The organism is Pseudomonas sp., from assembly GCF_051660785.1.
Lineage (GTDB): Bacteria > Pseudomonadota > Gammaproteobacteria > Pseudomonadales > Pseudomonadaceae > Aquipseudomonas.
In genome coordinates this window covers 1-90,149 of record NZ_JBOFQE010000097.1, presented here as the reverse complement: position 1 = coordinate 90,149, position 90,149 = coordinate 1, and the positions used below count along the sequence as shown (strand labels likewise).

The 90,149-nt window shown below is 58.4% G+C and carries 73 protein-coding genes, 1 tRNA gene and 2 pseudogenes; 40 read left to right on the top strand and 36 right to left on the bottom strand.

Translation table 11 applies throughout. The annotated features are described in order from the left end of the window. Positions 1-302: 302 nt before the first annotated feature. A complete protein-coding gene (gene pyk / locus ACRC4F_RS28030) occupies positions 303-1,754 on the bottom strand; it encodes a pyruvate kinase (protein ID WP_438662260.1) in 1,452 nt (483 codons plus the stop codon). A 175-nt stretch (positions 1,755-1,929) separates the two neighbouring features. On the opposite strand from pyk, the gene ACRC4F_RS28025 reads away from it, so the two are divergent. Then, positions 1,930-2,304 (top strand): tetratricopeptide repeat protein, encoded by a 375-nt coding sequence (locus ACRC4F_RS28025; RefSeq protein WP_109634345.1) that lies wholly within the window; start codon positions 1,930-1,932, stop codon positions 2,302-2,304. A gap of 238 nt (positions 2,305-2,542) precedes the next feature. Further along, positions 2,543-2,902, top strand: coding sequence for a PilZ domain-containing protein (locus tag ACRC4F_RS28020; RefSeq protein ID WP_438662259.1), 360 nt, complete (start codon positions 2,543-2,545; stop codon positions 2,900-2,902). 147 nt (positions 2,903-3,049) lie between these two features. Here ACRC4F_RS28020 and ACRC4F_RS28015 read toward each other — a convergent pair whose 3' ends face one another. After that, complete coding sequence (locus ACRC4F_RS28015; RefSeq protein ID WP_438662258.1) at positions 3,050-3,421, bottom strand: DUF6124 family protein; 372 nt, start codon at positions 3,419-3,421, stop codon at positions 3,050-3,052. A 456-nt stretch (positions 3,422-3,877) separates the two neighbouring features. Between ACRC4F_RS28015 and ACRC4F_RS28010 the strand changes: the two genes are divergently transcribed. The 4 genes from ACRC4F_RS28010 (at position 3,878) to ACRC4F_RS27995 (ending at position 19,546) form a co-directional block, all read left to right on the top strand. Beyond that, the gene (locus ACRC4F_RS28010) at positions 3,878-7,324 is read left to right on the top strand and encodes a hypothetical protein (RefSeq protein ID WP_438662257.1); all 3,447 of its coding nucleotides are present in this window, start codon (positions 3,878-3,880) and stop codon (positions 7,322-7,324) included. A gap of 149 nt (positions 7,325-7,473) precedes the next feature. Next, the gene (locus ACRC4F_RS28005) at positions 7,474-11,097 is read left to right on the top strand and encodes a Tc toxin subunit A (protein WP_438662256.1); all 3,624 of its coding nucleotides are present in this window, start codon (positions 7,474-7,476) and stop codon (positions 11,095-11,097) included. A gap of 54 nt (positions 11,098-11,151) precedes the next feature. Beyond that, positions 11,152-15,249 carry a neuraminidase-like domain-containing protein gene (locus ACRC4F_RS28000; protein ID WP_438662255.1) on the top strand — a complete coding sequence of 1,366 codons (4,098 nt, stop codon included), beginning with the start codon at positions 11,152-11,154 and terminating at the stop codon, positions 15,247-15,249. Further along, positions 15,242-19,546 (top strand): Ig-like domain-containing protein, encoded by a 4,305-nt coding sequence (locus tag ACRC4F_RS27995; protein ID WP_438662254.1) that lies wholly within the window; start codon positions 15,242-15,244, stop codon positions 19,544-19,546. The genes ACRC4F_RS28000 and ACRC4F_RS27995 overlap by 8 nt, the downstream gene beginning before the upstream one ends. A gap of 38 nt (positions 19,547-19,584) precedes the next feature. Here the strand turns inward: ACRC4F_RS27995 and ACRC4F_RS27990 are convergent, their stop codons facing one another. The 6 genes from ACRC4F_RS27990 to ACRC4F_RS27965 form a co-directional block, all read right to left on the bottom strand. After that, entirely contained in the window at positions 19,585-20,916 is a 1,332-nt protein-coding gene (locus ACRC4F_RS27990; protein ID WP_438662253.1) for a DUF58 domain-containing protein, read from the bottom strand. Positions 20,917-21,085: 169 nt separating this feature from the next. Further along, a complete protein-coding gene (locus ACRC4F_RS27985) occupies positions 21,086-22,087 on the bottom strand; it encodes an AAA family ATPase (protein ID WP_438662252.1) in 1,002 nt (333 codons plus the stop codon). Next, complete coding sequence (locus ACRC4F_RS27980) at positions 22,084-23,247, bottom strand: DUF4350 domain-containing protein (RefSeq protein ID WP_438662251.1); 1,164 nt, start codon at positions 23,245-23,247, stop codon at positions 22,084-22,086. The genes ACRC4F_RS27985 and ACRC4F_RS27980 overlap by 4 nt, the downstream gene beginning before the upstream one ends. Continuing rightward, entirely contained in the window at positions 23,244-24,788 is a 1,545-nt protein-coding gene (locus tag ACRC4F_RS27975) for a DUF4129 domain-containing protein (RefSeq protein WP_438662250.1), read from the bottom strand. The genes ACRC4F_RS27980 and ACRC4F_RS27975 overlap by 4 nt, the downstream gene beginning before the upstream one ends. After that, positions 24,775-25,752 (bottom strand): stage II sporulation protein M, encoded by a 978-nt coding sequence (locus tag ACRC4F_RS27970; RefSeq protein ID WP_438662249.1) that lies wholly within the window; start codon positions 25,750-25,752, stop codon positions 24,775-24,777. The genes ACRC4F_RS27975 and ACRC4F_RS27970 overlap by 14 nt, the downstream gene beginning before the upstream one ends. Next, complete coding sequence (locus ACRC4F_RS27965) at positions 25,749-26,474, bottom strand: RDD family protein (protein ID WP_438662248.1); 726 nt, start codon at positions 26,472-26,474, stop codon at positions 25,749-25,751. Before ACRC4F_RS27965 ends, ACRC4F_RS27970 begins: the two co-directional genes overlap by 4 nt. A gap of 182 nt (positions 26,475-26,656) precedes the next feature. On the opposite strand from ACRC4F_RS27965, the gene sbcB reads away from it, so the two are divergent. Beyond that, positions 26,657-28,087 (top strand): exodeoxyribonuclease I, encoded by a 1,431-nt coding sequence (gene sbcB / locus ACRC4F_RS27960; protein ID WP_438662247.1) that lies wholly within the window; start codon positions 26,657-26,659, stop codon positions 28,085-28,087. A gap of 99 nt (positions 28,088-28,186) precedes the next feature. Here the strand turns inward: sbcB and mvaT are convergent, their stop codons facing one another. Further along, positions 28,187-28,564: a histone-like nucleoid-structuring protein MvaT gene (gene mvaT, locus ACRC4F_RS27955; RefSeq protein ID WP_007945872.1), complete on the bottom strand. Its 378-nt coding sequence runs from the start codon at positions 28,562-28,564 to the stop codon at positions 28,187-28,189. Between the two features lie 340 nt (positions 28,565-28,904). On the opposite strand from mvaT, the gene purU reads away from it, so the two are divergent. Both purU and ACRC4F_RS27945 read left to right on the top strand, forming a co-directional pair. Then, positions 28,905-29,753, top strand: a complete 849-nt coding sequence (purU, locus tag ACRC4F_RS27950) for a formyltetrahydrofolate deformylase (RefSeq protein ID WP_438662246.1) — start codon at positions 28,905-28,907, stop codon at positions 29,751-29,753. A gap of 86 nt (positions 29,754-29,839) precedes the next feature. After that, on the top strand, positions 29,840-30,016 hold the full coding sequence (locus ACRC4F_RS27945) for a hypothetical protein (RefSeq protein ID WP_438662245.1): 177 nt from the start codon (positions 29,840-29,842) through the stop codon (positions 30,014-30,016). Here ACRC4F_RS27945 and ACRC4F_RS27940 read toward each other — a convergent pair. The 5 genes and pseudogenes from ACRC4F_RS27940 to ACRC4F_RS27920 all read right to left on the bottom strand — a co-directional run. Further along, positions 30,003-30,998 (bottom strand): lysylphosphatidylglycerol synthase transmembrane domain-containing protein, encoded by a 996-nt coding sequence (locus ACRC4F_RS27940; RefSeq protein WP_438662244.1) that lies wholly within the window; start codon positions 30,996-30,998, stop codon positions 30,003-30,005. The two genes, ACRC4F_RS27945 and ACRC4F_RS27940, sit on opposite strands and share 14 nt — an antisense overlap. Then, positions 30,995-31,771 carry a DUF2334 domain-containing protein gene (locus ACRC4F_RS27935; RefSeq protein WP_438662243.1) on the bottom strand — a complete coding sequence of 259 codons (777 nt, stop codon included), beginning with the start codon at positions 31,769-31,771 and terminating at the stop codon, positions 30,995-30,997. The genes ACRC4F_RS27940 and ACRC4F_RS27935 overlap by 4 nt, the downstream gene beginning before the upstream one ends. Beyond that, entirely contained in the window at positions 31,764-32,885 is a 1,122-nt protein-coding gene (locus ACRC4F_RS27930; protein ID WP_438662242.1) for a glycosyltransferase family 4 protein, read from the bottom strand. Before ACRC4F_RS27930 ends, ACRC4F_RS27935 begins: the two co-directional genes overlap by 8 nt. Before the next feature lie 221 nt (positions 32,886-33,106). Beyond that, positions 33,107-33,871, bottom strand: coding sequence for a methyl-accepting chemotaxis protein (locus ACRC4F_RS27925; RefSeq protein ID WP_427701491.1), 765 nt, complete (start codon positions 33,869-33,871; stop codon positions 33,107-33,109). 93 nt (positions 33,872-33,964) lie between these two features. Continuing rightward, positions 33,965-34,996: pseudogene (locus ACRC4F_RS27920) on the bottom strand (HAMP domain-containing protein); the annotation flags it as partial. A gap of 188 nt (positions 34,997-35,184) precedes the next feature. Between ACRC4F_RS27920 and ACRC4F_RS27915 the strand changes: the two are divergent. Beyond that, entirely contained in the window at positions 35,185-36,672 is a 1,488-nt protein-coding gene (locus ACRC4F_RS27915; protein WP_438662241.1) for a helicase HerA-like domain-containing protein, read from the top strand. Positions 36,673-36,857: 185 nt separating this feature from the next. On the opposite strand, the gene ACRC4F_RS27910 is transcribed toward ACRC4F_RS27915, so the two are convergent. Continuing rightward, a complete protein-coding gene (locus ACRC4F_RS27910) occupies positions 36,858-37,313 on the bottom strand; it encodes a DUF721 domain-containing protein (RefSeq protein WP_109634314.1) in 456 nt (151 codons plus the stop codon). 307 nt (positions 37,314-37,620) lie between these two features. On the opposite strand from ACRC4F_RS27910, the gene secA reads away from it, so the two are divergent. The 4 genes from secA to ACRC4F_RS27890 all read left to right on the top strand — a co-directional run bounded on the left by secA (position 37,621) and on the right by ACRC4F_RS27890 (position 43,435). After that, the gene (gene secA, locus ACRC4F_RS27905) at positions 37,621-40,356 is read left to right on the top strand and encodes a preprotein translocase subunit SecA (protein ID WP_438662240.1); all 2,736 of its coding nucleotides are present in this window, start codon (positions 37,621-37,623) and stop codon (positions 40,354-40,356) included. Between the two features lie 122 nt (positions 40,357-40,478). Then, complete coding sequence (gene argJ / locus ACRC4F_RS27900; protein ID WP_150633213.1) at positions 40,479-41,696, top strand: bifunctional glutamate N-acetyltransferase/amino-acid acetyltransferase ArgJ; 1,218 nt, start codon at positions 40,479-40,481, stop codon at positions 41,694-41,696. 159 nt (positions 41,697-41,855) lie between these two features. Next, a complete protein-coding gene (locus ACRC4F_RS27895) occupies positions 41,856-42,488 on the top strand; it encodes a glutathione S-transferase family protein (protein WP_438662239.1) in 633 nt (210 codons plus the stop codon). Then, positions 42,485-43,435 carry a Nudix family hydrolase gene (locus ACRC4F_RS27890; protein ID WP_438662238.1) on the top strand — a complete coding sequence of 317 codons (951 nt, stop codon included), beginning with the start codon at positions 42,485-42,487 and terminating at the stop codon, positions 43,433-43,435. Before ACRC4F_RS27895 ends, ACRC4F_RS27890 begins: the two co-directional genes overlap by 4 nt. A gap of 110 nt (positions 43,436-43,545) precedes the next feature. On the opposite strand, the gene ACRC4F_RS27885 is transcribed toward ACRC4F_RS27890, so the two are convergent. Genes ACRC4F_RS27885 through ACRC4F_RS27875 form a run of 3 tightly spaced genes read right to left on the bottom strand, consistent with a single transcriptional unit; the run spans position 43,546 to position 47,130 of the window. Beyond that, complete coding sequence (locus ACRC4F_RS27885) at positions 43,546-44,127, bottom strand: cob(I)yrinic acid a,c-diamide adenosyltransferase (protein ID WP_438662237.1); 582 nt, start codon at positions 44,125-44,127, stop codon at positions 43,546-43,548. A gap of 3 nt (positions 44,128-44,130) precedes the next feature. Then, on the bottom strand, positions 44,131-46,167 hold the full coding sequence (locus ACRC4F_RS27880) for a sensor histidine kinase (protein WP_438662236.1): 2,037 nt from the start codon (positions 46,165-46,167) through the stop codon (positions 44,131-44,133). Positions 46,168-46,212: 45 nt separating this feature from the next. Further along, positions 46,213-47,130, bottom strand: a complete 918-nt coding sequence (locus ACRC4F_RS27875) for a putative 2-dehydropantoate 2-reductase (RefSeq protein WP_438662235.1) — start codon at positions 47,128-47,130, stop codon at positions 46,213-46,215. A 139-nt stretch (positions 47,131-47,269) separates the two neighbouring features. On the opposite strand from ACRC4F_RS27875, the gene ACRC4F_RS27870 reads away from it, so the two are divergent. Both ACRC4F_RS27870 and ACRC4F_RS27865 read left to right on the top strand, forming a co-directional pair. After that, entirely contained in the window at positions 47,270-47,755 is a 486-nt protein-coding gene (locus ACRC4F_RS27870; protein WP_054045015.1) for a YajQ family cyclic di-GMP-binding protein, read from the top strand. 138 nt (positions 47,756-47,893) lie between these two features. Next, positions 47,894-48,736, top strand: coding sequence for a mechanosensitive ion channel family protein (locus ACRC4F_RS27865; protein WP_054045013.1), 843 nt, complete (start codon positions 47,894-47,896; stop codon positions 48,734-48,736). A gap of 139 nt (positions 48,737-48,875) precedes the next feature. Here the strand turns inward: ACRC4F_RS27865 and ACRC4F_RS27860 are convergent, their stop codons facing one another. After that, on the bottom strand, positions 48,876-50,222 hold the full coding sequence (locus tag ACRC4F_RS27860; RefSeq protein WP_438662234.1) for an OprD family porin: 1,347 nt from the start codon (positions 50,220-50,222) through the stop codon (positions 48,876-48,878). 908 nt (positions 50,223-51,130) lie between these two features. Between ACRC4F_RS27860 and ACRC4F_RS27855 the strand changes: the two genes are divergently transcribed. Together ACRC4F_RS27855 and ACRC4F_RS27850 are read left to right on the top strand one after the other, a co-directional pair. Beyond that, positions 51,131-51,562 (top strand): HIT domain-containing protein, encoded by a 432-nt coding sequence (locus tag ACRC4F_RS27855; RefSeq protein ID WP_438662233.1) that lies wholly within the window; start codon positions 51,131-51,133, stop codon positions 51,560-51,562. After that, positions 51,559-51,765 carry a SlyX family protein gene (locus tag ACRC4F_RS27850; protein ID WP_056741397.1) on the top strand — a complete coding sequence of 69 codons (207 nt, stop codon included), beginning with the start codon at positions 51,559-51,561 and terminating at the stop codon, positions 51,763-51,765. Before ACRC4F_RS27855 ends, ACRC4F_RS27850 begins: the two co-directional genes overlap by 4 nt. A gap of 62 nt (positions 51,766-51,827) precedes the next feature. On the opposite strand, the gene ACRC4F_RS27845 is transcribed toward ACRC4F_RS27850, so the two are convergent. Beyond that, positions 51,828-52,430: a cold-shock protein gene (locus ACRC4F_RS27845; protein WP_074879478.1), complete on the bottom strand. Its 603-nt coding sequence runs from the start codon at positions 52,428-52,430 to the stop codon at positions 51,828-51,830. A gap of 307 nt (positions 52,431-52,737) precedes the next feature. Between ACRC4F_RS27845 and ACRC4F_RS27840 the strand changes: the two genes are divergently transcribed. From ACRC4F_RS27840 to nadA, 19 genes are all read left to right on the top strand, one after another. After that, positions 52,738-53,208: a Dps family protein gene (locus ACRC4F_RS27840; protein WP_094470990.1), complete on the top strand. Its 471-nt coding sequence runs from the start codon at positions 52,738-52,740 to the stop codon at positions 53,206-53,208. A gap of 262 nt (positions 53,209-53,470) precedes the next feature. Further along, on the top strand, positions 53,471-53,809 hold the full coding sequence (locus ACRC4F_RS27835) for a ribbon-helix-helix domain-containing protein (RefSeq protein WP_438662232.1): 339 nt from the start codon (positions 53,471-53,473) through the stop codon (positions 53,807-53,809). Positions 53,810-53,943: 134 nt separating this feature from the next. Continuing rightward, positions 53,944-54,165: an FmdB family zinc ribbon protein gene (locus ACRC4F_RS27830; protein ID WP_010457489.1), complete on the top strand. Its 222-nt coding sequence runs from the start codon at positions 53,944-53,946 to the stop codon at positions 54,163-54,165. A gap of 95 nt (positions 54,166-54,260) precedes the next feature. After that, positions 54,261-56,036 carry an aspartate--tRNA ligase gene (gene aspS / locus ACRC4F_RS27825; RefSeq protein WP_438662231.1) on the top strand — a complete coding sequence of 592 codons (1,776 nt, stop codon included), beginning with the start codon at positions 54,261-54,263 and terminating at the stop codon, positions 56,034-56,036. Between the two features lie 118 nt (positions 56,037-56,154). After that, complete coding sequence (locus ACRC4F_RS27820; protein ID WP_438662230.1) at positions 56,155-56,901, top strand: YebC/PmpR family DNA-binding transcriptional regulator; 747 nt, start codon at positions 56,155-56,157, stop codon at positions 56,899-56,901. Between the two features lie 162 nt (positions 56,902-57,063). Then, positions 57,064-57,588, top strand: coding sequence for a crossover junction endodeoxyribonuclease RuvC (gene ruvC / locus ACRC4F_RS27815; RefSeq protein ID WP_019693260.1), 525 nt, complete (start codon positions 57,064-57,066; stop codon positions 57,586-57,588). 115 nt (positions 57,589-57,703) lie between these two features. After that, the gene (ruvA, locus tag ACRC4F_RS27810) at positions 57,704-58,318 is read left to right on the top strand and encodes a Holliday junction branch migration protein RuvA (RefSeq protein ID WP_038981959.1); all 615 of its coding nucleotides are present in this window, start codon (positions 57,704-57,706) and stop codon (positions 58,316-58,318) included. Further along, complete coding sequence (gene ruvB / locus ACRC4F_RS27805; protein WP_008147374.1) at positions 58,319-59,380, top strand: Holliday junction branch migration DNA helicase RuvB; 1,062 nt, start codon at positions 58,319-58,321, stop codon at positions 59,378-59,380. It abuts the gene before it with no gap. A gap of 127 nt (positions 59,381-59,507) precedes the next feature. Then, positions 59,508-59,975 (top strand): tol-pal system-associated acyl-CoA thioesterase, encoded by a 468-nt coding sequence (gene ybgC / locus ACRC4F_RS27800; RefSeq protein WP_010457477.1) that lies wholly within the window; start codon positions 59,508-59,510, stop codon positions 59,973-59,975. Beyond that, positions 59,965-60,660, top strand: coding sequence for a protein TolQ (tolQ, locus tag ACRC4F_RS27795; RefSeq protein ID WP_008147369.1), 696 nt, complete (start codon positions 59,965-59,967; stop codon positions 60,658-60,660). Before ybgC ends, tolQ begins: the two co-directional genes overlap by 11 nt. Before the next feature lie 23 nt (positions 60,661-60,683). Beyond that, positions 60,684-61,136 carry a protein TolR gene (gene tolR / locus ACRC4F_RS27790; protein WP_438662262.1) on the top strand — a complete coding sequence of 151 codons (453 nt, stop codon included), beginning with the start codon at positions 60,684-60,686 and terminating at the stop codon, positions 61,134-61,136. Beyond that, a complete protein-coding gene (gene tolA / locus ACRC4F_RS27785) occupies positions 61,136-62,215 on the top strand; it encodes a cell envelope integrity protein TolA (protein WP_131059802.1) in 1,080 nt (359 codons plus the stop codon). The genes tolR and tolA overlap by 1 nt, the downstream gene beginning before the upstream one ends. Positions 62,216-62,244: 29 nt before the next feature. Further along, on the top strand, positions 62,245-63,513 hold the full coding sequence (gene tolB / locus ACRC4F_RS27780; RefSeq protein ID WP_438662229.1) for a Tol-Pal system beta propeller repeat protein TolB: 1,269 nt from the start codon (positions 62,245-62,247) through the stop codon (positions 63,511-63,513). 52 nt (positions 63,514-63,565) lie between these two features. Continuing rightward, on the top strand, positions 63,566-64,063 hold the full coding sequence (gene pal / locus ACRC4F_RS27775; RefSeq protein WP_003178634.1) for a peptidoglycan-associated lipoprotein Pal: 498 nt from the start codon (positions 63,566-63,568) through the stop codon (positions 64,061-64,063). Positions 64,064-64,069: 6 nt separating this feature from the next. Next, positions 64,070-64,915 carry a tol-pal system protein YbgF gene (ybgF, locus tag ACRC4F_RS27770; RefSeq protein WP_438662228.1) on the top strand — a complete coding sequence of 282 codons (846 nt, stop codon included), beginning with the start codon at positions 64,070-64,072 and terminating at the stop codon, positions 64,913-64,915. A 166-nt stretch (positions 64,916-65,081) separates the two neighbouring features. Next, positions 65,082-65,729 carry a 7-carboxy-7-deazaguanine synthase QueE gene (gene queE, locus ACRC4F_RS27765; protein WP_438662227.1) on the top strand — a complete coding sequence of 216 codons (648 nt, stop codon included), beginning with the start codon at positions 65,082-65,084 and terminating at the stop codon, positions 65,727-65,729. Between the two features lies 1 nt (position 65,730). Further along, on the top strand, positions 65,731-66,423 hold the full coding sequence (gene queC, locus ACRC4F_RS27760) for a 7-cyano-7-deazaguanine synthase QueC (protein WP_438662226.1): 693 nt from the start codon (positions 65,731-65,733) through the stop codon (positions 66,421-66,423). 63 nt (positions 66,424-66,486) lie between these two features. Beyond that, positions 66,487-66,562, top strand: a tRNA-Lys gene (locus ACRC4F_RS27755). Positions 66,563-66,834: 272 nt separating this feature from the next. Then, positions 66,835-67,893 (top strand): quinolinate synthase NadA, encoded by a 1,059-nt coding sequence (gene nadA, locus ACRC4F_RS27750; protein ID WP_077748706.1) that lies wholly within the window; start codon positions 66,835-66,837, stop codon positions 67,891-67,893. A 133-nt stretch (positions 67,894-68,026) separates the two neighbouring features. Here nadA and ACRC4F_RS27745 read toward each other — a convergent pair whose 3' ends face one another. The 12 genes from ACRC4F_RS27745 to arcD (ACRC4F_RS27690) all read right to left on the bottom strand — a co-directional run bounded on the left by ACRC4F_RS27745 (position 68,027) and on the right by arcD (ACRC4F_RS27690) (position 82,664). Continuing rightward, complete coding sequence (locus ACRC4F_RS27745) at positions 68,027-68,515, bottom strand: RDD family protein (protein WP_438662225.1); 489 nt, start codon at positions 68,513-68,515, stop codon at positions 68,027-68,029. Positions 68,516-68,610: 95 nt separating this feature from the next. Next, complete coding sequence (locus tag ACRC4F_RS27740) at positions 68,611-68,823, bottom strand: cold-shock protein (RefSeq protein WP_003227496.1); 213 nt, start codon at positions 68,821-68,823, stop codon at positions 68,611-68,613. Between the two features lie 402 nt (positions 68,824-69,225). Next, positions 69,226-70,350: a glycine cleavage system aminomethyltransferase GcvT gene (gcvT, locus tag ACRC4F_RS27735; protein ID WP_438662224.1), complete on the bottom strand. Its 1,125-nt coding sequence runs from the start codon at positions 70,348-70,350 to the stop codon at positions 69,226-69,228. 38 nt (positions 70,351-70,388) lie between these two features. Further along, the gene (locus ACRC4F_RS27730; protein WP_438662223.1) at positions 70,389-71,765 is read right to left on the bottom strand and encodes an L-serine ammonia-lyase; all 1,377 of its coding nucleotides are present in this window, start codon (positions 71,763-71,765) and stop codon (positions 70,389-70,391) included. A 202-nt stretch (positions 71,766-71,967) separates the two neighbouring features. Then, complete coding sequence (gene gcvP / locus ACRC4F_RS27725) at positions 71,968-74,820, bottom strand: aminomethyl-transferring glycine dehydrogenase (protein WP_438662222.1); 2,853 nt, start codon at positions 74,818-74,820, stop codon at positions 71,968-71,970. An 11-nt stretch (positions 74,821-74,831) separates the two neighbouring features. Further along, positions 74,832-75,215 carry a glycine cleavage system protein GcvH gene (gene gcvH, locus ACRC4F_RS27720; protein WP_008027813.1) on the bottom strand — a complete coding sequence of 128 codons (384 nt, stop codon included), beginning with the start codon at positions 75,213-75,215 and terminating at the stop codon, positions 74,832-74,834. A 428-nt stretch (positions 75,216-75,643) separates the two neighbouring features. Next, the gene (locus ACRC4F_RS27715; protein WP_438662221.1) at positions 75,644-77,152 is read right to left on the bottom strand and encodes a sigma-54-dependent transcriptional regulator; all 1,509 of its coding nucleotides are present in this window, start codon (positions 77,150-77,152) and stop codon (positions 75,644-75,646) included. Between the two features lie 220 nt (positions 77,153-77,372). After that, complete coding sequence (locus ACRC4F_RS27710) at positions 77,373-77,735, bottom strand: DUF5064 family protein (RefSeq protein ID WP_438662220.1); 363 nt, start codon at positions 77,733-77,735, stop codon at positions 77,373-77,375. Positions 77,736-77,747: 12 nt separating this feature from the next. Then, on the bottom strand, positions 77,748-78,677 hold the full coding sequence (gene arcC, locus ACRC4F_RS27705) for a carbamate kinase (protein ID WP_438662219.1): 930 nt from the start codon (positions 78,675-78,677) through the stop codon (positions 77,748-77,750). A gap of 186 nt (positions 78,678-78,863) precedes the next feature. After that, positions 78,864-79,874 carry an ornithine carbamoyltransferase gene (locus ACRC4F_RS27700; RefSeq protein ID WP_438662218.1) on the bottom strand — a complete coding sequence of 337 codons (1,011 nt, stop codon included), beginning with the start codon at positions 79,872-79,874 and terminating at the stop codon, positions 78,864-78,866. A 69-nt stretch (positions 79,875-79,943) separates the two neighbouring features. After that, a complete protein-coding gene (arcA, locus tag ACRC4F_RS27695; protein ID WP_438662217.1) occupies positions 79,944-81,200 on the bottom strand; it encodes an arginine deiminase in 1,257 nt (418 codons plus the stop codon). Positions 81,201-81,236: 36 nt separating this feature from the next. Next, entirely contained in the window at positions 81,237-82,664 is a 1,428-nt protein-coding gene (gene arcD, locus ACRC4F_RS27690; protein ID WP_438662216.1) for an arginine-ornithine antiporter, read from the bottom strand. 449 nt (positions 82,665-83,113) lie between these two features. On the opposite strand from arcD (ACRC4F_RS27690), the gene arcD (ACRC4F_RS27685) reads away from it, so the two are divergent. The 3 genes from arcD (ACRC4F_RS27685) to ACRC4F_RS27675 are packed head-to-tail and all read left to right on the top strand — an operon-like array spanning position 83,114 to position 85,602. Next, positions 83,114-84,541, top strand: a complete 1,428-nt coding sequence (gene arcD, locus ACRC4F_RS27685) for an arginine-ornithine antiporter (RefSeq protein ID WP_438662215.1) — start codon at positions 83,114-83,116, stop codon at positions 84,539-84,541. Continuing rightward, on the top strand, positions 84,538-85,401 hold the full coding sequence (locus ACRC4F_RS27680; protein WP_438662214.1) for a DNA-3-methyladenine glycosylase family protein: 864 nt from the start codon (positions 84,538-84,540) through the stop codon (positions 85,399-85,401). The genes arcD (ACRC4F_RS27685) and ACRC4F_RS27680 overlap by 4 nt, the downstream gene beginning before the upstream one ends. A gap of 57 nt (positions 85,402-85,458) precedes the next feature. Then, entirely contained in the window at positions 85,459-85,602 is a 144-nt protein-coding gene (locus ACRC4F_RS27675; protein ID WP_438662213.1) for a hypothetical protein, read from the top strand. A 183-nt stretch (positions 85,603-85,785) separates the two neighbouring features. On the opposite strand, the gene ACRC4F_RS27670 is transcribed toward ACRC4F_RS27675, so the two are convergent. From ACRC4F_RS27670 to ACRC4F_RS27655, 4 genes and pseudogenes are all read right to left on the bottom strand, one after another. After that, the gene (locus ACRC4F_RS27670; RefSeq protein ID WP_438662212.1) at positions 85,786-87,117 is read right to left on the bottom strand and encodes a CoA transferase; all 1,332 of its coding nucleotides are present in this window, start codon (positions 87,115-87,117) and stop codon (positions 85,786-85,788) included. Positions 87,118-87,294: 177 nt separating this feature from the next. After that, positions 87,295-88,050 carry a methyl-accepting chemotaxis protein gene (locus tag ACRC4F_RS27665; protein ID WP_438662261.1) on the bottom strand — a complete coding sequence of 252 codons (756 nt, stop codon included), beginning with the start codon at positions 88,048-88,050 and terminating at the stop codon, positions 87,295-87,297. Positions 88,051-88,152: 102 nt separating this feature from the next. Then, a pseudogene (locus ACRC4F_RS27660) lies at positions 88,153-89,169 on the bottom strand (PDC sensor domain-containing protein); the annotation flags it as partial. A gap of 441 nt (positions 89,170-89,610) precedes the next feature. After that, complete coding sequence (locus ACRC4F_RS27655; protein ID WP_438662211.1) at positions 89,611-90,006, bottom strand: YbaN family protein; 396 nt, start codon at positions 90,004-90,006, stop codon at positions 89,611-89,613. Positions 90,007-90,149: the final 143 nt, after the last annotated feature.

Here is a 90,149-nt window from a genome sequence, read left to right as displayed (position 1 = left end):
CATGAAAGGCACGCATAAACATGCAAGTGAGTGTGTCAGTTTGGCTGCATGAAGAATAACTAGTATGAATTCTTGGCCTGCTTGATGAGCGGTTTCCATGCATACGTTGGCGAAATATAACATCGCTGCGACTCAGCCGGATCGGGGCTCGCTCCCACAGGGATTTTGTTAACGCCACAGATCCACTGTGGGAGCGAGCCTGCTCGCGATGAGGCCCGACTAAACAACACACATCCCGGATCAAAAACCAAAAAGCCCCGCCATTCACATGGCGGGGCTTTTCTATTTCAGCAACCGGTCACTCAGACCATCGGGTCGCCAACGTGCAGGATTTTCATCCCGTTGGTGCCGCCGATGGTGTGGTAGCTGTCGCCCTTGGTCAGGATGACCCAGTCGCCTTTCTCCACAACGCCACGCTTGAGCAACTCGTCGATCGCAGCCTGGCTGACTTGCTCAGGCGGCAGCGATGCCGGGTCGAACGGTACGGTGTAGACGCCACGGAACATGGCCGCGCGGGCCTGGGTTTCGCGGTGCGGGGAGAACGCGTAGATCGGCACCGAAGAACGGATGCGCGACATGATCAACGGCGTGTAGCCACTTTCGGTCAGGGCGATGATCGCTTTCACGCCCGGGAAGTGGTTGGCGGTGTACATGGCCGCCAGGGCGATGCTCTGGTCACAGCTTTCGAAGACTTTGCCGATACGGTGGCTGGAGGTCTTGCTGGTCGGGTGCTTTTCAGCGCCGACGCAGATGCGCGCCATCGCTTGCACGGCTTCCAGCGGGTACAGGCCGGCAGCACTTTCCGCCGAAAGCATCACGGCGTCGGTGTAGTCGAGCACGGCGTTGGCCACGTCGGACACTTCGGCGCGGGTCGGCATCGGGTTCTGGATCATCGACTCCATCATCTGGGTCGCGACGATCACCGCCTTGTTGTGGCGGCGTGCATGCAGAATGATTTTCTTCTGGATGCCCACCAGTTCGGCATCGCCAATTTCCACGCCCAAGTCACCACGGGCAACCATCACCGCGTCGGAAGCATTGATCAGCGCATCGAGGGTGTCGTCATCGGCCACGGCTTCGGCGCGTTCGATCTTCGCCACCAGCCAGGCAGTGCCGCCGGCCTCGTCGCGCAGTTGACGGGCGTATTCCATGTCGGCGGCGTCACGCGGGAAGGACACGGCGAGGTAGTCGACCTGCATTTCTGCGGCGAGCTTGATGTCAGCCTTGTCTTTCTCGGTCAGGGCCGGCGCCGTGAGGCCACCGCCGCGACGGTTGATGCCTTTATGGTCGGACAGCGGACCGCCGATCAGCACGGTGCAGTTCAGTTCGGTGGCGGTGGCGGTATCCACGCGCATCACCACACGGCCGTCGTCGAGCAGCAGCTCGTCGCCCACGCCGCAGTCTTTCACCAGGTCCGGGTAGTCGATGCCGACCACTTGCTGGTTGCCTTCGGTCAGAGGATGGCTGGTGGAGAAGGTGAACTGGTCACCGATCTTCAGCTCGATCTTCTTGTTGGCAAATTTGGCGATACGGATTTTCGGGCCTTGCAGGTCACCCAGCAGGGCAACGAAGCGGCCGTGCTTGGCAGCGAGGTCACGCACCAGCTTCGCGCGAGCCTTGTGCTCGTCGGGGGTGCCGTGGGAGAAGTTCAGGCGGGCGACGTCCAGGCCAGCCAGAATCAGCTGTTCGAGAACTTCCGGCGAGTTACTGGCCGGGCCAAGGGTAGCGACGATTTTGGTACGACGGACGGACATGCAAAGACTCCTGAGTTCAAGCGCTGAGTGAGGCTACTATGCTCTCGGGGTGTAGTCATTGTTCATCTGCACTACTTTTTGTGAAGAGCTTTGTTATTCGTTTATATCTTTAACCGAACATTCCTGAAGATTTCTGCTCACGGGCCGATACAGCGCTCAAGACAGGAGATCCCCCATGCGATTCGCGCTCATAGCCGTCCTTGCCCTCAGCGTCACGGGCTGCGCCCGTTGGTCGATGAACCATCATTTGAATAACGCCTACAGCGCGTACGACCGCGGCAATTGCGAGCAAGTCATGCTCGAACTGTCGAAAGTCGAACGCTCCAGCCGTGCGCGGCCGTATGTGTGGCCGGAAGTTTCGATGATGCGCGGCCAGTGCCTGGAACGGCAGAAGCTGTTCATCGATGCGGCGCAGACCTATCAGTTCATCATGGCGTCGTACCCGCAAAGCGAATACGCCTACCGCGCCCGTGCGCGACTGGAAACCTTGCAGAGCCTGGGCCATTACCCGACCCGTAGCGCGGCGGCCGTGCGTCCGACGCGGTTCTGATGGCAGCTGGCATGCAACGGCTGGCCGCCCGGCGGTGGTGAGCTATAGTCCAGGAGATCGGTTTTAGAGCCTTGCCTCCGGACCGAGGTCATACCTGTGATCGGCAGGAGTAAGCGTCAGCGGTTTGATGGACTGACGCACCGGGATCGGGGAGAGCGCGCTCAGGCTTATGAAAAAGCCGGCACGTTCCGAAGCATTAGTGCGGCCCTGCTTAAGGGCCTTGCTGGGCCAACTGCGCATGTTTACCGACCGCCGGATCGAGCGGCATCAACTGCCGTATTTTCTGAAAGTGTTCAACAGTGTCACTGACAAACCCATCGGCTTTCTGGGCAACGTCTCCGCCGACGGGCTGATGCTCATCAGCCAGTTGCCGATGATGGTGGGCGTCGACTTTGACCTGCGTTTGAAAATCCCCACCCACGAAGGCTGCCAGCAGGTCATTGACCTCACGGCGTGTTGCCTGTGGTGCCACGAAGACGAAACCCCCCAGCATTACGACGCCGGGTTCAGCCTGCAACGGGCGCCGCCGGAGTATGGGCAATTGGTGGAGGCGTTGACGCAGTACTTCAGTTTTCAGCCGTTGCCTGCTTCTGCCTGAAGCTTTGCGGCGCACATACTGACGCCATCGCGGGCAAGCCCGCTCCCACAGGGATTTTGGTGTGCATGCAATCTGAGCCACACCGCAAAAATCTGTGGGAGCGGGCTTGCCCGCGAAGGCGTCAGTCCAGGCGCCTGTTATCCAAGCTCAGGGCACCTTGATCGCCCGCTCGTTATCCAGCGACCGCTCCACCAGCATCAACCCCAACTCACTCATCCGGTAAATCGCCATCGCCAGATGCCGCGGCTTGTCGTCCAGGCTGTCCGCCAGGTCGAGCAGCAACGTGCTGACCGTCGAAAAGGTTTCGTAGGTCTCGATGTTCAACGCTTCGGGATTGGCATCGGCGACAACAGTGAACATTTTCATGGCGCGGTCCTGGGAGGAGCGAAGGGATTCGACGTCGGGTTTGAGGTAATGGTCCAGCGCCTTGTCGGCGGCGGCGTGGAGCTTTCTTGAATCGAGGGTGGCGTAGGGGGAAACCGGGTCGGTTTCGGGGGGATTTGGAGTTGCTTTGAACATGATCGATCTCCGTTATGGGGCCACCACCATCTCGCGACTAAACGGAGGGTGGCGGCTGGACGCAGGTTAGTCGACCGGCGGAGATACGAATTCCGGCGCGCCCGAGGGCGCCCTGCGAACAGCCACCATCAAGTGCGGGGATAGGGAATACCCGACTGGATGACGCTTATACACATGTATCGAACCGCCGGGCGACTAAACCCGATCGCTGATTGGCAGCGACGTGGATCAAGTTACGGGGCTAGGCCAAGGTGCACAAGCCGGCGGATTCTGGCGGATGTGTAGTCCGTTGCGCAAGGAGGTGTAGTCACTTGGCGACCGCCAGAAGGATCAGTGTGAACAGGCATATTGTCTTCCATACCGTTCGTCTGAACTGTCAGATTTTACAGGTAGGCAGAGCTGGGGCCACGAAGTAGAAAGGAAGCCACTTAGCAAAAAACAGGGAAGGAGAGGGTCATGGCAGAAGATGCAGAAGATAAACTTACGAATAATAAAGTTTCACCTCTCTCTGAAGCTAAACTCGTATGGTCGAGACCCTATGTTACGGAGGTGATAAAAAATGGCAACATGATAGTGGTGAAAGGAGGTGGACATGGTGATTGTTTCGTCAGAATCGTTGATGCTCATACCAGTGTCACTTTGAGCAATCAAGTAAAAATGGGGGGGGACGGTCACTTTACGCTGGGTTGTGGCCCTTTTACACCGGGTGAACATTGTTTACTTGTTTGGTTGTGGAATGGCAAAGATGATTGGTGGATGCAGAGCAAGCTGGTAAGAATAGACATTGGAAGTCTAGGAAGTGAACCAATTCTGTCAAAAGAATCGCTCGAAAACGACGCCGTCTTGGAAGTCTCCAATACACAGGTTTCATCTGAACGATGGGGTCCGGGGCAGACTGTAACCCCCGTGTTTTATAACTGGGTGCAGGGAAACATAATGGACCAGTACCAGTACTTTCATCTGGTTGCTCATCCGAATGCGAATATTAATATTATAAATGCCGCAACATGGAAGCAGTTGTGTCCAAATTCAAGAACGAATAGCGATGGTGAGGCTAAGTTGACGCTTACAGAGCCTTTGGATCCAGGCGTTTATGATTTAATTGCTCAGATATGGGATTGGGGTGATTGGTTTGTGCCCAGTGTAGCACTACGTGTTGTGATTCTTCTCAAGCCTCGAATCACAACCAGAATCACTACTTTATTAGAATCGAAAATATCTGGAGACGGAGGAGTCGCCGGGGCGACTATTACTCTGGTGAAAGGTGGTGAAACCTCAGTCTCCGGCAGAGCGATAGTCCGTAGTGACGGTAGTTGGAGCGCGAACGTATCTGGTTTGGTTTTGGGTCATAACACCCTGTACTGTAATCAGTATTTCCCAGATCGCAAGTATCTTGGTAACACATTCTCCGAATGGTCAGATAGAGGCGACGTAACAGTTACTAATCCGACTTTTACTTATCCACTTCAGAATGCGTCAATAAACCGGTACCTACCGTTGAACGTCACGGGTAATGGGGCGGCCCCATATTCCAAGGTTCAGATCTCGATAAAGGGTGGGGGGCATAATTTTGGAAATGCCGATGCGGATCTTTATGGGAATTGGCAAAAAACGCTTGATTTAAGCCGTTCTGATGTAGGGGATTTTACGCTGGCTGCTAGGCATGAAAGATTAACCGACTGGTCGGAAGTCACCTTTCGATTGTTTGATGAAGAGGTCCTCATCTATATTACGCAGCCAAGATCCGGAGATACAATCTATCCAGAAGTGCCGATCTACGGCTCTCACGGTCGGCAAGGTTACACTGTCGAGGTTGTCCAGGATCTCAATTATGATTTCAAAATCGGTGAAGGACTGGTGCGGTCAGATGGGACATGGACGCTGACCACTCGTGCCAATGCAATGCCTCCCGGACCCTTCAGTATTGTGGCGCTTCTAAAGTTTGAAGGTAGGCTTTACGGAAAAAGTGGGCCGGTGGCGATCAAAGTTCGCCCTCCTGCTTTAACCTATGTAACCGTCACCGATCCAAACGAACCCACCGTGAAGTTTTCAGGTACCGGCCATACCGGTGCCACGGTCGTAATCACTATAGAGAGCGGACCGGGCGGCACCGCGCCGCAAAATGTTTTGGTGACAGCTGGCACGTGGGAAACAACGGCGACGAACTGGCCCTTTGGTTCGTACAAACTGAAGGTAATTCAGAAGGTTTCCGACTATGCCAATGGCTGGATTGAATCACAGCCATATACGTTTGCCGTCAATAGAGTGTTAGCAAATACAAGAGACGTCATTTACACGAATGGTTATACGCCGACATTCTCTGGCAAAGGTTACACAGGCGCGACGGTGCATATTTTTAATCAAGGTGGCAACACCGCGGCCGCCCCTGAAGCAATGGTGTCCAACAGTCTGTGGTCGAGTGCTGCGCCTGCGGTGTGGGGGCCGACTTTTAAAAGAGACGTTTATATCAAGCAATATTTGTATGGCACGCAGTCACCGGAATGGACTGTGCTCTGGGTTACCATCCCGCCGTTGGCACCTGTAATTGAAAAGGTGGAAGAGGATGGCCTCTCTCCGAAAATATCTGGCACCTGTTGGCCAGGTGCAGTCGTTAATCTAACGTACAGCGGAGAATCAGGCACACCACATTCACCCGTTGTGACCGATGGCCGCTGGTCCTTTCAGCGTACTCTTCCTTTTGTTCCGGATACCCCTTATACCGTCAGCGTGATCCAGATCGCCGCCGAGCAAACTTCGCCGGCAGCAACCGCGACCTTCATGGTCAAAGTGCCCATGCTTAAACCGCAAATCACTCGCCCGGACGAAAACAGCGAGGTCGGCCGCGATATGACTGTCCAAGGGACGAGCGGCATGGTCGGGGCCACGATGCAACTGCGCGATGCGCAATTCGGTAGAACTCTGGGTGAACCCAAAGTGCTGGGTGAAGAGGGTGAATGGTCGATCGACCTCACCAACCTCGAATTTCGTCGGTACAACATCGACGCACAACAAACGCTCAACGGACGGGAGTCTTTGCGCAGTGATGTGCGCACGATTGAAGTTGTTGTATTGCCACCGATCATCACGAAGCCGATGGAGAACGGAGATCTGCCGCGAACCTCGACACTGGAGGGCTGGGCCATGCCGGGTGGGCGGGTCGATGTCTGGCAGGAGGGCGCAGTCGAGCCTTTACTCACGAACATTCCGGTGGGCAATAACGGCCGCTGGCTAGCTGAGGTGACCTTGCCGGTTGGGGCTAAAACCATCCGGGCCAGGCAGGTTTTTGAAGGGCTGACGTCAAAAGACAGCCGGAAACTGACCTGTAACGTCGTACCAGCGTCGCCGACTTTCGAAACCCCGGCACAGGGCGAACGGATCGGTCGGCGGGTGGTGGCGTCGGGCTTCGGCGTGCCTGGGGACACGGTAAGCGTGAAGCTGATCAACGCGCAGCGTACGGAGTTGGGTCAGAGTCCGGTGCTGGAAGATCGCACATGGTCGTTGACGCTGGAACTCGATGAGCCCGGCATTCTCGTGGCCGTGTCTTCGTGCGATGGGTTCGATTCCGCCGATTCCCCTGAACGATCGGTTTTGCTGGGTACGTACGTGCCCACTATCGAGTCGCCCGCAGCGGGACGCTGGGTCACTCATCCGGTCGAGTTCAACGGCCAAGGCAGGGAGGGGGTCGGAGAAGTAGTGAGCTGGTTTAATCCAGACCAGACATGGGTCGCGGATATTCCGGTCTCAAGGGATTGGCAGGGCGTGGCCACGCGAGAGCTGCCCACTGGCGGCCTGTGGTACCGATTCAGGCAAACCATCACGGACAGCGTGGACGATGCGACGTATTCCGACTGGGTCGACAGTGAGCGCTTCGAAGTCGAGTCTGCGCCGCCAACTGAACCCTGACGCCAAACTTTCGATGAACGGTTGTGAAAACTGTCATTTATGACAGTAGGCAATGGCTGTGTTTAAGCGCCAAATCCCAATCACCGAACGTACAGCATGACGGGATCGTCAGGCTATTGCGGCTGCTATTGACTCAAGGAATCTGAACCATGGCTGACTCGCCCAACCGCCCCGCCGTGCAACTATTCGACGAGGTGATTAGTCCGAAAACACTCGAACAATATTCCAGGTTGCGAACCTATCTCACCGACGGCGGATCAATCTTTCCCCTGGTGGAAAAGGGGCTTGGTGGTTTGGTCCAGGATTTTGAACTCACCCCTCAGGAGGCAGAGCAGTTTCTGCGACGGCTCAACAGCATGGCTGTGTATGTACGACGCCAATTTATCGAGCACACCCTGACGGCCGGTGAAACGGCAGCAACAGGGCCATCGAGCGGGCTGTTGTCGTTTGTCGAGGGTCCAAGTTATGAGACGTTATTCGGCACGGTGTTTGACGCGCTTTGTCCACCGGATGCCCTGGAGTCGATCGCATCGCCAGTGGCTTATCTGATCGAACTGCTGCGATGGATCAACGATCGTATCGAAGTCGTTGGCGACAAAAAAGAACAATATCCCCTGCATGATCGCCGCACAGACCTGAAAGCGCTGGCGGTGGACTTCAACGCGGTGCACAAGTCGGTGTCTTCGGTCGACATCATCGTGTCGGTGCTGGAAGCATTCATCACTAAGCATGGGCCGGCGACTGGGGTTGAGGATGCGTTGATTCTGGCGCGCTACCCGAACGGGCTGCCGTATTACCAGCATTGGGTCACCGTGGACGCCATTGCGCAGCATCATGGGCTGTCGGTGGGCAATTTTGCGCACATGGTTGACTTGCATTTCCCCTATTTTCTACTGTCGGAGGCTTGGGATGCCGATGCCGGACGTGCGCTGGCCCATGCATCGCGGCTGGGGCCTTATCAGCGCAAGTTGCTGACGGAGCCTGCCGTGAAGTTTGACAATAGAGAAACTTTTTATAATGAAAACTTCGGCACAGACAATCTGGGAAAGTATCAAAGCCTGATTGAGGTGAGGGAATTCGGTAAGCGGACAAAACTAGATACACCGAGAATCGAGGCATTGCTATCAATCATCTCTTTTCTGCCTCAGCGCTCAGCCAATGTGACGTACGCCACGGCTACGCCTACAGGCCCGGAAAGCGAACGTTCCGGTTCGGTTTATCTTAATGCATATAGATCACCGGCTGTGGGGGTTAGCGGAAACGGGCCTGATTTCATGCATAAATTGTCAGAGAACACCGATTCCGACACGGGTCTTGACCGATACGACCGACTGAACCGCAAGATTCGTCTGGACAACTGGCTGGGGCTGCCCACCGACCAGGTTGATGCCTTGCTGGTTGCCGCTATCAGGGCTGATGTGCGGGGCGGCGCGGCTAAAGATGTGTGGTGGATAACGGCCAACGTGGTGCACGCATTGGGGCTTTTCCAGTCGTTACGCGAGCGCTACGGTTGTACTGCCCAGGACTTCGCAGTGTTTATCGATGAACTGTCGATTTACGGTCGCGGGGATGCGCTCTCGCAATTCGACCAGGTCTTCAATAACCAAGGTGATTATCGCCAGCCTTTTAAACTCGATAATCAGGAGTTTCCGGTACTGCCTGTAGCAGGGTCGACTGACTTGACGGTCAGCCAACTGTGCAACGGCCTGGATATTGATCTGCAAACCTACACTTACCTCGCCATGGCGATTGCTCAGGCGCATGAGCTCATAGACAAAACCAGACTCAAGCGCAGCACGGCGATTGTTTCCAGTTTTTACCGCCTCGTGAAACTGCCGCGTATGTTGGGCATCACACCGGTAGAAGGCGTGTTGATGCTGACATTGCTGGGAGGGGATAGCTGGGTCAAGGGACTGGCCGGGCTCCCTCAAATCAAAGCCGCCACAGGCGACACGCCGGATGTGTTGAACCTGATCTACGCCATGCATTCGTGCGTGGGCTGGTGCCGGGATCGTGATATTCCGGTGCTGTGGATGCTGCAGCAAGTATCGGAACCGCGTTCAAGTGCCGCCTCGGAACTTGAACTGCAACTGTTCGCGAGGGTCGGCAACCTGTTACCTGCTGCGCGGTTTACCAACGCCACATTATTAATGGCCGGAGTGCCGCCGCTGCCGGCTGCCGATTGGATCGATCTGCTACGGCGCCTGGCCGATCCTGATGGCCTGGTGCTGGCACCGCCCACGACAGAGTCCGATTACCCGGCTTATGCTCGCGAAGAAATCGAAAAGGTGGTCAAGGACGGCTTGGGCGACATTGAAGCCACGGTCCGCGCGAACATTGTCCAGCAGATGTACGGCGTGCTCATGCAGGCCCGCGGTGCTCAATTGTCGGTGGCCAAGGAAAGCCTGGCGGTGTATGCCGGCATTGACGCAGAGCAAGCCGTTCAGGTGCTTGCATGGGCCAATGCATCGATTTATCAGCTACTGCGTCTGGTGTTCGATCGGGTGGGCACGGGGCCTGACGAGCCAGCACGTCGGCGCAACGAACAGTCTGATCCATTGCTTACGCTGATGGCGGATGTGCGTCGTCGCAGTGCGGTGGTGGCCAAACTGAATCTGAGTGCCGTCCTGTTACAGGACTACCTGGATTACGGCCATAAAGCCTGGATAGGTCAGGACAACAAGCACGCGTTCTCGATGGCAACGCTCTATTACCTCACCGCACTCACTCGGGCGTTTGAACTGAGCGAGCAACCGGCGCAGAAACTGCTCGACTACTTGCGTCAGGTCAACCACCTGCCGACGATGGGCGAAAAAGCCACGATACTGGCTCAGCAGGCTTCGTCCATCAAGCTAGCGGAGTTTTTTGGCTGGAGCGTTCAGGAAGTGCGCGAGTGTGTCGGTCGTATCGATCCCGCACTCAAGGTTCTGAAAAATCTGAGACAACTGGACCTTTTTATGCGCATACGCGTGCTGTCGGCGCACAGCGGTATGAATGCCCAGACGATTTTTCTGATCGGCGATTTGCCTGAGTCCGTTGATACAGCCATTGAGAAGCAGGCGTATGCCAACGCCGCTGAGCACGCCCTGCTGAGCCTGTCCGATGCGCGCGAGCCCCTCATTCAAACCTCCAGCGACCTGAATCAACTCGTCGAACTGACGTGCCGTGTGGAAGGCGACAACGAGGTGGTGGCCAATAAACCTGGCGAAAAAATCACTTTTCTGGTGACCCTCAAGGACGCGGCAGGAAACCCATTGAGCGGGGTCAACGTTTATTGGCACGCCACCCTGGGCACCATTGCCACAAAGCCGACCGAGATCGATGGAACACTCAAAGCGGAATTTATCCCGGGCAAAGAGATGGGCTCGGAAACACCGCAGTTCTGGCTGGATCTTTTTGACGCGGTGAATGCCCCCACCATCAGTGTCATGGCCGACCCCTCGACCCTGGGCTTTCCACGGCCACTCATGTCGCCAATACCGCTGGGCCCCGTGGCATCTGGTCACGAAGTCGAACTCTTCGCCACGCTGCTGGACAATTATTCAAATCTTGGAAAAAACAAACTCGTGCGGTGGTCTTTCAAAGCCAAGGACGGGGATAAGGACAAATTGCTCAGTATCCGGCCCGTTCAAGGCTTCACCGATTCGAAAGGTCTTACGCGAGTGTTTGTCTCAAGCCGCACCGGCGGAACATTCACCATCAGCGTCCATAGCGAGAGCGAAACAGAGTCCCTGTTCGAGCCCATTACTTTCGACGGTGATGGGAACCCTTGATGAGGTGTCGCTCGCTGACGTTCGTTCCCCGGTTGAAGCTAAGGAGATAGGATCATGGCATCGAATATCGTTGGTCGGTTGCAGGAAAAGCGTCGCTTCGCGTTGATGGAATACGCAATCGGGAAAGTCAAACAAATAGGGGAAAAGACCTATTCCTTTGTGCATACACCGGACGAGTTGTCCGAACTGCTGCGCATGGATCCGCTGGACAGCTACCCGGTGCAAAATTCCTGGGTCGCTGAAGCGACGAGTTGCGCGCAGCAATTTATTCACGCTGCCTATCGTAAAATGGAGCCCGGTTACACGAAGCACTCGTTCGGCAAACCGGACCTGGACACCTGGGAGCTCTACAATAATTACCCTGACTGGGCGGCGCTGCAATACATCCTGTGCTACCCGGAAAACTTCATCAACCCTTTTGTCCGCCAGCGCAAGTCCAGCCTGTTCAAAACCCTCGAAAACAACCTGAACCAGAGCAGTTTGAACACTGACTCGGTTCAAGCGGCGCTACAGGACTACTTGCACACGTTCGAGAAGACCTGTGACCTGGACGTGATCAGCTGCTTCATGGCTGGCTACAAGGGCGATGTTTCACGCCCGCCAACGCCCGCTCGCGCGGATTATTTCTTCGTTGGTTGCACGCGGACTGCGCCTGGCCGTTACTACTGGCGTAAAGCTGAAGTTGAACTCGGTATCCAGCAAACCGCCGTCAATCCGGCAGCGTGGACTGAATGGCTGCCGATAGAAATTCCCTCGGGTGCGAAGGTGCTGGACCTCCGTCTGGTGTTTTGGAATGGACGGTTGTGCGTGGTGTGGGTCGATTGGCGAGACACACCTGTCGATCAACCGGCGATTTCGGAGTTGCTTTACCGACTCGATATCAACCTGGCCTTCATGACACAAAACGGTCAGTGGTCCGCACCGCTGAGCCTGCATTCTTCTGCGCATGCGAATGACATCACCGCTGGCGCCCGCCTGATTGCGACTGTGCTGGTCGACCATCACCACCCCAAGGGCAAGCTTGGCGTACTGTTGAATAACGGCAAGGCGGGCGTGGATTCCCTCAAGGTCGCGGCGGAACGTGATGTGCTGATGCGCTCTGTGACCGGAGGCGAATACTGGCTGGACTATGTGGCGACGAATCGTTTTATTAAAGCCGAAACGGTACAGCATCCACTGATGCATCAACCGAAGATCGTTGTTTCGACCGATTCCGGCGCGTGGGACTTGATTCCGTATCTGGATTTGCGCGCCGTTGTGATTCCTGTAGGTAACAACGATGTGCTCCTTGTGCAAGGTTTTTGCCCGCGAACGCCATTCCCCGCGGATACAATGGAGCTAGAGTTGAAATTAGTGTCTTCGGCCGGCGGAGACCCGGCTCCGATCAAGAAATCTTTTGGAGTTGAGGGTGGCTGGAGTACCGAATGGCTGGTATTTCAACGGACAAAGGACGGTTGGAATGCCCCGGCTACCTTTACTTTCGGTGAAGCAAATCCCAAGTACAAACGCTTTACCTTAACGATTGGCAACCTTGCGCACTTCACTCCTCCGGCCCTGCAAAAAAACACCGTCGATGCAGCGCAATTTCTCGCGTTCAATCAGGCGGATCTGGCGCTGAAATACACGCGCCTGAACTCGCTGTTCGGTCCCGAACTCGTACAGCGATCCAATATTTCCGTCGATGCTGTACTGGATTGGGACACACAGTTCCTGAAGGAGCCGCCCCCGACCTCTGTGGCGTTCAACGAGTTGAACGGTGCATTCGACGGCGCCAACGGATTGTTCTTCTGGGAGCTGTTTTTTCATTTGCCGCACTTGGTGGCTACACGCTTGCGTGAAGAAGACCGTTTTACGCAAGCGCAGAACTGGTTGCGATACGTGTTTGATCCACAAGGGATTGAGGAGTCCGGTGTCCCGAACCCAAAACCGCTTTACTGGCGTTGCCGGCCATTGACGAACCCCGGTAATCCCGGCTCTGAAATCCAGAACCCTACCGATCCGGACGCCATCGGCTATTCCGCCCCCCGCCATTTTCAGATTCTGATGTTTACCGAGTACGTCAATAACCTGATGGCGTGGGGCGACTGGTATTACCGTCAACTGACTCGGGACAGTCTGGTGGCGGCCAAGTTGTGCTACGTCCAGGCCAAGTTCCTGATGGGCAAGGCTCCCTTGATACGCACTGTGAGCAGCTGGGAAACGGCGACCGTTGACGATCTTTTGAAAAGCAGCGCGTCGCGGCCGGCACTGGAGAAGTTTGAACAACAACTCGATTTCAACCTGAAGGATTTTCCTGCCGCCTCCGATACCCCACCACTGTTGGGGTTGTTGGCGAACGGACCTTTCAAACTGCCGATCAATCAAGTTCTGCTAGATCTGTTTGCATCGCCCGACAATCGATTACACAACCTGCGCAACAACCTCACCCTCGACGGCAGGCCGTTGGAAATCCCACTCTTCAGCCCACCGACAGATGCTGGCCAATTGCTTAGTGATCTTGCTGATGGTGGGGTTGCCGGGCCGAGACCGATGGGGGGGCGCCTGGTGGTAGGTGCTTTTCGCTGGCGCGTTACATTCGAGGCGGCGTTACGTGCCGTGCAGACCTTGCAGGATTACGGTAATCAGGTGCTGGACTTGCTTGAACGACGGGATCGGGCGGAGCAGGAGGAATTGCAACAAAACCATTTGGTGGACCAGAGCGCCTTTGCCGTGACCGTGCAGCGGCAAACCATCGACCAAATGGTAGCAAGTGTGTCTGCACTGTCGAGCAGTCGGGCCGTGGCGCAAGAGCGGGCTGATGCGTATTCGCTACTCTTTGAAGGAAACGTATCGGCGGTTGAATACGAGGTCATGGAGAGCCTGCACAAGTCAAAAATACTGGCGCTTTCCTCTTCAGCCCTAAAGCCGGTGGGTGCTGCTATTGCTGCTTTACCCAACGTGTTTGGGGTGGCGAACGGCGGGCACCGCATTGATTCATTGATCGATGCTGTTTGCTACGGATTGGACATCGCCACATCGGTGCTGCAAATCGATGCGGACAAAAAAGCAACCACCGAAGCCTACCGCCGCCGCCGCGCCGAATGGGAGTTGCAGCGCAATCAGGCACAGGCAGAGGTTCTGGCGATCGGCAGTCAGATTGTCGCGCAGCAACATGCGGTATTGGCAGCCCGGACCAGCCTGGATCAGACCCTGCGGGCCAACAGTCAGGCGTTGACGGTTTACAACTTTCTGAAAAAACGGGCGACCAATGCCGAACTGTTCGGCTGGCTGCTTGGCCAGCTCAAGGTCTTGCATTATCAGGCTTACGACGCGGTGGTCAGCCTGTGCCTCAGCGCCCAGGCTTCGCTTAATGCCGAAACCGGCGATTACGACTCACAGATTCCGCTGCCTCAGGTGTGGGAGGACGGTCGTCACGGCTTGACGGCAGGCGAACACCTGCGTGGGCATTTGCTGCGCATGGAGCGTGAATACCTGCAGCGCCAGGAGCGGCGGCTGGAGTTGATTAAAACCATCTCGTTGCGGCAGCTGTTTGACGACACGGTCGATCCGCAGTCAGGAATAGACAACTGGGAATCTGCATTGGCGCAGTTGCTCAACACTGGATCGCTGGAGTTCAATCTCACCCAATTGTTCTTTGATCGCGATCATTCGGGGCATTTCTGCCGGCAGATCAGTTTGGTCGAAGTCGATCTGCCGGTGCTGACTGGACCTTACGAAAATGTAAAGGCAACTCTGCATCAGGTCAGCAGCACGATCGCGACCAAGGCAACCGCCCAATCAGTGAAGTACCTGCACAATCCTGGCAACGGAGTAGCCCCGGCAGATGTGTTATTCAACCTGCGCAGCGGTCAGCGAATAGCCCTGTCGACAGGCATCGCCGACAACGGCATGGTCGCGATGAAACCCGATGAAGGTTTACTCAATCCTTTCGAAAACACCGGGGCGATCTCTCGCTGGATGTTGAATTTCCCTTGGGCAAGCAAGGAGCCGCAGCTATCGATGCTGGCTTCTTTGACCGACATCATCGTGCGTATTCGTTATACGGCCAAAGTCGGCGAACCGACCTTCACGCGCAGAGTGGAAGACATGGTGACCCAGGCCACAACACCTGGACAAACAAAGCAGGACAAAGGAGCAGGCAGCCATGAGTGAACCCGTTATTAAGGCTGATGAAAGTTTAGTACGCAACGGGTATTTCCTCGAGGCGTTCAACGGTTGGAAAAAAGGCCCGATCAGTCAGGATTATCTCGGTCCAGAGAGTGAGTTTTATCAGGATGAACGCATCACTTTTATGGCTGCCGGTAATCAGTCTTCCATCAGTCAAGAGATAACACTCCCCATAGATGCCAGCGGTAGTGCACGGTATATCCTGAGCTTTCTGTGCGAGACACGACATACCAAAGCGGGATTGATGCGGATCAGCATCAACGGGTCGGAGGCAAAACAGGAGATCAGTCTTGAGCCGGGCAAGCAACGTAATCAGGAGGAAGATCAGGCGCGTCTCACTCGCGGTCAACCGCTGGTCTACGCTCCTATCGAGTACGAAGTAGAACTGCAGCTAGGGCTTAAAAGTCAGGACGTCATTACCATAGGCGTGTTCAGTCCCAAGAACGAACCTTCAGACGTTAGTTCGAAGATCTGCTTCACCCGAATCAGACTCGCTTTGCACCTGGGACCGGTAGAGGTGCGGACATTGTTGCTCGACGACATGCCCGTTCCGAAAGGCAAGCCTTTATACCTGTGCGTGGACGCCGCCCACAAGGTTAAGTTCGAGCTTGCACAAAACAACGAGTGGTGGGGTACCGAAGCCGCGCTGATCAGCGAAAACAATCCGGATGACGCGATTCTCGCGACGCCGGATTGGCGCGTCAATCAACCGGTTGAGAGGGCGTGGTTGATCAGTTGCCCGCGGATGGAAGTTGACGTACCCATCCCCCTTTCACTGATCCTGCGAAACCAGTACACCGCCGATCCTTACCAGGTGAGCGGATCGCTCGGACATCATCGATTGGCGTTCCTCGAGGTGGTTGAATCTGCTTATCACCCGGTGCTTGAATACGACCAGAGTGTACGGTTGGGGGTACAGGTGATTTCGCATTACACCTCGCTGCCTCTCAGCGGGAGGCCGGTGACCTGGACGCTTGGCGGTCAGCAGGTAATGGAGGTTATCCCTACCAATGACGAAGGCTGGGCTTACTTTGAGTTTCAGCCGACGCAAGCGGGTGATATCGAGATCCAGGCATCGGTCGAGAGCTTGTACTTTCCTACTGGCGTCGTCACTCACAGGTTTGCAGTCCGAGTCTTGGCCACGGATCCGTGGAAGGATATATCAGCAGTCGTCGAGGGCGTCGCGACGCGTTGGGAAGAAAAGACCGGCTATCCCAATCGGGGTGCTGTTTATCCCGTGATCGTCAAACTACCTGCCGACAGTCCGTTGCAGGGAGCTGAGATTGCGTTGCATTGGAGCGGTGACGCCCATGAGCAATTGGGCGTTGTTGTCAGCCCGGCGCTAGAGCACCCGGTGCCGGCCACGGGTGTCGAACTGAACTGGACACTGACCAGCGATGATCTTCTTGACGGTCGATTCGAGTTGGCGCTGGTCTGCTCCTCTCTATTACTGCCTTCGCCGAAAAAGCGCATGTCGCTGGCGCGCAACGTGGTCAACGTCGGCGAAGTGCGGGAGGCCGACAAGTTTCCGGTTATCGATGAAAACGAAAGTGTGCTGTTACGGGTTCAGGTGGTCCATGTCATTGCCAGCGGCACCGGCGATCCGGTCAACAATGCGCTGGTTGAGTGGAAGACGCCCGAGGGCACCATTTCGACCCGCTCCGGAGCCGGTGGCTGGGCCAGTGTGCGGTATATGCCAGAAAGTGCCGGGGATAAGATCGTCATGGCCAGCATCAAGGCCCATCCGGAAGCCGTGGCCACTGAGCGACCTTTCAATGTGAAAGCGATCGCGAGCAGCCCCTGGAAGAGTGAGGTCAAGATTTTCCTTGATGGGGAGGAGGTCGATCGGGGTGCGCTGGGCGTGCTCTGTCGGCGTGGCCAGACTCATACGCTGAAGGTTGTGCCAGTCGCCGGTAGTCCCTGGATCGGCAAAAATGTCAGTTTGCAGTGGCGCGGTGTTGCACCGGCTATCGGGCTGGTACTCAGTGATCCCGGAACGCCTAAACCTTTATTGGCAACCGGTGTGGAATGGACACTCGCCTCAGCGGTGGCTTTTAGTATCAGCAGTCTGTTTGAGCTGGAGTTACACATTGAAGGCGTTGCCATCGCACGAGAGTTGTCCGGGCGATTGGTGTCAGTGGATCTGACAGAAGAACTGCGGCTGATGCTCGATCAAATATCGGCAGTGCTTGACGGTCAGACGCTCTATCCGTGCCTGGGTGCACTGCATGATTTCAATGTAGTGCCGAACGCGCTGAGCCCCTTGGTGGGATTGAAGGCGTCGCTGACGTGGTCGGGTACACCCGCCGATCAGTTGGGCGCAATCATTACGCCGGCTTTGGATCAACCACAATCCCTCGACGACGGGGGAGCACGCTGGGTTTTTGACTTTAAAGCCAGTCAGCATTCGGGTGAGTTTGGCGTGGCGTTGACTGTGCCCCAGTTGAATTTTGTCGCTGTCGTCAAACCAATGAAGCTTGCGCATAACAAGGTCAGGATTGCGGCATCGCGCGAATCGGCGGTGGATCCGGTTATCGGGCAAGAGCCCGCCAGGCTGTGGGTGCAGGTGTTCTCTCATTTCACCGGAAAAGCGGTGGGTGGGGTGCCGGTGAACTGGGTGGACTCCAGCGTGGTGTTAACCGATGAGAAGGGCTGGTCCGGGTTTTCTTTTCCCCCGGCTGATGCTCATCAGGAGCATCAGGTTAAGGCGGTGGTGCAGAGCCCTTACGACGGATATCAGGAGCAACGCGTCATGACGGTCCGTGCGCTACCGCGCGATCCGTGGGCGGAGCTGATGGTCAGTTTTGATGGCCTCGAACTCAAGCCCTGGGGCCAGAAAACCTACTTCCCGCGTCGCAAGGGTGAACACTCGATTGCTTTGGAGGCCCCAGCAAACAGCGAGTTGCTGGGTCGCGATTTGACACTCGGAATGACCGGGACCGGACCTGCTGCATTGGCTATCAAATTTTCGTCGTCAGGGCTCGGGGTGCCACGACGGTTTGAGAGCACGGGATTGAAATACCTGTTCAACGTGGGCGATCTGAAGGATGGAAGTTTTGCGTTGCGCCTGTCCTCGGAGCGGCTGGCGAGCCTGTCGCCGGCGAATGCGATGTCCGTGGGGGAAGGCTCGCAGGTGCTGAAAATCAGCGGCAGCAGCGTTTATCAGACGCTGGATTGGGGGCAGAAATTTTGTTGGCAAGTTACGGTAATGTCAGTCATCAGTGGCAGGCCAATGGTGGGGCAGACGGTGACATGGCGCAGTCCGGATCTTGGGGTCTTGACCTCTGTGACCAATTACTACGGGGTGGCGAGCATTTGTTTTGTTCCGACTATCCCCGGCAAGACTGAGCTGACAGCGACGGTAGGCTTGGAACTGAACTCGGATTCCGTGTCAGTAGCTTTTACATTGAACGAACCACGTAAGATCAGTGAGTTTTTTGTGCCCGTACGCACTCAGTCATTTGACTCTTTTGCACAAGTCAAGATTGTGTCAAGCCGAAACGGCATGCCACTAAAAGACGTCGAGGTGATGTGGGAATACTGGGATAAACCGCTACCATCGTCATTTACGAATGTCGACGGCATTGCACAGTTGAACTTTTTATCGGTGGACGCAGACGGCCGTGGTTTATTATCAGCGACTGTAAAGGGCGGCGAGCTTGGGTGGGAAACGGCGACCTTGAAATATAGCGGGTTGGTTCCGGTCATTCATTATCTGACAAGTTCCGAATTGACCATTGCTTGGGGGAAAGAAGCGAGTGCCGAGATTAGAGTGATTTCGCGCTGGGACGGTTTGCCGCGAGAGGGCATCCAGGTTCGATGGGAGTTTCCTGAATTGTCTTTGCCAGCGACGATTACAGACATGGAAGGGAAATCGCGGATAACCTTTACACCCGCTCAGGCAGGGCTTCAAAAACTTGCCGCGACAGTAGGTTTGGGGGATACAAAGTCGTTGGATGTGGAGGTACTCCCGCCTCTGCGCATGATGACTGACATCGAAGGCGGTGGGCAGTATCCGATTGATGGCACTGCAGTTATTGAATTTCGGATCCTTTCATTGACTGACGGCCAACCCATTGTCGGCAAGGAGGTCCACTGGCAAAAAAGCAGCGCGCCTGATGGCACGTCAATGTCTAATCAAGAAGGCAGAGTACATAAAACATATTTCTCGGAGGGGATGGTTGGTTATAAGGTCATTCGTGCTTTCATCCTCAATGAATACGGCACTGTTCAGGATCAAGAGAGCTTCCGTCTTCAATTCGATGACCCAGAGTTGCCTTAAAGTCGGTGTGGGTTCACAGACAGGTAACCGGGATGCGTTCAAGCCGTACCGCTCCGTTTCCAGTTTAAGTAACGCGTCACCAACTCGGCCCCCAGCTCCGAGGGCCGAGCATCCACCACCGGCACTCCATGAGCATTCAACCGCTCATGGAGTTGCGCCCGGTCATTCAAATACTCCACCGCCCCGCAATACGCCAGCGCCTCCGGTAACGTTTGCACCGGTGCGTGTCGCAGGTTGTCGAGCAAGTCTTCGCGCAGGCTCGCCACCAACACTCGATGTTGCTTGCCCATGCGTTTGACGGCGGTGAGTAATTCTTCATCGTCCTCATCCCGCAGATTTGTAACCAGCACCACCAACGCCCGACGTTTTTGTCGTGCCAGTAGCAGCGTGGCGGCGGCCTGATAGTCGGCGGGGCGCTGGGTGCTGTCGAGGTCGTAAACAGTGTTGAGCAACACGTTGAGCTGGCCCGTGCCTTTGACCGGGGCAAGGTAGTGCGGACGATCGCTGGCGAAGGTGCTCAAGCCCACCGCATCGCCCTGGCGCAACGCGATGTAACTGAGCAACAGGCACGCATTGAGTGCGTGATCGAAATGGGCGAGTTCGCCGTCCTGGCTGCGCATGCGGCGGCCGCAATCGAGCATGAAGATGATCTGTTGATCGCGTTCATCCTGGTACTCGCGGGCGATGGGCGTGCGCTGGCGGGCGGTGGCTTTCCAGTCGATCTGGCGCAGGCTGTCGCCTTCACGGAATTCACGCAACTGATGGAATTCCAGACCCAGGCCACGACGTTGGCGCTGGCGCACGCCGAGCTGGCTGAGCCAGTTATCCACCGCCAGCAGTTCACCGCCGTAGAGGCGGGCGAAGTCGGGGTAGACGCGGGTGTTGTCGACCACGTTGAGCAGACGTTTATCGGACCATAAACCCAAGGGGCTTGGCAGGTTGATTTCGCAGTGTTCGAAAGTGAAGTGGCCGCGTTTGAGTGGGCGAAGTCGATAGCCGACAAGGCTCTGTTGGCCGGGGTGCAGTTCGACCTCCAGTGGCAGGTTTTCGAAGCTCAGGCCATCGGGCACGTGGTCGAAGAGGTGTACGTTCAGTGATTCAGTGAAGTCATGCTCGACCTCCAGTCGCACTTCACTCCATCGACCGAGTGCCAGGCTGCCGGGCATTTGTCGCTGGAGGCGCGGGGAGGGCAAACGCTTGAGGCGAATAGCGTCCAGAACGGCCAGGGCCAACACCGCCAGCAACAATCCCCAGTTGATAGACAGCAGCCTCGACGGTACGTCGAATTCCAGTGCCCGCAATGTGCCCAGCACAATGCCGATGACCAGCAGGATTGCGAGCCAGATCAGCAACAGGCGCGAGGGTTTCATCAACGCACACCTTTTGTGGCGAAAGAGCTTTTTGTGGCGAGGGAGCTTGCTCCCGCTGGGCTGCGAAGCGGCCCCAACATTTCTGATAAGGCGAAGAGCTTGCCAGCGCTGCGCACTGGAGCGGGAGCAAGCTCCCTCGCCACAGGGTTTGTGTTGGACGGGGATGTGTTCACAGCCGCGGCGCCGGCACTTGATCGAGCAATTGCCTGAGCACTTGATCGACGTCCAGCCCTTCGATGTCGAGTTCCGGCGCAATGCGCACGCGATGACGCAGCACCGCCAGGGCGCAGCCTTTGATGTCATCCGGAATCACGAAATCGCCACCGCGCAGCAGCGCACGGGCGCGGGCGCAACGCACCAGCGCGATGGACGCACGCGGCCCGGCGCCGAGGGTCAGGCCGGGCCAGGTGCGAGTGGTGCGGGCCAGACGCACGGCGTAATCGAGCACCTGATCGTCCAGCGCCAAGTCGCTGGCAATGCGCTGCAAGGCCAGCACGTCCTTGGCTTGCAACACGGTGCGCAGCGGCTGCACGTCGAGCATGTCGGCGCGGGTCGAACGGCTGACCTGGCGCACCATGTCCAGTTCTTGCTCGGCGTCGGGGTAATCCATGCGCACCTTGAGCATGAAGCGGTCGAGCTCGGCTTCAGGGAGGGGATACGTGCCTTCCTGCTCGATCGGGTTTTGCGTGGCGAGCACCATGAACGGTTGCACGATGGGCAGGGCGCGGCCTTCGAGGGTGACCTGGCGTTCCTGCATGGCTTCAAGCAGCGCCGCCTGGGTTTTCGCCGGAGCGCGGTTGATCTCGTCGGCCAGCAGCAGGTTGGTGAACAGCGGACCCTTGCGCAGTTTGAACTGCTCGGTGTTGAGGTCGTAGACCGCGTGCCCGGTGACGTCGCTGGGCATCAGGTCGGGGGTGAACTGGATGCGCGCGAACTCGCCGCCGAAGCAGCGGGCGAGGGCGCGCACCAGCAGCGTTTTACCCAAACCCGGTACGCCTTCGAGCAACACATGGCCGCCGGCGATCAGTGCGGTGAGGACGTCGTCGATCACGCTGTTCTGGCCGATCAGGGCTTTTTGCAATTCGGCTCTTACCGCCTGGGCCAACTGACTGGCGCGCTGGCGTTGCTGGGCGGCGTGGGTCGCGCTGCCGGGCTCGAACTGTTGACTCATAGCGTGTTCCTCAAGGTTTGCAGGTGGGCGACCTGACGGCTGAAATCAGCGCTGGACAGCCGCTGTTTCGGTCGCGGGCTCATCGCCTGGCTGATGGCGCGTGTAGGTTGGCCGGTCAGGCGCGCGAGCACCAGCCATTGCTCGGCAACGCCGAGTTGTTCGAAACCGGGATGACGGCGCCGCACACGCCGCAGGATGTCTTGTTGCAAGGCGTGCAGCAGGTGCTGCTGACCTTTGCGACGGAGCATGAAATCGGCGCTGGCGCGCAGGTGTTCCTGAAGTTGCCGGCGACCTTTCGACGCCGGTACGAGCAGCGGACCCTGGCGCACCGCAACATGCCTGAGCGCGAGACCGATCAGGGCGATGAGGGCCACCAACGCCTGAGGGAAGTTACGCAACAGCAACGTCAGCAAGCTGTCGTGATCGGTGTTGAACAGCAAGGTCACGCTCGTGTCGGCGGTGAGGTACCAGAGCAACCACGCGTTGTCGTATTGACCGATGTCCGGGGTTTTCCACAGGTCGGCGTCGGTGACCACGATGATCGAACCGAGCCCGTGGTTGAGCTGCATCATGTGCGTGGCCTTGCCGCTGTTGGCCCAGGCTTGCGCCAGGTTTTTCGGGTCTTCGAGATGGAACGCGGTATCGAAGCTGGCGTAGGCCGGTGCGTTCTCATCTTCCAGGTACAACTTGGTGAGTTTGGGGAACGGGTCGTCGAGGATGTCCGGCGGCGGCTCCTTGAGGTCTTTGCTTAGTGACTGGTGAACCTGCACGCGGTCGAGCAGCAGGTCGTTGCTCTGGCCGGTCTTTTCATCCCACAGCGATTGGGCGACGAACAACAGACGCCCGCCAGCCCGGGTCCAGTTCATCACTTGATCAATCTGGCGCGGCGTCATGTTGTAGCGATCGCCCAGCAACAACAGGCTGTGCTGATGCGGATCGAGGGTGGGCAGCACGTCGAGGCTGTTGGCATGGCCCACAGTCAGGCCCTGTTTACGCAGGAAATGCTCGGCGGCCAGATAAGGATTGGCCTGGGCTTCGGGTGTAGGGCCGTGATCGATTTCTGCCTGATAGGGCGTGGCCTTCAGGTACAGATAAACACTCAGCGCACCCACCAGTACGGCGATGAACACGCCGACCGAAAGCCACGAACGCCGGCTCAACGGGCCGCTCCCGGGCCGAACAATGTCCGCCAGCCGTCACACAATTCCTGTTGCAAATGTGCGGGAGGCAATCGATGACCGTAGGCCATGTTCTGCCAGTGCCCGGTCAGGGTTTTGCTGAAGGCGAGCAAGGCCGGTTGATGCAGTTGCTCGACGCGTTGCAGCACCTCGCCTTCAGTGTCGGCGGGTTTGAGCGCCATGTTGTGGTCGTGCAACAAATGGCTGAGCAGGGCGCGATAGAGCAGCCCAAGGGCCGCGCGCGGATTGGTTTGCCAGAGGCTTTCGGCGCTGGCGGCGATGTCGGCGGGCAGGGTTTCTCGGCTCAGGTCCAGGCCGAACGCTTGCTGCGGTAATGGGCGTGCGGCCTTACGGTTTAACGTTGGTCGACGGCTGACGAACGCCAGCAGCCAGTCGCGGTAATGCCAGATCAACAAGCCGACGCCTCCGATTACCGAACTCCACAGCAGCACTTCAATCAAGTTGGCGAGAAAGCCGAAATGCTGGCTGTCGAGCAGGCGGGCCAGCGTCTTCAGCCACTCAGGTGTTTTCCCGTCGTCCGGGGTTTTGGCGTCGGGTTTGTCCTCGCCAAATCGATAGCGGGTCACCGTTTCCTTGTTTTTGAACGGCGGCTGATCGAGGAGGGTCTTGATGCTGTCTCTGGAGGCCTGGCTGTTCAGTGGTTGATCCAGCAGGCGTGGGCTGTCCGGGGTAATGACCGGCTCGGTGGCCCAGACGTTTTGCGTGGCAGGCACCAACAGGAAGGCCGCCAGCAGCAAAGTGACCGCTGTGGCGTTGAGGCGTTGGCGCAATCGGCGGAACACCAGCTCGATGTCCCAGGCTTCCAGCACCGTACGCCGATTCAGATAAAGGCTGAAACCGCAGGCGACATAGATCGGTTCCCAGACAATCAGCACCAGCACGTAAAAGGCGTTGGTCAGGTGTTCCAGCCATTTCCAGTCCTGTGTGGCGGCGGTGATCAAGGTCTGCCAGCTCCAGTCGAGTTCGACCTGCTGTGGCAGGAACATGTAGAACAACACCATCAAGCCGATCCACAGCGCACTTTCCAGGTGCACGCCGATGATCGTCAACCACTGCGCGGCGCCGGCGTTGCGCTGCAGCAGCACCCGCAAGCGCTGTTGTCGTTCGTCGCCCGCCAGGCCTTCGAGTTGGACCACCGGCATCAGAAAACTGCGGCTCAGGCTCAGGCGTCGCCAGGTCAGGCTGGCCAGCAGTTGCGGCTTGAGCAGGCGCGGCCATTGGCGCAACGCCTGCTTTAAGGTGGGCGTTTCACCGAACATGGCTTTGGACAGGATGTACAACGGCAGTCGCTCGAACGCCGGTTTCAGCCACCAGAAGATGAACACGGCGAGGGAGGGTGAGTCCCACAGAAACAAGGTAAGCAGGGCGAAGACCGGCACAGTGATGATGGCCCAACTGGTCATCAGCAAGCGTCGATGGCGCTGGCTCAGCAGCACACCCAGGTCCATGGCTTCCCAGGAGGTGCGCGGGCGGATCACCACCGTGGCGTCACTCAGGCGCATGGCGGGTACGTCCGGCAAACAGCAGGTAAGTCGCCACCAACAACCACAGCGCCGCGCCGACCAGGTATTTGGTCATGGGTGCCGGTGCGGTCATCGACGACCAGTAGGCTTCGATGAACGCGGCAATCAGCAAGAACAGCATGACGCCGCAGATCAGCAACACGCTTTTGCGCGCCGCCAATCGCAACGCCTCGGCACGGGGCAGGCGCCCCGGTGCGATCAAGGCCCAGCCCAGTTGCAGCCCGGCGGCACCGGCCAGGGCGATGGCGCTCAGCTCAAACGCGCCATGCCCGATCACGAAGGACCAGAAGGTTTGCCCGTACCCGATGTGCGTCAAGTGTCCGGCCACCGCACCGATCATCAAACCGTTGAACATCAGGAAAAACACGCTGCCCAGGCCAAACAGCAAGCCACTGGCAAAGGTCTGAAAGGCGATGCCGATGTTGTGCATGATGTAGTAACCGAACATTACCCAGTCTTCACTGGCGGCGCGTTCGGCCGAACGGCCCAAATGACCGGCGACCGGGTCGTACATGCTCTGCATTTCATTGACCTGTTCGACCGGGATCAGGTTGTAGACCAGGTCCGGGAACAGGTACACCAGCAGCGCGAAGACGATCAGGCTGCCAAAAAACATCAGGCCGGCGGCGAGCACGAAGCGCCATTGTTCGCGCACCAGTCGTGGGAAACCGGCAAGGATAAAGCTCAGTATGTTGGCGCCCAATGGGCTGCGATGCCGATAAAGCTGTTGATGCCCGCGCAGTACATGTTGCTGCAACGAGTCGATCAGGAAACTGCTGTAGCCGCGCTCCTGAGCCAGTGCCAGCTGTTGGCAGAGCCGCCGATAGTCTTTCGGGAAACTGGAGACACCGGAAGGTTTCTTGCCTCGCTCCAGCTGTCCGAGCATCAGGGAAAACCGCTCCCATTCGGCTTTGTGGCGATTTTCGAAAAGACTTTGTTTCATGTGGGCCCCAACAAACCACGGGCGATGCCGTTGAGTTCGGCCACAGCGCGTGGTGCCGGAACCTGCAACGGTTGGGCGAGGATGGAGGCGAGCTCATGGGTTCGTGCTTCGGAAAGTTCGCCCTGGCGTTCGGCAAACCCGAGGATGGCGCGTTGTTCGCTCAGCGTCAGGGCGAACGCCGGGCGCCGAGGCTGGACGTCGGGCAGTTGCGGTCGGGTCAACGGTTGTTCGCGGTAGATCACCAGCGTGCCGGCGGCCAGGTCGCCGAGGCGTTTGAAGGAGGGGTGTTGCAGGCAACTGATGGCGCCGAGGAAGTAGCCAAACGGCAACAGGTCGACGAATCGCAACAGGTTGCGCAACAGCGAGGCAGACCAGCCGATCGGGGTGCCGTCGTCGTGCACGACGCGCAACCCCATCCATTGTTTGCCCGGGGATCGGCCCTGATTGAGCACTTCGAACAGCACCATGTACCACCAGCTCACTGCGAACAGCAGAATCGAGCCCAGCCCGGCGCCGAGTTTTCCGAGAAACGCCAGCACGATAAACAGCACGCCGAGTATCAGACCGCGCAGCCCGAGGTCAATGGAGAAGGCCAGCGCACGAACCATCAACCCGGCCGGGCGCAGTGGCAAGTCGATGCCTTCGGGCGTCTCGACTTGATACCGCGTATCCAGTGGCGGGGACAGCGTCGCTTTCCTTGGCAGTGCTGTGGTCTCGAGCATGGGCAACCTTGATGTGGCCTGTTCGGGATTCGATGTCCGTCCGATGCTAGCAGCCTCTCGGGGGGAAACGACATAACTATGTATTGCACGTTACGTAACCAGACCTGATTGAATGACAAGTTACTGGCCGGGGCGGGATGTGAGCGCCTAGACTTTGCCGATCTTCAGTTCAGGAACAGCCCGTGACCTCGATCTTCTGGTACGACTATGAAACCACCGGCATCAACCCCCGATGCGACCGCCCGCTGCAGGTGGCGGGGATTCGCACCGACTTCGATCTCAATGAAACAGACGAGCCGGTCAATCTGTTTTGCCAGCTCGGCGACGACATCCTGCCGCATCCGGCAGCGTGCGCGATCACTGGGATTACGCCAGGCCAACTGGAAGAACACGGTCTGAGCGAAGCCGACTTCATGACCCGGGTGCATGCTCAACTGGCTGCGCCGGGTACGTGCGGGGCGGGTTACAACACCTTGCGTTTCGATGACGAGATGACCCGTTACAGCCTGTACCGAAACTTTTTCGACCCGTATGCGCGCGAGTGGCAGGGCGGCAACAGCCGCTGGGACTTGATTGATGTGGTGCGAGCCGCCTACGCCTTGCGTCCTGATGGCCTCGTCTGGCCCACCGATGATGAAGGACGGGTGACCCTCAAGCTCGAACGGCTGACCGCCGCCAACGGCATTGATCACGGCAATGCCCACGAGGCGCTGTCGGACGTTCGCGCCACCATCGCCCTCGCTCGTCTGATTCGCGAGAAGCAGCCGAAGCTGTATGACTGGCTGTTTCAATTGCGCAGCAAGCAAAAGGTGATGGACCAGATTCGGCTGTTGCAACCGATGGTGCATGTTTCCGGGCGATTCTCGGCGGCGCGCAGTTATGTCGGTGTGGTGTTGCCACTGGCCTGGCATCCGCGCAACAAAAACGCCTTGATTGTGTGTGACCTGCATCTGGATCCCCAGGGTTTGCTCGATCTGGATGCAGACACCTTGCGCCAGCGACTGTATACCCGTCGCGATGACCTGGCCGACGGCGAACTGCCGGTGCCGCTCAAACTCATTCATATCAACAAGTGCCCGGTGGTGGCACCGTTGTCGGTACTTCGTCCTGACGATCAGCAACGTCTGGGGCTGGACATGGCGCTTTATCAGGAGCGCGTACTGCGGCTAAGTGACGCACAACAAGTTTGGCGAGATAAAGTGCTGGCGATTTATGCCGGCGAAGATTTCACCCCGAGCCAGGATCCCGAACAACAGTTATACGATGGTTTTATCGGTGATCGTGACCGTCGGCTATGTGAGCAAGTCAGGGCGGCCGACCCTGCCCAATTATCACAAGAGCAGTGGCCTTTCGATGACGAACGTTTACCTGAACTATTGTTTCGATATCGAGCACGCAACTTCCCCGATACGTTGAATTTCGAGGAGCAAGAGCGCTGGCGAATATTCTGTCAGCAACGTTTGTCAGACCCCGAACGGGGGGCGCCAAATACGCTTGAAACTTTTGTTGAAGCCGCAGCCCAATTGAACGTTAGTGCTACAACGTTTCAGCGAGAGGTGCTCAATGAATGGCAAAATTATGTCCAGGGATTACGCAAACGTTTGAATCTTTGAAATCGAAAAATACCCGGTGCTTATTTCTGACATAAAAAAACGCCAGCATCAGCTGGCGTTATTTTTTGTCGCGGATAAGTCTTTGACAACCTCTGGCGCTTAGCCCAGCAGGGTAGCCCAGCCTTCAACCACGTCACCGCCCCACTTGGCTTTCCACTCTTTCAGAGTCTTGTGGTTGCCACCTTTGGTTTCGATGACTTCGCCGTTGTGCGGGTTTTTGTATTGTTTAACTTTGCGAGCGCGCTTGGTGCCGGTAGTTTTTACTGCGCCGCCGCGTGGCGCTTTGCTCTTGGACTCTGGATCCAGCAGCGCGATGATGTCACGCAGGGACTTGGAGTATTCGCCCATCAGGGTGCGCAGTTTGCCTTCGAATTCCAGCTCGGTTTGCAGTTTGTCGTCTTGGGACAGGTTCTTCAAACGGGCTTGCAGCTCTTTGATAGCTTCTTCGGTGGCGCGATATTCGTTGATCAAGGACATGAGGACTACCTTATGTTGGGCGCTGGATGGCAGGGTGACAGTGCCGCAATAATAGTCAGGGTGTTTCATCAAGTAAACATTTAACCGGTGTTTTACTTAAATTAGTTGCGATGAATAGGGCACCCATTGAAGGCAGAGTTAAAAGTGTGACGCAGTCATCACAGATATTCACAATTGAATGCTTGAAGATTGACTACAAGAACACCATCGCGCGGGTGGCAAGGTGCTGCCGGAACCTGTTCCACCGACCCGCGAGCAGGTCGATGTGTCATCAATACTGCAGTTTTGCTGCGCAATCGCTAGAATGGCGGCCTTTGCGAAGTTCTGGAGTTTCCCCCTCATGCGCACTTTTCGGCTGGTGATTGCTTGCCCGGACCGCGTCGGCATCGTTGCTAAAGTCAGTAACTTTCTGGCGTCACATAACGGCTGGATCACTGAAGCGAGCCATCACTCGGACAATCAGAGTGGCTGGTTCTTCATGCGTCACGAAATTCGTGCCGATTCGCTGCCTTTCGGTATTGAAGCCTTTCGCGAAGCGTTTGCACCGATTGCCGAAGAGTTCTCGATGAACTGGCGCATTACCGACACCGCGCAGAAAAAGCGTGTCGTGTTGATGGCCAGCCGTGAGTCCCACTGCCTGGCCGACCTGCTGCACCGCTGGCACAGTGATGAACTGGACTGCGAAATCTCCTGCGTGATTTCCAACCACGATGACTTGCGCAGCATGGTCGAGTGGCACGGCATTCCTTATTACCATGTGCCGGTCAATCCACAGGACAAAGAGCCGGCCTTCGCCGAAGTTTCGCGCCTGGTCAAACAGCACGATGCCGAAGTGGTGGTACTTGCCCGTTACATGCAGATCCTGCCGCCTGAGTTGTGCAGCGAATATGCACATAAGGTCATCAACATTCACCACAGCTTCCTGCCGTCGTTCGTCGGCGCGAAGCCGTATCACCAGGCGTCGATGCGTGGCGTGAAGTTGATCGGTGCGACCTGCCACTACGTGACCGAAGAGCTGGACGCCGGTCCGATCATTGAGCAGGACGTGGTACGCGTCAGCCACAGTGACAGCATCGAAGACATGGTGCGGTTCGGTCGTGACGTCGAGAAAATGGTGCTGGCCCGTGGTCTGCGTTATCACCTGGAAGACCGGGTGCTGGTGCATGGCAACAAGACCGTGGTGTTCTGATACCTGCACAACACGGTTGAAATTCGAAGGGCCTGGGCGTTCAATCGCCTCAGGCCCTTCGCCGTTTCTGCACTGAGGACATGACCATGGCCGATCCACTCGACAAAGCCACCTCCAAAGCCCCCGCCACGTTGGGGGAGGGCTGCTTGAGTCGCTACGACCCGGATGACATGAGCCCCGAGGATGGCACGGAGTTTCCCGGTGCCGCCGAGCTGTGGGACCAGTTGCAGCAAGAACCTGAAGACATGCCTAAGCCTGCTTGAACTTCATCAGCTTCTTGAGCAATGGCCGACCCAGCATCAGCAAAAACACCGGCCCACCCACCACCAGGTAAAAGTAATACGTCACCGCCCGCCAGATCAGAATCGCCGCGGCGGCGGTGGATTTCCCCACCATGGGCGCCAGCAGCGCCGCCGATGTCAATTCCGCCGCGCCGGCACCGCCCGGTAACAGGCTGAATTGCCCGGCACTCAGCGACAGCATCTGGATCAGGAAACACCAGGCCCACTGCAGGTCCGCCCCGAGCCCGCGCAACGCCAGATACAGCACGCTGTACCGCAGGAGCCAATGCACGCAGGTCAGCGCAAACACCTTGATCAACGTCAGGACCGGCAGCTTCAGCGTGTCAGTGAACGCCGCCAGGAAGTGCAGCAGCTTACGCGCCCAGCGCAGGCGTGTGGTGCCTTGGACATTGAGGCGAACGAGCAGTCGCCCGCTCAAGCGAATCAGTAGTCGATGGTAGCGCGCCACCACCACGCAGCTGAGCAACCCGCCGAACATCGAGACGGCGCTGACGATCAGCAGCCATTCCAGGCGTTCGCTGAGGTGCTGGAACAACGCATAAATCAGAATCCCGCTCAACGCGCAGAGAAAAAACAGCAGGTCGCTGAGTTGGTCCATCGCAAACACTGCGCTGCCCCTTGCCGGACGCACGCCGTTACGCGCCAGCAGCGCCATGATGGTCAGCGGTCCGCCGCTGCCGCCGGGTGTGGCGCAATAGGCGAACTCGGCGGCCATCACCACGCCGAGGCTTTTGACCCGGCCCACCTTGTCGCGCTGATCACCCAGCAACAGGCGCAAGCGTAAGGTGTTCACTCCCCAGCACAGCAAGATCATGCCGAACATGATCAGCAATTCATTCAGCGGAAAGTTTTGCAGTCGTGACCATGTCTCGTTGCCGCCCAGCAACAACGGAATCAGCACCGCCGCGAGCAGGGCGATAAACAGCAGTATTCCCCGGCTCATGCGGCGCGACCGAGACGGTCACTGTGCAGCGAAAGCCACTGGGCCTTGGTCATCGGCACGCGCCCCTCATCGAGCAAACGCTTTAGGGTTTGCAGCCAGTAATGGCGTGAAAACCCGTGACGCATGTCCACCGGGTGCAGGCCGAGTCGAATCACCGGCACTTGCCGCCAACGCTGTTCACGCTGATCGCTGACCAGTTTCGACAGGCCCCGGCGCCAGGCGCTGCGCGCACTCCAGACCAGCCCCGGCGCATCGATGGCAGTGAAATCCGGCAGACGATAGAGATGCTGTGGGTCGCTGGTGTAGCTCAGCGGCAACTGGCGTAATGCCTGGCGGGTGCCTTCGCTCATCAGCCAGGCCGGAGCGACGAAGCCTTGCAACGGCCAGTGATAACGATTGAACACTTCGATGCCGGCCCGCAGGCGGGCGAGGGCGGCGGCTTGGGACAGGCTGTAAAACTCGCCTTCGTGGGTGTAGATCCGGCGCATGAACCAGTCTCTGGGATTGCTGGGAGGTGGGGCTTCATCGCAATGAAAGTAGCCGTGCAAGGCCAGTTCGTCACCTCGGGCGACCCGGCGGGTGAGCACGCGTCTGAATCCCGGATGTTCGTCCAGGTCGTTGTGCTTGTGAAAGTTCGGCACCACCAGCCAGGTCATGGGTACCTCGCCCATGGCGTCGACGGCTTCGACAAAAGGCTGGTAGTCGGCCCAGGTTTGCGGCGCAACGTCGTGCAACACGAGTAACAGACAGGGCGGGTTCATGGGCTCAACCATTGGCGGTCTTCGGCCATTGGCTGCCGAGAACAGCGTGATAGTGACCTAACAGACTGTTGACCACGGTGTCCCAGGCGTAATGCTGTTCGACATGACTGCGGGCGCGTTTGCCCAGGGCGGCGCTATCTTGAGTGAACAGCTCGCGCACCGCATTGGCCATCGCCAGCGGATTATTCGGCGCGCAGAGCAGGCCGCATTGATCGGTCACGATTTCCTGAAAAGCTCCCGCAGCCACCGCCACCACCGGAATGCCGCTGGCCATGGCTTCGAGAATCACCAGGCCGAAGGTTTCCTGATCGCCGGCATGCAGCAACGCGTCGGCGCTGGCCATTAACCGCGCGACTTGCGTGGCCGGGCAGAACTCCTCGATGACGGTAACGTTGTCCGGCACCACAGCGGGCATCGACGAGCCGACCAGCAGCAGGTGGTAACGAGGCCCGAGACGCTTCATGCAACTGAGAAGGACCGGCAGGTTTTTTTCCTTGGAGCCGCGGCCGGCGAAGATTAGCAGATGGGTATTTTCATCGATGCCCAATTCAGCTCGCAAGCCGCTGTCCCTTGCTCCCGGATTAAACGTTTGCAGGTCAACGCCCAGCGGTTGCACAAACACATTCTTTACTCCAAGACCGGTCAGCTTGTCGGCCATGATCTGGCTCGGTGCCAGAACCCGGTCGAAGTTGCCGTACAGCTTTCTGACATAGGCTTCGACGTTCGGGGTCACCCACGTGCCCATGCGGTTACTGACCAGAAGCGGCAGGTCCGAGTGATAAAACCCGATCACTGGCACATCCAGTTGCCGGCGTGCGTCCAGAGCCGCCCATGCGGTGAGGTAAGGGTCGCCGACTTCAATCAGATCGGGCTGCAAGTCGTGCAGGACATTTCGCCAAGGCGCCAGGCGGAGAGGAAAACGATAACCCTTGCCGAAAGGCAGGGCCGGGGCCGGAACGGTATAGACGCCATCCTGTTCACTCAGGTGTGCCCCCGGGATCAGCAGGCTGTGGCGAATGCCTGGCTTGATGCTCAGGCGACGGTGCTTGGCATCCAGATACGTGCGCACGCCTCCGCTGGCAGGGGCGTAGAACATGGTTATGTCCGCGATATGCACAATGAGCATCCCTCCGGTCCGTTGTTCTCCCTTGGTTGACCTTTATGAAGGATAGATGTTCGGTCGGGGTTTTGTGGCGGGGGGATCAGCGAGGTTTTTGCGGTGTGTTACAGACCGCCATCGCCAGCAGGCTAGCTCCCACAGTGGATCTTTGCCGGACACAAGATTTGTGTCGAGTGAAGATCAAATGTGGGAGCCAGCCTGCTGGCGATGGGGCCAGTGAAAGCAGCTTATATCCGGAAACTGCCCACCAACTGCTTCAGACGCGCCGCCTGCTGCTCAAGATCCGAGCAAGCCCGCAACGTCGACTGCAAATTCTCCACCCCTTCCTGGTTCAGCGTGTTGATCTCGGTAATGTCGACGTTGATCGACTCCACTACCGCCGTTTGTTCCTCGGTCGCCGTCGCCACCGACTGGTTCATCCCGTCGATCTCACCGATGCGCAACGTCACGCTGTTCAAGCGTTCGCCCGCCAGGTTGGCGATTTCCACGCTGTCCTGGCTGTGGCGCTGGCTGTCGCTCATGGTGCTGACGGATTCACGAGCGCCGACTTGCAGCTCTTCGATCATGGTCTGCACTTGCTGCGCCGATTCCTGCGTGCGATGCGCCAGGTTACGCACCTCGTCAGCCACCACCGCAAAACCCCGTCCGGCTTCACCGGCGCGGGCCGCTTCGATGGCGGCGTTGAGCGCCAGCAGGTTGGTTTGCTGGGAGATGCTGGTGATCACCTCAAGGATCTGCCCGATGTTCACGGTTTTGCTGTTCAGCGACTCGATGTTGGTGCTCGACGCGCTGAGCATGCTCGACAGTTGATTCATCGCTTTGATGCTGCGATCCACCACTTGCTGGCCGTCTTCGGCAAGGCTGCGTGCATCGCTGGCCTGACTGGACGCCTGGGCGGCGTTGCGGGCGATTTCCTGGGCGGCGGCACCGAGTTGGTTGATCGCCGCAGCCACGCTGCTGGTGCGCGAGGCTTGCTGGTCGGAGTTGAACATTGAGGAGTTGGACGCGGCGACCACACGCAGCGCGACTTCGTTGACCTGGCCAGTGGCTGAGGACACTTCGCGGATCGAGGTATGAATACGTTCCACGAAACGGTTGAACGCGGTGCCGAGGACGCCGAATTCATCGTTGTTGACGATGGTCAGGCGCTTGGTCAGGTCGCCTTCGCCGTCGGCGATGTCTTCCATGGCGCGGGTCATGACGTGCAGCGGCTGGATCAGGATGCGGATCAACATGCCCAGCAGCGCGATGATGATCGCCACTGCAATGATGGTCGCAACAACTGCCGAGGCGCGGAATTCGCTGAGCATCGAGAAGGCTTTGTCTTTATCGACTGACAGGCCGATGTACCAGTTGACCGATGGCAGGCCTTTGATCGCAGTGAAGGTGACGATGCGGGTCTTGCCGTCGACTTCTACTTCACTGAAGTCGCTGCTGATGCGCGGGGTATTTTTCGGGTACGCCTCGCCGAGGGACTTCATCACCAGGGCTTTGTCCGGGTGCACCAGGATCTTGCCGTCGGCGCTGACCAGGAAGGCATAGCCCATGCCGTCGAAGTCACGGGCGCTGAGGGTGTCGATCAGGGTTTGCAGGCTCAAGTCGCCGCCCACTACGCCGACGCTTTGTCCGGCCTTCTTCGAGGCGGTGGCGATGGAGATGATGGTCTGGCCGGTGGCCGCATCGATGTAAGGTTCGGTCAGGGTCGCCGTGCTGCTGCTTTCGGCGCCTTTGTACCAAGGACGAACCCGTGGATCGAAGCCGGCAGGCATTTTGGCGTCCGGACGAATCGTGAAGGCGCCCGTGGCATCGCCCAGGTAGGACGCCATGAAGGTCGAGGTCAGGGCTTTCTGCTCAAGCAGGCTGGCGACGTTGGACTGTTCAGCATTGACGGCTATGTTTTGAGCGAGGTTGTCGATCAGCAGGATGCGACCGGCCAGCCAGGTCTGGATGCTGTTGGCAGTGACGTCTCCCATCTCATTGAGGTAATTGTCCAGGTCTTCGCGAATGGCGTTGCGCTGTAGATAGTCGTTGTACAGTGTGAACGAGGCGAAGGCGGCAATGACGATGAGAGCGGCGGCAAGCAAAATTTTATGGCTGAAGCGCAGGTTTTTGTTCATGGCTTGGGGTTCCGCTAAGGTCTTAATGTCCTGAGCGTGCTTTTATAAAGGCACGCTAAATGGGCAATGTTGAAAAAAAGCTGATATTTCCATCCTCTCCTTAGGGAATTACCGACGCTATTTTCGGATTGGTCTCACAACTGTTTGTATCGGCCGTGCAGGATCAAAGATTAACCATGGGTGACAAAATGCCTGACTCATCGCAACTCGTTATCGGCGCCGACCTGACCGGCCAACCTGTCTCCCAGGCCATGCGCCTGGCGAACCGCCACGGCCTGGTCGCGGGCGCTACCGGGACCGGGAAAACCGTCACATTGCAGCGCCTGGCCGAAGCGTTCAGCGACGCTGGCGTGGCGGTGTTTGCCGCAGACATCAAGGGCGACCTGTGTGGCCTGGGCGCCGCTGGCAACCCTCAAGGCAAGGTCGCCGAGCGAATCGCCGGGATGCCGTGGCTGAACCACAAGCCTGCGGCTTATCCAGTCACCTTGTGGGACATTCACGGTCAGTCCGGCCATCCATTGCGCACAACCTTGAGCGAAATGGGCCCGTTGCTGATCGGCAGCCTGCTCGAGTTGACCGACAGTCAGCAGTCGGCGTTGTATGCCGCCTTCAAGGTGGCGGACCGCGAGGGGCTGTTGCTGCTGGACCTCAAGGATTTGAAGGCGCTGCTCAATCACCTGCGCGATAACCCCGAATTGCTGGGGGACGACGCGGCGTTGATGACCACCGGTTCCAGTCAGGCACTGTTACGGCGTCTGGCGACTCTGGAGCAACAAGGCGCCGAAGCGCTGTTCGGCGAACCGGCACTGCAACTCGAAGACATTCTGCAGCCGACGGCGGACGGGCGTGGGCGCATTCACTTGCTGGACGCCAGTCGTCTGGTCCACGAAGCGCCGAAGGTGTATGCGACGTTCTTGCTGTGGCTGCTGGCTGAGTTGTTCGAGCAACTGCCGGAGCGTGGCGATTCGGACAAACCGCTGCTGGCGCTGTTTTTCGACGAAGCGCATTTATTATTTGCCGGCACGCCCAAGGCGTTGCAGGACCGTCTGGAGCAGGTGGTGCGGCTGATTCGCTCCAAAGGCGTGGGCGTGTATTTCGTCACCCAATCGCCGGGCGATTTGCCGGACGACGTACTGGCCCAGCTCGGCCTGCGTATCCAGCACGGTTTGCGCGCCTTCACCGCCAAGGAGCAAAAGTCCCTGCGCGCGGTGGCGGAGGGCTTCCGGCCTAATCCGGCATTCGATGCGTTGTCGGTGCTGACTGAGCTGGGGATCGGTGAGGCGCTGGTCGGCACCTTGCAGGACAAGGGCACGCCGGAGATGGTCCAGCGGGTATTGGTCGCACCGCCGCAATCGCGGATCGGGCCGTTGACCGAAACCGAACGCACGATGCTGATCGCCGGGTCGCCGTTCAAGGGGCGGTATGACAAACCGGTTGATCGGGAATCGGCGTATGAAATATTGATGGGCCGCAAAGGGCTGGCCCCAGAGCCTGATGCTGTTCCAGGCAAACCGGCGGCCGAAGAGCCAAGTTTCACCGACAAGGCTGGGGAGTTCCTCGGCACGGCGGCGGGGCAGGCGCTGAAATCGGCGATGCGCCAGGCGGCCAATCAATTGGGCCGACAGCTGGTACGCGGTCTGATGGGCTCGCTACTCGGCGGCAGCAAACGCCGATAACCGGATCTCGAGTGAGCACGGCTCAATGTGGGAGTGAGCCTTGTGGCGAGGGGATTTATCCCCGTTCGGCTGCGAAGCAGACGTCAACCCATTACATGCGGTTGGACTATAAAGAGCAGGGCCGCTTCGCGGCCCAACGGGGATAAATCCCCTCGCCACAGGCTCGCTCCCACAGGGGGTCTATGTCATTCCTTCGGTTTGGCGTGCGCCGCCAGGCGTTCCAGCGCCGCCCGCAGATTCGGATCGCTGATGCCATCGGCCGTGGCCTGAATGGTCGCGCCCGCGTCCGTCGACAAACTGATGGTATGCCCTGCCGCCCCTTGCTGAACCGTGGGTGGCTGCACTTTGAACAAAATACGCGTCAGGCTGGCGAATTCATCAAACATCTGTAATTGGCGTTGCAGACGTTTTTGCTGATAACGCAGGCGGGTGGCCCAATGACCGTCAGTCACGATCAGCAATAAACTGCCTTCGCGCCACGAGGCCACATGGCAGTGCTCGCGCGCAGCAGGCTGCAATTGGCTTTCGAGCAGGCGTTGCAGATGACCCAGGCGTTGAGCATGGCCAAAGATGGCTTTCAGCGGTTTGGCTTCGCGAAGCAGAACGGCGGGTGCTCTGGCCGTGAGAGGGCGAAATGCCATGATCAGACACCTGAAGTAACAGAGCCGCCATGGTAGCAGAAAGCAGCACCTGCACCCGACCCATTGCTTTGCGAGCGCTTTACCCATTAAATCAACGAGTAACTTCTGCCGTTGATGGCTTGAAGTTGCGCAAAAAGCCCTTATTTTAAGTGAGCCCCGTTACAGCGCAGTGCATGCATCGTGGAATAACGCCACTTTCCTCACCATCGTTTCCGGGTAGAATGCTCGTTCGCATGCGGCCATGAGGGCTGCACGGGCGACTCACGGGGCCGCCCTCCATCCCTTTAGTGTGGAAGATCCTGCCGATATGTTTGCGCCTTTGTTAAAGAAACTTTTTGGAAGCAAGAACGAGCGTGAAGTCAAACGCATGCTCAAGACGGTGCAACTCGTCAATGCCTTCGAAGAGCAAATGGTGGCCCTTTCGGACGATCAATTGCGTGCCAAGACAGATGAGTTCAAGGCCCGCATCGCCAAAGGGGAAACCCTCGACAAGCTGCTGCCCGAAGCCTTTGCGGTCGCCCGTGAAGCCGGCAAGCGCGTCATGGGTATGCGCCACTTCGATGTCCAGCTGATCGGCGGCATGACCTTGCATGAAGGCCAGATCGCGGAAATGCGTACCGGTGAAGGCAAGACCCTGGTGGCAACACTGGGCGTTTACCTCAACGCGCTGTCCGGCAAGGGCGTGCATGTTGTGACGGTGAACGATTACCTGGCCCGCCGTGACGCCAACTGGATGCGTCCGCTCTACGAATTCCTCGGCATGACGGTCGGCGTGGTCACGCCTTTCCAGCCACCGGAAGAGAAACGCCTGGCTTACGCTGCCGACATTACCTACGGCACCAACAACGAATTCGGTTTCGACTACCTGCGCGACAACATGGCGTTCAGCATGGAAGAAAAATTCCAGCGCGAACTCAATTTTGCCGTGATCGACGAAGTCGACTCCATCCTCATCGACGAAGCTCGTACCCCGCTGATCATTTCCGGTCAGGCCGAGGACAGCTCCAAGCTGTACATCGAGATCAACAAATTGATCCCGCAGCTGCAGTTGCACGTCGAAGAAGTGGAAGGCGAAGTCACCAAGGCCGGCCATTACACCGTCGACGAGAAGACCCGTCAGGTCGAACTCAACGAAGCCGGTCACCAGTTCATCGAAGACATGCTGACCCGCGTCGGCCTGCTGGCTGAAGGCGAGAGCCTGTATTCGGCGCATAACCTCGGTCTGCTGACCCACGTTTATGCCGGTCTGCGTGCTCACAAGCTGTTCAATCGCAACATCGAATACATCGTGCAGGACGGTCAGGTTGTCCTGGTCGACGAACACACCGGTCGTACCATGCCGGGTCGTCGTCTGTCCGAAGGCCTGCACCAGGCCATCGAAGCCAAGGAAAACCTGAACATCCAGGCCGAGAGCCAGACCCTGGCCTCGACCACGTTCCAGAACTACTTCCGTCTGTACAACAAGCTGTCCGGCATGACCGGTACCGCGGACACCGAAGCGTTCGAATTCCACCAGATCTACGGTCTGTCGGTGATGGTTATCCCGCCGAACAAACCGCTGGCGCGTAAAGATTACAACGACCTGGTGTTCCTGACCGCCGAAGAGAAATACGCGGCGATCATCAATGACATCAAGGAATGCATGACCCTGGGCCGTCCGGTGCTGGTGGGTACGGCAACCATCGAAACGTCCGAGCACATGTCTGCGCTGCTGCAGAAGGAAGGCATCGAACACAAGGTCCTGAACGCCAAGTTCCACGAAAAAGAAGCCGAGATCATTGCCCAGGCCGGTCGTCCGGGTGCGCTGACCATTGCCACCAACATGGCCGGTCGCGGTACCGACATCCTGTTGGGCGGCAACTGGGAAGTGGAAGTCGCGACCCTGGAAAACCCGACCCCTGAGCAGATTGCCCAGATCAAGGCCGACTGGCAGAAACGTCACCAGCAAGTGCTGGAATCGGGCGGCCTGCAGGTGATCGCTTCCGAGCGTCACGAATCGCGCCGTATCGACAATCAGTTGCGTGGTCGTGCCGGTCGTCAGGGTGACGCCGGTTCCAGCCGCTTCTACCTGTCGCTGGAAGACAGCCTGATGCGTATCTTCGCCTCTGACCGGGTGAAGAATTTCATGAAGGCCCTGGGCATGCAGTCCGGTGAAGCGATCGAGCACCGCATGGTGACCAACGCCATCGAGAAGGCCCAGCGCAAGGTTGAAGGTCGTAACTTCGACATCCGCAAGCAACTGCTCGAGTTCGATGACGTCAACAACGAACAGCGTAAAGTGATTTATCACATGCGTAACACGTTGCTGGCTGCCGACAATATCGGTGAAACCATCGCCGATTTCCGTCAGGACGTACTCAGCGCGACCGTCAGCGCTCACATTCCACCGCAGTCGTTGCCTGAGCAGTGGGACGTGGCCGGTCTGGAAGCGGCGTTGCAGAGCGATTTCGGTGTGGCGCTGCCGATCCAGCAATGGCTCGACGAAGACGATCACCTGTATGAAGAGACCCTGCGCGAGAAGTTGATGCAGGAACTCATCGCTGCGTACAACGAGAAAGAAGACCAGGCTGGCGCCGACGCGCTGCGCACCTTCGAGAAGCAGATCGTTCTGCGCGTGCTGGACGACCTGTGGAAAGACCACCTGTCGACCATGGACCACCTGCGTCACGGCATTCACTTGCGTGGCTACGCCCAGAAGAACCCGAAGCAAGAGTACAAGCGTGAGTCGTTCACGCTGTTCTCCGAACTGCTGGATTCGATCAAGCGCGATTCGATCCGTGTGCTGTCGCACGTTCAGGTTCGCCGCGAAGATCCGATCGAAGAAGAGCAACGCCTGCGTCAGGAAGCCGAGGCACTGGCGGCGCGCATGCAGTTCGAGCACGCTGAAGCACCAGGTCTTGAACAACCGGAACTGCTCGGTGAAGAGGTCGATGTAGCCCTCGCCACTGCACCGGTTCGCAACGAGCAGAAGCTGGGCCGCAACGAACTGTGCTACTGCGGTTCGGGCAAGAAATTCAAGCATTGCCACGGGCAGATCCAGTAAAACCCGTTTCATACGCTGAAATACCCGCGCCGCGACCGGCATCAGCCGTCGCGGCGTTTTGCCATTTACACCACCGTTCTTCCTGAAAGCGGTGCTGACATCATTTATTAAGGAGCGCATTCATGGCTGTTGGTCTTGGTCCTTTGCCAACGTTGCACCCGGTTGCCGGTTTTGAACTCGGTATCGCCTCGGCCGGCATCAAGCGTCCGGGGCGCAAGGATGTCGTGGTCATGCGCTGCGCTGAAGGCTCCACCGTCGCGGGCGTGTTTACCCTGAACGCGTTTTGCGCCGCTCCGGTGATCCTTGCCAAACAACGCGTGCAAGGCCCGGTGCGTTACCTGCTGACCAATACCGGCAATGCCAACGCCGGCACCGGCGAACCGGGTCTGGCCGCCGCCGAGCGTACGTGCGCCAAACTGGCTGAATTGACCGGGGTTGATGCCAGCCTGGTGCTGCCGTATTCCACCGGCGTGATCGGCGAGCCGCTGCCGGTCGAGAAGATTGAAGGCGCGTTGCAAGCGGCTCTTGATGATCTGTCGGTGAACAATTGGGAAGCAGCCGCCACCGGCATCATGACCACCGACACCTTGCCAAAAGGAGCGAGCCGCCAGTTCCAGCATGACGGCGTGACCATCACCGTCACCGGCATCAGCAAAGGTGCGGGCATGATCCGTCCGAACATGGCAACCATGCTCGGCTACATCGCCACCGACGCCAAAGTGTCCCGCGACGTGCTGCAAAACCTGCTGCTAGATGGCGCGAACAAGTCGTTCAACCGCATCACCATCGACGGCGACACGTCGACCAACGACTGCTGCATGCTGATCGCCACTGGTCAGGCTGCACTGCCGGAAATCACCTCCGCCAGTGGTGAGTTGTTCGCCAAGCTGAAACAAGCCGTGTTCGAAGTGTGCATGGACGTGGCCCAGGCCATCGTGCGCGACGGCGAAGGCGCGACCAAGTTCGTGACTGTCGAAGTCAACGGCGGCGGCAATCACCAGGAATGCCTGGACGTCGGCTACACCGTGGCGCACTCGCCGCTGATCAAGACCGCACTGTTTGCTTCCGACCCGAACTGGGGCCGCATCCTCGCTGCCGTCGGCCGTGCCGGTGTGCCGAACCTGGACGTGAGCAAGATCGACGTGTTCCTCGGCGAAGTCTGCATCGCCAGCCGTGGCGCTCGCGCCGCGACCTACACCGAAGCCCAGGGCGCGGCGGTGATGCAGCAGGAAGAGATCACCATCCGTATCGAACTGGGCCGCGGCGATTGCAGCGAAACCATCTGGACCACCGACCTGTCCCACGAATACGTGAAGATCAACGCCGAGTACCGTACGTAATAGATTTAGACCGAGTCGCTGCAATCGCGAGCAGGCTCGCTCCCACATTGGATTTGCGTACACCTCGATCCATTGTGGGAGCGAGACCGGCTTGCCCGCGATGACGGACTGTCAGTCACCGCAAGACTGGCCTGCTTCCCTCATATAAAGGTCCCGAACATGAGCCTCCACCTGATCATCGGCGACAAACTGCTTTCCTCCTGGTCCCTGCGCGGCGCCCTGGCACTTGACCTCACCGGCGCCCCGTACACCGAAGAGCTGATCAAGCTGAACCAGCCGGGCACCCGCGAACGTCTGCTCAAGCACTCGCCGACCGGCAAAGTACCGCTGCTGAAAACCGAGCACGGCACCATCGCCGATTCCCTGGCGATCGCCGAGTATCTGGCCGAACAATTCCCCGATGCCGGCCTCTGGCCCACAGACACTGCCGCCCGTGCCCAGGCACGTTCGGCCTGTGCGCAGATGCACGCCGGGTTCTTTGCCATGCGCGGCAACATGCCGTTCGACCTGAGCCGCGATGCACCGCTGTCGCCGATGCCGCCTGAGGTGCAGGCGGACATCGAACGCATGCTGGCGTTGTGGGCCGAGTGCCGCGAGGCCGCCACTGAAAGCGGTCCGTTCCTGTTTGGCGGCGCGACCCTCGCCGATGCTTTCTTCGCACCGATTGCCGTGCGCCTGCGCACCTATCAGGTGAAGTTGCCGGCAGCGGACGAAGCCTATGTTGAAACCGTCTACCAATGGCCGTCGTTCAAGGTTTGGCAGAAGGCCGGTCTGGAGGAGATTGGACAGTGAAACGAGTACACGTAGCTGCCGCCGTCATCCGTGACAGCAGTGGCAAGATCCTGATCGCACGTCGTGCCGACACCCAGCACCAGGGCGGCTTGTGGGAATTTCCGGGTGGCAAGGTCGAGGACGACGAATCCGTCGAAACCGCCCTGGCTCGCGAGCTGCACGAAGAGTTGGGCATTGTGGTCAGCGCCGCGCGACCGTTAATCAAAGTTCGCCACGACTACCCGGACAAGCAAGTGTTGCTGGACGTTTGGGAAGTCTCGGCCTTCACCGGCGAGCCCCATGGCGCCGAAGGCCAGCCTTTGGAATGGGTGGCTCAGCGTGATCTGCTGAACTACGAGTTCCCGGCGGCCAACCAGCCGATCGTTGCGGCTGCACGTCTGCCTGCGCAATATCTGATTACACCTGACGACCTGGAAACCCCGGCCTTGCTGCGCGGTATCCAGAAAGCCATCGCCGGTGGCATCAAGTTGATCCAGCTGCGCGCGCCCAACGGTTACGATCCGAAATACCGTGACCTGGCGGTGGATGCGGCGGGTCTGTGTGCCGGCAAGGCGCAGTTGATGATCAAGGGCCCGTTCGAGTGGCTGGGCGACTTCCCGTCCGCCGGCTGGCACATCACGGCCGCGCAGTTGCGCAAATACGCAGCAGCGGGTCGACCGTTGCCGGCGTCGCGCTGGTTGGCGGCGTCTTGTCACAACGCTGAAGAGCTGGCGTTGGCCGAGCAGATGGGCGTGGATTTTGTGACCTTGTCGCCGGTGCAGCCGACGTTGACTCACCCTGGGGCTGAGCCATTGGGGTGGGAGCAGGCTGCAGTGTTGATTGAAGGCTTCAGCAAGCCGGTGTTCTTGTTGGGTGGTGTTGGCCCGGCTGAACAGCAGAAGGCTTGGGCGGCAGGCGCCCAAGGCGTGGCGGGGATTCGGGCGTTCTGGCCTGATTCTGTGGTGTAGCCACTGGCCTCATCGCGAGCAGGCTCGCTCCCACAGTGGATCGATGTGTACACAAATCCAATGTGGGAGCGAGACCGGCTTGCCGGCGATAGCGTCCTCGGACACGCCGATTATTCCTGAGGTTTCGCCGCTGGTTGCCACAAGATCTCCGCAACCCCCTGACGCTTGGCAATCACCCTTGCCACCACAAACAACACATCCGACAACCGATTGATGTACGCCAGACCCACCCCGGCCAACGGCTCAATCCCATTCAACTGCTGACACCGCCGCTCCGCACTGCGCGCCAGGCTTCTGCACACATGGGCCTGGGCAATCAGCGCTGAACCGCCCGGCAGAATGAAATTCTCCAGCGGACCCAACTCTTCATTCCACACATCGATCGCCGCTTCCAGCCGTTCGATTTCCGCTGCATTCAACGCCTGATACACCGGCATCGCCAACTCGCCGCCCAGGTCGAACAGCCGATGCTGGCAGGGCGCCAAAACCTCAATCACCTCGTTCAAACCTGGACACGCAGTACTTTCCGCCGCCAGCCCGGCCAATAGCACGCCCACCTGGCTGTTCAGCGTATCGACCTCGCCGATGGCCTCGATCCGTGGGTGGTCCTTGGGCACGCGGCGGCCATCGCCGAGTCCGGTTTCGCCTTTGTCGCCGGTGCGGGTGTAAATCTTCGACAAGCGAAAGCCCATGGGTTACCTCGATAGCTGATTGAGTTCTTGAGAGATGACGGGAGTGCCCGCCAGCGGCAGGCGCAAGGTGAAACAGGTGCCCTGGCCCGGCGTCGATTGCACCTCCATCTGACCCTTGTGGTTATTGGTGATGATGAAATACGAGACCGACAAACCAAGGCCCGTGCCCTGGCCGATTTCCTTGGTGGTGAAGAACGGCTCGAAGGTGCGCTTGCGCACGTTCTCGCTCATGCCGATGCCGTTGTCCTCGACCTGAATTTCAGCCCACGGTGGATTCAGCCGCGTGCGCAGGATGATTCGCCCTGGCTCGCTGTCGTCTTCACGTTGGTGAATGGCCTGGGCGGCGTTTTTCAGCAGGTTGAGCAGCACCTGTTCCAGTTCGTTGGCCGTGCCAGGCACCGGGCCCAGCGCCGGGTCGAACTGACGGATGATTGCCTGTCCCTTGAAGTCAAAACCGATGGCCAGGTCGAAGTCGTTACCGGCGATTTCCACCGCTTGATCGATCAACGCCGGCAGGTCGCACGGCGCCATTTGCCGGGTACTGCGACGGCTGAAGCTGAGCATGTGCGTGACAATCTTCGCCGCCCGAGCGCCAGCCTGTTGAATGCCATCGAGCAACTGCGGTACTTCGCGCACTTGCAGGTATTGGTTGACCGTCTCCAGGGAAATGCCGACTTGCTCGGCCTGCTCAAGGTTCTTCGGCAGATCAGGCGACAGGCGTCGTCGAATGTTCTGCACGTTGTGCAGGATCGCGCCCAAGGGGTTGTTGATTTCGTGGGCCATGCCGGCGGCGAGGCCACCGACCGAGAGCATTTTTTCCGACTGCACCATCATTTCTTCCAGCGACAGGCGCTGGGTGATGTCGTCGATGCGAATCACCACGCCGCGCCCGGCACCGCCCATCAGCGGGTAGAACGTCAGCGCGTAATGCTTGGGTTCATCGTCCTTGAACCAGGTGACGCGCTCGATCTTGGCCACTGTGTGCTGCTCGACAGTTTGCTTGAGCTGCGGCAGAAACGGTTTCAGTGGCTCGAAGGCGAGGAAGATCGGCTGGTTCAAGGCTTCGTCCAGACGCGTGCCGGACAGGGCGCTGGCTTCCTGATTCCACTGGGTGACGTAGAGTTGCTCGTCAAGGGCAATCAGCGCCGACGGCATGGAGTCGATGATGCTGTTGAGGTAGTTCTGGAAACCGGTGAGTTTCTTCTCGATCTTGCTGCGTACCTGAACTTCGAGTTCCAGTTTGCGATTGGTGTGGCGGGTTTCTTCGGCCAGGCCTTGCGCCTGATCGTAAGCCGCCTGGGAATCATCCCGGGCACGCTTGAGCTGCTGCTCTCGGGCTTCAATTCGCGAGAGCATGGTATTGAAGGCCTCGGCGAGGCTGCCGATTTCGTCGTGGTTGCCACGGGAAGCGCGCAGGGCGTAGTTCTCTTCGCGGGTCACCTGCCGGGACAACTCTTCGAGTTGATGGATCGGCCGGGTGATCAGGCGTTTGATCTGCCGGGCGATCACCAGCCAAAGCAACACACTGAAGATCAGAATGCCGAGGCTGGCGGTCAGGGTTCCGGTATAAAACGCCACCGGCAATTCGCTGCTGGCCACCAACAACAGATGCCCCGGCGCAGTGCCGGGGCGGGGCAGGGTGATCACCTGGTTGCTGCGGAATTCGGTGGCCTGCCAGGCTTCGATGTGCCGATAACGGTCCGGCAGATGCAATTTGTCGCCATGCTGCAACTGCGCCAGGCGCTCACCTTTGCCGTCATACAGGGCCGCCGCTCGCAGCGGTGAATAACTGTTGAGTTCGTTAAGCAGGCGTTCGGCACTTTGCGGCGACTTCAAGGCATCGGCCACCAGGCTCGGGTTAGAGACCAGTCGGCCGATGGTCTGCAACGCCTGGGGCGCCATGCTTTCCTGGGAGATGTAGTACGCGGCACTGATAAAGGTCAGGTTGGCGACCAGCAGGATGGTGATCAACAGCACGAGCAGGGCGGCCAGCAGTTTCTGGCCGACGGGAAGGTTTTCGAGACGCTGGCGCAATGGCATCAGGTTCATCGCTGAAAAGGAACAAGTGGCCAGCGTAGCCGCTGCTCAGTCGCTGGGCAATCCAAGGCTTTGAAGATGGGCAATCAGTCGCTGCTGCAATTGATTGAGGTGGGGCAGGTTCAACTGGTGTCGCGTGGCTACTTTGCAGACATGGCCCAGCAGGTAGCTGATTTCGGTTCGTCGCTGGCTGGCGACGTCCTGGTGCATCGAGGAGTAATTGGCTGCGGTGGCGTGGATCACCCGTTCGACTTCCTGTTGCAGGTCCTCGGCCGCTGCCGGCTGACCGCAGCGCTCCAGCAAGTCAGTCAGTTCGTCGCAGAGGGTGGCGACTTCACAATGATGTTCCTGCAAGCCGCCGTTGCGGCAATCGTGCAGCACCGTCAGCGGGTTGATCGCACAATTGAGCGCCAGCTTGCGCCACAGCCTTGTCAGGATCTCGGTGCTCCACTCGTGAGGAATACCGGCAGCGGTCAAGTCGTCCAGCCAGATCGGCGCCACCGGATGACCGGCATCCCCGAGCCAGGTGTAGCCGTGGCCGGCGAACACCACACGCCAGTCGCCATCGCGAAATGCACCTTCGGTGCTTGATGCGCAAACGCAGCGCGCCTGCGGAACCTGCGCCGCTACGGCGTCCTGGCTACCGAGGCCGTTCTGCAACAGGATCAGCTCGGCATCTGGCGTCAGACGCGAGGCCAGTTGGGCGACGGCTTGCTCGGCATCGTAGGCTTTGCAGGCCACCAGCAGACGGTGGATCGGCTCGCTGCTGTGCGGTGTTTCACCGGGGATGGCATAGGTGCAGGCTTCGCCGTGCTCCACCAGCGTCAACCCGCCCGCCGCCTGATAAGCCTGCAAGCGTTGCTCATCGCGCACAATCAACCGGACTGGCACCCCGGCCCGCGCCAGACGGGTGGCCCACAGGGTACCAAGGCTGCCGGCGCCCAATACATGCCAGGTGGTGGACATCAGCTTTTTGCTCGGTTTGGCGCAGGCATGTGAGGCTCGCAGTATCGGTTGGAAAAGACCCGTTATAATGAGCCCGATTTTAACCGCAAGCCAAGCGCGCGCCATCGCTATCGAGCGCGCCTTTTATTGGAGAGATTACATGCCGTCGTTCGACGTGGTATCCGAACTGGACAAACACGAAGTCACCAACGCGGTCGAGAACGCCGTCAAGGAACTCGATCGCCGTTATGACCTGAAAGGCAAGGGCACCTTTGAATTCAAGGAAAAGGACCTGACCGTCAACCTGACCGCCGAAGCTGACTTCCAGCTGGAAGCGATGATCGAGATCCTCAAGCTGTCCTTGGTCAAGCGCAAGATCGACGTGCAGTGCCTTGAAGTCAAGGATGCCTACGCGTCCGGCAAGCTGATGAAGCAGGAAGCGGTCCTCAAGGAGGGTATCGACAAGGAGCTGGCGAAGAAAATCGTCGCTCACGTCAAGGACGCCAAGCTCAAGGTCCAGGCATCCATTCAGGGCGAGCAAGTGCGCATCACCGGCAAGAAGCGTGACGATTTGCAGGAAGCCATCGCGGCCCTGCGCGCCAAGACGTTCGACATGCCGCTGCAGTTCAACAACTTCCGCGACTGACTTATCAATGCGGGAACCCTGTGGGAGCGAGCCTGCTCGCGATGAGGGCGTATCAGTCGACATCACTGTTGGCTGACACACCGTTATCGCGAGCAGGCTCGCTCCCACCCGGATTGTGCTTAACCCAGGAGAAAGTAGATGGATTTGAATACTGAAGTGGACAACCTGGTCAAGGCTTCCCAAGCCTGGATTCCGATGATCATGGAATACGGCAGCCGCGTGTTGCTGGCGGTGATCACCCTGGCCATCGGCTGGTGGCTGATCAACAAAGTGACGCAAAAGCTCGGTGGCCTGCTGGCGCTGCGTAACGCAGACCTGGCGCTGCAAGGGTTCATCAGCAGTCTGGCGAACATTATTCTCAAGGTTTTGCTGATCGTCAGCGTGGCCTCGATGATCGGGGTGGAAACCACGTCGTTCGTTGCTGCAATCGGTGCGGCGGGTCTGGCTATCGGTCTGGCTTTGCAGGGCAGCCTGGCAAACTTTGCCGGCGGCGTGTTGATTCTGTTGTTCCGTCCGTTCCGTATTGGTGACTGGATCGAAGCGCAAGGTGTAGCCGGTACTGTTGACAGTATTCAGATTTTCCACACTGTACTGCGCACCGGTGATAACAAAACCATCATTGTGCCTAACGGCAATTTGTCGAACGGTATCATTACCAATACAAATCGTCAGCCAACTCGCAAAGTTGTGTTTGATGTGGGCGTGGATTACGAAGCGGACTTGCAGAAAGCCCGTGAAGTATTGCTGGAATTGGCCAAAGACGAGCGTATTTTGGCTGAACCGGCACCTCAGGCAGTCATTTCGACGCTGGGTGATAGTTCGATCACTGTTTCTCTGCGAGTGTGGGTGAAAACGGCGGATTACTGGGATGTGATGTTCATGTTTAACGAACAGTCGCGGGATCGTTTGAAAACGGCTGGTATCGATATTCCGTTTCCCCAGCGAGTCATTCGAGTGGTTCAGGAAGCACCAGTGAATTGAGAGGTGTTGCGACCAAAGGCTGACTTAACGGTCAGGCTTATTGAGTAGCAAGCTAATCATTAACGTACTGCGCAACACGGTTAAAAAAAAGGCCCCTCCGAAGAGGGGCCTTTTTTTATACCTGACTAAACCGCTGCGATTACAAAACCGACAGTGGGTAGTCGACGATGAAACGGAACTCTTTCACGTCGCCTTCACCTTCGTCAGCGTTAGCGAAGTGCCATGCTTGACGAATACGGAAGGAAAGGTCTTTTGCCGGGCCAGACTGAACAACGTACTTGGCTTCGAAGTTGGTTTCGTTGTGCTTGCCATCTTCACCGTACAGGCCGGCGTAAGCGCTGCCTGCTGGAGTGTTGGTGCCGTCGATGTCCCAACCTTTCACGTAACGGGTCATGAAGCTCAGACCTGGAACGCCGTACTCGGCCATTTTCAGATCGTAACGGATCTGTGCAGACTTCTCGCCAGGGGCGTTGAAGTCAGAGTACTGGATGGAGTTGGCGAGGAAGATCGAGTCGCCGCCACGGTTGTTCTTGCCAATACCGATGTAGTCGAACGGGGTGTCGCCGTTCACTTTCTGGAAGGCCAGGGTGATGGTGTGTGCTTTCAGGAACGAGAGAGCAGTAGCCAGCGAGAACGCGGTGTTGCTGATGTCACCGGCTTTCGCGTCACCGGTATCGGTGGTGCGGTAGATGTTGAAGTCAGTGTTCAGCGACGTGTCACCACTGATCGGGGTGGTGAGGTTCACGTTGGCGTAGTACTGGTTCCAGATGTCTTCCAGCTTGGAGCCGTACAGCGATGCGCTCAGGTTGTCAGTGATGCCGTACTTGCCACCGAAGTAGTCGATGGAGTCAGCCTGGACGCCAGCGTAGGTGGCGAACAGATCGCCGTCACGGGCGTTCTTGTCCTGGCTGGAACCCGAGTAGAAGTGACCGGCTTCGAGGTCAAGGTCTTTGACTTCGCTGCTCTGCAGTTGGAAACCGCTGGCAACTTGAGGAAGGATACGGGAACCGCCAACAGCAAACACTGGAGAAGTGCTTGGCGACATGTCGCCGAATTTCAGCTCGGTTTTGGAGATGCGGAATTTAACGGCAGCGCCGGCTTTGCCCTGGCTGTCGTTAACGTCGCGGCCACCGTTTGCATTGATGGTGTCGCTACGGCTCATGTTGCCCGAACCGGAAGTGCCATCGCCGCCATCCAGTTTGATGGCCAGGTAACCGAATGCATCAACACCAACACCAACAGTACCTTGGGTGTAACCGGAGCTGAAGTTGCCCCAAATACCTTGGGTCCAGTCTTTGACGTCGCGTGCGCCGTCTTTGTTGTCACGGTTGAAGTAGTAGTTGCGAACCAGCAAGTTCAACGAGCTGTCTTCAACAAAACCTTTGGCTTCAGCCTGGTCACTTACGAAAGGTGCGGCTGTTGCCACTTGAGTACTGGCTGCTGCTGCAACTGCCAGTGCGATCATGCTCCACTTCATCACGCGCATCGTGATTTGCTCCTTTGGTTTTAGAAGAGTACTGCCGTCCCACCTGTTTTATTATCTGGGCGGCTCTTTCTTTTTGTGTCGGCGCAAACTTATATCACGCCGGCCATGTTGGCGATACTTGCGTATCTAACCTTTCAGCTTCTTTACGACCCTGTCGCAAACAGCTGGGTAGATGTCGCAAATTTACAGCCTCGACGCAAGCGTACTGACAACTTCAGCGTTGTTTTTCCAGTGCATGTGCGTCGGTAAAAAGAGTCCCTGGTGAAACGTTTGAATCTCCATCGGGCAACCCTGCCGCTGTTTTTATTTGCCTTGGGGCTTCCACTTCCAGCGGAGGCTTCCAGGGCGATGTGGGTGTGAATGCAACAAGCGTGCACAAAACAGACTTCTGTTGCCGTTTTTTTCTGAAGCCCTGCCTGTTGCTGTAAAAACCTCATAAAACCGGGGGGTTCAAGCTCCTTTTTTCAGGGCTTGACGCCATGCTTTGCATCGTGTTGCACCATCTTGGTCGACTGCGTGACAACCAAAAACGTTACCGGTTCACCCCTTCAGTGAGTAAATGGCGGATGCCCGACGCACTGAGCGTAGACCCACTGTGCGGTTTTGGTGCAAAAAATTTTAATCGCTGTGCTGAAATCACACAGTGGGCTCGTTGGCCGGATTGGAACTCTTCATTGTTTATCAGTCAATTCGGCGTTTTTTGAGCAATCGTCGGTTCTGTAATGGTGCGTCACGTTAAAAAATGTCTCATGACGGGGCGTTCGTGACGCGATGTCGATTCACGGGTCGGGCGCGTTCACCGTGAAGCTCGCAGCGTTCACGGGTATGCTGCCGTCCTGTCGCTTGGTGCGCAGCCTTTCCGGATGGGCGCTAAGCTGAAAAATGATGACCAGGCGGGAGTGCGCAGAGTGTTCGCTTTAGATCCACGACTTCAACAAGACACGTTACCGATCGGGGATTTCCCGCTTTGCCGGTTGCTGCTATCCAATGATTCGAACTACCCCTGGTTCATCCTGGTGCCTCGCCGCAACGATATCAGCGAGATATTTCAGTTGGGTGTCGCAGATCAACAGCAGCTTTGGCAGGAAACAACTGCGCTGGCGGAACTACTCAAGAATTCGTTCGACGCCGACAAAATGAATGTCGCGGCCCTGGGCAATGTCGTCAGTCAGTTGCACATGCATGTGATCGTGCGCAAACGTGAGGATGCCGCCTGGCCAGCCCCGGTCTGGGGTAAACACCCGGCGGTGCCTTACAGCGCAGCGCAAGTCGCGACGATTCGCGAGCGGCTGCGTCTGGTATTAACCGAAAATTTCATGTTTCTGGAGGGTGAATCATGAGCCTGGAAGATCGCGTTACCGATCTGGAGAGCCAACTGGCGTTTCAGGATGACACCATCCAGGCATTGAGTGATGTGCTGGCGACGCAGCAGCGCGCCGTCGAGCGCCTGCAACTGCAAATGGCCGCATTGCTCAAGCGTCAGGAAGAAATGGCCGGCCAGTTCGAAACCTTCGAAGAAGAAGCGCCTCCGCCGCATTATTGAATCCGCAGGCAATAAAAAACCGCGAACAGCTCGGCTGTCCGCGGTTTTTTTTTAGCCTTGAATCAGCGACGCGGCAATGCGGCGATCACGTCTTCGGCTTGCAACCCTTTGTCACGGTTCATGACAGAGAACTCCACGCGCTGGCCTTCGACCAGAACACGGTGACCTTCGCCACGAATGGCCCGGAAATGCACAAAAATATCATCGCCGGAATCACGAGAAATAAAGCCGAAGCCTTTGGAGGTGTTGAACCACTTGACGGTGCCGGTATCGCGGTTGCTCATGTCGTAGCTTGGCGAGGCGGCAGCCGGCGAGGATTTGTAGAAGCTGATTGCCAGGTGCAGGAGAACGGCGATCAGGGCAGCCACCAGGCTGAACAGCACGGCAGGTTGACCGGCAATGACGGGCATTGGCGCGAGCAACGTCAGGGTTTGCAGGACGACAGCCAGGACCAGCAGGGCGCTGACCAGGTTTTGCAGTTGATGACGTGGGCCTTTGTTCCAGTAAGGGATAACCGGAGCAAGGGTGAGGTTAAGCAGGCCGAAAAAGGCCAGGTACAACGCATCGGGTTGTTGCAGGTAAGGTACTGCTTCGGATCGAAGGCTAGGGATGAAGGACAGCAGCAGGGCAGCTGCGCCCATTAGCAGGTGGACGATTTTCAACATTTTGATTAACTCACGTTAAGACGGATCACAAGGAAGAGCTGATGGAGCACGGTTCGCTTCAGAACAATAAGAGGCGTTGGACACGTACCCGGTACCAGCCTATGCGCAGACCCCGGAAAATAGGCGGTAGCGACACACTGTCTATTTAACAGCAAAGCCTGCAGCTACTCAAATCAGGCAGTCCAGCGGTGCTTCGCGGGGCGATTTGCCGCAGGCCATTGTGTGATCCCGGGCTGCGAGGGGGTGGCAGTCTTGCTAGAGTGGTCCTGCACCTGTTGGATGAACTCATCACCTTTAGGGGATAAACATGGCAATCGATATCGGTATCAGTGAAGAGGACCGCAAGTCCATCGTCGACGGGCTTTCGCGTCTGCTGTCGGACACTTATGTGCTGTATTTGAAAACCCATAACTTCCATTGGAATGTCACCGGACCGATGTTTCGGACCCTGCACCTGATGTTCGAGGAGCAATACAACGAGCTGGCGCTAGCCGTCGATTCGATTGCCGAGCGCATTCGTGCCCTCGGGTTTCCTGCGCCAGGCGCCTATTCGATTTACGCGCGGTTGTCTTCTATTAAGGAAGAGGCGGGCGTGCCCAGCGCTGAAGACATGATCAAGCAGCTTGTCGACGGGCAAGAGGCGGTCACGCGGACGGCGCGAGGGATCTTCCCGCTGCTGGAAAAGGTCAGTGACGAGCCGACTGCTGATCTGCTGACCCAGCGCATGCAAGTCCACGAAAAAACCGCGTGGATGCTGCGCTCTCTGCTGGATCAGTAATACCGTCGGGGCGCGAATGATGCCCTTCGGGTGTTATTCGCGTTCAGCCCTTCTTCAAATCTCTTGTCGGTGGGTGAAATTACGCCAGGTTTCGTAGGAAAACCGCCGGCCTAGGACGGTCTCCATGATCGCCCTTCAGCTGTTGGCTTATCCTACGTCGATGGTCATAAAGTCATCTGGATATACCTTTGCGCCTGCGCTTTTATAAGGTCACGGACAGTGCTCTTACAGAGGGCAAGGATGACAAAGGAGTGTCAACGATATGGATTGCGAAGACAGGCGAAGCGAGTGGAGGGTCAGTCCGGTCAAGGACATAAGGATTGATCCATTCGTCAGCGAATTTGATATGGGGCTGGCCCAGCCTTTGTCCCGGTCGGTACGGTTGAATGGCTTTGCCACCTGCTTGCGGCTTGAACAGGTGTACTGGGACATTCTGGGCAATATGGCCAGGGTCAATTGCTGTACGGTCAGTGCGCTGCTGTCCCATGTGGATCGCGAAGTGCACTTGCGTCATGGCGGGGTCAAGAACTTTACCGGGCTGGTGCGGGTGGTCTGCGTCGTGCACAGCCTGAAGGAGCGGGACTGCGTCGCAATGCCCTAGCCACGGTGGTGATCGGGCAGAGTGTCGGCCTGTGCAGTCTTACGGCTGCACAGGCTGCATTTAATGGATATAATCCCGCTCTTTGCCGCAAAACCCAGCGTTTGCGGTAGCAATCTGATCGCCGAGACAACCCCATGCCGATGTACGACTATCAATGTGCTTCCTGTGGTCATCAGTTGGAAGCCATCCAAAAGATCAGCGCAGCACCGCTGGTCGACTGCCCTGCCTGCCAGGCGCCAGAGCTGAAAAAGATGCTATCCATGCCGGGTTTCCGCCTGAGCGGCACCGGCTGGTACGAAACCGATTTCAAGACCGGTTCCAAGAAGAATCTGGCCGGCGGCGACAAAGCTGACTAAGGTCTGGAACCTGAGTTGAACGACTACGCGCGAGCTCTTGCAACCTCTGCAAGGCCTCCAACCGAATTTCGATTACGAGAAGCGAAACCACTACCATGATGCGCAGCCATTATTGCGGCCAACTGAACGAAGCCCTGGAAGGCCAGGAAATTACCCTTTGCGGATGGGTTCACCGTCGCCGTGACCACGGTGGGGTGATTTTCCTCGATATCCGTGATCGTGACGGTCTGGCCCAGGTGGTGTTCGACCCGGACCGCGCCGAGAGCTTCGCCGCCGCCGATCGCGTGCGCAGTGAATACGTCGTGAAGATCACCGGCAAGGTTCGCCTGCGTCCGGCCGGCGCCACCAATGCCAACATGGCATCGGGCATGATCGAAGTGCTGGGCTACGAGCTTGAAGTGCTGAACGAATCGGAAACCCCGCCGTTCCCGCTGAACGAGTTCTCCGACGTCGGTGAAGAAACCCGCCTGCGTTATCGCTTCCTTGATCTGCGTCGCCCGGAAATGGCCGAGAAGCTGCGTCTGCGTTCGCGCATGACCACCAGCATCCGCCGCTACCTGGACGAGAACGGCTTCCTCGACGTCGAGACGCCGATCCTGACCCGCGCTACTCCGGAAGGCGCACGTGATTATCTGGTACCGAGCCGTACTCACGCCGGTTCGTTCTTCGCCTTGCCGCAATCGCCGCAGCTGTTCAAGCAACTGCTGATGGTGGCCGGCTTCGACCGTTACTACCAGATTGCCAAGTGCTTCCGCGACGAAGACCTGCGTGCCGACCGTCAGCCTGAATTCACTCAGATCGACATCGAAACCAGCTTCCTCGATGAAAAAGACATCATGGGCCTCACCGAAGGCATGATCCGCAACCTGTTCAAGGAAGTGCTGGATCTGGAGTTCGGCGAATTCCCGCACATGACCTTCGAAGAAGCCATGCGCCGCTACGGTTCCGACAAGCCGGACCTGCGTAACCCGCTGGAACTGGTGGACGTGGCCGACCAGCTGAAAGAAGTCGACTTCAAGGTTTTCAGCGGCCCGGCCAACGATCCGAAATGCCGTATCGCTGCCTTGCGCGTTCCTGGCGCGGCGAGCATGCCGCGCAAGCAGATCGACGACTACACCAAGTTCGTCGGCATCTACGGTGCCAAGGGCCTGGCGTACATCAAGGTCAACGAGCGCGCCAAAGGCGTTGAAGGCCTGCAGTCACCAATCGTCAAGAACATTCCTGAAGCCAACCTCAACGTGATCCTCGATCGCGTTGGCGCGGTTGACGGCGACATCGTGTTCTTCGGTGCCGACAAAGCCAAGATCGTCAGCGAAGCCCTGGGCGCGCTGCGGATCAAGGTCGGCAACGACCTGGAGCTGCTGACCTGCAAGTGGGCGCCAATGTGGGTCGTCGACTTCCCGATGTTCGAAGAGAACGACGACGGCAGCTTCAGTGCCTTGCACCACCCGTTCACCGCGCCGAAGTGCACCCCGGAAGAACTGGAAGCCAATCCGGCGACCGCTCTGTCCCGTGCCTACGACATGGTCCTCAACGGCACCGAGCTGGGTGGCGGCTCGATCCGTATCCACCGCAAGGAAATGCAGCAAACGGTGTTCCGTCTGTTGGGTATCAACGAAGCGGAACAGGAAGAGAAATTCGGCTTCCTGCTCGACGCCCTGAAATACGGCGCGCCGCCGCACGGTGGCCTGGCCTTCGGTCTGGACCGTCTGGTGATGCTGATGACTGGCGCCCAGTCGATCCGTGAAGTGATTGCCTTCCCGAAAACCCAAAGTGCTGCCGACGTGATGACGCAAGCACCGGGTGTGGTAGATGCCAAGGCACTGCGCGAATTGCACATTCGTTTGCGCGAAACGCCAAAGGCTGAGTAAGGCTGACCGCAAAGGCGCATCCTTTCGGGATGCGCCTTTTCTTTAGGTCGAGATTTTTTCTTGCTGGCCGACACAGCGTGCGCGGCGGGCAATGTTTCAAGAGAATTCGGAGCGAGTTATGGCGGGTCATTCCAAGTGGGCGAACATCAAGCACCGCAAAGAACGTCAGGATGCCAAGAAGGGCAAGATTTTCACCAAGTGGATTCGTGAACTGACCGTAGCGGCCCGTCAGGGCGGCGGTGATCCGGGCTCCAACCCGCGCTTGCGTCTGGCGCTGGACAAGGCCCTCGGCGCGAACATGAGTCGCGACATCATTGATCGCGCAGTCGCCCGCGGTGCCGGTGCTGCCGACACCGACGACATGGTCGAACTGACCTACGAAGGCTACGGCCCGGGCGGCGTGGCGGTGATGGTCGAGTGCATGACCGACAACCGTAACCGCACCGCAGCCGCGGTTCGCCATGCGTTCAGCAAGTGCGGCGGCAATCTGGGTACTGACGGCTCCGTGGCTTATCTGTTCGAGCGCAAGGGGCAGATTTCCTTCGCGCCGGGTGTCGACGAAGATGCACTGATGGAAGCTGCCATGGAAGCCGATGCCGATGACGTGGTCACCCATGAAGACGGCTCGATTGACGTGTTCACTTCGTTCGCCGGTTTCTACTCCGTGCGCAACGCGCTGGAAGCGGCGGGATTCAAGGGCGATGACGCGGAAATCGTGATGCTGCCAACCACCAGTGCCGAACTGGACCTGGAAGGCGCCGAGAAGGTGCTCAAGCTGATCGACATGCTCGAAGACCTGGATGACGTGCAGAACGTCTATTCCAATGCGGAAATTCCCGAAGCCGTAGCCGCACAGCTCGGTTAAGGGCGACCAAGATCCAGTGTAGGAGCGAGCCTGCTCGCGAAAAACCTGAGAGCGCCGCGCTAATTCAGGTGTAGCGCGTTATCGTTAACGCCCATCGCGAGCAGGCTCGCTCCTACAGTGTTGTGGGTTCGCCACGCAAATTCATTACAACCCGCAGGCGTTATGACTTTAATTCTTGGTATCGACCCCGGTTCGCGCATCACCGGTTATGGCGTGGTACGTGATACCGGGCGTGGCTGCGTGTATGTGGCGTCGGGCTGCATTCGCACGGGGTCCGGCGAGCTGCATGAGCGTCTGCAAATTGTCTATCGCGGTGTGCGTGAAGTCATCCAGACCTATGGTCCGGTGACCATGGGCATTGAAAAAGTCTTTATGGCACGCAATGCCGACTCTGCCCTCAAGCTCGGTCAGGCCCGAGGCGCTGCGATTGTGGCGGGTGCCGAGGAAAACCTGGAAATCGCCGAATACACCGCGACCCAGGTCAAGCAAGCGGTTACCGGCACCGGCGCCGCGAATAAAGAGCAGGTGCAGATGATGGTTATGCACATGCTGAAATTGACCAGCAAGCCGCAAATCGATGCTTCGGACGCCCTGGCCATCGCCATTTGCCATGCTCACACCCGTTCCAGCCTGTTACCTCATGGTTTGGGAACAGCACGCAGTCGTGGCGGGCGCCTGCGTCTCTGATAGCATCAGCAGTCATTTTTAAGGAATGAGGGTTTTGCGCCTGTGTTGTCGGCGCAAAACCCTTGTTCTGTCAGTCGCCAGTCAATGATCTGGCCAACGCTCAAGGATCTGAAACGTGATTGGACGCTTGCGCGGCACACTGGCTGAGAAACAGCCGCCGCACCTGATTCTGGATGTAAACGGTCTGGGGTATGAGCTGGAAGTGCCCATGACCACGCTGTATCGCTTGCCGTCGGTCGGTGAACCGCTGACCTTGCACACCCATTTAGTCGTACGCGAAGACGCGCAGTTACTCTATGGCTTCTTCGGCAAGCGTGAGCGAGACTTTTTTCGCGAGTTGATCCGTCTCAATGGTGTAGGGCCGAAATTGGCCCTGGCATTGATGTCGAGCCTGGAAGTGGATGAACTGGTACGTTGCGTGCAGTCTCAGGACACTTCGGCGCTGACCAAGGTGCCGGGCGTGGGCAAAAAGACTGCCGAGCGTTTGCTGGTGGAACTCAAGGACCGCTTCAAGGCCTGGGAAACCGTGCCGGCGATGTTCGCCCTGGTGCCGAACCAGCCGGGCGGGCCAGATGCGCCGCCGGTTGCCACCGCAGAAAATGATGCGGTCAGCGCGCTGATTTCCCTGGGTTACAAGCCGCAGGAAGCCAGCAAGGCGATTTCCGCGATCAAGGAGAAAGGTTTGAGCAGTGAAGACATGATTCGTCGTGCCCTGAAGGGAATGATCTAAGTGATTGAAGCTGATCGTCTGATTGCCGCCACGCCCGGCCCTCGCGACCGCGAGGAAGTCCAGGACCGGGCGATTCGCCCTGTCAGCCTGGCGGAATACATTGGCCAGCCGACCGTTCGCGAGCAAATGGAGTTGTTCATCCAGGCGGCTCGCGGGCGTAACGAGTCCCTGGACCACACGCTGATTTTCGGTCCGCCGGGTCTGGGCAAGACCACCTTGGCCAACATCATCGCCCAGGAAATGGGCGTGTCGATCAAAAGCACTTCGGGCCCGGTGCTTGAGCGCCCGGGCGATCTGGCGGCGCTGTTGACCAACCTTGAGCCTCATGACGTGTTATTCATCGACGAAATCCATCGGCTGTCGCCGATTGTCGAAGAAGTGCTGTACCCGGCCATGGAAGATTTCCAGCTCGACATCATGATTGGCGAGGGGCCGGCTGCACGCTCGATCAAACTGGATCTGCCGCCGTTCACCCTGGTGGGCGCGACGACCCGTGCCGGCATGTTGACCAACCCGTTGCGCGACCGGTTCGGCATCGTTCAGCGCCTGGAGTTCTACAACACTGCCGACCTGGCAACCATTGTCAGTCGTTCTGCGAACATCCTCGGTTTGCCGCTGGACCCGGAAGGCGCCTTTGAGATCGCCCGGCGTGCCCGCGGCACCCCGCGGATCGCCAACCGCTTGCTGCGCCGGGTTCGGGATTTCGCCGAAGTTCGCGCCAAGGGCCACATCACCAAACCGATCGCCGACCTGGCCTTGAACCTGCTGGATGTCGACGAGCGCGGTTTCGATCATCAGGACCGGCGTCTGCTGTTGACCATGATCGAGAAGTTCGACGGTGGGCCGGTCGGCGTGGACAGTCTGGCGGCGGCGATCAGCGAAGAGCGCCACACCATTGAAGACGTGCTGGAGCCGTACCTGATCCAGCAGGGCTACATCATGCGCACGCCGCGGGGGCGAGTGGTCACCCGGCACGCGTATCTGCATTTCGGTTTAAACATTCCGTCACGATTGGGTGAGATGCCCGTGGTAGACGAGTTCCTTGATGCCGTGGACGATTAAACACTTTTGCGGGCTGATTTTTTCCGGATTTGCGCGGTCCTAGGACCGTGCTTCTGCCAGAAAGCCGCGAATCAATGAAAAACAGTTGCCTGGCCGGATTGGCAACCTGAGGAGTAAGCACTAGAGTATGCGCGCGCAAAACGGGCTTGAGCCTTTCGCACTTCGTTGTCGCGTTTATTACGAGGACACCGATGCGGGCGGCATCGTGTATTACGTCAATTACCTCAAGTTTATGGAACGGGCTCGAACCGAGCGGCTCCGGGATCTTGGCTTTGCCCAGTCCCAGCTGGCAGGAGAGGACCTGTTGTTTGTCGTGCATTCCAGCGAAGCGCGTTACCACGCGCCGGCGCGACTGGACGACGAGCTTCTGGTAAGCGCTGAAGTAATTGAATTGAACCGTGTCAGCCTGCGCTTCAAACAGCAGGTCAGGCGAGCCACGGATAATGCGCTGCTCTGCGAAGGGCAGTTTCTGGTGGCCTGTGTGCGCACTGAAAGTTTAAAACCCCGGGCCATTCCCGAAGCTCTACGTGCGGCCTTTGCCGACGTGAGCGGCGCGGGTACACACTCAAAGCAGGAGATAAAGCGTGGAAGCTAACGTCGTCGACCATTCCTCCATGTGGAGCCTGGTCAGCAATGCCAGTATCGTGGTGCAACTGGTAATGCTGATCCTGGTAGCCGCATCGGTGACCTCATGGATCATGATCTTTCAGCGCAGCAACCTGCTGCGCGCCGGTCGACGTGCCCTGGAGAGCTTTGAAGAGCGCTTCTGGTCTGGCATCGACCTGTCCAAACTCTACCGTCAGGCCGGCAGCAACCCTGATCCGGATTCGGGCGTCGAGCAGATCTTCCGTGCCGGTTTCAAGGAATTCTCCCGTCTGCGCCAGCAGCCAGGCGTTGACCCGGAAGCGGTCATGGAAGGCGTGGCCCGTGCCATGCGCGTGGCCATTTCCCGCGAAGAAGAAAAGCTCGAGCAGAGCCTGCCGTTCCTCGCCACCGTCGGTTCCGTCAGCCCGTACATCGGTCTATTCGGTACCGTCTGGGGGATCATGAACTCCTTCCGTGGCCTGGCCACTGCCCAGCAAGCGACCCTGGCCACTGTGGCTCCGGGTATCGCCGAAGCACTGATTGCCACCGCAATCGGCCTGTTCGCGGCCATCCCGGCCGTTATCGCTTACAACCGTTTTGCTGCTCGCAGCGAAACCCTGCTGGGCCGTTACTACACCTTCGCCGATGAATTCCAGGCGATCCTGCACCGCAAAGTGCACACCAGCGAAGAATAAGCAGGTAATTTCCAATGGCTTTAATCGCTCGAGCTCGCAAAAAGCGCAAGCCGGTTGCCGAGATGAACGTGGTGCCTTACATCGACGTGATGCTGGTGCTGCTGGTCATCTTCATGGTGACCGCTCCGATGCTCAATCAGGGCGTGAAAGTTGATCTGCCCAAGGTTTCCAGCGAAGCCTTGCCGCAGGACAACAACACCCAGGTCCTGACCATTTCGATCAAGTCTGACAAGACCTATTACTGGAACCTTGGCAGCGAAGTCGAGACTGAAAAGCAACAGGACAAGGCCATGACCTTGCCGCAGATGACTGACGCGGTGACCAAGATCATTCGCGCCGGTACTGAAGGCGGCAAGCGTACCCAAGTGTTCATTCGCGGCGACAAGACCGTCGATTACGGTTCCGTGATGGGCGCCATGGGCGGGTTGCAGAAAGCCGGGGTCGGTAATGTTGGCTTGATTACCGAGGCACCCTGATGCAGCAAATGCGAGAGCCGTCCGCCTCGGAAAGCTACTTCTGGCCTAGTGTCCTGGCGATTGTCTTGCACGTGCTGGTATTCGGCATGCTGTTCGTCAGTTTCGCCTTCACACCAGAGCTGCCGCCGGCCAAGCCGATTGTCCAGGCGACCTTGTACCAGCTGAAATCGAAAAGTCAGGCGACCACCCAGACCAATCAGAAGATTGCGGGTGAGGCGAAGAAATCTGCCGCACGTCAGACCGAAGTCGAACAGATGGAACAGAAAAAGATCGAACAGGAAGCGATCAAGGCCGCGGAACAAAAGAAGGAAGATGCGGCTCAAAAAGCCGAAGAATCCAAGAAGGCCGACGAGACTAAAAAAGCGGATGAGGCGAAAAAGGCTGATGAAGCCAAGAAAGCCGATGAAGCGAAGAAGACCGCCGAAGCCAAAAAGGTCGAAGAGAAACAATTGGCTGATATAGCCAAGAAGAAATCTGAAGAAGAAGCCAAGAAGGCGGCTGAAGAAGAGGCCAAGAAAGCGGCCGCTGAAGAAGCCAAGAAAAAGATTGTCGAAGACGCGAAGAAGAAAGCCGCGGAAGACGCCAAGAAGAAATCTGAAGCTGAAGAGGCGAAGAAGAAAGTCGCCGAAGACGCGAAGAAGAAAGCTGCCGCCGATGCTGCGAAGAAAAAGTCGCAGGAAGCTGCACGTAAATCTGTCGATGAGAAAAAGGCTCAGGCCCTGGCAGATTTGCTTTCCGACACGACGGAGCGTCAGCAGGCCTTGGCGGATGAGCAGGGTGATGAAGTCGCGGGTAACTTCGACGATCTGATTCGCTCGCGTGCTTCCGAAGGTTGGGCGCAGCCACCGTCAGCCCGCAAGGGCATGAAGGTGATCCTGCAAATCAACATGCTGCCTGACGGAACAATCTCCGGCGTGTCGGTTGCCAAGTCCAGCGGTGATGTACCGTTCGACAGTTCAGCGGTAGCGGCGGTAAAAAATATTGGTCGATTGACCGAAATGCAGGGTCTGAAGCCAGCTGATTTCGCACCCTATCGTTCATTCAAGATGACATTCACACCTGAGGATCTAGCCTTGTGAGAAACCTTCTTCGAGGACTGCTTGTAGTCATGTTCTGCTTTGCAGGACTGGCCACCGCAGATGAAAAAAATATCCTGGTCAGCAGTGGTAGCTCCCAGGCAACTCCAATTGCCGTAGTGCCATTCGGTTTCCAGGGCGGCACCGTGCTGCCGGATGACATGGCCGAAATCATCGGCAACGACCTGCGCAACTCGGGTTATTACGCGCCGATTCCAAAGCAGAACATGATCAGCCAGCCGAGCCAGGCCAGCGAAATCATTTTCCGTGACTGGAAGGCGATCAACGCTCAGTACATTATGGTCGGCAGCATCGTGCCATCGGGCGGTCGCCTGCAGGTTCAATACGCTTTGTTCAACGTCGCTACCGAGCAGCAAGTGCTGACCGGCAGCGTGTCGGGCAGCGTCGATCAACTGCGCGACATGTCGCACTACATCGCCGACCAGTCGTTCGAAAAACTCACCGGCATCAAAGGCGCGTTCTCGACACGTCTGCTGTACGTGACGGCCGAACGTTTCTCCGAGAAGAACACGCGCTACACGCTGCAACGCTCGGACTACGACGGTGCCCGCGCCGTGACGCTGCTGCAATCGCGCGAGCCGATCCTGTCGCCGCGTTTCGCACCGGATGGCAAGCGCCTCGCTTACGTCTCGTTCGAGCAGAAGCGTCCGCGTATCTTCATGCAGAACATCGACACCGGTCGCCGTGAGCAGATCACCAACTTCGAAGGCCTGAATGGCGCGCCTGCCTGGTCGCCGGATGGCAATCGCCTGGCATTCGTATTGTCGAAAGACGGTAACCCGGACATCTATGTGATGAACCTGGGTTCGCGTCAGATCACTCGCGTCACCAATGGTCCCGGCATCAACACCGAACCGTTTTGGGGTAAGGATGGTTCGACCATCTACTTCACCTCCGATCGTGGCGGCAAGCCACAGATCTACAAAACCAGCGTCGGTGGTGGCGGTGCGGAACGTGTGACCTTTGTGGGTAACTACAACGCCAACCCGAAACTTTCGGCTGATGAAAAGACCCTGGTGATGATTCACCGCCAGGACGGCTTCACTAATTTCAAGGTGGCGGCCCAGGATTTGCAGCGAGGTAGTGTAAAGATCCTCACTGATAGCACTCTGGACGAGTCGCCTACTGTTGCGCCCAACGGCACCATGGTAATCTACGCCACCCGCCAGCAGGGCCGGGGAGTCTTGATGCTCGTGTCCATTAATGGACGCGTGAGGCTCCCGCTTCCTACCGCACAAGGCGAAGTCAGAGAACCGTCCTGGTCCCCTTACCTGAACTGACGCGGCGCTACACGTTTTACTTAACACACTGGGGTTCATTAGGAGTTTCACGATGGAAATGCTGAAGTTTGGTAAATTTGCTGCGCTGGCTCTGGCCATGGCTGTAGCTGTAGGTTGCTCGTCCAAAGGCGGCGACAACGCCGGTGAAGGCGCTGTTGATCCAAACGCTGGTTACGGCGCAAACACTGGTGCCGTTGACGGTTCCCTGAGCGAAGAAGCTGCTCTGCGCGCAATCACCACCTTCTACTTCGAATACGACAGCTCGGACCTGAAGCCAGAAGCCATGCGCGCTCTGGACGTTCACGCCAAAGACCTGAAAGCAAACGGCGCTCGCGTTGTTCTGGAAGGCAACACCGACGAACGTGGTACTCGTGAGTACAACATGGCACTGGGCGAGCGTCGTGCGAAAGCCGTTCAGCGCTACCTGGTACTGCAAGGTGTTTCCCCAGCTCAGCTGGAACTGGTTTCCTACGGCGAAGAGCGTCCAGTTGCTACCGGCAACGACGAGCAGTCCTGGGCTCAAAACCGTCGCGTCGAACTGCGTAAGTAATTCGTCATGCGAACGTGCCGTCGTGCTGTAACTGTTTTGGCTCTCAGTCTCGCACCGCTTGCGGTGTGGGCTGCGGTTCCTGTGGTCGAGGACAACTCCGGCTATAACAATAGCGGGAGTAGTAATCCGCCTGCGGGTTACGGTACGAACGGCGCCTATGCCGGGGGAGGGGTTTCGACCCCTGTCTCGGCACAGGGCCAGCTGTTCAACCAATTGCAATCCATGCAGGATCAGATCTCGCGCCAACAGGGTGTGATCGAAGAACTGCAAAATGACGTAGCGCGCATGAAGCAAGAAAGCCTGGAGCGATATCAGGATCTTGATCGGCGCATAGGAACCGGCGTTGCACCAGCCGCGACTCCTGATAATTCTTCCGCCGGTGGCAGTTTGAATGCCCCCGGTGCAGCAGCGGGCGCAGCCGCAGGAGCGGCAACCGCTGCGACACAAGCGCCTGCCGCGGGTAGCGAGCCGGCTGATCCGGCGAAGGAAAAACTGTATTACGATGCAGCCTTCGACCTGATCAAGGCCAAGGATTTCGACAAGGCCAGCCAGGCTTTTGCCGCATTCCTGCGCAAGTACCCGAGCAGCCAGTACGCGGGCAATGCCCAATACTGGTTGGGCGAAGTGAACCTGGCCAAAGGCGATCTGCAAGGTGCAGGTCAGGCGTTTGCCAAGGTTTCGCAGCTGTACCCAAAGCACCCTAAAGTGCCTGATTCGCTGTACAAGCTCGCTGACGTAGAGCGCCGCCTGGGTCATACCGACAAGGTCAAAGGCATTCTGCAGCAGGTCGTGTCCCAGTATCCGGGTACTTCCGCTGCTCAGCTGGCTCAGCGTGACCTGCAGAAAATGTAAGGTTGCTTGACCTGTTTCGAAGAAACCCGCGCTTGTCGCGGGTTTTTTCGTTAGAATTCACGCCCTTTTTATGAAACACGCTTTTTGGGATCTACGCGGTGGCGGGGTTCCTTGAAGTGCCTGACGGAGGCGGACAGCCTGTTTAGCTGTCATGCCCGTGGCGACTATGCAAGACACATTGAGAATCACCGAAGTTTTCTACTCGTTGCAGGGTGAAACGCGGACTGCCGGGCTGCCCACTGTTTTTGTGCGCCTGACCGGTTGCCCATTGCGTTGCCAATATTGCGACAGCGCCTACGCGTTCACTGGCGGCACCATTCGCCCACTCGACGACATTCTCGAACAAGTGGCCGGTTTCCGTCCGCGTTATGTCTGTGTCACCGGTGGCGAGCCGCTGGCACAACCCAACGCCATCCCTTTGCTTAAACAGTTGTGTGATGCCGGCTACGAAGTGTCACTGGAAACCAGTGGTGCACTCGACATCTCGGCGGTAGATTCCCGGGTCAGTCGCGTCGTCGACCTGAAAACGCCGGGTTCGAAGGAAGCACATCGCAACCGCTACGAGAACATCGAACTGCTCACGCGCAACGATCAGGTGAAGTTCGTCATCTGCTCGCGGGAAGACTATGACTGGGCCGTGTCCAAGCTGATCCAGTACGGTCTGGATCAGCGCGCCGGTGAAGTCCTGTTTTCGCCAAGTCACCATGACCTCAATGCTCGGGACCTGGCTGACTGGGTAGTGGCGGACAACCTGCCAGTGCGTCTGCAATTGCAGCTGCATAAATATCTTTGGAATGACGAGCCGGGGCGCTGAGATGACTGAACAACTGAACACTACCGAAAAACGTGCAGTCATCCTGCTGTCCGGCGGCCTGGACTCAGCGACCGTTGTGGCCATGGCCCGCGCTGAAGGCTATAGCTGCTACACCATGAGCTTCGACTACGGTCAGCGGTCTCACGCCGAATTGCATGCCGCTGCGCGTGTCGCTCGCGACCTGGGTGTGGTCGAGCACAAGGTGATCGGCCTGAACCTGAACGGTATGGGCGGCTCGGCACTGACCGACACCAGCATCGATATTCCGGAAGTGGCGGGAGAAGGTATCCCGGTGACTTACGTGCCGGCGCGCAACACAGTGTTTCTGTCCCTGGCGCTGGGTTGGGCTGAGGTACTCGGCGCGCGTGACATCTTTATCGGCGTGAATGCGGTGGACTACTCCGGTTATCCGGACTGTCGTCCCGAGTTCATCGAGTCGTTCGAGCGCATGGCCAATCTGGCGACGAAGGCCGGTGTAGAGGGCAATGGCTTCCGTATCCAGGCGCCACTGCAGAACCTGAGCAAGGCGCAGATCGTCCAGGCAGGCGTGAAGCTGGGCGTCGATTATGGGCTGACCGTTTCCTGCTATCAGGCGGACGATAACGGCCGTGCGTGCGGCAAATGCGACAGCTGCCGCCTGCGTGCAGAAGGCTTTGCAGCGGCCGGTGTGAGCGACCCGACACCTTATTTTTGATTTATTTTAAATTAGGTGTTGAATAGTCCTTAAAAATCAGTATTATACGCGCCACCACACAGCGGGTCGTTAGCTCAGTTGGTAGAGCAGTTGGCTTTTAACCAATTGGTCGTAGGTTCGAATCCCACACGACCCACCATTTTTGTAGCAGTTTTAAAAGTCTGGAAGGCCCACGCAAGTGAGGATTTCCGGATTTTTTTTTGCCCGCGATTTGAGCTCGGCTCAACGCGAGGCTGCACCGCGTGACGCAGGTCAGAATCATCTTTTGCATCCACCGGATATTCTGTAGCCTTGCGCATCTTCACCGTTGTCCGTGCCTGATGATACTCACTCTCCCGGCGGTACCCTGAAGGGTCCGGAGCCGGGTGTATACTCGACTTTCGCGCGAAAGCGCCTGCAGGTCTTGCGAACATGACGCAGATTTCCGAACGCCTTCTGGTTCAAGCCCACCTCGATGCCAAGCAGCCCAAGCCGCTGACCGTGGAGGAGGAAGCTTTTTACCGTGCCGCCATCGCTGCCGAGCTCAAGGCTCAGGACGCGGTGCTGGTTGCTCACTTCTATTGCGATCCGGTGATTCAGGCCCTGGCCGAAGAAACCGGTGGTTGCGTCTCCGACTCGCTGGAGATGGCCCGCTTCGGCAGTGCGCACCCGGCCAAGACCGTGCTGGTCGCCGGTGTGAAGTTCATGGGCGAAACCGCGAAAATCCTCAATCCTGAAAAACGCATTTTGATGCCGACCCTGGAAGCGACGTGTTCGCTGGACCTGGGTTGCCCGGTGGATGAGTTCTCGGCGTTTTGCGACCAGCATCCGGAGCGTACGGTGGTGGTGTATGCCAACACTTCGGCGGCGGTCAAGGCCCGGGCGGATTGGGTGGTGACGTCCAGCTGTGCGCTGGAGATCGTCGAAAGCCTGATGGATAACGGCGAAACGATCATCTGGGGGCCGGACAAACATCTGGGCACCTACATCCAGCGCCAGACCGGCGCCGACATGCTGTTGTGGGACGGTGCCTGCATCGTTCACGAGGAATTCAAGTCAAAGCAGCTTGAGGACATGAAAGCGCTGTACCCGGACGCCGCGATTCTGGTGCACCCGGAGTCGCCGACTTCGGTGATCGAGCTGGCGGATGCCGTGGGTTCCACCAGTCAGTTGATTGCGGCGGCGCAGAGCCTGCCGAACAAGACCCTGATCGTCGCCACCGATCGCGGCATCTTCTACAAGATGCAGCAGCTGTGCCCGGACAAGGTCTTCATCGAGGCTCCAACGGCCGGTAACGGCGCAGCATGCCGCAGTTGCGCACACTGCCCGTGGATGGCCATGAACACTCTTGAGCGCACGCTGAAGTGCTTGAAGGAGGGGACGAACGAGATCTTTGTAGATCCGGCGTTGATTCCGCAAGCGATTCGACCGTTGAAACGGATGCTCGATTTCACTCAGGCTGCGCGGATGAAGCTGGCCGGTAACGCCTGAATTCGTCAGATAAGTCACAAAACCTGTGGGAGCGAGCCTGCTCGCGATAGCGATCTGTTAGTCATATCAATGCTGACTGACACACCGCCATCGCGAGCAGGCTCGCTCCCACATTGGTTTTTGTATGGCTGATTTACTTGGTTTTCTTCGGAATGCGGACAAGCTGGGTATTGGAATACATGTCATGCCAGCTGCGTTTCTGTTTATCGAACAGCGACCAGATGAACCCAAGGCCAACACACAACAGCGACGCAATCGACACCACAAAGCGCAGCAGTGCCTGCCAAAGACTGATCGATGTACCATCAGCGTTCTGCACGCGAATGCACCACACCTGCATGCCCAATGTCTGACCGGACCAGGTCCAGAACTTGGCGAAGAAACCAAACAGCACAAACAGCAGCACAGTCGACAGCAACGGATCACCGTCCAGTGCGCCGGCTTCGGTCAGGGTGCGCATCTTGTCTTCGCCGATGATCGCCATCTGGATCATCTTGTAAATGCCGCTGGTGACGATCAGCAGGGCGGTACACAACAGGAAGTCATAGAACATCGCTGCCAGACGACGACCCAGGGAGGCGGCGGGGAACTCGCCCTCGGGTTTGAGCAGGTGTTTCGACATGGCAGCCTCTGGGCGGAAAAAGAAGCCATTTTACGGATTTACGCGCACAAAAAAGCCCCTGATGTCAGCATCAGGGGCTTTTTCGTTACAGAAGATTAGGCTTCTGCTTGTACTTCGTCAGCCTGCATGCCTTTCTGGCCTTGCACAGCGACGAAAGTCACTTTCTGGCCTTCTTTCAGGCTCTTGAAGCCGTTGCCCTGAATAGCGCGGAAATGCACGAACAGATCCGGACCGCTTTCTGGAGTGATAAAACCAAAACCTTTCTCGTCGTTAAACCACTTGACGGTACCGCTCTGACGTGTGGACATTTCTTATTCCTTTGACGCAAAAAATTAATGACAGTCTCCTTCTCATGAAAGAGTACTGGGGCTGGTTGCAGGAGAGTAAGAAGACGTCGAACGGGATGTAGCTAACTTGTAGGCTACTGCCCAGGTCACGATTCCAAGCGACCCATGCAAACACAGTGAACAAACTCTACGCCAACTACGTGAGAAAAAACAAGCCCTGTGAGAGGCCCGGTTTTGTTCAGGTTGGGGCAGTAGCGTGTCCACTAGTGCGGTTTATTCGATCAGGGTGTTCAATTGTTTTCGAACGTTATAAGCAACGTTCATAAACGAAGCTTAGAACCAAAGACATGCACTGTTTTATGGCGGTTGCGTTACACATTAGTGCACTGTTAACGCAACCGCGTTACTTATAGAAACAGTCAATCAGCCGCGATAGTAGCGTTGTGGAACAAATGGCATTTTGCTTACAAGCAAAGGCACCTTTTTCCCACGAACAATTGCCCACACCGGTGTGTCGATAGCGATATAAGCGCTGTCGAGGTAACCCATGGCCAATGGACCGCCCAAGGTCGGACCAAAGCCGCCGCTGCAAACAGAACCAATGATGTCGCCCGCTTCGTTGACGATTTCTGCGCCTTCACGCACCGGCGTGCGTTCCTGAGGCAGAAGACCCACACGTTTGCGGCTGACACTGGCTTGCTGTTGAGCGAATACCGTCTCGGCGCCAGGGAAGCCGCCGGACCGTGCACCATCAGCACGACGTGGCTTGGAGATAGCCCACAGCAGGCTGGCTTCGATCGGAGTGGTCTCGGTGTTCATGTCGTGACCGTAGAGGCACAGGCCGGCTTCGAGGCGCAGCGAGTCGCGAGCACCAAGGCCGATGGCCGCGACTTCCGGTTCAGCCAGCAGGGCGCGCGCCAGGGCTTCAGCGTTGGCGGCCGGAACGGAGATTTCGAAACCGTCTTCACCGGTGTAGCCCGAACGGCTGACAAAGCATTCGACGCCCAGCAGTTTCACGCGGGTGAACTGCATGAAGGTCATCTTCGCCACTTCGGGCGCCAGGCGCGCGAGCACGGTGACCGCAGCCGGACCTTGCAAAGCCAGCAGGGCGCGCTCTTCGAACAGCGGCTCGATCGTGCACTGGTCGCCGATGTGCTTTTGCAGATGTGCGAGGTCTTGATCCTTGCAGGCGGCGTTGACCACCAGGAACAGTTCGTCGTTACCCAGGTTGGCGACCATCAGGTCGTCGAGGATGCCGCCGGTTTCGTTGGTGAACATCGCGTAGCGCTGCATGCCCACCGGCAGGTCGATGATGTCCACCGGCACCAGGGTTTCCAGGGCCTTGGCAGCATTGGCGCCGGTCAGGCGGATCTGGCCCATGTGCGAGACATCGAACAGCCCGGCCTGATCACGGGTGTGCTGGTGTTCTTTCATCACGCCCAGCGGGTATTGCACCGGCATGTCGTAGCCGGCGAACGGCACCATGCGTGCGCCGAGTTCGATGTGCAGTGCGTGCAGCGGGGTTTTCAGCAATTGTTCGGTGGACATATTCAGCTCCTGAAAAAGTGTGCGGATGCGCGTGAGCATCAGCACTCGATAATGTTGACCGCCAAACCGCCACGGGCGGTTTCCTTGTATTTGCTTTTCATGTCGGCGCCGGTCTGACGCATGGTGCGGATGACCTTGTCGAGGGAGACGAAATGCTGACCGTCGCCGCGCAGGGCCATGCGTACCGCATTGATGGCTTTCACCGAGCCCATGGCGTTGCGCTCAATGCAAGGCACTTGCACCAGCCCGCCAATCGGGTCGCAGGTCAGGCCCAGGTTGTGTTCCATGCCGATTTCGGCCGCGTTTTCCACTTGCTGCACGGTGCCGCCAAGTACTTCGCACAAGGCCCCGGCCGCCATGGAACAGGCCACGCCGACTTCACCCTGACAGCCGACTTCGGCGCCGGAGATCGAGGCGTTTTCCTTGTAGAGAATGCCGATCGCGGCGGCGGTCAGCAGAAAGCGCACGACGCCGTCTTCGCTGGCGCCGGGGATGAAGCGCATGTAGTAATGCAGCACCGCCGGGACGATGCCCGCGGCTCCGTTAGTGGGCGCAGTGACGACGCGTCCGCCGTTGGCGTTTTCTTCGTTGACCGCCAGGGCGTACAGGTTGACCCAGTCCAGCACCGACAGCGGATCGCGCAATGACGATTCCGGGTTCTTGCACAGTTGCCGGTGCAGCGCGGCGGCCCGACGTTTGACTTTCAAGCCACCGGGCAAAATGCCCTCGTTGCGGCAACCGGCAGCGACGCAGTCCTGCATCACCTGCCAGATGTTCAGCAGTCCGGCGCGGGTTTCCGCTTCCGGGCGCCAGGCGCTTTCGTTGGTCAGCATGACCTGGCTGATGGACAAGCCGTAAGTGGTGCAATGACCAAGCAAATCCTTGGCGCTCTTGAACGGGAAGGTCAGCGGCGTGGCGTCTTCGACGATGCGGTCGGCGCCGGCGGCGTCTTCATCGACCACGAATCCGCCGCCGACTGAGTAGTACTCACGGCTGCGTATTTGTATGCCCGCGGCATCGAAGGCGCGAAAGATCATGCCGTTGGGGTGATAGGCCAGCGGTTTGCGGATCATCGCCAGGTGTTCTTTCTCGTTGAACGCAATGCTGTGTTCGCCGAGCAGGTTCAAACGACCATTGCCGCGAATCTCCAGGAGACGGGCGGCGACGGTTTCGGTGTTCACGGTGTCCGGGTGTTCGCCTTCCAGGCCGAGCAACACGGCTTTGTCGCTGCCGTGGCCTTTGCCGGTGGCGCCGAGCGAGCCGTAGAGCTCGACTTTGACGCAGGTGGTGGCTGCCAGCAGCCCTTCACGGCGCAAGCCTTCGGCGAAGCGCGCGGCGGCGCGCATCGGGCCGACGGTGTGGGAGCTGGAGGGGCCGATGCCAATCTTGAACAGGTCGAACACGCTTAACGACATGGTTGTTCTCCGGTTTCTTGTTATAGGAATTGGCGGAATATCAGGCTTGATGTATTCCCCTGTGGGAGCTGGCCTGCCAGCGATGGCAGTGTGTCAGGCAACAGAGGTGGAGATTGATCCACCGCTATCGCTGGCAGGCCAGCTCCCACAGGGTTTTGTGGTGTTGTGGAAAAAGGGGCAGGTAAACCTGCCCCTCATTTGTTTAAGCGTAGCTTTCGATCGACGGGCAGGCGCAAACCAGGTTGCGATCACCAAACACGTTGTCGACGCGACCGACCGGTGGCCAGTATTTGCCTTCGATCAGCGACGCAACCGGATACACCGCTTGCTCACGGCTGTACGGGTGCGTCCACTCGCCAACGATTTCTGCGGCAGTGTGCGGAGCGTTTTTCAGCGGATTGTCGTCCTTGTCCAGCGTGCCGTTTTCCACCGCGCGAATTTCTTCGCGGATGCGGATCATGGCGTCGCAGAAGCGGTCCAGTTCTTCCCTGGATTCGCTTTCGGTCGGCTCGATCATCAGCGTGCCGGCGACCGGGAACGACATGGTCGGGGCGTGGAAACCGAAGTCGATCAGGCGCTTGGCGACGTCATCGACGCTGATGCCGCTGCTGTCTTTCAGTGGGCGCAAATCGAGGATGCATTCGTGCGCCACCAAGCCGTTGCTGCCGGTGTAGAGCACTGGGTAATGCTCTTCGAGGCGACGGGAAATGTAGTTGGCATTCAGGATCGCCAGTTGCGAAGCACGCTTCAGACCCGCACCACCCATCATCCGAATGTACATCCAGGTGATCGGCAGAATGCTCGCGCTGCCGAACGGTGCTGCGCAGACTGCGCCTTCCTTGCGTTCCATGGTGCCGTGACCCGGCAGGAACGGGGTCAGGTGCGATTTCACGCCAATTGGGCCAACGCCCGGGCCGCCACCGCCGTGAGGAATGCAAAAGGTCTTGTGCAGGTTCAGGTGGGACACGTCGCCGCCGAACTTGCCCGGTGCGCAAAGGCCAACCATGGCGTTCATGTTGGCGCCGTCGATGTACACCTGGCCGCCGTGGTCATGAATGATGCCGCAGATTTCACGGATGCCTTCTTCGAACACGCCGTGGGTCGACGGGTAGGTGATCATCAGCGCAGCGAGGTGTTCGCGGTGCTCGATGGCCTTGGCGCGCAGGTCTTCGATGTCAACGTTGCCACGGGCATCGCACGCGGTCACTACAACGCGCATGCCGGCCATGTTGGCGGTGGCCGGGTTGGTACCGTGAGCCGAGGACGGGATCAGGCAAATATCGCGACGGTCTTCGCCACGGCTCTGGTGATAGGCACGAATCGCCAGCAGACCGGCGTATTCACCTTGCGAACCGGCGTTCGGTTGCAGGGAGATCGCGTCGTAACCGGTGGCGGCGCAGAGCATTGCTTCCAGTTCATCGGTCAGTTGCTGGTAGCCGGCGCTTTGCTCGGCCGGGGCGAACGGGTGCAGGGCTCCGAATTCAGCCCAGGTCACCGGGATCATTTCGCTGGCAGCGTTGAGTTTCATGGTGCACGAACCCAACGGGATCATGGTGCGATCCAGTGCCAGGTCCTTGTCGGCGAGCTTGCGCAGGTAGCGCATCAGCTCGGTTTCCGAGTGGTAACGGTTGAACACCGGGTGGCTGAGGATCGGCGACTGGCGCACCAGTGCCGCTGGAATGGTCGCTTGAACCGAAGCGGCGAGGGCGGCGAAGTCCGGCAGGGTTTTGCCGTCGGCCAGCAGCGCCCACAGGGTTTCCACGTCAGCTTGCGAAGTGGTTTCGTCTAGGGACAGGCCCAGACGTTCGGCATCCACGACGCGCAGGTTGATCTGCTGGGCGCGAGCCTTGTCGTGCAGCTTGGCGGTGTTGGCGCCGGTGTTCAGAGTCAGCGTATCGAAGAAGCTTTCTTGTTCGACGTTCAGGCCGATTGCTTTCAGGCCTTTAGCCAGAATCGCGGTCAGGTGATGCACGCGGTTGGCGATCTGCGTCAGGCCTTTCGGGCCGTGGTACACGGCGTACATGCTGGCAATGTTGGCCAGCAGCACTTGCGCGGTGCAGATGTTCGACGTGGCTTTCTCACGACGGATATGTTGCTCGCGGGTTTGCATCGCCAGACGCAGGGCCGGTTTGCCGAAACGGTCCACGGAAACACCGACCAGACGGCCCGGCATGTCGCGCTTGAACGCGTCTTTTGTCGAGAAGTAAGCGGCGTGCGGGCCACCGAAACCCAGCGGCACGCCGAAGCGTTGCGCGCTGCCGATGGCTACGTCGGCGCCGAACTCACCCGGCGGGGTCAGCACGGTCAGGGCCAGCAGGTCCGCTGCAACTGCAACCAATGCGTTGGCAGCGTGGAAGCGTTCGGTCAGTTCGCGGTAGTCGAACACATCACCGTTGCTCGCCGGGTATTGCAGCAGGGCGCCGAAGAACGGCGTCACGTCGGTCAGTTCAAGCTCGTCGCCGACGACAACGTCGATGCCCAGCGGCTCGGCACGGGTGCGCAGCACGTCGAGGGTTTGCGGGTGGCAATGCACGGAGGCGAAGAACGCGTGGCTGCCTTTGTTCTTGCTCAGGCGTTTGCAGAAGGTCATGGCTTCGGCGGCGGCGGTGGCTTCGTCGAGCAGCGAGGCGTTGGCGATCGGCAGGCCGGTGAGGTCGCTGATCAGGGTCTGGAAGTTCAGCAGCGCTTCGAGGCGGCCCTGGGAAATTTCTGGCTGGTACGGGGTGTACGCGGTGTACCAGGCCGGGTTTTCCAGCAGGTTGCGCAGGATCGGCGACGGCGTGTGGGTGCCGTAGTAGCCCTGGCCGATGTAGGTCTTGAACAGCTGGTTTTTGCCGGCGATGGACTTGATCAAGGCCAGGGCATCGGCTTCGCTCAGGCCGTCTTCGAGGCCGAGGACGCTGGTGCCTTTGATGCTGTCGGGGATGACGCTGGCGCTCAGGGCTTCCAGCGAGTCAAAGCCGAGGCTGTTGAGCATCGCTTGCTCGTCACCGGCACGCGGGCCGATGTGGCGGGCGATGAATTCGTTAGCAGTAGTCAGGTTTACTTGAGTCATGTCAGCGCTCCTCAGGCTTCGGCGTTGGCTTTGATCAGACGGTCGTAGGCGTCCTGATCCAGCAGTTTGGCGACCGCCGAGGCGTCGGTTGGCTGGAAGCGGAAGAACCAGCCTTCGCCCAGCGGATCTTCGTTGACCAGTTCAGGGCTGCTGTCGAGTGCCGGGTTCACTTCCAGCACTTCACCGTCGAGAGGCATGTACACGCCGCTGGCGGCTTTTACCGATTCCACGGTGGCGGCTTCAGCGCCTTTGTCGTAGGACTGCAGCTCAGGCAGTTGTACGAAAACCACGTCGCCCAGGGCGTTCTGTGCGAAGGCGGTGATGCCGACAGTGACGCTGCCGTCAGCTTCGGTGCGCAGCCATTCGTGATCTTCAGTAAAACGCAACTCGCTCATGGAAACTCCTAAGGGGCCAGACTCGTCTGGTGGACGCGATGGAATGCTTGGGCTAAAGCCCTGCTTTATAGGTGGCTACTAAGCAAAATCGCGGCCAATGTTTTTTTATCGTTATAAATCAACTGGTTAAGTTGTTCTGTGGCTTGCAGGGAATGGATGGCTGTAGCGAAATCGCTACAGCATAAGGCGGAGATAAAAGCCTAGGTGGATCAAAGCCTTGCACAGCGGTGATCGGGGGAGGGTGTAGCGATATCGTTCCGCTGTAGCGCTTTCAGTACAGATGGAGGTCGTTTTTGAACAGGATTCAGTCTGAACACAGAACCTGTGGGAGCCAGCCTGCTGGCGATGAGGTTCTGTCAGTCGACATCTTTTTTGCCTGATACACCGCAATCGCCAGCAGGCTGGCTCCCACAGGGACTACGGTGATTTCAGGGCTTGTTGGGAATGCCGTACTTGCGCAACCGATGGGCGATTGCCGTGTGGGAGGTTTGCAGCCGGCTCGCCAGTTGCCGGGTCGAGGGATAGCTGACGTACAGCTTTTCCAGCAGGGTTTTCTCGAACTCTTCCATCGCCTGCTCGAGGCTGTCGACGTCGCTGTCACTCTGACGCGCCACCGAGGTCCCGGCGATGTCGAGGTCGCCGATGTCCACCAGGCTGCTTTCGCAAATCGCCGCCGCGCGGAAGATCACGTTCTGCAATTGCCGCACGTTGCCCGGCCAGCGATTACCCAACAGCGCAGGATAAGTGCCCGGTGCCAGGCGACAGACCGGGCGCTGAATCTGCGCGCACGCCTGCTGCATGAAATAGCGCGCCAGCAGCAGAATGTCCTGGCCGCGTTCGCGCAGGGGCGGGACTTCGACATTCAGGACGTTGAGGCGATAGAACAAGTCTTCGCGGAACGACCCTTCGCTGACCATTTTTTCCAGGTTGCGGTGAGTCGCGCTGAGGATCCGCACATTGACCTTCACTTCGCGGTCACCGCCGACCCGACGGAAGCTGCCGTCGTTGAGGAACCTCAGCAACTTCGCCTGCAAGTACGGCGACATCTCGCCGATCTCGTCGAGAAACACCGTGCCCTGGTTCGCCAGTTCCATCAGCCCCGGTTTGCCACCCCGTTGCGCGCCGGTGAAGGCGCCGGGGGCGTAGCCGAACAGTTCGCTTTCGGCGAGGTTCTCCGGCAATGCTGCGCAGTTCAGCGCCAAAAATGGCGAACTGTGCCGGGCGCTGATGGCGTGGCAGGCGCGAGCGACCAGTTCTTTGCCGGTGCCGGTTTCACCCTGGATCAACAACGGTGCATCCAATGCCGCTACACGTTGAGCGCGCGCCTTGAGCGTACGAATCGCTGGAGACTCGCCGAGCAGCGCGTCGAACCCTTCGGCATGGTCGTGGTGCAGCGCCGAGAGGCGTTCACCGATGCGGTTCGGCTGATACAGGGTCAGCAGGGCGCCGGCATCGGTGATCGGGGTGGCGTCCAGCAGCAAGGTCTGGCCGTTGACCGTGATCTCGCGCAGCGGCAGGCGGAAGCCGTGTTCCAGCAGGGCATCGAGCAACGCTGGATCGGCAAACAGATCCGCGACACTTTCCCCCGCCGGTTCACGACCATACAAAGCGATCAATGCCGGGTTGGCCAGCAACACTTTGCCGGCGCTGTCCAGAGCCAGCACCGGGTCGGTCATGGCGGCGAGCAGCGCATCGAGCTGCAAGTGCCGACGTTGGCCGGGCAGGATGTCGACCACCGTCATCGCTTGCACGCCACGCACGCTGAGCAATGCATCGCGCAGCTCTTCGAGCACTTGCGGGCTCAGGGTCGGGGCGTCGATGTAAACGTTGGGCGGGACCATTTCCACCGCATCCAGATTGAGATTACGCCCACCAAGCAGGGCCAGGACTTCCTGGGTAATGCCGACGCGGTCGATGAAACTGACGTGGATACGCATGGGGCGGTTTTTTAATCTGACGTGCGGAGGGTGGCAAGTATGCCTTGGGGCGGGCGAATGGTGAAATCCTGCGGGGGACTTCAGGGTGACACATGAACCCCTTGTGGGAGCGAGCCTGCTCGCGATGGCGGAGTATCAGTCGACATTCATGGTGACTGTCAGTCCGCCATCGCGAGCAGGCTCGCTCCTACAGGTACAGCGTTCATCCAGGGGAATGGGGTTACTCGAAGTTCTCGAGGTTTATCGGGTCGCCGGATTTCATATCCAGCTGCTTCCGGATGTCTTCGAACATCAGATCGTAATGCTTGTGGACTGAGCCTATCTGGCTGTGTGTCTTCGGGATTCCGTACTTCTCGGCAATATCCGTTACGTTTTTGGCGAAGTTGTACGCCTCCACCTTGGGCAGAAAGAAGAGCTCTGACATGTCCTTGCCCTGAATGCTGCCATGCATGGTGAACTGGATGCCTTGTTCCCCTTTGTCGTTCTTGCTGACCTCATAGTCGAGGTGCACGTTGTAGTTGACATCATCCGGGGTCAGCGCGTGGCGCTCGATGTGCAAGTGACCGGGCTCGAACGTTGCCATTGACGTTTCTCCTTATAAATAAGTAATGCCAGGTTTTGCCGTGCTGATGCGGGTGCCGGCCGTGCCCTGGACGATCGCTTCGATGTCCGAGAGTGAACCGATCACCGCGGTTTTTCCAGTATGGCGGGCAAACTCGCAGGCGGCCTGCACCTTTGGTCCCATGGAGCCGGCGGCGAAGCCAAGTTTTTCCATTTCATCGGGGTGGGCCTGGGCGATGGCTTTCTGGGTTGGTTTGCCGTAATCGATGAACGCCGCGTTGACGTCGGTGGCGATCACCAGCAGATCGCTTTCCAGCTGCTCGGCCAGCAGCGCCGAACACAGGTCCTTGTCGATCACCGCTTCCACACCTTGCAGCTTACTGTGGGCGCCGTACATCGTCGGGATGCCGCCACCGCCAGCGCAGATCACGATGCTGCCTTTTTCCAGCAGCCATTTGATCGGGCGGATTTCAAAGATGCGTTTCGGTCTCGGGCTGGCCACCACGCGACGGTATTTGTCGCCGTCCGGAGCAATCGCCCAGCCTTTCTCGGCGGCGAGTTTTTCCGCTTCGGCCTTGGCGTAGACCGGGCCGATGGGTTTGGTGGGGTTCTGGAACGCTGGGTCGTTGGCGTCGACTTCGACTTGGGTCAGCAGGGTCGCGAAGGGCACTTCGAAGTCCAGCAGGTTGCCCAGTTCCTGTTCGATGATGTAGCCGATCATGCCTTCGGTTTCGGCACCGAGCACGTCCAGCGGATAAGGCGAAACCGAGGTGTAGGCGGCGGCTTGAAGCGACAGAAGACCAACCTGCGGACCATTGCCGTGGGCGATGACCAGTTCATTGCCGGCATGGATCTTGGCGATTTGTTCGGTGGCGATCCGGATGTTGGCGCGTTGATTGTCCGCGGTCATGGGTTCACCACGGCGGAGCAGGGCGTTTCCGCCCAGAGCAACGACGATACGCATGATGCATGTCCTTCTAAAAGAGCAGTAAGCGGGCAACTCGGTCTGTCGATGGAACCCTGACCCTGTGGGAGCGAGACTGCTCGCGATGGGATCGCCGCGGTCTGTCAGATGCACCGCGGCGCTGCCATCGCTGGCAGGCCAGCTCCCACATTGACCATGTTCCGTCAGTGAGAGCCGAGTGGGCCGTTAGAGATCGGCCAGGGTCGACACCAGGATTGCCTTGATCGTGTGCATGCGGTTTTCCGCTTGCTCGAAGGCGATGCAGGCCGGCGACTCGAACACGTCATCGGTGACTTCGATGCCGTTGCTCAAATTCGGGTACTGCTCGGCAATCTGTTTGCCGATCTTGGTGTCGCTGTTATGGAACGCCGGCAGACAGTGCATGAACTTGGTGCGCGGGTTGCCGGTGGCTTTCATCAATTCTGCGTTGACCTGGTACGGCAGCAGTTGCTGGATGCGTTCGGCCCAGGCTTCGACCGGCTCGCCCATCGACACCCACACGTCGGTGTGGATGAAGTCCACGCCTTTTACCGCGGCTTTCGGGTCCTCGGTCAGCGTGATTCTTGCGCCGCTTTCTTCACCGTATTTTTTGCAGCGAGCCACCAGGTCATCTGTTGGCCACAGGGCTTTCGGTGCGCAGATACGCACGTCCATGCCCAGCTTGGCGCCGACCAGCAGCAGCGAGTTGCCCATGTTGTTGCGAGCGTCGCCCAGGTAGGCGTAGCTGATCTCGTGGATCGGTTTGTCCGCGTGTTCACGCATGGTCAGCACGTCGGCGATCATTTGCGTCGGGTGGTACTCGTCGGTGAGGCCGTTGAACACCGGCACACCGGCGAACTTGGCGAGCTCCTCGACGATTTCCTGCTTGAAGCCACGGTATTCGATGGCGTCGTACATGCGCCCCAGAACGCGGGCGGTGTCCTTCATGCTTTCCTTGTGGCCGATTTGCGAAGAATTCGGGTCGATATAAGTGACGTTGGCGCCCTGGTCATAGGCCGCGACTTCGAAGGCGCAACGGGTGCGGGTCGAGGTTTTTTCGAAGATCAGCGCGATGTTGTTGCCCTTGAGGTGTTGCTGCTCGGTGCCTGTGTACTTCGCACGTTTGAGATCGCGGGACAGGTCGAGCAGGTAACGCAGCTCACGGGGCGTGTGGTGCTCCAGGCTGAGCAGGTTACGGTTGTGGATATTGAACGCCATGATGATTCTCCTTGAGTTCGGTAATCGGCCCGGCCGCTACGGGATCAGTGCGGCCGGGGGGATGGTCGTTTAGTAGTCGATAGGGTCGCGAATGATCGGGCAGGTCATGCAGTGGCCGCCGCCACGGCCGCGTCCGAGTTCGCCGGCGCTGATGGTGATGACTTCCACACCGGCCTTGCGCAGCAGGGTGTTGGTGTAGGTGTTGCGGTCATAACCGATCACCACGCCGGGTTCCACAGCCACCACGTTGTTGCCGTCGTCCCATTGCTCGCGTTCGGCGGCGAAACTGTTGCCGCCGGTTTCCACCACGCGCAGCGCCTTGAGGTTGAGGGCCTTGGCCACCGTGTCGAGGAAGTTGGTTTCTTCGCGACGAATGTCGATACCGCCCGGCTTGCTTTCGTCAGGTTGCAACGTGAAGGCGACGATCTGGTTCACCACTTCCGGGAAAATCGTTACCAAATCGCGGTCGCAGAAGCTGAACACCGTGTCCAGGTGCATCGCTGCGCGGGATTTCGGCAGGCCGGCAACAATGACTTTTTCCACGGCGTTGTTCTTGAACAGGTTCACCGCCAACTGGCCGATGGCCTGACGGGACGAGCGTTCGCCCATACCGATCAACACCACACCATTGCCGATCGGCATTACATCGCCGCCTTCAAGGGTGGAGCTGCCGTGTTCCTGATCAGGGTCGCCGTACCAGATCTGGAAGTCGGCGTTGGTGAACTGCGGATGGAATTTATAGATGGCGGTGGTCAGCAGGGTTTCCTGACGACGCGCCGGCCAGTACATCGGGTTCAGCGTCACGCCGCCATAGATCCAGCACGTGGTGTCGCGGGTGAACTGGGTGTTGGGCAGCGGCGGCAGGATGAAGCTGGAATGCCCGAGAAACTCGCGGAACATCTGAATGGTCTTGCCGCCGAAACTGTCCGGCAAGTCGTCAGCGGAAACGCCGCCAATCAGGAATTCGGCGATTTTTCTCGGCTCCAGGCTACGCAGCCAGGAACCGGTTTCGTTGATCAGGCCGAGGCCCACCGAGTTGGCCGTGACCTTGCGTTCCAGAATCCAGTCGAGGGCTTCAGGGATGGCGACGATGTCGGTCAGCAGGTTGTGCATTTCCAGCACGTCGACCCCGCGTTCGCGCATTTTGGTGACGAAGTCGAAATGGTCACGCTTGGCCTGGGCCACCCATAGCACATCATCGAAAAGCAGTTCGTCGCAGTTGTTCGGGGTCAGCCTCTGATGGGCGAGTCCTGGGGAGCAAACCATGACTTTGCGCAGTTTGCCGGCTTCGGAATGTACGCCGTACTTAACTTTTTCCGTGGTCATTACCGTGATCCTCCAGATGGCAAAACAGGTGGGGTGTTATAGCGTCAGGAAGCCGTCATACAGCCCGTAGGCCGCTACCACGGCGCCCACGATGACGGCTGCAAAAATCAGCTTCTCGACGTTGGTGAAAATCGGTTTGCCGAGTTCTCGCTTGGCCTTGGCGAACAGGACGACCCCGGGCGCATAGAGCAGGGCAGACAACAGCAGGTATTTGGTACCCCCTGCGTAGACCAGCCAGACCGCGTAGATCACCGCAATGGCGCCGATGAGCAAATCCTTCGAGCGTTCGCCCGGGTCGTTTTCATAACTCTCGCCGCGCACCGCCAGCAGCAGCGCATAAGCCGCGGACCATAGGTACGGCACCAGAATCATTGAAGTGGCGAGGTAGATCAGCGACAGGTAAGTACTGGCCGAAAACAGCGTGATGATCAGGAACAGCTGCACCATCGCGTTGGTCAGCCACAAGGCATTGACCGGCACATGGTTGGCGTTCTCCTTGCGCAGGAATTCCGGCATGGTGTGATCCTTGGCGGCGGCGAACATGATCTCCGCACACAACAGCACCCACGACAGCAATGCACCGAGCAGCGAAATGATCAGACCGACGCTGATCAGCACCGCACCCCAGTGACCGACCACGTGCTCCAGCACCGCGGCCATCGACGGGTTCTGCAACTTGGCCAGTTCTGGTTGGGTCATGATGCCCAGCGACAGCACGTTCACCAGCACCAGGAACAGCAACACGGTGATGAAACCGATCACCGTGGCCTTACCGACGTCGCTGCGTTTTTCCGCCCGGGCCGAGAAGATGCTCGCGCCTTCGATGCCGATGAACACCCAGACGGTGACCAGCATCATCTTGCGCACCTGGTTCATCACGCTGCCCAGGTCCGGGTTTTTCACGCCCCAGATGTCGGCGGTGAAGATGTCCAGTTTGAAGGCGAAAATCGCGATCAGGACAAACAACAGCAGCGGCACGATCTTGGCAACAGTGGTCACCAGGTTGATGAACGCGGCTTCCTTGATGCCCTGCAGCACGAGAAAGTGCACCCCCCAGAGCAGCACCGACGCGCCGATCACGGCGGCTACCGTGTTGCCTTCGCCGAAGATCGGAAAAAAGTAACCGAGGGTGCTGAACAGCAACACGAAATAACCGACGTTGCCCAGCCACGCACTGATCCAGTAACCCCACGCGGACGAAAAACCCATGTAGTCGCCAAAACCGGCCTTGGCGTAGGCGTAGACACCGCCGTCCAGATCAGGCTTTCGATTGGCCAGGGTCTGGAAGACGAAGGCCAGGGTCAGCATGCCGACCGCGGTGATTGCCCAGCCGATGAGCACAGCACCGACATCGGCACTGGCGGCCATGTTCTGCGGCAGGGAAAAGATCCCCCCACCAATCATCGAGCCGACAACCAACGCAACCAGTGCGCCGAGTTTCAGTTTTCCGGGGGATTCAGACATTGCATGACTCCATTGCAGGAGAAGTAGAGACAACAGGTTAAGTTCGTAAGCTGTTCAATCATCTGACTTAGATCAATGCATGGACACATTCCATTGTTAATCAAAGACTTTCGAGGTGTTGGCAGGCATAAGGCTGTTGCCGGGAAGGCCCTGTCCAGAGGCTTCGGCAGAGTTGAGAAGAGATAACGCGTTTCCATTGAAGTCTAGACGCTAGTTGGTTTTTGTGGTTTGGCAAGTTTCCCTTCCCGTTTTTACAGTTGTATCGATTTATTAGGATTTATCGACAGAACCGCTATTTATTACGGGTGCGATAGAGTGAATGGTTATAAATAAAGCTGCGGATTGGCGTTAATTGATAAACGTTATTACGCTTTATCTGTTTAGTTAAAACTGACTATGTGATGGTCACGCGGCGGGCGGTCCTCGCAGCGGGAAAGGGAGACGCAGGAATGTCGCAACCGACGCAAAAACTTAGGCTAGGCGCGTTGATCGCGCTGGTGGTGGGTTCGATGATTGGGGGCGGGATCTTCTCACTGCCGCAAAACGTGGCAGAACGAGCCGATGCCGGGGCGATCCTGATTGGTTGGGCGATCACCGCTGTCGGCATGCTGACCCTGGCTTTCGTGTTCCAGACCCTGGCCAATCGCAAACCAGAACTGGACTCCGGGGTATACGCCTACGCCAAGGCCGGGTTCGGCGATTACATGGGGTTCTCATCGGCCTGGGGTTACTGGATCAGCGCCTGGCTGGGCAACGTCGGTTATTTCGTGTTGCTGTTCAGCACCCTTGGTTATTTCTTTCCGGTGTTTGGCCAGGGCAACACGCCAATCGCCATCGGCTGCGCCTCGGTGCTGCTGTGGGCCGTGCATTTTCTGGTGATGCGCGGGATCAAGGAAGCGACCTTCATCAATCAGCTGACCACCGTGGCCAAGGTCGTGCCGCTGATCATGTTTATCGTCATCGCCGCCGTGGCCTTCAAGGCGGACATCTTCACCCGGGACATCTGGGGCCGTGGCAACCCGAATTTTGGCGGTGTGATGGATCAGGTGCGCAACATGATGCTGGTCACCGTGTTCGTGTTCATCGGCATTGAGGGCGCCAGTGTGTATTCGGCGCGGGCGGAGAAACGCTCGGACGTCGGTCGGGCGACAGTCATCGGTTTTCTCGGCGTGTTGGCCTTGCTGGTGCTGGTGAATGTGTTGTCGCTGGGGATCATGAGCCAGCCCGAATTGGCCACGTTGCAGAACCCGTCACTGGCGGCAGTGCTGGAGCACATCGTCGGCCCTTGGGGCGCGTTGCTGATCAGCATCGGCCTGGCGATTTCGCTGCTCGGAGCGTTGTTGTCCTGGGCGCTGCTCTGCGCCGAAATCCTCTTCGCCACGGCCAAAGACAAGACCATGCCGGCGTTCCTGACCAAGGAAAACGCCAACCATGTGCCGGTCAATGCGCTGTGGCTGACTAACGTGATGATCCAGCTTTTCTTGCTGATCACGCTGTTTTCCGCCGGCACGTACACCAGCCTGATCTACCTCGCGTCTTCGATGATTCTGGTGCCGTACCTGTGGTCGGCGGCGTATGCGGTGCTGTTGAGCGGACGCGGCGAAACCTACGAGCACGCGTCGGCCGAGCGCACCAAGGACCTGATGATCGGCGGTATCGCGCTGGGTTACGCGGTGTGGTTGTTGTATGCAGGCGGGGTGAAGTATTTGCTGTTGTCGGCGCTGTTGTATGCGCCGGGGGTGATCTTGTTTGCCAAGGCCAAACACGAACAGGGGAAACCTTTGTTCACTCATATCGAGAAAGGGATTTTTACCTGCGTCATCAGCGGAGCAGGGCTGGCGGCGTATGGGTTGTACAGCGGATTGCTGTCGTTGTGAGGTTGTTGCTGGCGCATCAACCGCCTTATGACTGGTCGGCGATGCTGGGATTTTTGTCGGCGCGGGCGGTAGCAGGGATGGAAACGGTGGTCGACGGCGTTTACTCACGCAGCATCGGGTTGAACGGTGTTTACGGCGGGTTTTCGATCAGACCGGTGGCGGGCGATGCGCTGGAAGTGATGCTGGATTTTCCTGATCCGGCGGCCGTGCCGCAGATTGTCACGCGGCTGCGGCGGATGTTTGATCTGGATGCGGATTTGCCTGCGATCCATCGGCAATTGGCGGTTGATCCATTGATGGAACGGTTGATTGCCGAACGGCCGGGGTTGCGGGTGCCGGGAGCGTGGGATGGGTTGGAACTGGCGATTCGAGCTGTGTTGGGGCAGCAGATTACTGTGAGCGCTGCGATCCGCTTGGCGGGGAAACTGGTCGCACAGTACGGGCAACCTCTGGCGTCTGATTTGTCCGCTGTCACTCTTGTGTTTCCTGAGGCCGGCGTTCTGGCGGAGGCGGATCTGGCAACGTTGGGGATGCCGAAAAGTCGGGGCCGGACGTTATCGGGTGTGGCTCAGGCGTTGCTCAATGATCCGCTGTTGTTTGAGCCGGGGCGGGAGGGCGGCGTGGCGCGGTTGCTGGCGTTGCACGGGATTGGCGACTGGACAGCGCAGTACATTGCGTTGCGGCAGTTGCGGGACATGGATGCGTTTCCGAGTGGGGATGTGGGGTTGATCAATGCGTTGGCGGCGCTTGAGGGTGGGCCGGTGACAGCGCGGGATTTGTTGCAGCGGGCCGAGGCTTGGCGACCTTGGCGGGGGTATGCGGCGCAGGTGCTTTGGACATCGCTGAGCCGGATGGATTGACTTGTTTGTTCCGGCCTCATCGCCAGCAGGCTGGCTCCCACAGGTTTTGTGATCGACATGAATCCACTGTGGGACAACTGTCTTGATTTTGATGATTGGGTTTGGCTGGCTCCCACAGGTTTTGTGATCGACATGAATCCGCTGTGGGGCAACTGTCTTGATTTTGATGATTGGGTTTGTCTGGTCCCACAGGTTTTGTGATCGACATATATCCGCTGTGGGGCAACTCTTGATTTTGATGATTGGGTTTGTCTGGTTCCCACAGGTTTTGTGATCGACATGTATCCGCTGTGGGGCAACTGTCTTGAGGCTGGCTCCCACAGGTTTTGTGAACGATACAGATTCACTGTGGGAGCCAGCCTGCTGGCGATGGGGCCAGAACGGTCACCACCACTGCGCGCGATGTGAACCCAATTCAGAGGCCGGAAGCGCCCACTGCAACGGCGTCCCGGTGATTTTCAGCGGCACATGAAGCCGATGCGCCGGCCCCCAAGGCGTTTGCTCAACCAACAATCCTTGATCATTTTCATCTTCTGCCCGAAGCACTTCATCCGTCCCGGCACCGTTTTCAATCAACAACTTCGCCGTGCGCGCCAACGACAGCCGGGCCGACCCGCCACGACCCAACAAGGTGATCGCCGCAGCCGCCATCAGATACCCGGTTGCATGATCAAGCGCCTGAACCGGCAACGGCGTCGGTTTGTCCGCTTGCTTCCACTGCATCCCCGCGTCGGCAATGCCACTGCTCATCTGCACCAGGCTGTCAAAGCCGCGACGGTTCTGCCAAGGGCCGCTCCAGCCGTAGGCGTTGAGGCACACATCAATCAGGCCCGGCGCCAGTTTTTCACGCTCGGCGACACCGTAGCCCAACTTTTCCAGCGCATCGGCGCGGTAGCCATGGAGCACGATATCAGCGTCCTTGAGCAGGCTTTCAAACACGGCTCGATCGTCTTTGTCCTGGAGATCCAGCCGCGCGCAGCGTTTGCCCAAGGTGACTTCCGGCACCACGCCGGGTTCGTTCCAGGTCGGTGGGTCGATGCGCAATACATCGGCGCCAAGGCCGGCGAGAAAACGACTGGCGACGGGGCCGGCGAGCACGCGCGTGAGGTCCAGCACCTTGATCCCCGCCAGTGGTTGCGCGACAGAGCCCCGCCACGATTTAGGCTGTTGAGAAGAAGCGGCGCTGAACTGAATCAACGGTTCGGCGTTTACCGCCAAGCCTTGGGGATGCGCCTGCCATTGCGCCCAGCTGCGCATTTCGGCGGCGCAACCACCGGCATCGACCACGGCCTGTTCCAGATCGGTTTTCGTCCATTGCGCCACCTTGCTCGCCGTCGCGGCACGGTCGGCACAGGCACCGAGCACGCTTTCGGCGGCGGCGCGGTGATGCGGCGCATTGGTGTGCAAGCGAATCCAGCCGTCCTGGGTCGCGTAGTCACCGGCCACCGGGTCCCACAGCGGTGGAACGCTCCAGCCCACGGGGCGAATCGAGGTAGCAAACCAGAAAGACGCGAGGCGCCGGTCGACTTCAAGGCTGGGCAAGCGACCGGTGTGTTGCTGCAGCAATGCGCTGACCGCTTGGCCGGCAGCCGCGATGCTGGCGCAGGCGAGGTCGGTCACGGCAAACGCCGAGGGCAGGGCGCCGCTCGACGTAAAAGGAATCGGTGTGTGAGGCAAGCCGAGCGCGGCTTGAATGGACGTGAGTAAACCAGTCATCGAAGGCCCTCCGGAACGAGAGCCCGAGCATAGATCAAAAATCTGGCCGCCCGGATGAAATTCCCCTTGTGGGAGCGAGCCTGCTCACGATGGCGGTGTGTCAGGCAACATCTTTGTTGGATGTGGCATCGCTATCGCGAGCAGGCTCGCTCCCACAGGGGATCTTCGGTGGGGCTTCTAGACGCGGAACTGATCCATCAATTTCATCTGGTGGGTGGTCAGGGAGTTGAGCTGGCTGCTGATTTGCGCCGATTCAGTGGCCTGGCCGGTCAACGTCTCGGTGACGGTGCGGATCGCCGAGACGTTGCGGTTAACCTCTTCGGCCACCGCGCTTTGCTGTTCGGCGGCGCTGGCGATTTGCAGGTTCATGTCGCTGATCACGGTGACCGCGTCGCTGATTTTGCTCAACGCCTGCACCGCTTGCTGGATCTGCCCGGCGTTGCTGTGGGCCTGGGTCTGGCTCGAATGCATGGTGGCGACCACACCGCGCGTGCCGGTCTGGATGCGCTCGATCACGATGCGGATTTCTTCCACCGAATCCTGCGTGCGTTTGGCCAGGTTGCGCACTTCATCGGCCACTACCGCAAATCCGCGACCGCTCTCGCCGGCACGGGCGGCTTCGATGGCCGCGTTGAGCGCCAGCAGGTTGGTCTGCTCGGCGATGCTGCGGATCACTTCCAGTACCGAACCGATCTGCTCGCTGTTGACCGCCAGTGCTTCGACTTCGGTCACGGCCTTGCTGACTTCGTCGGCCAGTTGATTGATGTCGCGGGTGCTGCGTTCGATGATCTGCATGCCATCGCGGGCCGACTGGTCGGCACCTTTCGCCGCGTTAGCCGCGTTGGAGGCGCTGTTGGCGACGTCGTGGGCGGTAGCGCTCATTTCGTTGGACGCGGTGGCGACCTGGTCGATTTCACGGAACTGCACCTGCATGCCTTCGCTGGTCTGACGGGCGATTTCCGAAGACTGGTCGGCGGTGCCACGGGCGTCGGTGATGCTTTGCTTGATCTGCGCGATGGTCGGTTGCAGCTTGTCGAGGAAGCGGTTGAACCAGCTGACCAGTTCGCCCAGTTCATCCTTCTTGCTGTAGTGCAGACGCTGCGTCAGGTCACCGTCGCCGCTGGCAATCGCCTTGAGCATCTCGGCGACGCTGTTGATCGGCCGGGTCACGCCCGAGGCGGTGAGCCAGATCAGCAACAGTCCAACCAGGCCGGCCGCGACAGCCACCAGCACCGCTTTGATCGTGCCGCTTTGCTGGGCGTCATCGAGTACCGTTTGCAGCTTGACCGAATCGGCCAGCAGCACCTGTTTGGGCAGGTCGATTACCACGCCCCAGGCTTTGGAATCGCTGATCGGGCTGACCGGGTACACCGCGCGAATCAGATCACCCTGTTCGAGGATCTTTGGCGTGCCTGCGCTGAGCAGTTGCAGGATGTCCTTGCCGTCTGCGCCCAGGGTGGCATCGATGCCTTTGCCTACCTTGCTCGCGTCAACGCTGTAACCCGCCAGTACACCGCTGCCGGAGACGATCAGCATGTGTCCGGCGCTGTTGAACAGGTCACGCTGGGAATCGACCGCGGCGGCTTGCAGGGCGTCGAGGGCAATGTCGATACCGACCACGCCGATGGATTTGCCGTCCACCAGCAGTGGTACGGAAATCGTGGTCATGAGCATTTCCTTGCCGCCGACGGTGTCGGCATACGGGTCCAGCAAGCAGGTGCGTTTGCTGTCGCGAGGGCAGGTGTACCAGCTGTTGTACGGCGTACCGCTGAGGCTCAGGGTGGTTTTGGTCATGTCGTCTTCGACCATGATCGTGTTGATCCCGGGACCACCGGCACGGCTCCAGTAACTGGCGAAACGCCCGATTTCGTTGGACTGACGAGCCGCATCGTTGGCGAATTCGCTGTCCTTGCCGTCAAGGCCATTGGGCTCGAACGCCAGCCAGATCCCCAGCACTTTGCTGTTGCGCTCGAAAGCGGTTTTGAGGCTCTGGTTCAACTCTTCACGCAGGGCTCCGGCTTCAAGCGAGCGCTTGGCGGCCAGGGTGCGCATGTCCTTGATCTGGTCCGCCAGGGCGGTCACCACCAGCAGGCTTTCGCCGAAGGTCTTCTGCACCCGCACCGCTTGCTCGGCGGCCTTGGCCTGCAGCAGGTCCTGCACGCTGGCGGTGAGCATCTTGCTGCTCGAGGCGCTGACCAGCTCATCGTTCTGATTGGTCTGGTAGAAGTTCATGCCGACGATCAACGCGACCACGCCGAGCAGGCACAGTCCGGACAGCAAGACGATTTTCAGGCGGATGGAGAGGGAGTCGAACATAGGGCGAACTCGCAAATGGATGAGGTGTTGGCTGTGGCCGATGTCGACCCGATTCGCCAAATCCATTCAGCGCCATTTAATGCTCATCGGCGTTTGGAGAGGATGCATGATGGTGGCACCGACGAGCGGTCATGGTTGATCGTTTGCGCAGGAAAACTCCCTGAAAAGGACAAAAATTCAGGAAATTGTCGGCAGCGATTCCGGTCTTGACCAGATCCACACATTGCCCAGACTCATGCCGGCGATGGCCAGATAGATCGGCCAGCCATGATCGAGCATTACCAGCATCAACCCGGCGCAGAGCAGCATGCTGACGGTGGCGCTGACCTTGGCCCGCCGGGCGATGATTTTGCCGTGGCGCCAGTTGCGCAGGATGGAACCGAACAGCCAATGGTTCTCCAGCCAGGCACTCAGGCGCGGCGAACTCCTGGTCGCGGCCCAGGCGGCGAGGAGGATGAACTCGGTGGTCGGCAGGCCGGGGATGACGATGGCGATCAGGCCGATGCCGAGGCTGAGGTAGGCCAGTAGGCCAAAGAGGATTCGGGGGAGTTTTGAAGAGGTGGGTTGAGGCATGGGCTCAGGGGACGTTTGTGAGGCTTGATCGGTGATCTTGCGGGCTTGCCCAGTCCCCTTGTGGGAGCGAGCCTGCTCGCGATAGCGGTATCCCAGACAACATTTTTATCGACTGATACACCGCTATCGCGAGCAGGCTCGCT

Coding starts and splice junctions, on each gene's coding strand:
- pyk (WP_438662260.1), bottom strand. CDS start 1,754: ATGTCCGTCCGTCGTACCAAAATCGTCGCTACCCTTGGCCCGGCCAGT.
- ACRC4F_RS28025 (WP_109634345.1), top strand. CDS start 1,930: ATGCGATTCGCGCTCATAGCCGTCCTTGCCCTCAGCGTCACGGGCTGC.
- ACRC4F_RS28020 (WP_438662259.1), top strand. CDS start 2,543: ATGTTTACCGACCGCCGGATCGAGCGGCATCAACTGCCGTATTTTCTG.
- ACRC4F_RS28015 (WP_438662258.1), bottom strand. CDS start 3,421: ATGTTCAAAGCAACTCCAAATCCCCCCGAAACCGACCCGGTTTCCCCC.
- ACRC4F_RS28010 (WP_438662257.1), top strand. CDS start 3,878: ATGGCAGAAGATGCAGAAGATAAACTTACGAATAATAAAGTTTCACCT.
- ACRC4F_RS28005 (WP_438662256.1), top strand. CDS start 7,474: ATGGCTGACTCGCCCAACCGCCCCGCCGTGCAACTATTCGACGAGGTG.
- ACRC4F_RS28000 (WP_438662255.1), top strand. CDS start 11,152: ATGGCATCGAATATCGTTGGTCGGTTGCAGGAAAAGCGTCGCTTCGCG.
- ACRC4F_RS27995 (WP_438662254.1), top strand. CDS start 15,242: ATGAGTGAACCCGTTATTAAGGCTGATGAAAGTTTAGTACGCAACGGG.
- ACRC4F_RS27990 (WP_438662253.1), bottom strand. CDS start 20,916: ATGAAACCCTCGCGCCTGTTGCTGATCTGGCTCGCAATCCTGCTGGTC.
- ACRC4F_RS27985 (WP_438662252.1), bottom strand. CDS start 22,087: ATGAGTCAACAGTTCGAGCCCGGCAGCGCGACCCACGCCGCCCAGCAA.
- ACRC4F_RS27975 (WP_438662250.1), bottom strand. CDS start 24,788: ATGCGCCTGAGTGACGCCACGGTGGTGATCCGCCCGCGCACCTCCTGG.
- ACRC4F_RS27970 (WP_438662249.1), bottom strand. CDS start 25,752: ATGAAACAAAGTCTTTTCGAAAATCGCCACAAAGCCGAATGGGAGCGG.
- ACRC4F_RS27965 (WP_438662248.1), bottom strand. CDS start 26,474: ATGCTCGAGACCACAGCACTGCCAAGGAAAGCGACGCTGTCCCCGCCA.
- mvaT (WP_007945872.1), bottom strand. CDS start 28,564: ATGTCCTTGATCAACGAATATCGCGCCACCGAAGAAGCTATCAAAGAG.
- purU (WP_438662246.1), top strand. CDS start 28,905: ATGCGCACTTTTCGGCTGGTGATTGCTTGCCCGGACCGCGTCGGCATC.
- ACRC4F_RS27945 (WP_438662245.1), top strand. CDS start 29,840: ATGGCCGATCCACTCGACAAAGCCACCTCCAAAGCCCCCGCCACGTTG.
- ACRC4F_RS27940 (WP_438662244.1), bottom strand. CDS start 30,998: ATGAGCCGGGGAATACTGCTGTTTATCGCCCTGCTCGCGGCGGTGCTG.
- ACRC4F_RS27935 (WP_438662243.1), bottom strand. CDS start 31,771: ATGGTTGAGCCCATGAACCCGCCCTGTCTGTTACTCGTGTTGCACGAC.
- ACRC4F_RS27930 (WP_438662242.1), bottom strand. CDS start 32,885: ATGCTCATTGTGCATATCGCGGACATAACCATGTTCTACGCCCCTGCC.
- ACRC4F_RS27925 (WP_427701491.1), bottom strand. CDS start 33,871: ATGTTCAACTCCGACCAGCAAGCCTCGCGCACCAGCAGCGTGGCTGCG.
- ACRC4F_RS27915 (WP_438662241.1), top strand. CDS start 35,185: ATGCCTGACTCATCGCAACTCGTTATCGGCGCCGACCTGACCGGCCAA.
- ACRC4F_RS27910 (WP_109634314.1), bottom strand. CDS start 37,313: ATGGCATTTCGCCCTCTCACGGCCAGAGCACCCGCCGTTCTGCTTCGC.
- secA (WP_438662240.1), top strand. CDS start 37,621: ATGTTTGCGCCTTTGTTAAAGAAACTTTTTGGAAGCAAGAACGAGCGT.
- argJ (WP_150633213.1), top strand. CDS start 40,479: ATGGCTGTTGGTCTTGGTCCTTTGCCAACGTTGCACCCGGTTGCCGGT.
- ACRC4F_RS27895 (WP_438662239.1), top strand. CDS start 41,856: ATGAGCCTCCACCTGATCATCGGCGACAAACTGCTTTCCTCCTGGTCC.
- ACRC4F_RS27885 (WP_438662237.1), bottom strand. CDS start 44,127: ATGGGCTTTCGCTTGTCGAAGATTTACACCCGCACCGGCGACAAAGGC.
- ACRC4F_RS27880 (WP_438662236.1), bottom strand. CDS start 46,167: ATGCCATTGCGCCAGCGTCTCGAAAACCTTCCCGTCGGCCAGAAACTG.
- ACRC4F_RS27875 (WP_438662235.1), bottom strand. CDS start 47,130: ATGTCCACCACCTGGCATGTATTGGGCGCCGGCAGCCTTGGTACCCTG.
- ACRC4F_RS27870 (WP_054045015.1), top strand. CDS start 47,270: ATGCCGTCGTTCGACGTGGTATCCGAACTGGACAAACACGAAGTCACC.
- ACRC4F_RS27865 (WP_054045013.1), top strand. CDS start 47,894: ATGGATTTGAATACTGAAGTGGACAACCTGGTCAAGGCTTCCCAAGCC.
- ACRC4F_RS27860 (WP_438662234.1), bottom strand. CDS start 50,222: ATGCGCGTGATGAAGTGGAGCATGATCGCACTGGCAGTTGCAGCAGCA.
- ACRC4F_RS27850 (WP_056741397.1), top strand. CDS start 51,559: ATGAGCCTGGAAGATCGCGTTACCGATCTGGAGAGCCAACTGGCGTTT.
- ACRC4F_RS27845 (WP_074879478.1), bottom strand. CDS start 52,430: ATGTTGAAAATCGTCCACCTGCTAATGGGCGCAGCTGCCCTGCTGCTG.
- ACRC4F_RS27840 (WP_094470990.1), top strand. CDS start 52,738: ATGGCAATCGATATCGGTATCAGTGAAGAGGACCGCAAGTCCATCGTC.
- ACRC4F_RS27835 (WP_438662232.1), top strand. CDS start 53,471: ATGGATTGCGAAGACAGGCGAAGCGAGTGGAGGGTCAGTCCGGTCAAG.
- ACRC4F_RS27830 (WP_010457489.1), top strand. CDS start 53,944: ATGCCGATGTACGACTATCAATGTGCTTCCTGTGGTCATCAGTTGGAA.
- aspS (WP_438662231.1), top strand. CDS start 54,261: ATGATGCGCAGCCATTATTGCGGCCAACTGAACGAAGCCCTGGAAGGC.
- ACRC4F_RS27820 (WP_438662230.1), top strand. CDS start 56,155: ATGGCGGGTCATTCCAAGTGGGCGAACATCAAGCACCGCAAAGAACGT.
- ruvC (WP_019693260.1), top strand. CDS start 57,064: ATGACTTTAATTCTTGGTATCGACCCCGGTTCGCGCATCACCGGTTAT.
- ybgC (WP_010457477.1), top strand. CDS start 59,508: ATGCGCGCGCAAAACGGGCTTGAGCCTTTCGCACTTCGTTGTCGCGTT.
- tolA (WP_131059802.1), top strand. CDS start 61,136: ATGCAGCAAATGCGAGAGCCGTCCGCCTCGGAAAGCTACTTCTGGCCT.
- tolB (WP_438662229.1), top strand. CDS start 62,245: ATGTTCTGCTTTGCAGGACTGGCCACCGCAGATGAAAAAAATATCCTG.
- pal (WP_003178634.1), top strand. CDS start 63,566: ATGGAAATGCTGAAGTTTGGTAAATTTGCTGCGCTGGCTCTGGCCATG.
- ybgF (WP_438662228.1), top strand. CDS start 64,070: ATGCGAACGTGCCGTCGTGCTGTAACTGTTTTGGCTCTCAGTCTCGCA.
- queE (WP_438662227.1), top strand. CDS start 65,082: ATGCAAGACACATTGAGAATCACCGAAGTTTTCTACTCGTTGCAGGGT.
- queC (WP_438662226.1), top strand. CDS start 65,731: ATGACTGAACAACTGAACACTACCGAAAAACGTGCAGTCATCCTGCTG.
- nadA (WP_077748706.1), top strand. CDS start 66,835: ATGACGCAGATTTCCGAACGCCTTCTGGTTCAAGCCCACCTCGATGCC.
- ACRC4F_RS27745 (WP_438662225.1), bottom strand. CDS start 68,515: ATGTCGAAACACCTGCTCAAACCCGAGGGCGAGTTCCCCGCCGCCTCC.
- ACRC4F_RS27740 (WP_003227496.1), bottom strand. CDS start 68,823: ATGTCCACACGTCAGAGCGGTACCGTCAAGTGGTTTAACGACGAGAAA.
- gcvT (WP_438662224.1), bottom strand. CDS start 70,350: ATGTCCACCGAACAATTGCTGAAAACCCCGCTGCACGCACTGCACATC.
- ACRC4F_RS27730 (WP_438662223.1), bottom strand. CDS start 71,765: ATGTCGTTAAGCGTGTTCGACCTGTTCAAGATTGGCATCGGCCCCTCC.
- gcvP (WP_438662222.1), bottom strand. CDS start 74,820: ATGACTCAAGTAAACCTGACTACTGCTAACGAATTCATCGCCCGCCAC.
- gcvH (WP_008027813.1), bottom strand. CDS start 75,215: ATGAGCGAGTTGCGTTTTACTGAAGATCACGAATGGCTGCGCACCGAA.
- ACRC4F_RS27715 (WP_438662221.1), bottom strand. CDS start 77,152: ATGCGTATCCACGTCAGTTTCATCGACCGCGTCGGCATTACCCAGGAA.
- ACRC4F_RS27710 (WP_438662220.1), bottom strand. CDS start 77,735: ATGGCAACGTTCGAGCCCGGTCACTTGCACATCGAGCGCCACGCGCTG.
- arcC (WP_438662219.1), bottom strand. CDS start 78,677: ATGCGTATCGTCGTTGCTCTGGGCGGAAACGCCCTGCTCCGCCGTGGT.
- ACRC4F_RS27700 (WP_438662218.1), bottom strand. CDS start 79,874: ATGGCGTTCAATATCCACAACCGTAACCTGCTCAGCCTGGAGCACCAC.
- arcA (WP_438662217.1), bottom strand. CDS start 81,200: ATGACCACGGAAAAAGTTAAGTACGGCGTACATTCCGAAGCCGGCAAA.
- arcD (WP_438662216.1), bottom strand. CDS start 82,664: ATGTCTGAATCCCCCGGAAAACTGAAACTCGGCGCACTGGTTGCGTTG.
- arcD (WP_438662215.1), top strand. CDS start 83,114: ATGTCGCAACCGACGCAAAAACTTAGGCTAGGCGCGTTGATCGCGCTG.
- ACRC4F_RS27675 (WP_438662213.1), top strand. CDS start 85,459: ATGAATCCACTGTGGGACAACTGTCTTGATTTTGATGATTGGGTTTGG.
- ACRC4F_RS27670 (WP_438662212.1), bottom strand. CDS start 87,117: ATGACTGGTTTACTCACGTCCATTCAAGCCGCGCTCGGCTTGCCTCAC.
- ACRC4F_RS27665 (WP_438662261.1), bottom strand. CDS start 88,050: ATGCAGGTGCAGTTCCGTGAAATCGACCAGGTCGCCACCGCGTCCAAC.
- ACRC4F_RS27655 (WP_438662211.1), bottom strand. CDS start 90,006: ATGCCTCAACCCACCTCTTCAAAACTCCCCCGAATCCTCTTTGGCCTA.